This window comes from Kosakonia beeri, from assembly GCF_054165705.1.
On the sequence record NZ_CM135106.1, the window covers coordinates 974814 to 1090156 of the forward strand.

Below are 115343 nucleotides of genomic sequence, written 5' to 3' on the forward strand. Positions count from 1 at the left end.
GGCTATGCAATCGCATCGCTACGATTTGCAGTATCAGCTTTATACCCTGGCGCTGCATCGCTATCTGCGCCATCGCATTCGTGATTATGACTATGAAAAACACTTCGGCGGCGTGATTTATCTGTTCTTACGAGGTGTAGACGCGCAAAACCCACAGCAGGGGATATTTGCCACCCGGCCAGATGCTGCGTTGATTGAACAGATGGATGCGCTCTTTGCCGGGCAAACACAGGAGGTGACGCCATGAGTATGGTGAAATTACTGCGTGAGGCCGCGGAGCAAAAACTGCTGCGTCCGCTGGATGTGCAGTTTGCGCTCACCGTTGCCACAGAAGAGGAACCGGCGATGATGCTGGCTGCCGCACTGCTCAGTCGTGAAGCGGGCGAAGGGCATGTCTGCCTGCCGCTGTCTCGCCTGACGCCAGCTTTTTTGGGCAGCGCATCGCCACTGTTAAACCAGCTTTTTGATCGGGCAGGGCCGCCGGAAGACTGGCGACAGGCGCTGCTGGCGTCGCCTGCAGTCAGTGAAGGCGACGCCGCAACGCCGATGATCCTCGAAGAGGATCGCCTCTACCTTAATCGCATGTGGTGTAACGAACGTCAGGTGGCCGACTTTTTTACCGCCAGGAATGCGCAGCCGGAGGTTGACGAGGCCCGTTTGACGCAGGTTCTGGCCGGGTTGTTCCCTGCGACAGGCGAGGTGGACTGGCAAAAAGTGGCTGCTGCTGTCGCGCTCACCCGACGGGTTTCGGTGATTTCGGGCGGGCCGGGAACGGGCAAAACCACTACGGTAGCGAAACTGCTTGCAGCGCTGGTGAACATGGTCGGTGAAGAAAAATGCCGCATTCGCCTTGCGGCACCGACCGGCAAAGCGGCCGCGCGGTTAACGGAATCACTTGGCAATGCGCTGCGCCGGCTGACGCTGACGGAGCAGCAAAAAGCCCTGCTGCCGGATGAAGCCAGTACATTGCATCGCCTGCTTGGAGCACAGCCTGGCAGCCAGCGTCTGCGACATCACGCCGGTAACCCGCTGCATCTGGATGTGCTGGTGGTGGACGAAGCGTCCATGATCGACCTGCCGATGATGTCGCGACTGATTGATGCATTACCCCCGCATGCGAGAGTGATTTTTCTCGGCGATCGCGATCAGCTGGCCTCTGTGGAAGCGGGCGCGGTGCTGGGAGACATTTGTGCGTGGGTGACTGCCGGTTATAACCCGGAACGCGCAGCGCAGCTCACGCGACTGACGGGATCGCCAGTCCCAGCCGGGGAAGGCGATGCCGCAGGTGCCCTGCGCGACAGCCTGTGCTTACTGCAAAAAAGCTACCGTTTTGGTAGTGATTCCGGCATCGGGCAATTAGCGGCAGCCGTGAACCGGGGCGATAAAGCCGCCACCCGCGCGGTGTTCAACCAGGGATTCAGCGACATAGAGCGTAAGCCGCTGCACAGCACGGAAGAGTACCAACAGATGATTGACGATGCGCTCGCAGGTTACGGACGCTATCTTTCGCTGGTGCGCAGCCATGCTCAGCCGGATGCCATCATTGAGGCGTTTGGCGAATATCAGTTGCTTTGTGCGCTGCGTGAAGGGCCTTTTGGCGTTAGTGGCCTGAATGAACGCCTTGAGCAGACGCTGGTTCGCCAGCGGCAAATCAGCCGGTTGCCGCACTCTCGCTGGTATCATGGGCGCCCAGTGATGATTGCACGTAACGACGCCGCGTTAGGGTTGTTCAATGGCGATATCGGCATCGCTCTGGCGGATGGCGACGGTTTTCGTGTCTGGTTCCCGCTGCCGGATGGAACCATCAAATCGGTACAACCCAGCCGGTTGCCGGAACATGACACCGCCTGGGCGATGACCGTGCATAAATCGCAGGGATCGGAATTCGATCATGCTGCGTTGATCCTGCCGCAGCAGTTCGTTCCGGTGGTGACGCGCGAGCTGGTTTATACCGCCATTACCCGGGCGCGTAAGCGTTTGTCGCTGTATGCCGATGAGCAAGTGCTGGCTCAGGCCATCGTAACCCGCACCGAGCGGCGCAGCGGTCTGGAGGCATTATTCCGTCGGCTGGGGTAAAACAGCCCCCGCAGGGCGCGGGGGCATGGATTCAGGTGAGATCGGCCATCAGTACTTTGGAACGGCGCTGATAGTTGTACATCTGTTTTTTACTTTCCGGCAGGGAGTCGATATCTACCGGCGTAAAGCCGCGTTCCTGGAACCAGTGAATACTCCGCGTCGTCAACACGAACAGTTTCACCAGTCCCAACTGTTTTGCCTGCGCCGCTACGCGCTCCAGCAACATTTCGCCGCGTGAAGAGCTGCGATAGTCCGGATGAACGGCCACGCACGCCATTTCGCCAATCTTCTCTTCCGGGAAGGGGTAGAGTGCCGCACAGGCAATGGTCAAATTGTCGCGTTCGATGATAGTGAATTTATCAATCTCCATCTCCAGCTGTTCGCGGGAGCGACGCACCAGGATGCCCTGCTGCTCCAGGGGACGAATAAGTTCCAGAATGCCGCCAATGTCGTTAATGGTAGCGCGGCGGATCTGCTCGGCGCTCTCCATGACAATTTGCGTACCGATACCGTCACGGGAGAACAGCTCCTGCAACAGCGCGCCATCTTCCTGGTAACTGATCAGATGACTGCGGCGCACACCGCTACGGCAGGCCTTCACAGCTCCGCGCAGGAAACGCACCGTACCGGAATTGTAATCCCCACGCTCTTCCAGAACGTCGACGCGTTTCTGGGCTTCGTTGGGGAACAGTTCAGAGACAATCTCGCCTTCGTCGTTCATCACGCCCTGGGAGGAGCAGAAACCGATCATTTTTTCTGCTTTCAATTTGATGGCGAGCTGGGTGGCGATCTCTTCCGAGGTAAGGTTAAAGCTTTCGCCTGTAACGGATACGGCAACCGGTCCCATCAGCACAATCGCGCCACTGTCAAGCTGGCGATGGATGGCCTCTTCATCAATACGGCGAATACGCCCGCTATGGCAATAGTCCACGCCGTCATCAACGCCCAGCGGCTGCGCAATGAGAAAGTTACCGCTCACCACATTAATATGCGCGCCTTGCAAGGGCGTATTATTCAGGCTCATGGATAAACGCGCAGTGATATCCAGCTGCAACAGCCCGGCTGCCTGCTTCACCAGCTCAAGGGTTTTGGCATCGGTTACGCGGGTATTTTTGTGGTAAATCGGTTCATGATGATGTTCGGCAAGGTTCGCATCAATTTGCGGACGCGCGCCATAGACGACAACCAGCCGGATCCCCAGACTGTGCAGCAGGCCAATGTCATTGACGATGCTGGAAAAGTTTTCATGCTCAATGGCTTCGCCGCCGAGCATAATGACAAACGTTTTTCCCCGATGGGCATTTATATAGGGAACAGAATGGCGAAATCCCTGTACCAGTTCGGTTCTGCGTTCCTTTACCACGGCCTACCCTCACTGCATGATTATTCGTAAATTGTGTATTTTTATTCTTTTATGGCGCCGCGCGCAAGTGCAAATTTTGCTGATAAACAATAAACATGCGACGGTAAAGCGATTAACCAGACATATGTTTACCCTTTAATAGATGACAGTTTATGCGTCATTCGCTAAAGTTTTCGGTCAATTCTGACGTTTTAGTATTAATTCAGTGTAATTGCTCGGGAGAAGCATGTCGGGAAGTCAATCAGCGCTCAGCCGCCGCAGGTTATTAAAAGGGGCGGGGGCCATGTGGTTATTAAGCGTAAGCCAGGTCGGCTTTGCCGCTGTCAGTCAGGTGGTGGCGGTGCGTATCTGGCCCGCGTCGACCTATACGCGTGTGACGGTGGAATCTAACCGGGTCATTAAATATAAGCAGTTTGCGCTGAGCAACCCCGATCGGCTGGTGGTGGATCTCGAAGACGTGCATTTAAACTCCGTCCTGAAAGGCATGGGCGCGCAAATCCGTAGTGACGATCCTTACATTAAATCCGCCCGCGTCGGTCAATTCGATCCGCAAACGGTGCGCATGGTGTTCGAGCTGAAACAGAACATCACCCCTCAGCTGTTTGCGCTGGCCCCGGTTGCCGGGTTTAAAGAGCGACTGGTGATGGATCTCTACCCGGCAAACGCAAAAGATGTGCAGGATCCGCTGCTGGCATTGCTGGAAGAGTACAACAAAGGCGATCTGGATAATCAGGTGCCGCCAGCCGAAAGTGGGCCGAAGCCGGGTAAAGCCGGACGCGACCGTCCGATTGTGATCATGCTCGATCCGGGGCATGGTGGTGAAGATCCCGGCGCGACCGGGAAATATCACACCCGAGAAAAAGATGTGGTGCTGCAAATTGCCCGTCGGTTACATGCGCTCATTGAGAAAGAAGGCAATATGAAGGCCTACATGACGCGTAACGAGGATGTGTTCATCCCACTGAAAGTACGCGTCGCCAAAGCACAGAAACAACGTGCCGACCTGTTTGTATCGATTCACGCTGATGCATTTAGCAGTCGCCAGCCGAGCGGTTCGTCGGTGTTTGCGCTCTCAACCAAAGGGGCGACCAGTACCGCGGCGAAATATCTGGCGGAAACCCAGAACGCGGCCGACCTGATTGGTGGGGTGAGTAAGAGCGGTGACCGCTATCTGGATCACACGATGTTCGATATGGTGCAGTCGCTGACCATTAACGATAGCCTGAAGTTCGGCAAAGCGGTCCTTAACCGGCTGGGCACCGTCAACAACCTGCATAAGAATCAGGTAGAGCAGGCGGGCTTTGCGGTACTGAAAGCACCGGATATTCCGTCGATTCTGGTCGAAACCGCGTTTATCAGTAACGTGGAAGAAGAGCGTAAGCTGAAGACGGCTAAATTCCAGCAGGAAGTTGCCGAGTCGATTTTGGCGGGGATTAAAGCGTATTTTGCCGATGGCGCGACGCTGGCAAGAAGGGGTTAACAACATGGCGCTGCAAAGCGCCATTTTTCGTTTACCAGAACGCAGAAACAAAAAAACACCCGTTAAGGTGTTTATTGTGTTGGTTGCGGGGGCCGGATTTGAACCGACGACCTTCGGGTTATGAGCCCGACGAGCTACCAGGCTGCTCCACCCCGCGTCCGTCTGTTTACACTTCCATCATGTAAACACTTTTCTTCATCTTTTAATTGGTTGCGGGGGCCGGATTTGAACCGACGACCTTCGGGTTATGAGCCCGACGAGCTACCAGGCTGCTCCACCCCGCGTCCGTGGAAGCGCACTATACGCTGCAAACATTATGATGCAACCTTTTTTTTGCCCTGGTACGCAATTAACGGAGATTATGTGTAAAAACAGTACAATTAGTTCGTTTTTTGCACGGAATTTGTGTCAGGTTGCGCTGACGCATTTCATTAGCGAGTGGGGTTTGTTATCTTCACCCCGCTCCGGGTTAACCAGAAGATGAGAGAGAATGAAAGGACGTTGGGTTAAGTACGCACTCACGGGAGCGATGGTTGCTATCCTCGCAGCCTGTACTTCTAAACCGACCGATCGCGGTCAACAATATAAAGACGGGAAATTTTCCCAGCCATTTTCCCTGGTGAATCAGCCCGACGCCGTTGGTGCCCCAATTAATGCTGGCGATTTTTCTGAGCAAGTGAGCCAGATTCGCAGCGCCGCGCCACGCCTCTATACCAGTCAAAGTAATCTCTATAATGCCATCCAGGATTGGCTGCGCGCCGGTGGTGATACGCGCACTCTGCGTCAGTTCGGCCTTGACGCCTGGCAGATGGAAGGTACCGATAATTACGGCAACGTCCAGTTCACCGGCTATTACACCCCGGTTATTCAGGCGCGCCATACGCGTCAGGGCGAGTTCCAGTATCCTATTTACCGTATGCCGCCCAAACGCGGCCGTCTGCCCTCACGTGCGGAGATCTATGCAGGTGCGCTGAGCGAAAGCTACGTGCTGGCTTACAGCAATTCGCTGATGGATAACTTCATTATGGATGTGCAGGGCAGCGGTTATATCGACTTTGGCGACGGCAGCCCGCTTAACTTCTTTAGTTATGGTGGTAAAAATGGCCATGCCTACCGCAGTATCGGCAAAGTGCTGATCGATCGCGGAGAAGTAAAGAAAGAAGATATGTCGATGCAGGCTATCCGTGAATGGGGCGCAAAACACAGCGAAGCGGAAGTGCGCGCACTGCTGGAAGAGAATGCCTCGTTTGTGTTCTTTAAACCGCAGTCCTGGGCGCCGGTAAAAGGGGCCAGTGCGGTGCCGTTGATTGGCCGGGCTTCTGTTGCCTCCGATCGTAGCGTGATCCCGCCGGGAACGACGCTGCTGGCCGAAGTACCCCAGTTGGATAATAACGGTAAATTTAACGGCCAGTATGAGTTACGTTTGATGGTGGCGCTGGATGTCGGCGGCGCTATCAAAGGCCAGCACTTCGATATTTACCAGGGTATTGGCCCGGATGCCGGTCATCGCGCTGGCTGGTACAACCATTATGGCCGCGTCTGGGTGCTGAAAAACGCGCCAGGCACGGGCGGCGTCTTCAGCGGCTGAGTGTGGTAAACTTCTTCCCTTGCCCGAATCCGGGCGAGGGGAGTTTCCTTGTTTTCATGTCTGAGGTTTTATGTCTGTAGTCATCAGCGACGCCTGGCGCCAGCGCTTTGGCGGTACGGCGCGTTTATACGGTGAAAATGCCCTGCAATGGTTTGCCGAGGCGCATATTTGCGTGGTGGGCATTGGCGGCGTTGGTTCCTGGGCGGCGGAAGCGCTGGCAAGAACGGGTATCGGCGCCATCACGCTGATTGATATGGATGATGTCTGCGTGACCAATACCAACCGTCAGATCCATGCCCTGCGCGACAACGTCGGCCTGGCAAAAGCGGAGGTGATGGCAGACCGCATACGGCAGATCAATCCGGAATGTGTGGTCACGGTCATTGATGATTTCGTTACGGTCGACAACGTGGCCGAACTGATGAGCCGTGGTTACAGCTATGTGATCGATGCCATTGATAGCGTTCGCCCGAAAGCGGCGCTGATCGCCTGGTGTCGTCGCAACAAGATCCCGCTGGTCACCACCGGTGGCGCGGGCGGGCAGATTGATCCTACCCAGATCCAGGTGAGCGATCTGGCGAAGACGATTCAGGATCCGCTGGCGGCAAAATTGCGCGAGCGGCTGAAAAGTGATTTCGGTGTGGTGAAGAACAGCAAAGGTAAACTGGGCGTGGACTGCGTGTTTTCCAGCGAGGCGCTGGTTTATCCGCAGGCGGATGGTTCCGTCTGTGCGATGAAAAGCACGGCGGAAGGGCCAAAACGGATGGACTGCGCCTCGGGCTTTGGTGCGGCAACTATGGTCACCGCGACCTTTGGCTTTGTCGCGGTGTCCCATGCGTTAAAAAAATTGATGGCGAAAGCCTCGCGTCAGGCCAGCGCCTGACGGGCGGCATCCTGTACGGCGGCGGCCAGCGCCGCCAGCCCCTGACTACGCGACGCGCTAAGCTGCGCGCGCAGACCAAGCTCATCAAACAATGCCAGCGGATCGCCTTTCAGCAGATCGGCGGGCTGCTTCCCTTCTATTGAGGTTAATAACACCGCCATTAATCCGCGCACAATCCGGCCTTCACTGTCGCCAAAGAAATGCAGGCGGCCATCGGCCGCAGGCGTCGCGCCCAGCCAGACACGATTTTCACAACCGGGAATTTCCCGCGCCTGGGCTTTGAGTTCGTCACTGGCTGCAGGCAGCTGTTTGCCCAGCATGATCAGCTGGCGGTATTTATCTTCCCACTGGGTGAGCGCACCAAAGGTCTGGCGCAGTGTTTCTTCGGTGATCACGGAGCCGAACGGGTGTCCGGCAAAAGCTGGGTTTGTCATTCATCCACCAGTATTTCCAGCGCGCGGTCAACAGCGTTCACCAACGCATCTACATCATGTTGCGTATTATACGGGGCGAAAGAAGCCCGCAATGTGCCTTTTACGCCAAGGGCTGCCAACAGCGGTTGCGCGCAGTGCTGCCCGGCACGCAGAGCGATACCGTAGCCGGCCAGCAGTGTCACCATATCGCTGTGATGGACGCCGGCAAAATCAAACGCCAGCAGGCTGGAGTCCTGGCAGCGGAACGAGCGAAACCCCGGACGCTGCGCCAGTTTCTCTTCCGCAAGCGTTGCCAGGCCCCGGCTATAGCTTTCTGCCTGGGCGTTATCCTGGGTGTTCAGCCATTCAAGGGCGGCGCTCAGGCCAATCACACCAGCCACATTTGGTGTGCCCGCTTCCAGTTTGTAGGGCGCAGGTTGCGTAGTAAAACCGTCGAAAGAGACTTCGGTGATCATCTTGCCGCCGCCAAGCCACGGCGACATTGCCTCCAGCAGAGCGGTTTTTCCATACAGCACGCCGATCCCATTTGGGCCATACAACTTATGGCCCGAAAAAGCATAAAAATCGATATCCAGCCGCTGAACATCCGCCGGAAAATGCACCACGCCTTGTGCGCCATCCACCATCACGACCATACCCGCCGCATGCGCAAGGGTAATGGCACGCTGGAGATCCGGGCAGCCGCCAGTGACGTTCGACATTTGGCCCAGCGCCAGGATGCGGCTACGCGGGGTAATGAGCTGCGCAAGTTGCGCGATGTCTGGCAGGTGATCGGCGCCCAGCGGTAGTTTGACGACCCGTGCGCCAGTCTGCTGAGCCACCATCAGCCAGGGCACCAGGTTAGCGTGATGCTCGGCTTCGCTGACGATGATTTCATCGTTGGGTTGCAGCCGTGGCCGGCCATAACTCTGCGCCACCATATTGATGGATTCCGTGGTGCCGCGTGTCCAGACAATATTTTTACCGGAGGGGGCGTTAATCAGCGCTGCGACTTGATCCCGGGCGGCCTCATAGCGCGCAGTCAGTTGTTGTGCCTCGGCAAACTGGCTGCGGTGTACGTTTCCGGCACTCAGGCTGTAGAACTGTTGGGTGGCATCGATCACCGCCTGCGGTTTTAAGGCAGTGGCGGCGCTGTCGAGATAGACGCCAGCATCAGCAAGTGCCGGAAACTGGGCGCGAAAAAGCGATGGATTAAATGCGTTCATGGGATTCCTCATGCCAATGATGCGATCGTCGCGCAATTTTTCCCCCGGAGCAAGGATGTTGCGCACCATCAGAATTGTCTGTTTGTCCTGGCAGAGTCGGCGAAGCAGGTTATGCTGGATAATGTTAGTTAAATGTTTTGGCCTCTTCCCGGAAGAGGTTTTCACAGCATTAATTGCCAAAAGGAGAAGAAGATGAAAAAGGCTGCCGCAATTATATCTGCCTGTATGTTTACTTTTGCACTGAGCGCCTGTTCTGGTCCGAACTATGCCCTGCATACCAATGACGGGCGGACTATCGTCTCTGAGGGGAAACCGAAAACGGACGATCAAACAGGATTGATTTCTTATAAAGATGCCAATGGGAATGAGCAGCAGATTAACCGTACTGACGTGAAAGAGATGGTTGCGCTGGAGAAAAACTAAGCCAGTGCAGGGTAAAAAAAAGCACCGCAATTTTGCGGTGCTACATTAATCACTATGGACAGACAGGGTAAATGTACAGGAAGTGAAAAAGGGGTAGCGTTGCTACCGGGGTCTGAATAGCAGACCAATTGCAAACACAACAACACAACATCACAACCGTAAGCCAAAAGCCCTTCAGAACACGCATTCCAAAAAAAGCTTCTCGTTCCGGCTCAGGAAGTGCCGCCACTATAGGTATTTGCTGGTAGAAGCTCAACGGACAATTTATAATGGCTCAGATAAAAAAAACTAATAGGTTAACCATTGTTTCCTGTTTGTTAAATTGAGTTTACATCTAAGCCTGATAACCATGTCCAAGCGATTACCACCACTGAATGCATTACGTGTTTTTGATGCCGCTGCCCGCCATTTAAGTTTTACTCGCGCTGCTGATGAGCTTTTTGTGACGCAGGCCGCAGTAAGCCATCAAATCAAGTCTCTCGAGGATTTCCTCGGCCTGAAACTCTTCCGGCGGCGCAACCGATCGTTGCTGCTTACCGAAGAAGGTCAAAGCTATTTTCAGGATATCAAAGAGATTTTTTCTCAGCTGAATGAAGCGACCCGCAAGCTCCAGGCGCGTAGCGCGAAAGGGGCGTTGACGGTCAGTTTATTACCCAGTTTTGCCATTCAATGGCTGGTGCCCAGACTCTCAAGCTTTAACTCAGCTTATCCGGGAATCGATGTGCGTATCCAGGCGGTGGATCGTGAAGAGGATAAACTGGCGGATGATGTCGACGTGGCGATTTTTTATGGCCGTGGTAACTGGCCAGGCCTGCGCGTTGAAAAATTGTACGCAGAATATCTGCTTCCTGTCTGTTCGCCGTTGCTGCTTACGGGCGATAAGCCCTTGAAGAAACCCGAAGATCTGGCGCAGCACACATTATTACACGACGCATCCCGCCGGGACTGGCAAACTTATACGCGCCAGTTAGGTCTTAATCTCAACGTCCAGCAAGGGCCGATATTTAGCCATAGCTCAATGGTGCTGCAGGCGGCTATCCACGGGCAGGGCATTGCGCTGGCCAATAACGTGATGGCGCAATCCGAAATTGAGGCGGGTCGGCTGGTCTGTCCTTTTAATGATGTTTTGGTCAGTAAAAATGCGTTTTATCTGGTTTGTCATGACAGTCAGGCAGAACTGGGTAAAATAGCCGCCTTCCGTCAGTGGATACTGGCAAAAGCGGCAAACGAACAGGAAAAATTCCGTTTTCGCTACGAACAATAATTCGCACGCTGTTGCGTGTATGACTTTTAGGGTAACCACATGACCAGCCGTTTTATGCTGATTTTCGCCGCGGTAAGCGGTTTTGTGTTTGTCGCGCTGGGTGCGTTTGGCGCGCATGTTTTACAAAAATCATTGGGCGTGATCCAGATGAGCTGGATCCAGACCGGCCTCGAATACCAGGCATTCCATACGCTGGCTATTTTTGGGCTGGCAGTGGCGATGCAACGCCGCATCAGTATCTGGTTCTACTGGAGCAGTGTTTTTCTGGCGTTGGGTACGGTGCTGTTTAGCGGCAGTCTCTACTGTCTGGCGCTGTCGGGTTTACGCCTGTGGGCGTTTGTTACACCAGTCGGTGGTGTGTGTTTTTTAATCGGCTGGACATTAATGTTTATTGGCGCAATCCGTTTGAAACGTAAGGGCGTTGTTCATGAATAAAGTGGTGTTGCTGTGCCGCCCAGGTTTTGAGAAAGAGTGTGCCGCAGAGATTACCGATAAAGCCGGCCGCCGTGAGGTGTTTGGTTTTGCGCGTGTGAAAGAGAACGCGGGGTATGTGGTTTTCGAATGCTACCAGCCCGACGATGCCGACAAACTGGCGCGCGAGCTGCCGTTTAGCTCCCTGATCTTTGCCCGCCAGATGTTCGTGGTCGGCGAATTGCTAAAAGACCTGCCGCCGGAAGATCGCATTACGCCGATCGTCGGCATGCTGCAGGGCGTAGTGGATAAAGGCGGCGATCTGCGTGTTGAAGTCGCTGATACCAACGAAAGCAAAGAGCTGATGAAGTTCTGCCGTAAGTTCACCGTGCCGCTGCGTGCGGCGCTGCGTGAGGCTGGCGTGCTGGCGCGGAGCGATTCGCCGAAACGCCCGGTGGTGCATATCTTCTTCATTGCGCCTGGCTGTTGTTATACCGGCTACTCCTACTCCTTTAACAACTCACCGTTCTATATGGGCATTCCCCGGCTTAAATTTCCGTCCGATGCGCCGAGCCGCTCAACACTGAAGCTGGAAGAGGCTTTCCACGTCTTTATTCCGGCGGATGAGTGGGACGAACGCCTGGCTAACGGTATGTATGCGGTAGATTTGGGCGCGTGCCCCGGCGGCTGGACCTATCAGCTGGTGAAACGCAACATGTGGGTCTACTCGGTAGATAACGGCCCGATGGCGCAAAGTCTGATGGACACCGGGCAGGTGACGTGGCTGCGGGAAGATGGCTTCCGCTATCGCCCTAACCGCAACAACATCTCCTGGATGGTGTGCGATATGGTGGAAAAACCGGCGAAGGTTGCCGCGTTGATGGCGCAGTGGCTGACGCAGGGCTGGTGCCGTGAAACCATTTTCAACCTTAAATTGCCCATGAAAAAGCGCTACGAAGAGGTGTCTAACAATCTGGCGTATATCCAGGCGCAACTGGATGAGCACGGTATTGCAGCACAGATCCAGGCCCGCCAGTTGTACCACGATCGTGAAGAAGTCACGGTGCATGTGCGCCGGATGTGGGCTGCGGTGGGCGGTCGCCGGGACGAACGCTGATCACCGTGCGCGTTTATTGCGTGAGCCCTCTTAAAAAAAGCGCCTGCGAAAGCAGGCGTTTTTTTTCATGCTCATTTGCCCGCTTTTGCCAGCTCTTTAACTAACGGCAGCATAATGCGCATCACATCGCGGCTGCGGCGTTCAATGCGGCCTGGCAGGGCGTGGTCAATATATTGCTGGTTATCCAACCGGGCATTGTGGCGGCTGATACCGTCCGGGAAGGCTTTCGATTTTGCCCGTTGTTGCTCGCCATCTTTATTACCTAAAGACCAGTTTGCGGCTTCCACCGACAGCACAGGAATGCCTGCCTTATCAAAAATCTCGGCGTCGTTGCAGCAACTGGTGCCTTTGGGGTAACGGGCATTCAACCCTGGATTACTGGTGGCCGCAATGCCCAGCGAGCGGGCCAGGGCTAAAGCCCGATCCCGCGTCAGTTTGCGCACGGAAGCGGGCGTATTCTTACCGCTGTTGAAATAAAGCTTATCGCCGACGATTAAATTATTCAGGTTGATCACCAACAGGGTGTGTTTCTTCTCTACATCGCTCATGCGATCCAGCAAGTTTGTGGCACCGAGCCTGCCTTCCTCTTCGCCGCTGGTGGCGATAAAACGGATGCTGTATTGCGTCTGCACGGGTTTAAGCGCCTGCGCCAGTTCCAGCATCACCCCCAGACTGGCCGCATTATCGTCAATGCCCTGCAGCGTTAAACCGCCCAGGTTGTTGTCGACATCGGCATCGCTGCGCGGCGCATACGTATCGAGATGCGCCATAATGATGATTTGCAGCGGCGACTTGCCACTGTGCGCGGCGATGACGGTACTGCCGGTCACGTTTTGCCAGCTCTGCTGATTATCTTTTGCCGTGTAGCTGTAACGCGTTTTGAATTTACGAATATTACTCTCGTACCCCATTTGCGTGAACTGCTGCTGAAGATAGTCAGCCGAGAGCATTTCTGCGGGGGTTCCGGTCATGCGGCCAGGAAACAGAGTGGCAATATGACGCGCCTGTTGGTTGGCAAACTCACCGGGCTGGGAAGGGCGGGCATGCGCCGGGAGGATAAAGCATACGCCGAGCGCCAGAGCAGCGGTACGGTGGCGCAATGCGGAAAACATAGAGAATCCTTTATGCAGTATTATTTTTGACGCGCTTAGTATGAAACTGTGACCCGCTTTACACAATTTCATTTTTCTTAACCTTGCGAAAATGCTGGCGTTAAGCACTTTTTGGTATTTGCTTTGCCTGAGCGTTATTCCTTTGCGGAACTACTCATTCCAATTCGTAATTTCATTCGTTCTAAGCCGCCCCCTATAGTCCCTCTATTACTGGCTGTGAGTGAGTTGTCGCGTTGTGGATTACCTGCCGTTATTTGCTGCTGTAAAAGACCGCCCGGTTTTGGTGATTGGTGGCGGCGAGATCGCCGCGCGCAAAATCACTTTTTTGCGTCGTGCCGGGGCACGCGTCCTGATCGTGGCGCGGCATCTGGAGCCAGAGCTTTTGACGCTTGCCGAACAGCAGGCGGTTCAGTGGCTGGCGAGCGAGTTTGATGAATCCCAACTGGACAGTGTCTTTCTGGTGATAGCTGCGACCGACGACAGCGCGCTTAACCGCCGTGTTTTTGATGCCGCCAATGCGCGCCACCGTCTGGTGAACGTGGTGGATGACCAGCCGTTGTGTTCCTTTATTTTCCCGTCGATTGTTGATCGATCGCCCCTGTTGGTGGCCATTTCGTCCGGCGGCAACGCGCCGGTGCTGGCACGCCTGCTACGCGAAAAAATCGAGGCGTTACTGCCGGGCAATCTGGGGCGCATGGCTGAGGTGGCCGGGCGCTGGCGCACGCGCATTAAAGCTTTTCGTCGCTCGACAGATGAGCGTCGGCGTTTTTGGGAGAGCGCCTTTCGCGGGCGTTTTGCCAGTCTGATGGCTGCCGGAGATGAACCGGCGGCAGAAAAAGCGCTGGAAGCAGAACTGACGCAGCCTGGTTCTGCAGGCGGGGAGATTATCCTTGTCGGTGCCGGGCCTGGCGATGCCGGGCTGCTAACGCTTCGCGGTTTGCAAGTGATCCAGCAGGCGGATGTGGTTTTTTACGATCATCTGGTCAGCGCGCAAGTGCTGGAGCTTACCCGCCGTGACGCCGAAAAAATTTGCGTTGGCAAACGTGCCGGCGGGCATGCGGTAGCGCAACACGATACCAATCGAATGTTGGTAGACGCTGCCCGCGAAGGGAAAACGGTGGTGCGCCTCAAAGGTGGCGATCCGTTTATTTTCGGCCGTGGCGGTGAAGAGTTACAGGCCGCGGCGCAGGCTGGCATCCCTTTTCAGGTGGTGCCTGGCGTGACGGCGGCATCGGGCGCTACCGCGTATGCCGGTATTCCGCTGACGCACCGGGATTTTGCCCAAAGCGTGACTTTTGTCACCGGGCATTACAAGGCCGACAGCGCGCCATTCGACTGGTCACTGCTGGCGCAAAGCCGCCAGACGCTGGCTATTTATATGGGCACGATGAAAGCGGCGGAAATCAGCGCCCAACTGATCGCCCACGGGCGCGACAAAACAACCCCGGTCGCGGTGATCGCACGTGGTACGCGCACGGATCAACATGTGTCGACCGGCACACTGGAACAACTTGAGGAACTGGCGAAAGCGGCCCCCATGCCCGCTTTGTTAGTGATAGGCGAAGTGGTTCGGCTGCATCACGAACTCGCCTGGTTCCGGCATACGACAGGAACGGAAGCGTTCGACGCTTCTGTGATTAATCTGGCTTAAGGAATGGTTATGGACCAAAAACGACTCACTCATCTGCGACAACTGGAAGCGGAAAGCATCCATATCATCCGCGAAGTGGCCGCCGAATTTTCCAACCCGGTGATGATGTATTCCATCGGCAAAGATTCCAGCGTGATGCTGCACCTGGCGCGTAAAGCCTTTTACCCCGGCACGCTGCCGTTCCCGCTGCTGCACGTGGACACTGGCTGGAAATTCCGTGAGATGTATGAATTCCGTGACCGTACCGCGAAAGCCTACGGGTGTGAGCTACTGGTGCATAAAAACCCGGAAGGGGTGGCGATGGGGATCAACCCGTTCGTGCATGGCAGTGCAAAACATACCGACATCATGAAAACAGAAGGACTGAAGCAGGCGCTGAATAAGTACGGTTTTGATGCGGCTTTCGGCGGCGCGCGCCGGGACGAAGAGAAATCCCGTGCGAAAGAGCGTATTTACTCTTTCCGTGACCGTTTCCACCGCTGGGACCCGAAAAACCAGCGTCCGGAATTGTGGCATAACTACAACGGGCAAATTAATAAAGGCGAAAGCATTCGCGTGTTCCCGTTGTCGAACTGGACTGAACTGGATATCTGGCAGTATATCTACCTGGAAAATATCGAGATTGTTCCGCTGTATCTGGCGGCTGAGCGCCCGGTACTGGAGCGTGACGGTATGCTGATGATGATTGATGACGATCGAATCGATCTGCAGCCGGGTGAAGTGATCGCGCAGCGGATGGTGCGTTTCCGTACGCTCGGTTGCTGGCCGCTGACCGGGGCGGTGGAGTCGGAAGCGCAGACCCTACCGGAGATCATTGAAGAGATGCTGGTTTCCACCACCAGTGAACGTCAGGGCCGCGTGATTGATCGCGACCAGGCCGGCTCGATGGAGCTGAAAAAACGTCAGGGATATTTCTAAGGAGCCGCCATGAACACCACAATTGCACAACAAATTGCTAATGAAGGCGGCGTCGAAGCTTACCTGCATGCCCAGCAGCACAAAAGTCTGCTGCGCTTTCTGACCTGCGGCAGCGTCGATGACGGCAAAAGTACGTTAATCGGCCGTCTGTTGCATGACACTCGCCAGATCTACGAGGATCAACTCTCCACGCTGCATAACGACAGTAAGCGTCACGGCACCCAGGGCGAAAAACTGGACCTGGCGCTGCTGGTCGACGGGTTACAGGCGGAGCGCGAGCAGGGCATCACCATTGATGTCGCTTACCGTTACTTCTCCACGGAGAAGCGAAAATTTATCATTGCTGATACCCCAGGGCATGAGCAGTACACCCGCAATATGGCGACCGGTGCGTCGACGTGCGATCTGGCGATCCTGTTGATGGATGCGCGTAAAGGCGTGCTAGATCAGACCCGTCGCCACAGTTTTATCTCCACGCTGCTGGGGATTAAACATCTGGTCGTTGCGGTAAACAAAATGGATCTGGTGGCGTTTAGCGAAGAAACCTTCGAAAGCATCCGTCAGGACTATCTGACCTTTGCTGAACAACTGCCGGGTAATCTGGATATTCGCTTTGTGCCGCTGTCGGCGCTGGAAGGCGACAACGTGGCCAGCCAGAGCGCGCAAATGCCGTGGTACAGCGGCCCGACACTGCTTGAAGTGCTGGAAACCGTTGAGATTCAACGTGTTGTTGACACGCAGCCGATGCGCTTCCCGGTACAGTATGTGAACCGCCCGAACCTGGACTTTCGTGGCTTCTCCGGCACGCTGGCCTCCGGCGTGGTGAGGGTCGGCCAGCGCATCAAGGTGCTGCCGTCTGGCGTCGAGTCGGCCATTGCACGCATTGTCACCTTTGATGGCGATCTGCAAGAAGCCGGTGCAGGCGAGGCGATCACGTTGGTGCTGAAAGATGAAATTGATATCAGCCGTGGCGACCTGATCCTGGATGCGCAGGAGACGCTACCCGCGGTGCAGAGCGCAGCGCTCGACGTCGTCTGGATGGCGGAGCAACCGTTGCAAGCGGGGCAAAGCTACGACGTAAAAGTCGCGGGCAAGAAAACCCGTGCCCGCGTGGATAACATTCACTATCAGGTGGATATCAATAACCTGACTCAGCGCCAGGTGGAAAGCCTGCCGTTGAACGGCATTGGGCTGGTGGATTTGACCTTTGATGAACCGCTAACGCTGGATGCCTACCAGCAGAACCCGGTGACAGGCGGCATTATCTTTATTGATCGACTGAGTAATGTGACCGTGGGTGCAGGGATGGTACGTGAAGTGTACCAGCAGCAACAGGCCAGCGCCGGGGAGTTCAGCGCCTTCGAACTGGAGCTGAATCAGCTGATTCGTAAGCACTTCCCGCACTGGGGCGCGCGCGATCTGCTGGGAGGTAAGTAATGGCGCAGCATGACAAAAACGTCGTCTGGCATGCTCATCCGGTCACGGCTGAGCAGCGCGAGCAACTCCACGGTCATCGTGGGGTTGTGCTGTGGTTTACCGGGCTATCCGGCTCGGGCAAATCCACTGTCGCCGGGGCGTTGGAAGAGGCGCTGCATCGCGCAGGGGTCAGCACCTATTTGCTGGATGGCGATAATGTGCGCCACGGCTTATGCAGCGATCTGGGCTTTAGCGATGCCGATCGTAAGGAGAACATCCGCCGGGTGGGCGAAGTCGCCCGTCTGATGGTCGACTCGGGGCTGGTGGTGTTAACCGCTTTTATTTCTCCGCACCGGGCAGAGCGCCAGATGGTGCGCGAACGCCTGGGAGAAGGGCGTTTTATCGAAGTGTTTGTCGATACGCCGTTAGCGATTTGCGAAGCGCGCGATCCGAAGGGACTGTATAAGAAAGCGCGTGCGGGTGAACTGCGTAATTTCACCGGTATCGACTCGGTTTACGAAGCGCCGGATTCACCGGAAGTTCACCTCGACGGAGAACAATTGGTAACAAATTTGGTGAGCCAATTATTCGATCTCCTCCGACAGGGCGATATTATCAGATCCTGAGACGGTACTGGCGATACCCGCCATCTTCAGGTCACCCCGGCGTTTACTCACGCGCTTCCTGATGATTGCGCGTATCCCCTTTTGCCGGTCGTTCAGGTAACAGGATCAGATATGCGCAACAGTCAGAACATCACCCTCTCCCGGTCAGAGTCGCTAACGACTCCGACACACGACGAAACCACATGGTCGCTACCCGGCGCCGTAGTGGGATTCATCGCATGGCTGCTTGCGCTGGCGATCCCGTTCATGATCTATGGCCCCAATACCCTGTTCTTCTTTCTCTACACCTGGCCTTTCTTTCTGGCGTTGATGCCCGTTTCGGTGGTGGTCGGCATTGCGCTGCACTCGTTGCTGAGTGGTAAACTGCTGTTCAGTAGCGTGGCGACACTGCTCACCGTGATCGCGATGTTCGGCGTGCTGTTTATGTGGCTGCTTGGCTAAGCAGAGGCCTGCTTCAAACGGTAACGCAGGTTAAGGCAATGTGTCCGGTATGTAGACTACGGATCGGCGTACAAATATGCTAAAGTCGGCGCTTGCGCGGTATCACCCGGCCCCGGAGTGGAGCCTGACAAAAAGTTATGGGATGATGATGCCGTTTTTCAGGGGGCAGGATGGGTAAACTAACGCTGCTATTGCTGGCTTTGCTGGTCTGGCTACAGTACTCGCTGTGGTTTGGCAAGAATGGTCTGCACGATTACGGCCGCGTCAGCGAAGATGTGGCAGCACAGCAGGCGACGAACGCCAAATTAAAAGCGCGCAACGATCAGCTTTTCGCCGAAATTGACGACCTCAATGGCGGTCAGGAAGCTATCGAGGAACGTGCACGTAATGAATTAACCATGACGAAACCGGGCGAAACCTTTTATCGTCTGGTGCCGGATGCATCGAAACGCACGCCGGGGTCAGCGCAAAACACACAAAATACACAAAACAGACCTTAACCAGTCCCGGATTTACGACATGTCAGCAATGATTCCGGACGTCTGTGCTGTGGTGCCGGCCGCCGGATTCGGCCGCCGCATGCAAACGGAATGTCCTAAGCAGTATCTCTCCATCGGCGATAAAACGATCCTTGAGCACGCGGTTTCCGCGCTGCTCGCGCACCCGCGCGTTGGCCGGGTGATCATCGCTGTGAGTCCTGGCGACGAACGCTTCGCCAGTCTTTCCCTTGCTCAACATCCGCAGATCACGGTGGTGGATGGCGGTGCCGAGCGTGCCGATTCCGTGCTGGCGGGGCTGAAAGCCGCCGCGGGCGCAGAGTGGGTGCTGGTGCACGATGCTGCGCGCCCGTGCCTGCATCAGGATGATCTCGAACGTCTGCTGCAATTGAGCGCCACCAGCCGCATTGGCGGCATTCTTGCAGCCCCGGTACGCGATACCATGAAACGCGCTGAACCGGGGAAAACCGCGATTGCCCATACCGTTGAGCGCAATGATTTATGGCATGCGCTGACGCCGCAATTTTTCCCGCTGGCGCTGCTGCATGACTGCCTTGTTCGGGCGATGAACGACGGGGCGGTCATTACAGATGAAGCATCGGCGCTGGAACATTGCGGTTTCCATCCGGAGCTGGTCGCCGGGCGAGCAGACAATATCAAAGTGACACGACCTGAAGATTTACGACTCGCAGAATTCTATCTGACCCATTCAGACCTCCAGGAGAAAGCATAAATGCGCATAGGACACGGTTTTGACGTACACGCCTTTGGCGGAGAAGGCCCGATTATTATCGGTGGCGTACGCATTCCCTATGAAAAAGGGCTGCTGGCGCACTCCGATGGCGATGTGGCGCTGCACGCGCTGACCGATGCCCTGCTGGGTGCTGCGGCGCTGGGGGATATAGGAAAGCTCTTTCCGGATACTGACGCGTCCTACAAAGGCGCAGACAGCCGTGGGCTGCTGCGCGAAGCCTGGCGCCGTATTCAGGCCAAAGGTTATACCCTGGGTAACGTTGACGTCACCATCATTGCGCAGGCTCCCAAAATGTTGCCGCATATTCCGCAAATGCGAGTTTTTATTGCCGAAGATCTCGGCTGCCACATGGATGATGTCAACGTAAAAGCCACCACCACCGAGAAGCTTGGTTTTACCGGGCGTGGCGAAGGTATTGCCTGTGAAGCGGTCGCGCTGCTGGTAAAGGCGGCCAAATGATCGATTTTGATGATTTGACTTTTTTGCACGGGAAACCGGTTAGCAAGGGTGTATTGAAGGCCAGCCCGGAAGATTTTGTGGTGGTGGAAGATCTTGGCTTCAAACCGGATGGCGAGGGCGAGCACATTCTTGTCCGAATTCTGAAAAAAGGGTGTAACACGCGCTTCGTCGCTGACGCGCTGGCAAAATTCCTTAAAATTCATGCACGCGAAGTGAGTTTCGCCGGGCAGAAAGATAAGCATGCTGTCACGGAGCAGTGGCTGTGTGCGCGCGTGCCAGGTAATGCAATGCCGGATCTCAGCGCGTTTCAGCTTGAGGGTTGCACGGTGCTGGAGTATGCCCGTCATAAACGCAAACTGCGTCTGGGTGCCTTGCAGGGGAATGCTTTTACGCTGGTGTTACGTGAAATCAGCGATCGTGCAGATGTTGAAACGCGTTTGCAGACCATCATGGAGCAGGGCGTGCCTAACTATTTTGGCGCGCAGCGTTTTGGCATCGGTGGCAGTAACCTGCAGGGCGCGCTGCGTTGGGCGCAGAGCGATGCGCCTGTGCGCGATCGTAATAAGCGCAGTTTCTGGTTGTCGGCGGCACGCAGTGCATTGTTTAACCAGATCGTAAGCGAGCGACTGAAGAAAACGGACTTTAATCAAGTTGTTGATGGCGATGCGCTACAATTAGCGGGGCGCGGCAGTTGGTTCGTTGCCACCCCGGAAGAGCGGGTGGAACTGCAATCGCGCGTTGACGATAAAGCGTTGCTGGTGACCGCAGCGCTGCCGGGCAGCGGTGAATGGGGAACTCAGCGTGAAGCGCTGGCCTTTGAACAATCAGCCATTGCCGATGCGCCGGAATTACAGGCGCTGCTGCAGCGCGAGAAGGTCGAGGCCGCACGCCGTGCAATGCTGCTCTATCCGCAGTCGCTTTGCTGGGACTGGTGGGATGATGCCACTGTCGAATTACGTTTCTGGTTGCCGGCGGGAAGCTTTGCAACCAGTGTTATCAGGGAACTCATTAACACATCGGGTGATTATGCGAATATTGCTGAGTAACGATGACGGGGTCCATGCGCCGGGTATCCAGACGCTGGCTAAGGCTCTCAGGGAGTTTGCCGATGTTCAGGTCGTCGCTCCCGATCGTAACCGCAGCGGCGCATCGAATTCGTTGACGCTTGAATCCTCGCTCCGAACTTTTACGTTTGATAACGGCGACATTGCCGTACAGATGGGCACCCCGACGGACTGTGTCTATCTTGGCGTTAATGCGCTCATGCGTCCGCGACCAGACGTCGTTGTCTCGGGTATTAACGCCGGGCCAAATCTTGGCGATGATGTTATCTATTCCGGGACTGTCGCCGCCGCAATGGAAGGCCGCCATCTGGGCTTCCCCGCGCTAGCGGTGTCGCTCAACGGTCATACCCACTATCAAACCGCGGCAGCGGTCACCTGCTCAATCCTGCGGGCGCTGAGCCGCGAGCCGCTGCGTACCGGACGGATTCTCAATATCAATGTGCCGGATCTCCCGCTTGAGGAGATCAAAGGCATCCGTGTTACCCGCTGTGGCAGCCGCCATCCGGCCGATCAGGTGATCCCGCAGGAAGATCCCCGTGGCAATACGCTGTACTGGATTGGGCCGCCTGGTGAGAAATGCGATGCCGGGCCGGACACCGATTTTGCCGCCATTGATGAAGGTTACGTCTCCGTCACGCCGCTGCATGTGGATTTAACGGCTTACAGCGCGCATGATGTGGTGTCGGGTTGGTTGGAGCGTGCCGGGGTGAACAGGCAATGGTAAGCAAACGCGTACAGGATCTTCTCGCTCAATTACGCGCGCAAGGCATCAAAAATGAACAGGTGCTTGAGGCGCTGTCATTGGTGCCGCGCGAGAAATTTATCGATGAAGCGTTTGAACATAAAGCGTGGGAAAACGTCGCGCTGCCGATTGGCCAGGGGCAAACTATTTCCCAGCCTTATATGGTAGCGCGAATGACCGAGCTGCTGGAATTGACCCCAGCCTCCCGCGTGCTGGAGATCGGTACAGGCTCCGGGTATCAAACGGCCATCCTGGCGCAACTGGTGCACCATGTCTGCTCCGTTGAGCGAATTAAAGGATTGCAGTGGCAGGCGCGTCGACGGCTGAAACAGCTGGATTTGCACAATGTCTCTACGCGGCACGGTGATGGCTGGCAAGGCTGGCAGGCGCGCGCGCCGTTTGATGCGATTATCGTCACCGCCGCACCGCCGGAAATTCCAGCTGCGCTCATGGCGCAGTTGGATGAGGGCGGCATTCTCGTTTTGCCCGTGGGCGATGAACAACAGCAGTTGAAGCGTGTTCGTCGGCGTGGCAGCGAATTTATTATCGATACCGTTGAAGCCGTGCGCTTTGTTCCGCTGGTAAGAGGCGAACTGGCCTGAGAAACAGAGTTTTCCTGGGTTTTTCAGGCAATAACAGCGTATGGTGGGCAAATTTGCCGCCGACGTTAGCGGTTATTTTTTAAGTCATTGGTAACATACATATTGTTGGGGGAAAAATGAGCACGGGAAGCCCTAAATTCACCGTACGTCGTGTTGCGGCAGTGTCGCTGGTTTCAATTTGGCTGGCGGGGTGTTCAAATTCCACTAACGCGCCAGCGCCTGTGAGTTCCGTAGGCGGCACTAGCAGCGCAAGTTCCGGTTCCAGTTCCGGCGGGATGCTGATTACTCCGCCGCCAAAACTGGGCACTTCTGCACAGCAGCAACCACAAATTCAACCGGTGCAGCGTCCGACTGTACAGCCCACACAGATCCAGCCTGTGGCTCAGCAGCCTGTGCAGACCGTGAATGGTCGTATCGTCTATAACCGCCAGTATGGGAACATTCCGAAAGGTAGCTATACGGGCGGCAGCACTTATACCGTTAAACGCGGGGATACGCTGTTTTATATCGCCTGGATCACCGGGAACGATTTCCGCGATTTGGCGCAGCGAAACCACGTTGCAGCCCCGTATGGACTGGAAGTCGGGCAAACGCTGCAGGTTGGCAATGCATCTGGTACACCAATTACTGGCGGAAATGCAATAACTCAGGCTGATGCAACTGCGCAAGGAATCGTCTCAAAACCTGCACAAAATTCAACCGTAGTGGTTGCTTCAAAACCGACAATTACGTATTCTGAGGATTCAGGTGAACAAAGTGCTAATAAAATGTTGCCTAATAACAAGCCTGCAACAGTAGTTACAGCGCCTGTTACTGCACCCTCTGTTAGCACAACCGAACCGACTGCCAGCAGTACTTCCACCAGTTCGCCAATCTCTTCCTGGCGCTGGCCGACTGAGGGCAAAGTTATCGATAACTTCTCTGCTACCGAAGGTGGCAACAAGGGGGTCGATATCTCGGGTAGCAAAGGACAGGCTATCGTCGCGACCGCAGATGGGCGCGTTGTATATGCCGGTAATGCGCTACGCGGTTACGGGAACCTCATCATTATTAAACATAACGATGATTACCTGAGTGCCTACGCCCATAACGATACGATGCTGGTCCGGGAACAACAAGAAGTTAAGGCGGGGCAGAAAATAGCTACCATGGGTAGCACCGGAACCAGTTCTACACGCTTGCATTTTGAAATTCGTTACAAGGGGAAATCCGTTAACCCGCTGCGTTATTTGCCGCAGCGATAAATCGGTGCAAAGTGTTTGAAACACGCCTTTGTTGAGCCGTTGCAGCGCGCGCAGATGCCGCTGCAACGGGCGAAATAAAGTGTGGTTTGGCGCTTTGCCCAGGGATCACGGGTAGGAGCCACCTTATGAGTCAGAATACGCTGAAAGTTCATGATCTAAATGAAGATGCGGAATTTGATGAGAACGGAGCAGAGGTTTTTGACGAAAAAGCCTTAGTAGAAGAGGAACCCAGTGATATCGACCTGGCCGAAGAGGAGTTGTTATCGCAGGGTGCCACCCAGCGTGTTTTAGACGCGACTCAGCTGTATCTGGGCGAAATTGGATATTCCCCATTATTAACGGCCGAAGAAGAAGTCTATTTTGCACGCCGTGCATTACGTGGAGATGTTGCCTCCCGCCGTCGCATGATCGAAAGTAACCTGCGTCTGGTGGTTAAAATTGCCCGTCGTTACAGCAATCGTGGTCTGGCGCTGCTGGATCTGATTGAAGAGGGTAATCTGGGCTTGATCCGCGCTGTTGAAAAATTCGACCCTGAACGTGGGTTCCGTTTCTCAACATATGCAACCTGGTGGATCCGTCAGACCATTGAACGGGCGATTATGAATCAAACCCGTACCATTCGTCTGCCGATTCACATTGTTAAAGAGCTGAACGTCTATCTGCGTACAGCGCGCGAGTTGTCCCATAAGCTGGACCACGAGCCGAGTGCGGAAGAGATTGCCGAACAGCTGGATAAACCCGTTGATGATGTCAGCCGTATGCTGCGTCTCAATGAGCGCATTACCTCAGTTGACACCCCGCTGGGTGGTGATTCTGAAAAAGCGCTGCTGGATATCCTGGCCGATGAAAAAGACAACGGCCCGGAAGACACCACGCAGGACGATGATATGAAGCAAAGCATCGTCAAATGGCTGTTCGAACTGAACGCCAAACAGCGTGAAGTGCTGGCGCGTCGTTTCGGTCTGCTGGGTTATGAAGCTGCGACACTGGAAGATGTTGGCCGCGAAATTGGCCTGACGCGTGAACGTGTTCGCCAGATTCAGGTTGAAGGTCTGCGTCGTTTGCGTGAAATCCTGCAAACGCAAGGGCTCAATATCGAAGCGCTGTTCCGCGAATAAGCACCTATTCAAGCCAAAAAGGCCGGTCGCATACGCTCCGGCCTTTTTCTTTGCCTGTTTTCCGGCTACTGCGCTTGTGCCGTTTCCTGCAAGTGACGCCAGACCCGCCGATCGCCTTCCTGTCTGAATACTACCGTTGACCAGCGTACATTTCCCCCGGACGGCAGACTGTGCGTTTCCTGGTAGCGCAGCACGGCGCCATCCTGCCACTCCGCCAGCACTTCAATGCAGTCCACCTGGATACGCAGCCCCGGTCGGACACCGCATTGCGCACGGAAAAAATCCGCCAGCGTGGCGTTATCAAGGCATGCGCCGCTGAGCGTTACCATCGTGAAATCCGGAGCAAACCGCGCCAGCAATGGTTCAAGGGGGCCTTCCCCCCGGCTAAGCCAGTTCTCAATGGCGATATGGGCATTAATCACTTCTGTGATGTTCGGGTTCATAACTTCTCCTGACGAAGGTGGTGAAGGGTGTGCCGGTTATCCAGCCGGAATGCGGCAAACAGAGGCAAAAGTGAGATAAAGGCCGCCGCGCTGAAGGTCCAGCGCCAGGCCTGCACCTGCGGCAGAACCTGCTGAAGCAGCCCCAGCCAAAGCGTCAGTGCAGTAGCGCCTGACAAAAAACTCAACTGTCGGTTGATGTTCCACAGTGCTGTGGCATCGGGCATATCCTGATGTGAGACGGTCAAAAAGGCGCTGCTTTGCGCAGTACTACTACACAAACTGCCGCCTGCGCCCATTAACCCAAACGCGGCAATAAGCATGCTGTACGCGCTCCCCGGCGTGATGGCGGTCAGCATCAGAATGCCGACGGCCTGCAGCAGACAGCCGCTAATAATGAGCGGCCTGGGGCCGACGCGATTGAAAAATTTACCGCTAACCAGAATGGCGATAAACGATGCCAGCGACCATGGGATCATTAATGCGCCGCTGGCGGCGGGCGTCATTCTCAGCGTCTGTTGCAGGTAAAACATCCCGACGACACTAATGCCAATAAACATCCCTGGCACGCAGAGGTAAACCACCATGGCAAAGCGCAGCAACGAGTTTCTTAGCAGCTGCAAGTGCAGCAGTCGCTTACTCCCTGCCGTTATCGGTGTTTCGTTAAGCCAAAGGCAGGCCAGCAGCAACGCCATGAGGGCTACAGGCACAGTAGCGAAGAAGGTCCAGCGCCAGTTTAAGGTTTGTACCAACAGTCCGCCGACCGCAGGCGAGCATGCAGGAGCCAGCAGGGCAACCAGCATAACCACGGAGGAGATTTTTGCGCGCTGATGCGGCGGGAACTGTTGCCACGTCAGAGCCTGTCCCACCGGGATCAGCAGACCACCGCCGACCCCCTGTATTACGCGCCAGAAAATCAGGCTGGCGAGCGAACCCGCGAGCCCGGCAGCAAGAGCGGCGGCGCTGAACACTGCCAACGACAGTATAAACAGCCGCCGTGCGCCAACCCGGCGTGTGAGCCATGCACTCAATGGCATGACCAGTGTCAGCCCGGCGATATAGCCATTGCTGACCCAGGCCAGTGCGGAGACGGAAGCCTGCAGTGTGGCCGCCATCGCCGGAAAGGCGATACTGGCAATAAACATATTGATTAAGTCGAGAAAAAAGCCCAGCAGGTAAACCACCGCGACTTTATTGCGATAAGCCATTCTTCATCCTCCGGAGTGGGTGCGGTAATGTAGCGGCCGAAAGCAGCGGGATAAACGGCGACAGCGGCGATATACTGTCAAATTATTTTTGACAGTGACGGGGCGCGCATGCTCAATTTGCAACGGATGACCTTCTTTGTGGCGGTGGTGGACAGCGGCAGTTTTACCGCCGCCGCCGCTGCGCTGGGGCAGACCAAAGCCGTGGTGAGTTTTAATATTCGCCAGCTGGAAAATGAGCTGGGAGTAACCTTGCTTCTGCGATCTACCCGCCGTCTGACGCTGACCGATGCGGGCACGCTGTTTTATCAACGAGGGGTGGAGTTGTTAAATGCCGCGGTGAACTTGCAGGATGAGGTGAGGGCCAGTCACACCGGGCTGAGTGGTGAACTGCGCATTACCACCACGCCGGAATATGGCGCGCAGGTCGTGATCCCTGCACTTGCGGCGTTCAGCCAGCTTCATCCGGCGCTGCGTATCCGTCATGTGGCGTCCTCGCATCATGCGGATTTGATTTCAGAGCGTTTTGATGTGGCCATTCGTCTCGGCCAGCTTGCTGATTCTCGTTATCGCGCGGCTTTACTCTCGCACTTTGCGATTTTGCCCGTCGCCGCGCCGCAGTGGCTGGCGACACAGCCTGTCACCTCGCTGGAGATGCTCGCGCAGACGCAGTGGATCATCCACGAACGGCTCACTACACCGCTGCGCTGGCAGGTGTGCGATGCCAGTGGCAACAGTGAAACGCTGGAAATTAAAACCGCAATGCGTTTGTCGGCAGACAGTGCTCAGGCGTTGATGGCCTTTGCCCTTGCCGGGTGCGGAGTGGCTTTGCTGCCGGAGTGGCTGGTGAGACGTGCGCTGGCAGAAGGGCGGTTAGTCCACGTTTTGCCCGCATATACCTTTAGGCAGCAAGGAGTTTATGCTTTGTACGCAGATGCACAGCATGTTCCGGCTAAAGTGCGCGCTTTTGTCGACTTCCTGCGCGCACGGCTTGATTAGCGCGACATCATTATCCGGCCTGCAACGGAGACAGGCCGGATAAGCGGCCCGGTTTTACACCAGGCTTTTCAGTCGGTAAATCCACTCCAGCGCCTGACGGGGCGTTAAGGTATCCGGATCGAGACTTTCCAGCGCTTCCAGCGCCGGGCTGGTTTCTTCCGCAGTAGCCAGCAGGGACATTTGCGTACCATCAATCTGCGTGGCCGCCGCACCTGGTGACAGGCTCTCCAGCTCTCGCAGTTTGCCGCGCGCACGTTTGATCACCTCTTTTGGCACGCCGGCCAGGGCCGCCACCGCCAGACCATAACTTTTGCTGGCTGCGCCATCCTGCACGCTATGCATAAAGGCGATGGTGTCACCATGCTCGAGTGCGTCGAGATGCACATTGGCCACGCCTTCCATTTTTTCTGGCAGTTGCGTCAGTTCAAAATAATGGGTCGCGAACAGCGTCAACGCTTTGATTTTATTCGCCAGATTCTCCGCGCAGGCCCATGCCAGCGACAAGCCATCATAGGTAGAGGTGCCGCGTCCAATCTCATCCATTAACACCAGGCTATTTTCCGTGGCGTTATGCAGGATGTTGGCGGTTTCGGTCATCTCTACCATAAACGTGGAGCGCCCGCTGGCCAGGTCATCGGCAGCGCCGACGCGGGTAAAGATGCGATCGATTGGCCCGATCTCCACTTTCTGTGCCGGTACGTAACTGCCGATATAAGCCAGTAGGGCAATCAGGGCAGTCTGGCGCATATAGGTGCTTTTACCCCCCATATTCGGCCCGGTAATGATCAGCATCCGACGCTGGGGCGATAAATTCAGCGGGTTGGCAATAAACGGCTCTTTCAGCACCTGCTCCACCACCGGGTGACGCCCCTCGCTGATGCGAATGCCCGGTTTTTCGCTAAAAGTCGGGCAACAATAATTCAGCGTATCCGCGCGTTCCGCCAGGTTCACCAGCACATCCAGTTCTGCCAGCGCAGACGCGCTCTGTTGTAGCTCTGCCAGGTGCGGCATCAGCAGATCGAACAGTTCGTCGTAAAGCTGTTTCTCCAGCGCCAGCGCTTTGCCTTTCGATGTAAGGACTTTGTCTTCGTACTCTTTCAGCTCAGGAATAATGTAGCGTTCGGCGTTTTTCAGCGTCTGGCGACGCACATAATGGATCGGCGCAAGGTGGCTTTGCCCACGGCTGATTTGAATAAAATAGCCATGCACGGCGTTATAACCGACTTTGAGCGTATCCAGCCCGAGGCGTTCGCGTTCGCGGATCTCCAGCCTGTCCAGATAATCGGTGGCGCCGTCAGCCAGGCCGCGCCACTCGTCGAGCTCAGCGTTATAGCCTGGCGCGATCACGCCGCCATCCCGCACCAGCACCGGCGGCGCGTCGATAATCGCACGCTCAAGCAGCTCACGCAGTTCGCTGAATTCGCCCATTTTTTCACGCAACACCTGCACCGGCGCGCTGTCGACATCCGCCAGCAGGTTGCGCAGCTCCGGCAGTTGCTGAAAAGCGTAGCGCATCCGCGCGAGGTCACGCGGGCGGGCTGTACGCAGCGCCAGGCGCGCCAGAATACGTTCCAGATCCCCGACCTGGCGCAGAACCGGCTGCAATTCGGCGGTACGTTCCTGTAACGCGCCGATGGTTTGCTGACGTTCAGTTAACACGCGGGTGTCGCGTACCGGCATATGCAGCCAGCGTTTCAACATGCGGCTACCCATGGCGGTAACGGTGCAATCCAGCACCGAGGCCAGCGTGTTTTCAATGCCGCCGGCCAGGTTTTGGGTGATTTCCAGATTTCGCCGCGTGGCGGCATCCATAATGATGGTGTCCTGCTGGCGTTCCATCGTGATAGAGCGGATATGCGGCAGGGCGGTGCGCTGCGTGTCTTTCACATATTGCAACAGACACCCGGCGGCGCACAGACCGCGCGGTGCGTTTTCCACGCCAAACCCCACCAGATCACGGGTGCCAAATTGCAGGTTCAGTTGCTGGCGCGCGGTATCGATTTCAAATTCCCACAGCGGGCGGCGACGCAGGCCGCGACGGCCTTCAATCAGTGCCGTTTCGGCAAAGTCTTCTGCATACAGCAGCTCCGCCGGGTTGGTGCGCTGCAACTCAGCGGCCATGGTGTCGCGATCGGCCGGTTCGCTAACGCGAAAACGCCCGGAACTGATATCCAGCGTGGCGTAGCCAAAGCCTTTGTTGTCCTGCCAGATTGCCGCCAGCAGGTTATCCTGACGCTCTTGCAGCAGCGCTTCATCACTGATGGTGCCCGGCGTGACAATACGCACGACTTTACGTTCGACCGGCCCTTTGCTGGTAGCCGGATCGCCAATTTGTTCGCAAATAGCCACCGACTCGCCAAGGCTTACCAGCTTCGCCAGATAGTTCTCGACGGCATGGTGCGGAACGCCCGCCATCGGGATCGGTTCACCCGCCGAGGCACCACGTTTGGTCAGCGAGATATCCATCAACTGCGATGCGCGTTTGGCATCGTCATAAAACAGCTCGTAGAAGTCGCCCATACGGTAGAACAGCAGGATATCCGGATGCTGCGCTTTCAGCTTCAGGTACTGCTGCATCATTGGGGTGTGGGCGTCGAAATTCTCAGTCGTACTCATCAGCTTATGATGTCCATTTTCTTAAATTTTAATGAGTTAGTGATATTTATTGTTCTCATTGAGTTTCACATCATCTCATCAGATCTTCTGAAACACTGGATTTCAGTTTTCAAATGCGCAGAGTGCATGATAACGGAGTCTTGATAGCAGGAAAACAAGAGGAAACCACCGTCGTCGCAAACGGCAGAAATGCTGAGTGCGGGGGATAAAGATATCGGTGGGGTCAGCGAAAATCGTGATTTACGCGTTTCCTGCTAAACAACCGAGGCTGCACAGTGAAAGTACCTGAATTAACAGATCAGGGGCTAGGTGAACGCCACCTGCCTGAGCATTTTGGAGACTGCAAAACCAACGATGACAAAGTCGTTCCGGGGTAATTTATCTGAAGGTTCATATCAGGTTCGTGGGATGTTTTATGCTGGTAATGTAGGCGCGTTGAATAAACGTAATACCGCATTAAATTATTTGCAAACACGTTATAATCCTCATTAACGGCATTATTGCCAAACGGGGTAAAAGTGCAGGCTAGTAAAGTTCTATTGAAGCTATTATTGCCAGTGGGCTGAATAGGTAGGGCGGTTTGATACCATTTTTGTCACAACTTACTTGCATAATCCAAGCTATGGAAGGTTCGAAACAAGGCAGGTAAGAAATTATTGAGTTTTTATATGGATTTTTATGTTTTAATCAGGTGCCATTAATAGCCTTTTCTTACTTTTAAACTTATTTTAAAATTTATTCTTTGTGATGGTTATTAATGTCATCAATATGTTGGCTTTTATCAAAATAACTTATTTGTATTTTAAGTGGTTATTTTTTTAGAATGGTATGTTGGTTTTTATGTAAATTTTCAAGAAAATATTTAGTGATATTTATAGCGCACGGAATTTTTTTGGGATAATTCCTATCTTGTAATCGATTACTGACATATATGTGAGGTGTATGATAGAGCGATTATCCTGCGTGACGCCCAACAATGAATGTAAACAGTATGGATTTACAGACAAAGTTAAAAACTACGCTTACTAAAGCGGCCGTTATACTGCCATACGATTTTGGACAACAGTTATTAGCTCTGATTACTCCTCAGGCATTAGCGACAATGGCTGGGGTTATCGTTTTATGGGCAGGCTCACATTTCTTTGGTATCGGTGAGCTTGCTGATGTGATTTTGCTGATTGTGGGATGGGTCGCAGTAGGTGGTGTTGCAGTTGAAGCGGGCAAAAAACTGTATGATTTCGCAGTTAAAATAAAAAAAGCTCAAACAGAGTTCGATTTGGATGCCGCTGCACAAGACCTTGCTGATGTGGTTACTTTGCTTGGTATTAATACTGTTATGATTATTTTAATGCATAAGAAACCGGGGGATACCTTTCAAACGACCAAAGGTGGGGTCCGTGTTCCAAAATATAGCAGTGAAATTGCGGGAAAAATGAATCTCCCAAGGAACACTTCACCGGGCTGGAGATACCGACCAAAGATTATTTTTACCAGGAGATCTGAGGTTAGGCAGGGTAGTACAAATATTTCTGGTGATATCAGAATAGGGCGAAATTATTACCCTGATGTAATGTCTTCTTCTCAAGCTAAAGAAGAAATGTTAGTAACATTATATCATGAGCAGGTTCACCAGTTTATAGCGCCTAAGTTTTATCTTTTTCGTGAATTCAGGGCTTTTATGCGACAAAGTGGTTATTTGAGATCTTATTTACTGCGCTACCTTGAAGAAGCGTTGGCTGAAACCATTGGGCAGATGCGGGCCAGAGGAATGAGTATGGAGTATTCAATTCAGGGGCTTAAATTTCCGATAATCAATACCGAATATCAAATCACATACAATCTGCTTCGGGCTGAAGCTGCAGGCATATTTCTTGGCCCGGTAGTTGTGGGTGGGCTTGTATACAACGTCTCATATGGCTTAATGAAATGATTACAAAAGAGCAGGCAACTAAGATTGCCAAATCCTTTGCCAGATCCCGGAATGATACCTGGGATGATAATAATAATAGTGCTATTAAAGTAAACTTTGAGCATGAACCATGCTGGAAAATAAGTATCATAAATGGTAATGAAACAGATGCTCAATGGTTCGAGATAGTTTCCGGAACGCCGATAGATTATTATGTCAGCATGATTTCAGGGGTTCTTGTCGGGTACCGAATCGCAAGAGGAAATATTACGAAGTGTTCATATTCAATATAACCTCATAATATATTTATATTTTTTTATGGTTTATCAAACGGCAGAAATGCTGAGTGCGGGGGATAAAGATATCGGTGATGCCTGGCGCTCAGCATTTCTGCTGATTCTTAACCCTTGCAGCAGTTGAGCTGCGCCCGGTTACTATGAAGACAAAGCCGAATATGCCCCGCTCCCCCTCAGGTTTTTGATACGAGGCTCGGCACGTGGGGAATAAATTGCGTCAGGTAATTCAAATATAAACCCAGGACGTGGCCCTCTTGTTACAAATTAAATAGTGATAATTTTTTCAGTTCCGCTTCCGGGTTTGCTTTTTTTACGGCCAGTAAAAAGCCCGCAAAGTTATGGTTAAACAATGTTAAATTGCTATAGAAATGAACCTCTTTTTTCTGGTTATGGATTAGATAGGTCACGCACCAGTTTCGTCTGTTATTTATTTTTGTAAAACCTGGTTTAACACGGATTATTTGAGAAAGCTGAATTTTATGCGTGTTATTATTTTTAACTTCATAAAAATAGTGATCATCATAATAATAGTCTGCATCCGAGGATGAACCTCCAAAATAGGAGGGTGATGATGATATTTTCATCATTCCGTTAGGTTCTGGAATGATTTTTTGGGGATGGTGAAGCATTCTGGAAAACCACTTTATCAGGATGATAAACAGAATAAAGGGCAACACCATCAACAAAAAAGTCACTAATTCATGCATATTTCACCTCAACTATTTGCTGGCGTGAATCTTCAACGATGGCATCAACACTGTCAACTTTGCAGGATGAAAACGTTGCGGTTCTGTCGTCAGTAAATGTGAACTCATCACAGCTGTTCATGGGCTTAACAGCGAATTTCTGATACCGCTTCTGGCTGTCGGATATACGGTTCCGGTTAATCAGCATGCCTGGCTATCAGGGCAAGAACGAAAAAAGTCTGTGTTCAGATAAATCTAAAGCGTCAGGAGTCTGCCATTATTAAATGGATTTACCTGCCATCGCCGCTCTGGTGGATGGGGCCAACGACTGAGACAACGGAATTTGCGATGAAAGTGATCCTGGTACGGCACGCCGAAACGGAATGGAACCAGCGTGGAATAATACAAGGGCACCAGGATAGCCCCTTAACCGCACGGGGCGTACTGGAAACTTCCGCATTACTTGCCGCATTAACGGATGCCGGGTATGCCGTTGAGTATGTTTATGCTTCGCCTCTCGGCCGCGCCTGGCATATGGGCCTGGCGCTGGCGGAGCATTTCTGCTGCCCGCTGGTGGCGCAAGACGCCCTGAAAGAACAGGCGTTTGGTCTTTATGAAGGGATGACAACGCAGCAACTCCAGTGCGATCACCCGGGTCATGCCCGGGCGCTATTTGAACGAGACGCCGGGTTTTGCCCACCCGACGGCGAGTCGCTGGTGCAGGCTGCTTACCGGCTGATGGATTTTTTACGCCTTTTGATGGCGACGGCTTCTCATCAAACCCTCTGTGTCGTCACGCATGGACATGTGGTGCAAGGGGCGCTTGCGCTCCTCAAAGAGGGCAAGATTGACCCTTTCTCGCGTTATGCGCACCCAAATGCGAGTTATTCCGTATTAGAGGTGCAGGAGGGTAACGCGATGGCGATCCGCTGGGGAATAGCCACGCACTTACTGGGTCTGCCTGAAAGTTAGAAAGACATAGCAGGTCTGAGACTGATGCCAACCGAAGAGTCTGCTGCATCGGGAAAGCGACTCTTTTTTACCTGCACATATTTGTAACCTCAGGATTTTAACCCGGCGGATCATTCAGTATTCACAGACAACGCTGTCACAAGCCGGGAAATCCCGGGAATTTCCAGGAAAAACGCACAGGGAGCAATGGATGAACAAACAGTTAATGCCCTTACTGCTTTCAGGCGCAATGGCGATAATTTCTGCAGCGCAGGCTGCGGAACCACCGTTGCAGGTCACGCTCGCCGGCGGGGTAATTAGCGGGACGAAGCTCGATGGCACCCGAGCCTGGCTTGGTATTCCCTACGCTAAGCCGCCAACGGGCGATCGGCGCTGGCAGCCGCCGCAGGATGTCGAACCCTGGCACGGCGTTAAAGAGACACGCCACTACGGCGATGATTGCCTACAGAAGCCGTTTGAGGGGGATGCCGCGCCATCCGGTGTAGGATTCAGCGAGGATTGCCTGACGATCAATGTCTGGCGGCCCGATGAAGAAAGCGATCATTTACCGGTGATGGTGTGGATTTATGGCGGCGGATACGTCAACGGCGGATCGTCGCCAGCGGTTTACTCAGGTCAGGCTTTCGCCCGCCAGGGTATTGTCTTCGTCAGTTTTAATTATCGTGTTGGCCGTTTCGGGTTTTTTGCCCATCCTGCTCTTGCTGGCGAGAGCCTTCGCGGAAACTATGGGCTGATGGATCAATTAGCGGCGTTGCGCTGGGTGCAACAGAATATCCAGGCATTCGGCGGCGATAAAAACAATGTCACACTGTTCGGTGAATCGGCGGGGGGGATGTCGATTCATTCGCTACTGACCACACCGTTAAGCCGCGGCCTGTTCCAAAAAGCTATTATCGAATCGGGTTCCGGTCGCCACAATAAGACGGCAAATCAGAGCTGGCAGCAGGCAGAACACTATGGCGTGGCTTTTGCGGCGAAAAATGGCATTTCCGCAACGGATGCCAGTGCGCTGGCGAGCCTTCGGCAGTTGCCTGCGGCAAAACTGGTCGATGGCCTGAATATGGCGACAGTCCCCGATGGCACCTATTCCGGGCCGATGATTGACGGCAAGATCATCCAGGAAGAGCCGCAGCAACGCTACGACAGAGGCGATTTTATTCAGGTTCCTTTGCTGGTTGGTGTGAACAGTTGGGAGATTGGTTTCCCGCCCGCAGTGACCACCCTGGACGAGGCCTTAAAGCCGTTTCCGGAGGAGGCCGCCTCCCGCGCACAGCAGGCTTTTGCGGGCTTAACCCCGCAGGTCGCAGCCATGCGCATTGCGCAATATAAACTTATGACCGAACCGGCACGTTATGTCGCCAGAGTATGGGCAAAAAACAGTCTCCCGGTCTGGTCGTACCGTTTTGCTTATGTTGCCGATTCGATGAAAAACAGCTGGGGTGAAGCGCCGCATGCCAGCGAAATACCTTATGTGTTTGACACGATGGCGGCGCGGTTTGGCCAGGCGGTCACCCCGGAAGACCAACGTGTAGCGGATATTATGCATCGCTACTGGGTTAATTTTGCCAAAACGGGTAACCCGAACGCCGCTGACTTACCCAACTGGGAGCCTTACGACACGCAGAAAGACAACCTGCTTTCGATCCCGCCACAAGGTGCGGCAGCCATCACGATGATGCCGGACCCGCTGCGTGAGCGTCTCGATCTGATCGAGGCCATTAACCGCTAACACTAAGCCTGCATTCGGGAGTGGGGGACTCCCGGATGCGTCCCGTCTGGACGCAGTGAGCAGGTTGCCACCCAAGCGAACGGAACGCGCTTTGTGCGTTCGCTTTCATTTTGGCTACGCTTTAAAGAAACACGTGACGGAGGTGGCAAATGAGTAAAACAATCATGCAGGAGTACCTTGTGCTGGGCGGTAAACATCACGGTGAAGTGTGGCGCGGCGTTTATCCGGCCATGGGGTTGAACCTGTCAAAGAAAGATGAGCGCTACGGGCAATTTTTTGACCGGGAGGGGCAGCAAAAAATCGGGCTGTCGCGCAAAGAGAACTATTTCATCTCGGAGTGGCTCTCGCCGGAAGGGCATACTTTTTTGCTGGCGACGGCAGAAGATCTGACCGAATTTAATATCGAAGACGAAATCGAACGCATTACCCCTCCGCTCAGGCCGCTGGATAACCCGGTCGAAGATTGGATCTGAAGGCTGAATTGATATTACACACCCTCAGCGCTATCCCTGATTTCCCTCTTTTGGCATCACTCATCATGCCCGCCTGGCGGGCGGGAGAGCGGCGCGATGTATTCGCCTGGCCCCCTTTATCGTCTGTATTCTTTTACTGGCAATTTGGCGACCGCACGGACCGTTCCCGCATGCGTAATAGGTTTTCCTCTTCCAGAAATAAATAATTTAATAGATTAAATAACATGTTTAATTAACGGTGGCTTGCGCTAAATAATAAGTTTTGCCATTGAATTGCTGTGATGAATGTATTATTTGTCGCTGTATTTATTTGCTGGCTTTGATATAGAATAAAACCGCTCTTATTCAGGGGTTAATAAATAAAATTTTAATATATTGTTTATTCTTTCCAAATAATGGGCGCATTAACGGTTTATTCTAATTAATCACATGGATTGTCTGATATGAAAAAATCACTGCTCGTGCTGTTTATCTCTGCGGCCTGCGGTAACGCCTGGGCGCAGGCGCTGCCCGTTGAGGAGCGGCTTGCTCTTCTGGAACAAAAACTGCTGGAAAACTCCATTGAACTCAGCAAAACGCGTACGGAACTGGAACAGTATAAAAATGCTGCCAAACCAGTGGCCGGAATGATGAATTCACCAGCTAATAATCATCAAAACAATGCACTTAACACGCAGGTGGAAAATAAACCTGCCGACACAAAAAAAGTATTAACACTTAAAGAAATAAGCCAGTTTGTGAAAGAAGACATCGGTTTCTCATTCACGGGCTATTTACGTTCCGGTTGGGGTACCGCGGATCACGGTGCGCCAAAAGAGTATGCCATTGGTTCGCTGGGGCGTTTTGGCAATGAATACTCCTCCTGGTTTGATCTGAAATTCACACAGAAAGTGTACGAGCAGAATGGCAAATCTGCCCACGCGGTGGTGCAGCTTGATGGCAATGTTGGTGCGCAGTACGGCGATGCCTGGTTTGATAAAGGTTCCGAAAACATTCTCCAGTTCTCAGACATCTATCTCACCACCCATGGGTTTCTTGGCTTCGCGCCAGACGCAGATTTGTGGGTCGGTAAACACAATCTGCCGAAGTACGAAATTCAAATGCTGGACTGGAAAAGTCACCAGACCAGCAGCGGCGCCGGTATTGGCGTAGAAAACCTGCCCGTTGGCACAGGCAAGCTGAATGTGGCGCTGGTTCGCCAGGACCTGAACGCCCATCCGGTTAACGCGCCGGTAAACCAGGGGGCGATGCAGGTAAACGCCAATACGATTGATGTGCGCTATAAAGATCTGCCACTGTGGGATAACGCCACGTTGGAACTGCTTGGCCGCTACTCGCTGACTAATAAATCAGACGACTACAAATCCCATGAAAATAGCGGCAGCCATTACAGTATCAAAGATAGCTGGCTTGCTGGTGCGGTGCTACGCCACAACTTCCACAGCGGCGGTTTTGAAGAGGTCACATTGCAGGCGGCAGATAACTCCCTCGCCAGCGGTTTTGCCCTGATCTCCGGTGCCAGCCCTGGGTTGGGTAATGGCGATGATTACTATGGCGATCACAGCTACGGCAAAGCCTGGCGACTCATCTCTCAAGGGGAGTTTTACCCTGTTTCAAACGTGGTGCTGGCGCATGCGCTGGTCTGGTCGATGGGCCGCGATATCTACAGTTATGACACAGGCGCGCATACCGACTTTCAAAGCTACCGGGCCGTTGTACGTCCTGCGTATATCTGGTCGGATTATCATCAAAGTGGCGTAGAGCTGGCATGGTTTAAGCAAACCAACCAGCAGCAGGGCGTGGATTACCATGAAAAAGGCTATAAAGCGACGCTTTACCACGCCCTGAAAGTGGACACCAGCCTGTTGCAGTCCAGGCCGGAACTGCGTTTTTACGCCACCTGGATGCGCGCGCAGGACAATGCCATCAGTCAGTTTAAATTCGGCGATGGGCAGAAAGATCAGTTAACCATTGGAGCGCAGGCCGAAGTGTGGTGGTAAGCCACTTGCCTTGTGCAGTGTAATGATTGCGGCGCAAGGTGCGCCGCAATTTCACTTACACATCAAGAAAAGTCCCCAGACGATAGCCCCGCTCCGCAATTGCCTTCTTCAGGGCAGGAGAGGTCAATACCTCCAGCTCCGCCAGTCGGGGATAACAGTAGCTGCTCTGGCGAATCGCGTTATCGATAAATGCCGGGTGGCACATTATTTCCAGCGATGACTCTCCCCGCGTTGTTGAAGCGTCCAGCGTCTGTAAAAAGAGCGCCTCGCAGACATCTTCACCGTAGAACTCACTGCTGAAACCCTGTGAACGGCGTACTGTCAGCGGTTTTTTCGCTTCGTCAGGCACCGTTTGCTGATCGACACGCAATGCCACACCGCGCTGCGCGGCAAATTGCGCCACCAGGGGAAACAATTGCGGGATCATATGCACGTGATGATGACTGTCGATATGGGTCGGTGCCCGGCCAAACAGATCGATAAATCGCTGATACTGACTTGCCAGTTCAGCGGCGATCTCTTCCAGCGGCAGCGCCCCTTTTTCTGCCTGCTGCCAGATCCATTTACCCAGTCGCCCGTTTTGCGCCAGGCCGGGCATGGGGGTCAGCGGTGTACCGAGCGTCAGTACAAAGTGCAGACCCACCGCGAGCCTGGGGTGTTCGCGCGCGATGCGCACGGCATGTTCTACCGCCGGGCCATTCACCAGCGCCGTCGTGGAGGTCACTACGCCATGACGGAAGCTCTCCAGAATACCGTAGTTTTGCCCCTTGCTAAGACCAAAGTCATCCGCGTTGACGATCAGTAACTTTTCCATTGCTACTCCTGGGTCTGTTTCAGCGCCTTAATACAGTCAGCAAAATAAGGGAGCCACTTCTCATGCGCCAGCAGCATTTCACGCGCCAGTACCTGCGCATCACTGTCTGAATGGATCAACGGGCTAAGGCTCAGTGCCAGCAGCACATCGTTAAACTCACCGCTCAATGCGGCGCGGCTGGCGGCGATTTCAAAGCCTTTAATGGTGTAGATCAGTCCCTGCACTTTTTCATCAAAGTGGGTGAGACGGGGATGGGGTTTTGCACCATCGCGCCCAAGGATCGCGGTCATTTCAATAGCCCAGTCCGCCGGAATATTATCAATATGCCCCAGGTGGGGAATGTTGACGTAGTGCTCGGTTTTCTTATCGTTATAGATTGCGTTGATCACTTCACAAGCGGCATCGGAATAGTAAGCGCCGCCGCGTTGTTCCAGCTCTTTGGGTTTGATGTTCAGGTGCGGATCTTTATAGAGTTCAAACAGCTGTTTCTCAACTTTCTGCACAACTTGCGCCCGCGCACCGCCTTTGTAATATTCGCCCAGTTCAATGGCCAGCATCTCCTTTTGCTTCACGTAATAGAGCAAATAGGAGCACGGCAACAGATTCAGGGCACGGATCAGGCCTTCGCTGAAGGGCAGATCGAACACGTTTTTCACCGTCGAGGCTTTTAATTTGCCGGAGGCCACACCCTCCAGCAACTCCGCAAAGCGCGATGTGCCGTTCACCAGCACCTCTTTGATAAAGACCATGTGGTTGAGGCCAAAAAGATCTATCGACAGGTCATCGTCGTCGTTTAATTTCAGCACGTCGCGAATAAACATTTTCATGCCGATGGGGATGTTGCACACACCGAGGAACCGCTTAAAACCGGTGTGTCGATAGACCGCCTCCGTCACCATACCTGCCGGGTTGGTAAAGTTAATCACCCAGGCCTGCGGGCAAATCTCTTCGACGTCGCGGACGATGTCGAAAATAACAGGAATCGTGCGTAACCCCTTAAACAGGCCGCCTGCGCCGTTGGTCTCCTGCCCCAGATAACCATGACTGAGGGGAATGCGCTCGTCCAGTTCACGCGCTTTTAACTGACCTACACGCAACTGGGTGGTCACAAAATCAGCCCCCTGCAACGCTTCGCGGCGGTTCAGCGTTTTAACGAGTTTTAACGGTACGCCGGCTTTGTCTACCATGCGCTGGCAGAGGTCGAAAATGATATCCAGCTTCTCTTTGCCCTCTGCGACATCGACCAGCCACAGTTCGCTCACGGGCAATTCGTGATAGCGCTTGAGAAACCCTTCCAGCAGTTCCGGGGTGTAGCTGCTCCCGCCGCCAATGGTGACAATTTTTAATTTCTGGCTCATAACTCCTCCCTTCAGTGTGCTTCAGCCCGGTGCGGTAAAGAGCAGGTAAGCCGCAGGTACTTAGCGGACTGACGTAAATAGTGCGGTTACTGAACTAACTCGGTTAATCGCTTGCGGTAGCCATTGGGTGTAAAAGAGGTCATCTTTTTAAACGTCTTAATAAACAGGCTGGGGCTGCTATAACCCGATTCCCAGGCAATATCCGTTACCGAATAGTTGGTCATTTCCAGCTGTTTTTTCGCAAAATCGATGCGGATTTCATTAATGATCTGCATGGGCGTTTTGCTGTAATAACGTCGCACTGCCCGCGTCAAATACTCTTGCGATTTGCCCGATAACCGCACCATATTCTCGAGCGCACGCTCGCCAAACTGGGCCTTATCGTGCATGGCTTCGATGGTGGCTTTCAGCCATTGCGGCGTGTCGTCAATCACCTGTTCTTCACGGTAATGACGTAAGCGGTTGATAATGTGAAAAGTCACCGCTTCGACAAATTCATCCAGCCCGCTTTCCCGAAAATTGAGCGAAGCGATTACTGTTTCAACGTAAGTGAGAAAGGCGCTGGTAGTGCGATAGGCTTGCGAGGCGACAAAGCAGAAGGGCAGCAGGCCAAGATAATGTTGTTCAAAAAACGCCTTACTGATGCCGACATTAAGAATACGCGTCGCGCCGAATTCATAAAAACTCTGGTGGTGCGAACCCAGTGGGATAAAGACAAAATCCCCCCTTTCCAGCAATACCCGTTTACCGTTGATCGCCTGGTAATAGCGCCCGGTTAATACCAGCGTAAATTCGTAATAGTCATGCTGGTGCAACCCACTGGCGCTCTCTGTTTTGTTATAGATAAACACATGGAAATTTTTGCCGTTAAAAAGCTGCTGCTCACGGACGGTGGCGATCTCCTGTGGGATTGTCTGTGGTTGCATAATCGACTCCTTCTCGGCTCAGCATTGTGGCGCACGCGCCGTTCCGGTGTAGCCGGCATGCATTTCTGCATGCCGTTTACCTCAAAACTTCAGTGCGTTAGCGATGTCTTCTTCGCTCTCTTCCTCTTCAACAGCGTTTTGCGCTTTGTTCGCGACAACCACAAAGGGAAGATAAATCAGCGTGGCAATGGCCAGGTTGAATAAGGCCAGCAACAGCGCAGCCACACTGCCGTTGGTGTTAAAGAAAGCGCCCAACCCGGTTGGCATGGTCCATGGCGCAATATTTGTGATAGGCGGAATAAAGCCCGCATACCAGGCCAGCAGGGTGATCGCCGCCAGTACCGGCTGCACAAGAATAAACGGGATAAACATCACCGGGTTCATGATAATTGGCAGGCCAAACAGGATAGGTTCGTTGATCTGGAAGATACCGGAAGGCAGCGCCAGTTTCGCCACCTGGCGATAATCCGCACGCCGTGAGGCCAAAAAGATAGCGATGATAAGTCCCAGCGTTGCGCCACTGCCGCCGAGAAAGATATAGGAGTCCAGCATCGGTTTTGCCCACACGTGGAAGGTTTTACCGGCGTCCAGTGCCGCGGCAACCGATCCGTATTGCTGATAAGTGGCAATGTTTTCCAGAGCCCACGGCGTCATGATGCCGCTATCCAGAGCGGTCAGCGCCAGTGAACCATGGATGCCGAAGAACCACAGCAGCGGAACAAAAATCACATACACCCAACCCACCACGCTACCGAGCGATGCCAGCGGCGTCGAAATCGTATCCATAATGATTTGATGGAAGTTAGTGCCCGCATCCGCCAGCGCCCAGGCCACCACGCCCATCAGCGACAGGATAATAAAACCTGGGATTAGCGCTGAAAAGGAGCGTGAAACCGAGGCCGGCACGCTATCCGGTAAGCGAATAACCCAGTTGCGGCGCACAATAAAGGTAAACATTTCCGCCACCACCAGGCCAATAATGATCCCGGAAATAATGTTCGCCCCACCCAGCCAGTTGGCTCCTACCGCATAGGCTTCGCCCACGCTGTAGGGCGTGACCGTCATAAAGGCCGCGATCGACAGCAGCCCGGCGGCCAGCGCATCCACTTTGCGCTCTTCCGCCAGCGACATGCCGATAAAGAACGGAGCCATCAGCGACATGATCCCCAGCGTGCCGTTGTAAACATTGCCGCCGATGCCTTTCAGACCATTAAGCGTCTCTATCGTTCCGGCATCGAGCCGGACGCCTAACGAGTAAAAAAACGACCCTTCGCCAAAACTCAAAAACACGTTATTGATTAAGACAAACATCGCCCCGGCGAGCGTTAGCGGCATTAAGCGGATAAACCCGTTTTTAATGGCATTCACGTGAGGTTGTTTGCTGATTTTTACCGCGAAAGGAAGCAGGATTTTTTCAAGCGAAGCAATGGCATTACTCATAGGAAAATACCTTTCGTTACCGCGCTAAGGCAGCGCGGTGAAACAGAGAGATGAGGCGTTGCTGGCAGGAATTAATGCGCCGCCGCTTTTTTTATGGTCGCAACTGCCGCTTTCAGTACGCCCAGACCATCGACTTTGCCGTACAGCAGCGGGTCGATCACTTCGACGGGTTTATCCGGTAACAGGCGCTGGATTTCCGGCAGCAGGTACGCAATTTGCGGGCCAAGCAGGATCACATCGGCATGCGGCCCTTTCTCGGCGGCGAGGGTTTCAGAAAATGCTTCGATAATGACCGGGACTTCATATTTCTCTGCCTGGGCGCGCATCTTTGAAACCAGTAAGGATGTCGACATGCCGGCAGAACAGAACAGATAAATATGTTTCTTTTCCATAAAAATGCCCCTTTTTGTCTGCGAAACTCCCTGCCGGGGCTTGCGTGGCGCGACACTGTTGTTGCGGTCTGGCAATCCGGCGGGCGCTGGAATACTTTTTTCTTGTGCTGAAAGAAGTATACGGCAGCAGCAAGGGGAGGGGTATTTTCTCACGTAACCTAATTGTCTGTGGTTGACCTAGTGCCATGCACCGCTTCACAGTTTGGTGAAATAAAGAGGGGAAGTTTTTGCGATACAGCCCACGGAGGACAGGCTTCCTCCGTGAGCTGCGGAGGATCAGAACGAGGAACGTTTATAAGTGCTGTAGTCAGCATTCCACCAGGTTTTCTCCAGGCTCTGCCGCAATGCGTCGTCGCTCATTGCCGGCGCTACCCCTTCTTGCTGAGCAACACGGGCCACTTCAAGCGCAATTGCTCGCGAGACGGTTTCGATCATTTCGACTGGCGGCAGTAAACCGCCGCGTTCGGTGGTGGCCAGTGGGGAATGCGCCGCCAGCGTTTTGCTTGCTGCAACCAGCATACCTTCCGTCACGCGGCTGGCTTTGCCGGCCAGGACGCCTAACCCCAGCCCCGGGAAAATGTAGGCGTTATTGCACTGGGCGATTTCAAAATGTTCGTCCTGCCAGAATACCGGTGCGAACGGGCTGCCTGTGGCAATCAGTGCAGCCCCCTGCGTCCACTCGATCAAATCTTTTGGCTGGGCTTCGGCACGCGAGGTCGGGTTAGAAAGCGGCATAATGATCGGCCGCGGGCAGTGGCGGTGCATCTCCTTCACCACTTCTTCGCTGAAGAGGCCCGGCTGCCCGGAGACGCCAATCAGCACGGTAGGGTGCGCGTTGCGGACGACTTCCAGCAGCGAGATATTGCTCGACTCGACCTGCCAGTGCGCAATGCTTTCGCGCGAGGTCACGAGGTTTTGCTGGAAATCCAGCAAATTAGGCATGTCATCGGTCAGCAAACCGAAGCGATCGATCATGAAGATATTGTCGCGGGCCTGCTGTGGGGTCAGCCCGTCGGCGACCATCAGAGCCATAATTTTGTCGGCAATTCCGCAACCGGCGGAGCCGCTGCCGAGGAACACGACGCGCTGGTCCCGTAAGCGTGTCCCCGCAGCCTGAGACGCGGCCATCAAGGTACCGGAGGTCACTGCAGCCGTGCCCTGAATATCATCATTAAAGCAGCACAGCTGATCGCGATAGCGGTTCAGCAGTCGGGTGGCATTCTTCTGCGCGAAGTCTTCAAATTGCAGCAGGACGTTCGGCCAGCGCGTTTTCACCGCCTCAACAAACATGTCCATAAACTCCAGATACTCATCATCGCTGATGCGTGGATGACGCCAGCCCATATACAGTGGATCTTCCAGATGCTGTGTATTGTTGGTACCAACATCCAGCATAATGGGCAGCGTCGACGCGGGGTGAATGCCGCCGCAGGCGGTGTACAGCGAGAGTTTACCGATAGGAATGCCCATCCCGCCGACGCCCTGATCGCCGAGGCCGAGTATCCGTTCGCCATCGGTAACGACAATCACGCGGATATCGTTGCGTGAGAAGCTTTGCAGCATCTCATCAATATGGTGACGATTCGGCCATGAAATAAATAACCCACGCGCGCGGCGGTAAATTTCCGAGAAGTGTTCGCAGGCTTCGCCAACGGTCGGTGTATAAATAATAGGGAGCGTCTCCTGCATATGCTTGCGCAGCAGGTTATAAAACAAGGTTTCGTTGGTATCCTGAATATTGCGCAGATACACATGACGGGAAATATCTTTTTTGAAATGACAGAATTGCTTCCATGCCCGGTCAGTTTGTTCTTCAATGCTCTCAACATTATGCGGCAATAAACCGTGCAGGTTGAAAGACAGGCGTTCTTCTTCGCTAAAGGCCAGCCCTTTATTCAGTAACGGGTTTTCCAGTAATACCGCGCCGGTATAGGGCGTGTACAGAGTCTCTTTGCGTAACATTATTGCTGCTCCTGACTAAATAATAACGACACCACTGCCGTTGCATTGGCGAAAATTTTTCGCCCGTTAGGAAATCAGATAAATCATAATTCCCTCGGTTAAGACGCCGATCGCGGTGCCAATAAGAATGGAAGAGGATGCGGATTCAATATACGTATCGCTGCGCAGGGCAAACATGCCCGCAGCGATGGCAGAAGGGGTCGCGCCAATAATCACCACCTGCTGCATTAAGGTATGGCTCAGGCCAAAAGCCAGCCCGGCCGCAGCCATCATTGCTGGCTGTACCAGGTTTTTAATACTGATATTGGTGAACGTATGAATATTCAGTGATGGACGTTCGCCATAAAACAGCAGGCCGAGCGCGAACAGTGACAAACCGCCGGCAATTTTACCCACCATTTCGATGGGCGCGCTTAACAGATGCGGAATTTGCACACCAGCCAGGCTCAGCAACACCCCGGTAATGGGGATCCAAACAATAGGATTACGCACGGCACGCAACAGGTTTTGCAGGATCAGTTTGCCAGGATGTAGCGCTTCGCTGTCGGCGTCTTTATCGCCCATACGAATAAGGATAATGGTCAGTGGGATCATGAACACGCTGGTAATTAAGTTGCCAATCAGCACGCCCAGGAACCCTTCCGGTCCGATCAACACCGCCAGTACCGGTGCGCCAAAATAGGCCATATCAGGGAAAGCGCACACCAGAGATTGTATTGCACTGGTCTTAATATCGTGGCGGAAGACATAACGCGACAACACCAGTGTCAGCAAATACGAGCCCATCAGGCCGATAATCAGCACCGCCATAAATGAGAAGTTTTTGATTTTGTCTGGATTGGTGTTCAACGCGCCAATAAAAAGGTGGAAAGGCAGAGCAAAACGGATCACCACCGTGGCTAATACGGTGGCATCTTCGCGCCGCGTATAACCTAATTTCCCGCTTAACCAGCCTAAAAGCATAATAAAAACCAACGGGAATAAAGATTGTAAGAGTAGTGAAGGCATAAAAGTTTCCTGGGATTTGTTTTACATTGTTTTCAGGCGGCACTCTAACCAGCGCCTTTATCCCCGGAGGTGATTGCAATCACACTTCTTCTGTTTTAATTAGTTTCAAAAAGGCTACTTTAATTAATTGGAGGATGTCGGAGGGCTAACTTTCTATTTTTGTTGGGATTGTCTGAAACAGAGGGTTTACTGGTTACTTTATTTACAAATGACTGAGTTAAGTTATTTAAACGTAAATCACCACGACATTCACAATTTTAACATCGCTAATTCTCTATGCTATTTACAGATTGTCACAGTTAGTATTTATTCATAACCTTCTGGTGGCAATATTTATTACGTTGGTTTTATTTTTTCAAGCAGTTTATCGATTACGAATAACCCTGAGGTTATTCCTGGCCCACTGTTATTTATTAATAGCGAATCAGGTGAAAATAATGAAAGATAATCCTCTTACCCCCTCTGTCGAAACATCTCCTGCCGGAGGGCAATTCGCCCGCCTGCAAGGGCTTGAAGTTGGCGCGGTACCGCTGCTGTTGTTTATGGGTATCGCCTCGATTGTCGCCGTATCGGCGGCCGCCGGATTGTTGCCAAAAAATATGATTGGTGGCCTGGCAGTGATCATGACGCTGGGGTTTGCCTTTGCCAAAATTGGCCGCATGCTGCCAGTGCTGAAAGACATTGGCGGCCCCGCCATCCTTTGCCTGATGGTGCCTTCGGTGCTGGTCTATTTTGGTCTGTTCGAACCGCATACCCTGGCCACTGTTCATCTGCTGATGAAGGAAGCCAATCTCCTCTACTTTGTCATTGCCTGCCTGGTGGTCGGTAGCATTTTGGGGATGAACCGGGTGATCCTGATCCAGGGGATGATCCGCATGTTCGTTCCGCTGGTTGCCGGCACCGTGATGGCGGTGGCGTCTGGCTTGCTGGTGGGTATGCTGTTTGGCTATACGCCTTATCACACCTTCTTTTTTATCATCGTGCCGATTATTGGTGGTGGCATTGGCGAAGGTATATTACCGCTGTCGCTGGCCTATTCTGCCATTCTTGGGCAAACACCGGATGTCTATGTCGCGCAACTCGCACCTGCGGCCGTGGTGGGCAATATTTTTGCCATCATATGCGCTGGCATATTGTCGCGTATCGGAATGCGCCGCCCGTCGCTGACAGGCAACGGGATGCTGATTCGCAGCGATGCCGACAACCGTATCTTTGCGCAGGCGCAAGGCGCGCAAAATACCGATTTCCAGTTAATGGGCGGCGGATTGCTGATGATTTGCGCCTTCTTTATTGTCGGTGGCTTATTCGAAAAACTGGTGCATATTCCTGGCCCGGTGCTGATGATACTCATCGCGGTATTGTGTAAATACGCTCAGGTGATCCCGGCCTCGATGGAGCAGGGGGCGCACAGCTGCTATAAATTTGTCTCGGCCGCGCTGGTCTGGCCGCTGATGATTGGCCTGGGCATGCTGTATGTGCCGCTGGAGAGCGTGGTCGCCGTGTTTTCAGTGGGGTATGTGGTGGTGTGCGGATCCGTGGTGATCGCCATGGCGCTGAGCGGCTACTTTATTGCCTCGTGGCTGAATATGTACCCGGTGGAAGCGGCGATCGTCACCAGTTGCCACAGTGGGCTGGGCGGTACCGGCGACGTAGCGATCCTCTCGGCGTCGAACCGCATGTCGCTGATGCCCTTTGCACAAATCGCCACACGTATTGGCGGGGCGTCGACGGTGATTGCGGCAACCCTGCTGATGAGCTGGGTGGTGTAACGCAACAAAAGGCCAGATCGTCGCCGATCTGGCCTGGTTATTGAGTTACTGGCACCTGGCTGGCAACAATCAAACAAGTTGACCGTGGTTAAGCTGGGTTAAGGGTTCGTTGATATCGAACAGTTTCCAGTTTACGTCATCCACGCCCAGGTCTTTCAGGCGCGCAACATGTTTATGTAAATAGGCCAGTGCGCTCCCTTCATCGGCAAAGAGATAAATACCGCCCGCTTCCTGGCTGCTTTCATTTTCCGTCCAGACTTTCCAGAGAAACCCCGGCTCCTGGTTAATAGATTCGGCAAGCGTTTGCAACTGGTGCGACATTGCCTCGCCAAAAGGCCCGTTAAAACTGAAATGAAGCTGTAACAGTTTTTTCGACATACATCCTCCTTGATAAAGATTGCGCTTAGCGCACTAACAGCAGTAGCCAGACCGAGCTGGTGGCAAAACAGAGTAACGTCAGCAAAACCCAGCCTGCCAGAAAAAAGCGCCCGATGCTGTTGCGGGCTTTCAGGGCGCGGTAGTAGGTAAGGCTATATTCGACATACCAGATGAACATCGCCACGGCGATAAGCATACTCATCACCAGGTTTTCGCCGAATAATGCGCTGGAAAAGGCGTTAAAGACGGTTTGCGCCAGCATATTGAAAATATTTGCCAGCAGCCACCAGCCAAAGGTGGTCGGGTAGAATAATCGGTGTCGCCCCGGCGCAGCGTTATTCTGCATCGTCATTCTGCTTAGGTGATTGTTGTGCTTTAAGCAGTTCCAGTTTGACTTTCGCGGTGGCGATCAGTTTCTGGATCTCATCATGAGAATGGCTGCCAAAGCGTTCGATAAAAGCGGTATAACTTTGTAGCGCTGCTGAGTGCTGGTTTTGCTTTTCATGGGTCATGCTCAGGTAGAACATGGCCTTAGCAACGGTATCCTGAATTTCATCTGCGTCATTATATTTAAAGGTTTCAATCACTTGCCCGTAAGATTCGGCTGCCGGTTCCCATCTTTCGGTTCTGAAGTACACGCTGGCCCGGTTAAAGATGGCTTTTGCTAATGCCTCCTGCAGGGCGGGTTCCGTGGTGCCATCGAAACGGGCAATCAGTTGGTTGTAGAGCTGGACTTGCTCTTCCGTCGCGCCCTGCCGGCCCAGAGAGTTGGCTTTATTATACAGGGCCTTGGCAACCTGCTCCTGCAGTGTCGGCGCGGTTGCGGTCTGGTAGCGGGCAATCAGTTGTGAGTACGCTTCCTGTTCTGCCGTTGTTTCACCGATTTTCCCCAGCAGGATGGCTTTATTTAACATTGCTCTGGCCACGCGTTCTTGCAGGAAGAGTTCCTCATTATCCTGGAGGCGGGCAATCAGTTGATCATTTGCGGCAATGCTTTCTCGTAGCAGCCCTTGTTTGCTCAGGAGCGAGGCCTTGTTGGTGAGGGCTCGTGCAAGGCGCTTAACCTGCTCCACCTCGTCACGGTTATTCACTTTCGCAATCAATTGATCATAAATTTTGAGGGCTTCCGATCCGTTACCTTGCTTATCTAAACAAAGCGCCAGACTCATCATCGCCTTATTTACACGATCCTGGATCTCTTCGTCTTCGCAGGTTTGGTAGGTGGTGATTAACAATCGATAAGTGGCAATGGCTTCATCAACCTTATCCTGCCGGAAGAGAATGACCGCTTTATTGAGCATGGCCTTCGACACCTGCTCCTGAACGCCGGGTTCGCTGCATTCAGCCAGGGTTGTGATCACTTGCTCATACGCCTGCAGTTCTTCCTGCTCTTTTCCTTGTCGGCCGAGCGTAATGCCCTTATTCACCAGCGCCATGGCGACAGTTTCCTGAACATCGCTGTCGGAAGCATCCTTATATTTCTCGATAATCTGGTCGTAAATATGCAGCTCTTCTTCCGGTTTACCTAACTGGCCGAGGGTAATGGCTTTATTCAGCATGGCGGCAGCGACTTTCTTGATATGCTCTATTTCACCACTGTCCTGGTAGTTATCAATAATTTGATTGTACACCGCCAGCGCGTCTTCTTTTTTACCCAGAGCGTTAAGGGTGATGGCTTTGTTATATAAGCTTTTCGCCACCAGAATTTGGATTTCGCGGGCAGGATGATGCTGATAATCAGCAACTAAGCGATCGTAAAGGTCTATCTCTTCACTGGCTTCATCCATTTCACCGAAGGTAATGGCTTTAAAAAACAATGCCTTCACAGCCAGAACCTGTACTGCCAGTGTCGGATGATTGATAAACTGCTCAATGAGGTCGTCATAAATCTCAATTTCACCGGTCGGATCGCCTGTTAAACCACGAGTAACAGCCTGATTCAGCAAATCTCTGGCGATGGCTTCCGCATCATCCTGTTCTGCGTCATTACTTCCAGATTCTTCCCAGGTGAAAGTCGAGGTTTTAGGGGGCGTTTTATCGACGCGGTTGGTAATCTCATTTTTCTCCAGCGACTCTTTTATCCACTCGGTCGTTTTAAGGTTTTCCATAATGGTGCTGGTATATTTGTCGGCATTGTCGGCTTTTTCCTGCAATAGTTTCAGCACATCGCTGGCCGCTGCAATCAGCGATGCCATTTGCCCGTTAATCTCACTTTGTCGTTTATCAAACCATTCGTCGACTTTCTTTTTGGCGGCGATTTCCGATTCTCTTTTGGCAATCTCTTCCGACTCTTTTTTCGTTTGTCGGTAACTCATAAAGCCCAGCCCGACAATGAAAAAGGTAACGAGTATTCCGGCAATGGCATAAAAGATGGCGTAGTAGAGCGACCACTGTTCGATATTCGTCACGCGAACCTCGACCAGCTTATCGGTGGCGCTGATTTTATCGTTAATAATGGCGATTTGCTTTGCCAGGTCGCTGTCGCTTTTGGCGGCATTACTCTTTATTTCGTCTGCGTTGGCGCGGACTTGCTCCTCCAGCTTCGCCTGCTCGCGGTTCAGTTGAATCAGTTGATCAACAGAGGGCGTGGTGTTTTGCTCAGCCGCCAGCGTTGGGCATGCCAGCAGGATCACGCTCAGAAATAAAGGAAGAAAACGCATGGTTTCTTTTGCTCGTCAATGAGAAAGCGAAAGAATAAGGTTCGCTAAGTCCGTAAGTCAATATGTGCAGATGGCAACTATTGGGCTGCGGATTATAGGTATGCCAACGTTTATATTACGCACACGTTAATGAGGGTGAAGAGGACGCTGAAATCCGCTGATTCCAGCGTCTGGCAATAGATAACGCATGACACAGGCTACGAAAATATATTCTCGCCTATTTCTGTTGCCCGCTGTAAACACATTTCGGGGCTACCCATATCTGGCAGCATTAATGTGGTATTGGTGGCAACTGGCGCGCCGCAATAATCAAAAATACCGTGAGCGATTTGCGTCTTCCACGATTGTGCATAGCCATGCTTTTCAAAAGTCTTCTGATCGGCACCGCCAAGCGCCACCAGGTGCACCGGCAAATGCCCGAGTTTTTTGGCGACCTTGCCATCAGGGCCTTCTTCATAGGCCCAGCCGTTCGCAAACACACGATCGATCCAGCCTTTTAATAAACCTGGCATTGTCCACCAGTAAATGGGGAAAACCAGCACCAGCGCATCGGCGCTTGCAATACGGGCCTGTTCCGCAAGTACATCGGCAGGGAGCGGGGCAGACAAGGTAAAAGCTGCCATATCTGCAGCAGAAAACACCGGGTTAAAACCTTCACGTGTCAGGTCGGCTACTTCAACACTGTGTTGCCCCTTTGCCTGAATGCCGTGCGCCACGGCCTGCGCAACGCTGTGAGTCAGTGAGTGCGTTAAGGGATGAGAAACCACGATTAATGCATGCATGTACAACCTCCTCAGTTGCTATCGGGCTTTAACGAACGTAATCTAATATACCAATGGTAACCTACTCATAGTAAGTTACTGTTGGTATATAAGACTGTCAAGGGGGAGAGATGACGGAGATCCGCGTGCGTCAGCGGCTGACGCGTGAAGAACGCTATACACAACTGGTGGATGTGGCCTGGCAGATCATCCGCAGCGAGGGGACAGAGGCATTGACCCTGGGGCATCTGGCCGAGCTGGCGGGGGTGACAAAGCCGGTGGTGTACGATCATTTCACCAGCCGTTCTGGTCTTCTGGCGGCGCTGTACCGTGAATATGATCAGCGGCAGAACCAGAAAATGGACGAGATCATCAGCCGAACCGAGCCGGAACTGGAGAAGCTGGCCGGGGTGATCGCCACGGCGTATATCGAATGTGTTCTGCTACAGGGCCGCGAGATGCCCAGTGTGCTGGCCGCGCTGGCCGGAACGCCGGAGCTGGAGAAAATCCGCCGTGATTACGCGGTCGATTTCACTGCCAAATGTGGCGCGCTGTTTGCGCCTTTTTGCGCCCAGCCGCTGGGTGATGCCGCGCTGTGGGGGATTTTAGGCGCGGCGGAAGGGCTATCCTGGGCTGCTGTGCAGGGCGCGATCAGCGAAACACAGGCCAAAGAGGAATTGCGCACCGCGATTGTTATCCGGGTGCGTGGAGGTTAAAAAACTGCGCAGGGGCGCCATATTTCGCCTCTGCGACTCATATAGTCAGCAACAAATATACTTAGTGGCAGCATGGCTTCGCACAAAAAGATATTTCCCCGCATTTTTGGGGTTCTCTAACCTTAACGAAGGGCTGAACTTTTTCTTATTTCATCCACCTCGCCAAGAAGAGTGATCATTCTTGGTGTGAGCGCGTAAAACGCTGCACCTTTCTCCGAGAGTATAATTTTCCGGACGTCTTTTCCTCGTTTGACTAAATCAAATCCAATACTATTCTCCAGTTGTTGTAGGTTTTTGATAATAAGTAATTCATCTTCTCCAGTTATCACGGCTGTTTCTTTAATGCTCTTTGTTCGTACCAGCGTGATGAAGATCTTTAATTGCTCAATATTCATTCGGCCGCCTTGTCATGAGGCACGATTAATGTGCTGCTGCGATGTCATCTATAACATTATTTTTTTATTCTTAAAAGATTCGGCGAATGGAAAGGGGCGTGATTATTATGTGATTTTCTTTGGGTTTTCTATTTCATAATGAAATTCAGTCATTTCATTATGGTATTTTTCTGTAATTTCAAAAGCCAGAATTGTGAAATGTATCACTAATTAAAAAATATTCCTTAAAGTTAATTTCTTTTAATTTCAATGGGTTGCTTAATTTTTCTTAATGTTTTTTTATTTTGGCACATGAAGTGCAATTAAAAGGGGGTAATCAACACTGGAGAAATTTTAATGACGTACAAAATTTTACTTCCTCAGGAAATTATGCGTGAAGGAAGAGAGTATCTTGAAAGCCGCGGCTATCAACTCATTGATGGCTCAGGAATGGAAGAAGAGGATATTATTCGTGATATCCCTGACTGTGATGGCATTATCGTTCGTCTTTCCAAAATGTCTGATCGCGTATTTGAGGCAGCGAAAAAACTGAAAGTTGTGGTTCGCCATGGCGCTGGTTACGATACGGTAGATCTGGAGTCTGCAAAGCGCCACGGTGTTATTGTTCTCAATGCCCCTCTTGCCAATAGTATGTCTGTTGCTGAACTGGCAATTTTTTATATGTTGCACTGTTCGCGTAATTTTAAACTGGTAGAAGAAAAGATGCTCGAAGACTATTACTGGGCAAAATTACGCACACCAAAAGTAGAATTAGACGGTAAAGTTTTGGGTTTAATTGGCGTAGGTAATATTGGTTCACGTGTTGCGATTAAAGCACTGCATGGATTCAATATGAAGGTTATTGCCTATGATCCCTATAAAACAGCGGAACAAGTTCCCGAAGGCGTTGAGCTTACGAATGATTTTGACCGTATCTTCAAAGAGAGCGACTTCGTCTCATTACACTGCCCGACCACAGCGGAAACAATTGATTTTATCGGTGAGAAACAATTCTCATTGATGAAGTCGGATGCTTTTTTAATCAATACTGCCCGTGGCAAGCTTGTTGACGAAAAGGCGCTTTATCACGCCCTTGCAAATAATCTTATTGCCGGTGCAGGTGTCGATGTATTGAAGAAAGAGCCTTTCGATGCTGCCGACCCTATATTCAAACTGAACAATATCGTTATTGGTCCACATATTGGTGCGGCAACACAAGAAGCGACCGATCGGGCGTCTTTACATTCTGCAATTGGTATTGATGAAGTTTTATCTGGCAAAAAACCATCCTGGCCGGTCCCGGGGTTTTAAGGAGAATATATGTCTATTGGTAATCGTGTATTTACTCAACGCCCGGCATTTGATGTGGAATTATTAAAGCATTATGAGCAACTGCCTGCCGCCAATATCGCGGATACGATGAATCGTATTGCTGTACTGGGAAATGGTATTAAACGAATCTCTTCGCCCAAAAAGCCGATTATGGCCGGTTATGCTATTACCGTGAAAGCCCGGGCTGGCGACAATTTAATGCTGCATGCCGCGCTTGATATGGCAACGGAAAATGATGTGATCGTTGTATCCAACGAAGGCGATCGTTCCAGGGCGCTGATGGGCGAAATTATGGTAGCGTATGCGCAATGCACCAAAAAGGTTGCCGGTATTGTGCTGGACGGCCCGATCCGCGATATTGATGCGCTTTCTGTACTGGATTTTCATCTCTACGCCACCGGTTCGAACCCTGCAGGCCCGTTCAAAGAAGGTCCGGGAGAGGTTAATACCCCCATCGCTGTAGGAGGCGTCGCAGTTTGTCCAGGAGATCTGATTGTTGGCGATGCTGACGGGGTGATTGTTATCCCTCTCAATGATGCTGCGGCCTTGCTAGATAAAGCAAAAGAATATTCCAAATTCGATGCGGGTAAAGTCGAGGCCGCAAAAAATGGCACCGCAAACCGCGCGTGGGTAAGAAAGTCATTGGATGAAAAAGGCGTTGAGTTTATTGACAGCCTGTATCGTTAAAAATGATTAGATAATTAAAAGCCACACCGCCGCATGCGGCGTGTGGCTGATAAATAAAGGTAATCGAATATGCTTTATCTGAAACTCCTGCCCATTATCTTTTTTCCAATCTTATTCTGGATCACCCCCCATCCTGAAGGTGTATCAGCACAAACATGGGAAATGGTAGGTATTTATTTAGCCATGTTGTGCGGCCTGGTCTTAAGACCATTTACTGATTCAGTAATTATGCTGATCATTTTGGGTTTTGCTTCACTGGTTATTGAACCCGGCCCACTTTTTGCCGGTTTCGGTAGTCCAATGGTCTGGTTTATTATTAGTGCATTTATTATCTGTAAAGCCTTTGTCATTACCGGCCTCGGTAAACGTATCGCCTATATGTTATTGAAGCGCTACGGCAAAAATACCCTGACGCTGGGCTATCTGATGATGGTTACCGATACCGTGCTCGCTCCTGCTACGGGATCGAACATGTCGCGTTCAGGTGGTATCACTTTCCCTATCTTCAGGAACATAGCCGAAGCGTTAGGTTCAACGCCGGAAGAGGGAAGCCGGAAGATAGGCGCTTATTTAACCATACTGATGTATGTGGTATCGATGGGTACCTCCAGCCTGTTTATGACCGGCATGGCCACCAACTCCATTACCGTTTCGCTGGCGAATGAGATCATGAAAGTCCACCTTGAGTGGATGGTATGGTTCAAGGCCGCGATCGTTCCTGCCGGGTTAGTGTTACTGCTTGCGCCATGGCTACTGTATAAGCTGTATGCGCCGGAACTTAAAACCATCACTAATGTAAATGAAATCGCGGAGCAGGGGCTGCGTGAACTGGGACCGGTGAAACGCGAAGAGAAACTGCTCATCGTTTTCTTTGTTCTGGGGATCATCGGCTGGATGACCGGATCGGTAACAGGCATTGATTTTATTCCCGTAGGACTGGCTTTCCTCGCCTGCCTGCTGCTGTTTGGTGTGTTGAGCTGGAACGATGTGGTCAGTGAAAAAACCGCCTGGCAGACTTTCGTCTGGTATGGCGCATTCTATGGCTGTGCCGTTGCGCTCTCGAAGGGCGGGTTTTATGTCTACCTGGTTGATGTGATCAAAGGCTATCTCGATTTGTCACAGCTGAGCGAACTCAGTGCAATTGGCGTGCTGGTCTTTATTAGTCTTGCCGTCCGGTACTTCTTCGTTTCGAATAGTGCGTTTGTTGTTTCGTTCTATCCAGTGCTGTTCACGCTTGGCATGACAACACAGGCCAACCCCATGTATATCGCGCTCTCGCTGGCATTTTCGGCAGGGTACGGCGCACTGCTCACCCATTATGGCAACGGCGCAGGTGTATTCACCTTTTCGAGTGGTTACGTGCCGCAAAAAACCTTCTGGTTACTTGGCTCGATCATGGTGCTGGTTAACGTGCTGGTCTTTTTCCTGATCGGCATTCCTTACTGGAAGTTTATCGGTATCTGACAGGAGTAATACGATGAAACTGGATATCCTGATCAAAAATGGCCTGGTGCCGGATATTGATAATGACAATTATGTTAACCGCAATATTGGCATAATAGGCAACCGCATTGTCGATCTGAATCAGGTAGATGCCTCGTCGGCAGAAACGATCATTGATGCGGCTGGCTGTATTGTGCTTCCTGGATTAATCGATTTTCACGCCCATGTATTTCATGGCGGTACAGCTATTAGCGTTAATCCCGACGTCACCTGTTTGCCTAACGGCGTTACCAGTGTGGTGGACGCAGGAAGTAGTGGTTGGGTGAACTATGCGCTTTTTCGCAATACTGTTATTAACACTGCAATGGTAAAAATAAAAAGTTACCTGAATGTGGTTAATATTGGGTTATCCACGTTAGGCGGTGGTGTGACGGGCTATCTTGAAAACACCAATCCAGCAAACTATAACGTCGAGCGCATTGCCCGCACACTGGCAGAAAACAGCGATAATATCCTCGGCCTTAAGCTGCGTTACAGCCAGGATATTGCAAAGGACAAAAATTATTCCAGCGATCCTTTTTTCGCTTCGGTGGCGCTGGCACGGGAGCTGGGAACCAGCCTCTGTGTGCATGTCACAGATTCATTGCTTGCGGCGAATGAGCTTATAGGGCATTTCGCAGCTAATGATATTTACGCGCACTGTTTTCACGGCACTGGGAACGCATTGCTCGACGCTCAGGGAGAAGTGTTCCCCGAAATTTTTGCGGCGAAACAGCGTGGTGTAGTATTTGACTGCTCAAATGGCGTAGCCCATTTTGATTTCAATATTGCCCATAGTGCCATGGAACAGGGATTTTACCCGGATATCATCAGTACGGATTTAACCCAGAGAAACTGTTTACGCACAGATAAGGTGTATAGCCTGTTGTTTGTTATGTCGAAGTACCTGAATATGGGCATGTCCTTTTTTGATATCATCCGTGCGGTTACCGCAACACCGGCCAGGTTGATGAAAATGCAGGGGCAAATCGGTGTCCTGCAACCGGGAGCCAGCGCAGACATCTCTATCGTCAAACTTCGCCAACACAAAATTGTCTTTGAGGATACGAGAGGCTCGCGCGTCACAGGTGATCGTTATATCGACAACTGTGCCACGCTGGTTAACGGCGCGATCGCGTACCGGCGCTTACATTTCTAATGCTTTGCTGCGATACGTTTTCTGTTATGCCCTGCTTTGGCAGGGCTTTTTGCTTTGGGTTAAGGATAACCTGAAGCTCAGTGTATTAATGAGAACACCCTGTTAGTATGACGTGATGTACATCATATAAATATGAGAAATATATGCAGAACCATGATATTGCAATTTTTTCAGTTTCCAGGACAATTACACAACGCATCTCCAATGTCCTAATTGAACGAAAGCTGGATATCCCGGTTTACGAAATTTATTATTTTGATGTCATCGAAAAAGCGCATGAACTAATCCAGCGCGGGACTAAAATAATCATTAGTCGCGGAGGTACTGCGGCACTGCTGAGAAGCCATATCACTATTCCCGTGATAGAAATTGCGCATGATTTGCATGGTATTTACCGAATCGTACAAGAAGCGAAAAGCAAATCTCAAAAGATTGCAGCCGTCGGCTTTCCTCAATTTTGCAATGTGCTGCGCCATTATCAAAATATGACCGGTGATGAATTCAAAATATGCCAGGTTTATAACCATAACGATATAGAATATGTTGTTAAGAATCTGGCTGACAACGACTATCAGCTGGTTATTGGTGGTTTAACGGTAGCTGAGATGGCGAGGAAATATTCACTTAATGTCGTTATGGGTGATACAGATATTATTTCCATTGAGCAGGCACTAAATGAAGCATTCAGTTTGTTAAAATACATTGAAGCAGAAAGTAGCAAGCTTGCAATTAGTTATGCCGCGCTGAACCAGTCTCGCGAAGCGATTATGTCTATCGATCAGACAGGGGAGGTGATAGGTGTTAATACAGCCGCGCAGACGCTGTTTCGCTGTCAGCGCGGTGACAAAATATTCAAAAAAGACCTCTTCAAAAATAGTTACGAAAGCATAATTAACGAAATTGATGTAAAAGACCAGCCTATTGAAGTCGATGGTGAAATCATCCTCTTGACCATCAAGCATAGCGCTCATAGGCATAACATTTATAGTGTGATTACCGGTGTCAGGCAGGGTGGAACCACAAATTCTGGCTTACACAACCATAAAAAAAATACTGCCAAAGGGTTCGTTGCTACCTATTCTTTTGCTGATATAGTGGGCGAGTCTTCTTCGATTTTATCCGCTATCGAACGGGCGAAAATTTATGCCCGGCATGATTTACCCGTCAGTATTTTGGGGGCGACGGGGACTGGCAAAGAGTTATTTGCTCAGAGTATTCATAATGCCAGCGCCCGAAGCTCGGAGCCTTTTATCGCCATTAACTGTGCGGCCATCCCGGAAAGCATGCTTGAAAGCGAGTTGTTCGGTTATTCTGAGGGGGCATTTACAAATGCACGGAAAGGCGGTAAGCCCGGTATTTTTGAAATGGCGATGAACGGCACTGTCTTTATTGATGAAATCAGCGAGGCACCTTTATCTGTTCAGGTTAAATTACTGCGCGTCTTACAGGAAAAACAGTTTAGCCGTATTGGCGGAGATGCGCTGATAACGGCCGATTTTCGCTTAATTACAGCCAGTAATAAAGATATACAGCAGCAAATTATCAACGGAGAATTTAGAGAAGATCTTTACTACCGTATTAATATTCTTGAGCTCAGGTTACCTGCCTTATGTGAACGGCCTGGCGATGTGCCATTAATTGTTGCATCCCTGTTATCCCGACATGGCAGAAAACTCAATTTTACTGACGATGCCATCGCCTATCTTAATCAATACCCCTGGCCTGGCAATGTTCGCGAGTTACAGGCAGTCATCTACCGTCTTATGGTTCTGCTTAATGGTGAGCAGGTCGATAAAACGCTGTTGCAGACTATCAGTAAAATTTTGCCTTCTGTGGAAAGTGAGAGCGCAACCGAAGAGGGAAGCGATCTATTGAAAAAGCAGGAGCGAAAATTGATTGCCCGTGTTGTGAAAGAATGTGAAGGCGATCGTAACAAAGCGTCGGCAATCCTCGGTATTAGCCCGACGACCTTATGGCGAAAAATAAAAGAGTATAGCCTTTAAAAACGAGCTTTTTCAGCAGGCCTGGCGCGCCGCTTGCATCGGTAAAGTGAAGACTTTCCGGGAGCCCGTGCATGATAGCCAATTCATCGACGACCATTCGTTTCCTGCTCGCCTCGCGCCAGTGCGAGCTGAATAACCTGCGCTACCTGCTGCAAAGCGGCGAACTGGTGGGCAACATCAGCCAGTTGGTTCATATGCTGCAACGTGAGCGGGGCACATCGAACATGTTTCTGTGCGCCAAAGATGGCCAGTTTACAGATGAACTGCTGCTGCGTGAGAACGAGGTGGCGCAAGCGCAGGCACCCTTAATGGAACATCTGGACAGGCTGGAAAGCCAGATAACGCTGCTGCCGCAGGCGAGCCGCCTGTTCAGCCATGTCGCCAGCGTGGTGTATGCGCTCAGCCTGCTGCCCACCCTGCGCCAGCAGATCCGCCAGCGCGCGCTGCGTATACCGCAGGCGATGACCTTTTTTAATGACATTATTCGCCACTTACTGTCACTGGTGTTCGAGCTTTCCGACACCGCCGCCGAGCCGGCCATTTCACGTGCGCTGATTGCTATGTTCAGCTTTATGCAGGGCAAAGAGTACGCCGGGCAGGAACGGGCCATTGGCGCGGCGGCCTTTGCCGTGGGCACATTCAGCGATGAGACGCAGCAAAAGCTACAGGATCTGATTGAGCGCCAGGAGCGCTATTTCGCCACCTTCGCCGATTTTGCCGACGAAACGCACCGATTACGCTGGCAGCAATTAGCCACCGACAGCCAGTTTGAACGCTTACGACGTATTGCCTGCACCGGGCGTGAGGTGATGGAGGCAGACAGTTGCCTGCGCTGGTTCGCGCTGGCCACGCAGCGTATCGATCAGATGAAAGCGCTGGAGGATACGCTGGCGGAGTCGCTGATGGCGCATTGTCAGGCCCGGATCGCGCAAACGGAGCAGGCCAATAGTGAACAGCGGGCCGATCTGGAAAGCCTGACTCTCCCGCAGGAGAGTGAAGAGAGCCGCTACTCGGTGTTTATTGATTCTCACGGCTGGCTGGAAAGCGGTGGTGTTCGCCCGCAACTTGGGCGATCGCTATTAACGCTGGTGCAGCAACAATCCCGGCGCTTACAGGCGCTGGACAGCGAACTGGCGACGCTGCGCGAAACGCTGAATGAACGTAAAACCATTGAGCGGGCCAAAAGCATGCTGATGCAACACCAACAGATCAGTGAAGAAGAGGCCTATAAAACCCTGCGCCGGATGGCAATGAACCAGAATAAAAAGCTGGTTGAGATTGCCAGCGCGATGGTGGCGGTAGCCGATGTTTTTCACTCTACTCCCTAGGGAGTATTTGCACGTGAAGTGTGCGAAATCTGCCCTTTGATAGTGCGTTAACGCGAGCGGCATCGGTCTGTTTTTGCGTTGCAGGCCAGAAAAAACGCCCGTCTGCCATCCTGGCATAGCCCTTGCTTTACTCAACAGGTACATCAGACATAACGCAGTCACGGCCAACGGCGGTCGGAACAGCGTAAACCGGACAACGGCGTCCATAAGCGTGCAACTGAGCACGGGCTTATGGGCGTCGTTTTTTTTTGCGTTCCCGCAAGGGTGAGCAGCGCGAGGGTGGCAATGAGTAACAACAACAGCAAAGGTATGGCGGTTTCCCGTCGTCAGTTTTTACTGGGCAGCGCAGCGCTCGGCGGCACGCTGTTGCTGCCTTCGGTCATGAACCGTGCATGGGCTGCCGGTTCCGACGCGCCGGAGTTGAATGAGATCCGTGTCGGGTTTATTCCGCTGACGGATTGCGCATCAGTGGTGATGGCCGCAGTAAAAGGGTTCGACAAGAAATACGGCATTACCCTTGTGCCCAGCAAAGAGGCCAACTGGGCGGCGGTACGTGACAAGGTGGTATCCGGTGAACTGAGCGCCTCGCATATGCTGTACGGCCAGCTTTATGGCCTGCAAATGGGCTTGTCCGGTGCGCAAACGGCGATGGCAGTGCTGATGACACTCAACCAGAACGGGCAGGGGATCACACTGGCAAATCAGCTACATGACGCAGGCGTTAGTGATTTGCCGACGCTGCAAAAGCACATCGCCGCCAGCCCGGCAGGCACCTTTACGTTTGCGCAAACCTTCCCGACGGGCACCCATGCCATGTGGCTCAACTACTGGCTTGCCAGCGCGGGCATTCATCCGCTCAACGATATCCGCAGTGTAGTGGTGCCGCCACCGCAAATGGTCATGAACATGAAGATTGGCAACATGGTGGGTTACTGCGTGGGTGAACCGTGGAACCAGCGCGCCATCAGCGACAATCTGGGGTTTACCGCTGCCACCAGTCAGCAGATCTGGCCGGATCATCCGGAGAAAGTGCTCGGTACCCGTGCCGACTGGGTAGAGAAACACCCGAACAGCGCCCGTGCGCTGACTGCCGCTATTCTCGACGCCTCCCGCTGGATCGATGCCTCAGAGGATAACCGCCGCGAAACGGCACGTGTCATCGCCGGGCGCGCTTACCTTAATACCAAAGAGGAAACCATCCTCGGTCGTATGCTCGGCCAGTACGACAACGGCATCGGCAAAAGCTGGAAAGATGATCATGCCATGCGTTTCTTCCACGACGGTTCCGTCAACTTCCCCTGGCTCTCAGATGGTATGTGGTTCCTCACCCAGCATAAACGCTGGGGCATGCTGACAACCGACCCGGACTATCTTGCTGTCGCCCGCCAGGTTAACCGCATTGATATCTACAAACAGGCCGCCGCCGCTGTTGGCGGTGTGTCACTGCCGGACAGCGACATGCGCAGCAGCGTGTTGATGGACGGCATTCGCTGGGACGGTAGCAACCCCGCTGCCTATGCCAACAGTTTTAGCGTGAAGAAGTGAGAGGTTGCATATGAAAAGTCAGGCGAAAATTATTCCTATCCCACAGGACCTTACCCCCACCGCAGCGCCGCAGGCGGAAGTGGTTGCGCTGCCCGCCAGAGTGCGGGTGCGCCGCCGCCCGTCATTGCTGCGCCCGTTGATGCAGCGCGTGGTACCGGCGCTGCTCGGCCTCGGCTTGCTGCTCTGTTTGTGGCAAGTGGCGGCGCTGAACAGTAAAAACTTCCCTACGCCGTGGCAGACCTGGCAGGCGGCTCTGGTGATTTTTGCCGATCCGTTTTATGTCGCCGGGCCTAACGATCAGGGTATTGGCTGGAACGTGCTTGCCTCGCTGCAACGTGTGGCGACAGGGTTTGGTCTTGCTGCGCTGGTGGGCATCCCTGCCGGGTTTCTGATCGGGCGCTTTCGTTTTGTTGCCAACATGCTCAACCCGCTGATCTCGTTGTTACGCCCGGTCAGTCCGTTGGCCTGGTTGCCGATTGGTTTACTGCTGTTTCAGCGCGCTGAACCGGCGTCCAGTTGGACCATCTTTATCTGCTCCATCTGGCCGATGATCCTCAATACGTCAGAAGGCGTGCGGCAGATCCCGCAGGACTACCTGAACGTGGCGCGGGTCCTCAAGCTTTCGGAGTTCGCCATTATGCGCAAAATCCTGCTGCCCGCCGCGCTGCCTGGCATTCTCACCGGCATGCGCTTATCCATTGGCATTGCCTGGCTGGTGATTGTCGCCGCCGAAATGCTCACCGGCGGCATCGGCATCGGTTTTTGGATCTGGAACGAGTGGAACAACCTGAACGTGGAAAACATCATCATCGCCATTGTGGTGATTGGGGTTGTCGGCCTGCTGCTGGAGCAGGGGCTGATGTGGATAGCCAGCCGTTTTAACTACAGCAGCCGCTAAGGGGGCCATGATGCGTACAAATCCCATTATTCAGGTACAGCAGGTCAGCCAGCGTTTTCACACCCGCAGCGGTGAGTTTCTTGCGCTGGATAACGTCAGTTTTGATATTCACAGCGGCGAAACCCTCAGCCTGATTGGCCATTCCGGCTGCGGTAAATCGACCCTGCTGAATTTGATCGCCGGGCTCACCCTGCCGACCAGCGGCGGTTTGCTGTGCAATAACCGCGAAATCGACGGGCCAGGGCCGGAGCGCGGCGTGGTGTTTCAGAACCATTCATTGCTGCCGTGGCTGACCGCTTACGACAATGTGGCACTGGCGGTGCGCCAGGTATTTCGCGGTGAAATGGGCAAAGTGGAGATGCATGAATGGATCATGCACAACCTCGATCTGGTGCATATGTCTCATGCATGGAATAAACGCCCGCACGAAATTTCCGGCGGTATGAAGCAGCGGGTTGGCATTGCCCGCGCGCTGGCGATGAAACCCAACGTGTTGTTAATGGACGAGCCTTTCGGTGCGCTGGACGCCTTAACTCGCGCGCATCTGCAGGATGCAGTGATGGAAATTCAGCAACGCCTGCGCACCACCATTGTGCTGATCACTCACGACGTTGACGAAGCCGTGCTGCTCTCAGACCGGGTGCTAATGATGACCAACGGCCCGGCAGCAACGGTTGGTGAAATCATGACCGTCGAGCTTGAACGCCCGCGCTCGCGCGTGGCGCTGGCGGAGGATGTGCACTACCAGCGTTATCGCCAGCAGGTACTGCATTTCCTGTATGAAAAGCAGCCAAAAGCGGCCTGACCTCTCTTCACTTCTGTCGATGTAAGGATCGGATGATGAAAAAGCCTGTATTAGTGGTGGTAGGGCACGGCATGGTCGGCCACTACTTCCTTGAACAACTGGTGGAACGTGAGCTGCACCAGCATTATGACATCGTGGTCTTTGGTGAAGAGAGATTACCCGCCTACGACCGCGTACACCTGTCGGAATACTTCGCCGGGCGCAGTGCCGGGTCGTTGTCGCTGGTCAGCGAAGGCTTCTTTGAGCAACACGGCATCGCCCTGCGCAGCAGCCACAAAATTGTCGCCATTGACAGTCAGCGCAGGTGCGTGCGCGACGAGCAGGGGGAAGAAACCCATTATGACAAACTGGTGCTCGCCACCGGCTCATACGCTTTTGTGCCGCCTATTCGCGGTAACACCCGCCCCGGCTGCCTGGTCTATCGCACGCTGGACGATCTGGATGCCATCGCCGCGCAGGCAAAAAACGCCACCACCGGCGTGGTGATTGGCGGCGGGTTGCTGGGGCTGGAAGCGGCCAATGCGCTGCGTCAGCTAGGGCTTGAAACCCATGTTGTGGAGTTCGCACCGCGCCTGATGGCAGTGCAACTGGATGAGTGCGGCGCCGCGATGCTGCAACGCAAAATCGAAGCATTGGGCGTGAAAGTGCACACCCGCAAAGAGACACGCGAGATTGTTGACGGCGAGCAGGCGCGGCACCGTCTGTGTTTTGCCGATGGCAGCTGGCTGGAAACCGATCTGTTGCTGTTCTCGGCGGGTATTCGCCCGCGGGATGAACTGGCGCAGAGCGCGCCGCTGGAAAAAGGGACGCGCGGCGGCATTGCCATTAACGACCATTGTCAGACTTCAGATGCGTCGATTTACGCCATTGGTGAATGCGCCGCGTGGAACGGGCAGATCTTTGGCCTTGTGGCGCCGGGTTACCAGATGGCGCGCAGCGTTGCGGATACGCTGGCTGCCCGCGACACGCCTTTTACCGGCGCAGACATGAGCACCAAACTGAAATTGCTCGGCGTGGAAGTGGCGTCCCTCGGTGACGCGCACGCCAAAACCGAAGGCTGCCAGAGCTACCAGTGGACCGATGGCCCGAACGAAATCTACAAGAAAATTGTGGTGTCGGGGGACGGGAAACGGTTGCTGGGCGCGGTGCTGATTGGCGACAGCGGCGACTACAGCATGCTGCTGCAAATGATGCTCAACGCCATGCCGCTACCTGCGCAGCCGGAAGGGTTGATCCTGCCAGCCCGCGCGGGCGATGCGCCAAAAGGGCTGGGAGTGGCAGCGCTCGCCGCCAGTGCGCAGATCTGCTCCTGCCATAACGTTAGCAAAGGCGATATCGCCGCTGCGGTGGCGGGCGGTTGCAGCGAGTTGGGCGCGCTAAAAACCTGCACCAAAGCCGGAACGGGCTGCGGCGGCTGTGTGCCATTGCTGAAGCAGGTGATGGAGCATGAGTTGCAGCAACGGGGCGTGGAGGTGAAAAAAGATGTCTGCGAGCACTTTGCCTGGTCACGGCAGGAGCTGTACCACCTGATTCGCCTGCATGAGATCCGCAGTTTCCACGCGTTGCTCGAACGTTTCGGGCGCGGTCATGGCTGCGAAGTGTGTAAACCGCTGGTGGGATCCATGCTCGCCTCCTGCTGGAATGAGTACCTGTTAAAGCCGCAGCACCTGCCGTTGCAGGACACCAATGACCGCTTCTTTGCCAACATTCAGAAAGATGGCACGTACTCGGTAGTGCCGCGTATTCCGGCCGGAGAGATCACGCCGCAAGGTTTGATAGCCATTGGGCAGGTCGCGCAGCGTTACAACCTCTACACCAAAATTACCGGCGGCCAGCGCGTAGATCTGTTTGGCGCGCACCTCGAACAGTTGCCTGCTATCTGGGAGGAACTCATCGCTGCCGGGTTTGAAACCGGGCATGCGTATGGCAAGTCGCTGCGTACGGTAAAATCCTGCGTCGGCTCCACCTGGTGTCGCTACGGGGTGCAGGACTCAACCGGCATGGCGATCGCCCTTGAGAATCGTTACAAGGGGCTGCGTGCACCGCACAAAATTAAGATGGCCGTTTCCGGTTGCACCCGTGAATGCGCCGAAGCGCAGGGTAAAGACATTGGGGTGATCGCCACCGATAAAGGCTGGAACCTTTATGTATGCGGTAACGGCGGCATGAAGCCGCGCCACGCCGATCTGTTTGCCAGCGATCTCGACAGTGAGACATTGATCCGCACGATTGATCGCGTACTGATGTTCTATATCCGTACCGCCGACCGGCTTCAACGCACCAGCACCTGGCTGGACAATATGGAAGGCGGGCTGGACTACCTCAAACAGGTGATCCTGCAAGACAGCCTCGGGCTGGGTGCTGCGCTGGAAAGCGAGATGCAACAGGTGGTGGCAAGCTACCAGTGCGAATGGAAAACCACGCTGGACGATCCGCAAAACCGGCTGCTGTTCCGTGGGTTCCTCAACAGCAGCCGCCCGGATGAAGCGGTGGTGATGGTTGAAGAGCGTGGGCAAATTCGCCCGGCGACGGCAGAGGAAAAACCCCGCCAGCCGCAAGAGAGCGATCTGCCCGGCAACGAATGGGTGCATATGGGCGCACTGGCCGACATTCCGGCCAATGCCGGCATGGCCGCACGCCTCGGTCAGCAACAAATTGCGCTGTTTCATTTGCCGGGAGCGGAACCGCAGGTCTTCGCTCTGGAGAACCACGAACCGGGCAGCAACGCGAACGTGCTGTCGCGCGGGCTGGTGGGCGACATCGCCGGCGAGCCCATCGTTATCTCTCCCTTGTACAAAAAACGTTTTCGCCTGAGCGATGGCATCAGCCCGGATGACGCGGCGCTGCGGTTGCGCTGCTGGCCGGTGAGAGTGGATCAGGGGCAAATCTGGGTGAAGCGCACGCCGCAAAGCCAGGCCACTTTCCCGGCAATTGCCGAGGCATCTTAAGTCATTACCGGGGGCGAAAATGGAGCAGATAAAAAGTGTATGCCCCTATTGTGGGGTAGGCTGTGGTCTGGTCTTACAGGTTGAAAACCAGCGCATTATCGACGTAACAGGAGATAAGTCACACCCCGCGAATGCTGGCCGCCTTTGTACTAAAGGCAAAAGCAGCGCGCAGGCCATTACCGCACCGGGCAGGCTGGCCCATGCTTATGTGCGGGCGCAGCGTCAGCAGGAACCCACGCAGGTGGCGCTGACGGACGCAATTGGCGAAACGGCGCGGCGGCTACGCGCCATCCTTGATACGCATGGCCCGGATGCGCTGGCGCTGTATGTTTCCGGGCAGATGTCGCTGGAGGCGCAATACCTGGCGAACAAGCTGGCGAAAGGGTTTATCGGCACTAACAATATTGAGTCCAACTCCCGGCTTTGTATGGCCAGCGCCGCCAGCGGGTACAAGCTGTCGCTGGGATCGGACGGCCCCCCCGGCTCTTATGATGACTTCGATCGCGCCGATCTGTTTTTGGTGATAGGTGCCAATATGGCTGACTGCCACCCGATCCTCTTTTTACGCATGATGGAGCGGGTCAACGCCGGGGCTAAATTGATCGTTGTCGATCCACGGCGTACCGCAACGGCAGAGAAAGCCTCGCTGTTTTTACAGATCAATGCCGGGACCGATCTGGCGTTATTGAATGGTCTGCTCGGGCTGCTGGTGCAAAACGGCCATCTTGATAACCCTTTTATTGAGACGTTTACCGAAGGCTGGCAGGGCATGCCGGACTTTTTACAGGACTACCTGCCGCAGCAGGTGGCGGAACGCACCGGGCTGGCAGAAGCCGACATTCGGCAGGCCGCAGAGTGGATTGGTCGCGCAGGCGAGTGGATGAGCTGCTGGACCATGGGGCTGAACCAGAGCACGCACGGCACCTGGAGCACCAATGCCATTTGCAACCTGCACCTCGCCACGGGCGCGATCTGCCGTCCTGGCAGCGGGCCGTTTTCGCTTACCGGCCAGCCGAATGCAATGGGGGGCCGTGAAGTGGGTTACATGGGCGGCGGCTTGCCGGGCCAGCGTTCGGTATTGGTCGAAAAAGATCGCGCCTTTGTTGAACAGCTCTGGCAGCGGCCGCCGGGGACATTACGCCGTGAGACTGGCGGCGGCACGATCGCGTTGTTCGACGAGATGCGCGCGGGGCGCATTAAAGCCTGCTGGATAATCTGCACCAATCCGGTCGCGACCGTGCCGAACCGGCAAAACGTGATTGCCGGGTTGCAACAGGCGGAACTGGTTATCGCCCAGGATACTTTCCTCAATACCGAAACCAACCGCTACGCCGATATTCTGCTGCCGGGCGCGCTGTGGGCAGAAGCCGAAGGGGTGATGATCAACTCTGAACGCAACATGACGTTGATGCAGCAGGCGGTGACGCCGCCGGGCGAAGCGCTGGCGGACTGGCAAATTATCGCCAGGGTGGCTTGCGCAATGGGGTACGCCGACGGTTTTACTTATGCCAGCGCGCAGGAGGTATTCGACGAAATCCGCCAGACCTGGAACCCCGATACGGGCTATGACATTCGCGGTGCCAGTTATGCACGCCTGCGTGATGCGCCGTTGCAGTGGCCGTGCCCGCCGGGTGACGACCAGCCGCGCCACCCGATCCGCTACCGTCAGTCGACGCTGCGTTTTGCCACGCCCAGCGGCAAGGCACAATTCTTTGCCCGCCCGGATTTGCCGCCTGCCGATATGCCGGACGATAGCTTTCCCCTGGTGCTGAATACCGGGCGCCTCCAGCACCAGTGGCACACTCTGACCAAAACCGGCAAAATCCCGATGCTCAATAAACTCAATCCAGGGCCGTTTATTGAAATCCACCCCCAGGATGCCGCGCGACGGGGGATTAGCGAGGGCGACAGGGTGGATATTTCCTCACGACGCGGGCAGGCGACCTTGCCTGCGGTCATCACCGATCGGGTTCTTGCCGGGCACTGTTTTGCCCCGTTTCACTGGAACGATCTGTTTGGCGACAAACTGGCGATCAATGCGGTCACCAGCGATGCCGTCGATCCCCTGTCGTTGCAACCGGAGCTGAAACATTGTGCCGTTGCCCTGACGCGCAGCGCGTTGCAGCCGGTGGAGAAACTGGCAAGCAGCGGGCAAAACAACGCAGAGGAGCAAGCCGGAACCCTGGTGCTGTGGGCCTCGACCACCGGTAATGCCGAAACCTTTGCCCGCGCCTGTGGCGAACGTTTACGCCTGGCCATGCCTGCGGTAAAAGTCTGTGGCATGGAGAGCATCACGTTGCAGGACATCGCCGCTACCCCTCGTGTGCTGTGGATTGCCAGTACCTTTGGCGATGGCGACCCACCCGACAATGCCACGGCGTTATGGGCTGAATTACAGACAGATCGCGCGCCACGGCTTGCCGCCACCGAATTCGCAGTGCTGGCCTTTGGCGATGCCAGTTACGACCGTTTTTGCGGCTTTGGTCGCCAGCTTGATGCCCGGCTGGCGGCGCTCGGCGGGAAACGGCTTATCCCGCGTGTAGATTGTGAAGCCGACAGTGCCGACGCCCGGCGCTGGCTCCACGATATTCTGCGGGCATTGCCCTGTTCTGTCGACGTATTACCCGATGATATGCCGCAGCAATCACCGCCCGGCTTCAGTCGCCATGCGCCTCTGACTGCTCCGCTGGTGGGTAACCGGCTGCTGAATGGGCCGGGCGCGGAGCGGGAAATCCGCCAGTTTGTGTTTGATTTACAGGGCAGCGGGATGCACTACCAGGCCGGGGATGCGTTGGGTGTCTGGCCCCAGAATTGCCCGCAGCAGGTTGACGCATTTATTGCTGCGCTTGGCATTGCCCCCCACACGCCGGTGCAGGTGGCTGAGCGGGGCGAGATGTCGCTCGCCGACGCGCTGAGCCGCCATATCGACATTAGTCGAATTACGCCGGAGATCCTGCGTTTTGTGGCCGAACACTCCGCCAGCCCGCAGTTGCATCGCTGGCTTGCGAGCGAAAACAGCGAGGCATTACAACAGTGGTTGTGGGGGCGGCAGATTATCGATCTGTTGCATTTGTTCCCACTGCGGGCGACGGCAGAAGCCTGGGTCTCGGTGCTCCGGCCATTGCAGCCCCGTTTGTACTCCATCTCCTCCAGCCCGACAGTGTCGCCGCAGCAGGTCGCGTTGACGGTGTCTACGGTTCGTTATGGTGATAAACCCCTGCGCGGTGGTGTCTGTTCCACTTTTCTGGCCGATCGCGCCGACAGCGCCGCCATTTTTATTCACGCATCGCCCCATTTTCGCCTGCCAGCTGATCCGCATACGGCGGTGATTATGGTCGGTGCGGGAACCGGTATTGCGCCGTTTCGCGGCTTTTTACAGGAGCGCCAGGCCACAGCTGCCAGCGGGAAAAACTGGCTCTTCTTTGGCGAACAGCGTGCCGCGACCGATTTTTACTACCGTGACGAACTGGAAGCCTGGCAGCGCGAAGGGGTTCTGCACCGTTTGAGCACGGCCTTTTCCCGCGATCAGCCGGAAAAAGTCTATGTGCAACACCGTATGCTGGAAGAGGGCGAAACCTTATGGCGCTGGCTGCGCGACGGCGCCCATTTTTACCTGTGCGGCGATGCCAGACGAATGGCAAAAGATGTGGACAGCGCGCTCAAACAGGTAGTGCAGCGCTGGGGCGCAATGAGTGCCGACGAGGCCAGCACGTGGGTGGCAAGACGGATACAGGAGAAGCGCTACCTTCGGGATGTCTATTAACCTTTGTCCGCTGTGATACAAAGCGGCGACCCCGCGACGGCGCATTCAGCCGGGGTTGCGGTGTGAAAAAGGGGGCACAATTGCCCCCTGAGTCTTTTACTGCTGCTCTGTATTTTACGGTATCAATCGCCAACGTCTGGCGTGTCGGTATCACGCGGGGGTTCCGGCTTCAGACGTGCAGGGTCAATCAGGCAGACGGCCGCAGCGACAATCCCCATTAACGACTCCTGCGGATAGGGCTGCCACTGGCCGATGCTGTGGCGTTTAAACACTTTGTCGCCTTCGGCCCAGCGCTGCGTAAAGTAGATGCGTTCGAACTGGGCGTATTCTTGCGTATCGCAGTTGAAAACATAAATGGCGCGTGAGCTGTAAACCGAGATGGGCGGGTTTTTCTGGTACAGGCCGCCTTGCTCATAATTATTAATCAGCCAGAGACGGCGCAGACGCGTGTTGCCCTTGTAAGTGGAGACGGTGCGCATATCTGCATAGGTGCCGCCAGTTTCATCTTCCAGCATTTTGATAAGACCATGCGGGCGCGCTTTCGCCGCCGGTACAGCAGGCTTATTCACGCTGGCACAGCCCGTCATCAGCAGCAGTGCGGCGCATAACCACAGCGGTTTCATCATTTGTGGTTGCCTTTCAGATCCGGGCGCAGCGGCAGTAAATCCTCGTCGGTGACGTTGCCCTGCAGCGTACATAACAGTTGCGATTTGTCGCCGCTGGTTTCCAGCATTGCCAGTTTCTCAACGCTGTTCTTGCCGGGCGCGATGCCGCTGGCCGCGCCGGTATTGTGTTGCCATGCTTTATCGCCGACGCGTTTGATCATTGGCTCCACGATGTAATTGTTGCCATCCTGCTGCCATTTCACATTCGGCAGGGCGCTGACGATAGCCTGCGGCGGCTGGTCAAAAACCAGTCCCCAGAAATAGAATTTCCCCAGTTCATCGCCGTCGCTGGTACGCATGAAGTAACCGGAAATGGTCAGTTGCTGCACCTTGAGTGGCTGTGTAAACCACACCACATCTTCCCCCTCTTTAGGCGCAACAAACCAGGCGTGGCCTTGTTTATCGGTTTTCAGCGGTGCGGTGTGAGCTAAGGCGGCGCGTTGCGCGTACAGTTCGCTAAAAAACTGACTGTCACAGCGCAGTAAACTTTCCGGGAGGGTTTGCGCAGTTGCTGTGGCGGTTGTCGCCAGGGCCAACAGCGCCAGAGAGATCAAACGGACGTGCATAAAGCATCCTTACCTATAAATTTGAGTGATTAATTTATCGTTAATCAGACGGAATTCTTTAGAAGTTTTGGCAAGGGAGAGGCAATCCGGCGCGCTGCGTTGACCGCAGCGGCAGAGAGGGGCTATAGCAGCAGGGAGCGGGCGAAATGGATATCCGTGCAGTGATCCAGCCGGGTGAGTTGGTCGTACAGTGACGGTGCATCTTGCAGCCGGGCGCAGCAGTCGAAAAACTTGCGGGCGCGTTCTTGCGCGCTGAATGGCTCTTCCCGTGAACCGGCGGCGTGCAGGCGCGAATGGCGCAGGGTGCGGCCATTTTTTAGCGTCAGCGTTAACACATGGGGCAACGCCGGATCTTCCGCTTCTTGCTCCGCCGTCCAGGCGCTCATGGTAATGCGCGCCAGCTTCTGTGCATCGGCCTGTAACGCCACCGCCTGTGGGGTAAAATCGGCGACGCTGAGCATGCCTTTTTCCAGCATCAGCGCCACGCAGTAAGGCATGGAAAACCGCGCCTGCATTTCATCCGCCGGCTGCGGATAAGCGAGGTTCCGCCAGTTGGCAATCCCCACCAGACAGTGCACCTGTTCGACCTCGTCAGCGCGGAAAGAGTGCTGTGCCTGTAAATCGCCCAGCGCGTCAAGAATGCGGTGTGTCGAGCCGCAGCAGGGGTGTTTTTTCGGCATTACACCAATGCGCTCAATCACATGCTGGGGGTGGTAAAGCCACGTTGGTAGGCTCAGATGACCCGCATAGAGTTCGGCGAACCCTTGCGGGCACTCCAGAATATCCAGCCGCCCGTGCATCCGGCTGCGGGCGAGCAGGGCGGCTTCGACGGCATTGCGTGCCGCCATTCCAGCGTGAAAAGGTTTCAGCGGCGTACCAAACTGGCCTTTAACGCCGCTGGCCATGCTGACTGCGATGCTCAGCGTGCGGGCAATGGCCTGTGCATCGCCGCCCATTAGCGCCGCGACGCCCGCCGCCGTGCCAATACAGCCAAGGGTCGAGGTGCCGTGCCAGCCAGCGGTGTAGTGACCGTATCCGATGGCGTCGCCAATAAACGCCTGAGCTTGTAAACCTATCAGGTAAGCATCAATCAGCGCGCAACCCGGGCTGTTCTGCGCCAGCGCCACCGGGAGCAATGCCGGTACCAGTACCGCTGAAGCGTGGCTCATGCCGGGGGTAAAGTTATCGTCATAGTCGATGGCATGCGCCGCCGTGGCATTGAGCAGTGCGCTCTGCGCCATGCTGAGCGGCGTGCCGCCCAGCGTCTCGGCCACGGCGCGGGTGGCAAAATCATCCTGCCCGGCCACCAGGCAGGCGAGGGTGTCGATAATCGCCTCGCAGGCCAGTTGCCTGGCCTGCGGGCTGAAGCTACCGGGTGCGGCGCACCACTGCGCCAGCGTCTCGATTAACGTCATGGTGCTTACTCCTTGTCATAGCAGCGGTGTGTGCCCGCCGTCATCGCGCTGTAAACCGGGTTATGCCTCGCTGGCGGCCAAAAATTCCCGTGTGTAGTGTTCGTGTGCCTCGCCACGCCGCAGGCGATCGGCGCTCAGTTCTTCCAGCAGTCTGCCCTGGTGCATAATGCCAACCCGCCCGCACAGATGGGTGACTACCGCCAGATCATGCGTCACCAGCAAGTAGGTGAGGTGGCGTTGCTGGCGCATACGACTGAGTAAGTTAAGGATCTCCGCCTGGACCGAGACATCCAGTGCTGAGGTGGGTTCATCCAGCAGCAGTACAGAGGGTTCAAGGATCAACGCCCGGGCAATCGCCACGCGCTGGCGCTGGCCGCCAGAGAGCTGGTGCGGGTAGCGGTAACGGAAGGTATCCGACAGGCCGACAGCGTGTAATACATCGCTAATACGCGCCTCATGGCGATCCATGCCGTGCAGTTGCAGGGGTTCCCGCAGGCTAGCCCACACCATTTTTCGTGGGTGCAGCGAAGCATAAGGATCCTGAAAAACCATCTGAACCTGGCGGTAAAAAGGCTTGTCGCGCTGCGGTTGCTGCTCACGGTTGTTAAACAGAATATGGCCGCGATAGTCCGTGTTCAGCCCCGCCAGCGCTCGCAGTATGGTGGACTTTCCGCAGCCTGACTCGCCAATAAGGCCGTAACTCTCGCCGCGAGCCAGCATCAGACTCACATCGTTCACCACCTGGCGGCGCTGGCTGTCCTGACCAAAAGCGATGCCGAGTGATACCATTTCGAGTGCGCGATCTGCGCTGGGGATTGGGTTCATAGGGCAACTCCGTGACGGTAGCAGGGGCCATTCAACCAGGCCGGATCGCGTATTGGCACACTGAGTGTTTCCACCGGATCACGCAGCCTTGGCTGGCTGGCGAGTAGCGCCTGGGTATAAGGATGGCTGGCTTTGTCGAGTTGGTCGGCGCGTATCTCTTCAACAATGCGCCCGGCGTACATCACCAGCACGCGATCGCAAAAGCGTGACACCAGGTTGAGATCGTGAGTGATAAACAGCAGTCCGGTCTGGCGGCGTTGCAGCTGCTCATCCAGAATGCTCAGCACCTGACGGCGTACCGTGACATCCAGTGCGGAGGTGGGTTCGTCGGCAATGATCAGATCCGGCTCCGGGATCAGCATCATGGCAATCATGACGCGCTGCCCCATACCGCCAGAAATTTCGTGCGGGTAGAGACGGGCCACTTTCTCCACCTCGCGAATATGCACTGATTCGAGCATCTCCAGTGCTCTGTTGTGGGCTTCGTTTTTACTCACCTGGCGGTGAAGCCGCCAGGCTTCAGCAACCTGCTCGCCAATGCGCATTAACGGGTTGAGTGAAAAACGCGGATCTTGCAGGATCATCGATATACGGTCACCGCGAATGGCGCGCATCTGCCGCTCACTGGCCTGCAGAAGGTCAATGTCGCCAAAGCGCATCTTCGTGGCGTGCACGTGGCCTGCTTTGGGGGTTAGTTTAAGCAGGGCGCGGCAGGTCTGGGATTTGCCCGAACCGGACTCGCCGACAATGGCCACTTTTTCCCGGCCGACCTGAAAACTCACGTCGCGCACCGCGGCGTGATCTTCATGGGGACCTTTAAACAGAATGCTCAGGTTTTCAATGTCTAACAGCGGATTATTCATGGCGGAGATCCATTACGTCGCGCAGGCCATCGCCCAGCAAGTTAAAGGCCAGACTGGTGAACAGAATCGCTAAACCGGGAATGGCGGCAATCCAGCCATTGTTCAGCATAAATTCGCGTCCGGAGGCCAGCATTGCCCCCCATTCCGGGCTGGGTGCCTGCGCACCCAGGCCAAGAAAACCCAGCCCGGCGGCGGTGAGGATAATCGCCGCCATATTGAGCGTGACGCGCACCACCACCGACGGCAGGCACATCGGCATGATATGGCGCAAAATAATGTGCCAGGCGGATGCCCCCTGTAAGCGCACGGCGGCAATGTAGTCCATGTTGCGGATCGCCAGCGTTTCGGCGCGCGCCAGTCGGGCTATCGGCGGCCAGGCGGAGAGGGAAATCGCGATAATGGCATTCTCAATGCCGGGCCCCAGCGCGGCGACAAACGCCAGCGCGAGGATCAGACTGGGGAAAGCCAGAAAAATATCCACCAGCCGCATCAACACCGTATCTACCCAACCGCCGAGAAATCCGGCCGTTGCGCCAACCAGCAGCCCTAACGGCGTGATAATTAGCGCTGTTAACCCGGCGATATACAACGTAATGCGCGCGCCATATAACAACCGGCTGAAGATATCCCGCCCCAGTTCGTCGGTGCCAAGCCAGTGCCCTGCGCCCGGTGGTTGCAGGCGTAGCGCCAGATTTTGTGCATAGATATCGTGCGTGGCCAGCCACGGCGCAAACAGCGCAGCGGCGAGGATGGTCAGTAACACCAACAGACCAAACAGCGCGGAATGGTTAGCGCAAAAGCGCCGCCACTGGATCCAGCCCAGTTGCACTCTGGCTTGCAGGGGTGTTTGCGGGGCGGGGTCGCTAAGCCAGGCGCGCAGGCCCTGACGCGGGCGAACACGCAGCGATTTAATCGAATCGGTCATTGCTCCTCCTGTCGCGTGCGGGGATCGAAGAGGCGATACAGCAGATCGCACAGCAGATTGAGGGCGACAAAAATCGCGCCGGTCAGCAACGTGCAACCAACGACGGCATTCATATCGCCCGCCAGCAACGCATTAGTCAGGTAGCGGCCAAATCCCGGCCAGGCGAACACCGTCTCTGTCAGTACCGCGCCTTCCAGCAGCCACGCCCAGGAGAGTGCGACCACGGTCACTACCGGCACCGCGATATTGCGAAAGGCATGAACCCAGACACAACGTGACCAGGACAGTCCTTTCACCCTGGCGGTGATGATGTACTCCTGCGAGAGCTGTTCAAGCATAAAACTGCGGGTCATACGGCTGATATAAGCCAGCGCGCTAAGGCCGAGGATGGAGGCGGGCAAGATGATATGGCCAAAGACATTTTTAAAGACTGCCCAGTTGCCGCTGAGCAGGCTGTCCAGCAGCCAGAACCCGGTCACCGGATGAAGCTCAAACTCGTAGATAAAATCGATGCGCCCCGGCCCGCCAATCCAGCCAAGGGTGGCGTAAAACAGCAGCAGCCCCATCAGGCCGAGCCAGAAGTGCGGTGTAGAGTAGCTGAGCAGGCCGACAAAGCGGATCAGATGATCGAACCACGAGTTGCGGTACATTGCGGCGTAAACCCCGGCGGGAATGCCGAGGCCGACGCCGATGATGGCTGCAACGGTCGCCAGTTCCAGCGTGGCCGGAAAGACGCGAGCAATATCCTGCGCCACCGGCTGACTGGTGGTCAGCGCGGTGCCAAAATCCAGGTGCAGCAACTGCCAGACGTAATCGACAAACTGTTTCCACAATGGCTGGTTCAGCCCGAGCTGTTGGTACATTTTCTCGTAAGCTTCATGACTGGCGTTATCGCCAATCACCGCCACCACCGGATCGATAGGCAGCAACCGACCTATAAAGAAGGTCAGCGCTGCCAGTCCGAGCAGCGTGCAGCAGATGGAGAGTATTCCCCGACTCACGCGCCGCAGCTGTCGCCACCGCGGTGAGGGGAGCGTTTCGGTCGTGGTGGGTGCAATCACCTGAGACATCAGCAACCTCCGTTACTTCGTTGCGTCGCCATACCAGACGCGGAAGCCATTCCAGGTCCAGTTTTTCACGCCCGGGCTGATACCCGCGCTGTTATACATCTGGAACATAATGGCCATTGGCCCTTTCTCCATGACCTCACGTTGTAACGCGGCATACTTCTCGCTGCGTTTGCTCTCGTCCGGCTCAAGCAGCGCCGTGTCGACTTTCTGGTTCATTTGCGCGTCGTAATAGGCCGCACGCCAACTGGGATACTGCGTGGCGCGCGCCTCTTTACGGTTGTCAGGGTTATACACCAGCCGCGAGGCATTGCCGTGGGCATCTGGCACCGAGGTCTGCCAGGCCATCATTGCGCTCTGGAATTCGCGTCCGCGTGCCCGGCTAAATAACTGGGCATTTGCCATGCGTTCGAGCGTCAGTTTGACGCCAACTTTCGCCGCATTCTGTTGAATGCTCTGGGCAATCGGCGCGGAGTGCGGCAGGGTGCCGAAGATCACCGAGGCGCTGAAACCTTCCGGGTAACCGGCTTCGCTCAGTAGTTGTTTGGCTTTCGCCAGGTCGAGTTTGAACGGCTGGCCCGCTTTCTCATCCAGCGCGCCGAAGGCGCCAATCTGTACGAAGCTTGCGCGCGGCACGCCGAGATACGGCATGACACTGTTGGCTAAGCCGTCGTAATCGATCAGGTAGCGCATGGCGAGGCGTACCTTTTCATTTTTAAAAATCGGATCTTCATTATTAAAGGTCCAGAAAAAAAGCTGGGGCTTCAGGACCTTGCTGACTTTAACCTGGCCGCCCTGGTCGAGGGTTTTCAGATCGTCTGCCGACAGATCGCGGGCAACGTCAACATCGCCCTGCGTCAGTAACAGGCGTTGTGTCCCGGTTTCTGCGACATGACGAATCAGCACGCGCTTCAGCACCGGGGGTTTGCCCCAGTAGTGATCGTTAGCCTGTAACATCACACCTTCACCGGCATTCCAGCGAACCAGTTGATAGGGGCCGACGCAGGCAGTGTGGGAGGTGAGGTATTTATGGCCGAAATCGCCATCGACTGCGGCTTTCTCCACGACTTTACGGTTCAGGAGTGACGAGACTTTATCAGCGGCAATGGCCTGTAATATCAGGCTGGTTGGGTAGGGTTTGTCCAGTTTGATGACCAGGGTTTTGTCGTCCGGCGCGGTGATACGGCTGTCCACATTCTCTTTGTTAAAGCCATACTCTGTGATCTGTGCGGCATTGCCATAGCCCAGTTTGACGACACGCTGCATTGACCACGCGAGATCGCCCGCGCTGGCAGGTGTGCCATCCGGGAATTTCAGGTTATCTTGCAGGTGGAACGTGAGGGTTTGCCGATCGTCCGACACGTCCCAGCTTTTCGCCATCAATGGTCTGAGTTTCTTCTCATCTTTCGCCTCAAAATCCACCAGCGAGTCACAGGTATTGGCGTAAATTTCGCTGGTGACCACTTCACCTATTTGCGCCGGATCCCAGGTGCTGATGGCGTCAATGTTCCAGGCCATAACTAGCGAATCCGGCGGTGTGGCGGCCTGCGAAGCAGAACTCAATGCGCAACTCAACCCCAGCGCAAGGGCAATCGGTGTGTATTTCATCTCGTGGTTCCTTATACGATGTCCGGGCGTGGCTGGATGGGGGGCGTCACTTCTGCCGGGATAGGGCAGTGGTACGGTTTTTCGCTGATCTGTTCAAAGTGGGCTTTTTTCACCTGTGCCAGTAAAACCTTATCGGTGAGTACATCGACCGCCGTTGCTGCCATCACTTTCGCCACATGAGCGAGGCCTTTATGGGCGGCGGGCATTTTCCCTTGTGCAGTCAGCTGCCAGGAGTGCCCTGGCGTACCAATCGCCATAGTCGGAATATGCGCCTGCACGGTGGGCAACACCCAACTGACGTCGCCGACATCGGTGGAGCCAATCATCACCTCGCCATGCGTATCGAGCGGGATGATGTAGTCGCTTAGCGGTTTGGGGTGCGCGGGTTTGATTCCAGTTTTGCGGTAGCAGCTGGCGATCTCTTCCTCTGAAAGTGTGCCCTGGATCTCAGCGGCAAAAGCCTGGTCAGCGGCATCGAATGGCACCGGGCCGAGGCTTTCGAGATTGCGCTGCATGGCCTCTTCCAGCGGTCGGTTGCCAAGCAGGTTGGAGACGGCACTCATGATGCTGATCTCCACGCGAGTGTCGGTCATCATTGCTGCCCCCTGAGCAACGCGTTTTACGCGTTCGTTCAGTTCAAACATGGCGTGAACATCGCGGGCACGAATGGCGTAACGTACAGCCGCTTTGGCCTGCACCACATTCGGCGCAATGCCGCCTGCGTCGAGCATGGCGTAGTGAATGCGCGAATCCTGGGGGACATGTTCACGTAAAAACTGGACGCCGACACTCATCAGCTCTGCGGCATCGAGCGCGCTACGGCCCAGGTGCGGCGATGCCGCCGCATGTGAGGAGCGGCCGGTAAAGAAAAAGTCCATGCGGGTATTGGCGAGTGAGCGCGGTTTCGCCACTTCATGGTGTGCGCTGGGGTGCCAGGTGATCGCCACATCGACGCCATCAAATGCCCCGGCGCGCGCCATAAACGATTTGGCCGCGCCGCCTTCTTCCGCCGGGCAGCCGTAGTAGCGCACTCGTCCCGGTGTGCCGGTCTCTTCCAGCCAGGCTTTTAACGCGGTGGCGGCCAACAGCGCGCCGGAGCCGAGGAGATTGTGCCCGCAACCGTGGCCATGACCGTTACCGGGGAGGGGGGAATATTGTGCGACGCCAGCAGCCTGGCTCAGGCCGGGTAGGGCGTCATATTCCCCAAGAAACGCAATAATTGGCCCGCCCTGGCCGGCTTCGCCCATGACAGCCGTAGGAATGTCTGCCACGTTCTCCGTCACGCGGAAGCCTTGCGTTTTCAACATGGCGGTATGTTCGGCTACCGAACGGTATTCGGTGTAACAGATCTCGGGCATGCCCCATACACGGTCGCTGAGATCGCAGAAATCCTGCTGGTACTCTTCCACCCACTTCCAGACTAACGCTTTGTTTTCCATGGTGCTCCCCTGTTGGTTGCTCGCAATAGTTCCAACGCCTTGCGCGTTGCTGTACCACCAGCATGAGGGAAAATGTTTTGGCAGCGCCAATGAGCAATTCACACCGGCTATTCCGTTTTTGCATAGTCTGGCGCTATCACGCGGCATGCGCGGTTTCACTGAGTTGGATCAACTGCCAAAGTTGTTCCGCCTCCGGGTTGCGCAGTACTGGCTGGCGATAGAGGCGGATCGCCAGTGTGATCTCCCAATCGCTGCTACCCGCACGCACCAGCGCACCGTTCGACAGCTCCTCGTGTACCAGGCTTAACGGCAGCCATGCCACGCCGCCGCCTGCCAGCGTCATGGCTTTCAGGTTGGCGGACATGCCATTTTCATAGACCGCCTCCAGCGGCAGCGGGCGCTCACTGAGTAGCTGCGTCAGCGCATGCGCAAAAAATGAGTGGCTGCCGTAGCTCAGCCAGGGGATCGGTTGCCCACCAGGCCTGATGGGATAAAGCGGCTGGCCGTCGCTGTCTGGCCGACAGACCGGAATAGCCCACTCGCGCCCAAGGGGGATCATCGGGTAAGGGGTAAGCTGGTGGATCAGCGACACCGCGTCATGGGCGTAAGTCAGCAGAAAATCGGTTTCACCGCTGTGCAGGGTTGCAATATGCTCCACAAAACTGGGTTTCGAGTTACACATGCGGATATAGCCCAACTGCTGTTGCAGATTCAGGCGCTGGATCCAGTCAGGGAAAAAGGTCAGAGACAGCGTATTCAACATGGCAAACCGCAGCACCGCCGTGCGTGAGCGAAAGCGCTGGTTCAGATCGTTACGCAGGTGGGTCATTGCAAACACGGTTTCGGTGGCGGTCGCCAGAAATGTCTCCCCCTCTGGCGTGAGGGTCACCGGGTAAGTTTTGCGATCGAACAGCGGAACGCCCAGCCACTCCTCCAACTGGCGAATACGGCGACTGAGTGCAGACTGGGTGATATACCGTTCATCGGCCGCGCGGGTGAAGCTGACATTGCGGGCGACACTGAGAAAATCTTCGAACCATTTCAATTCCATAGCGGCACCTTGTGAAATGAATGGGAAAACGTCTTCAGGTGAAACAGAAAGAGAGTTACGCAAGAAACGCGCCAGTGTTGCAGGCGGGGAATGACGCTGGCTGTGGCGACGGCGGGTTGTCATTGCCCCCATCATTGCGCAGAAAATGCACTCATGGGGTGCAACCCGGCCTCGTTAAGTTGTATTATTCATGCATCTTATTGAGGAGGTGCTCGTAATGTCTGGCCCACGTATCCTGCGGGAAAAACTGACCATCCAAAAGATGATTGCGCTGTATCATCGCGCCTGCCCGGATGCGGTCAGCAGTGCGACGCACTATGCGGACCTGTATGCCTATGCACAAAAACGGTTAGATAAATGTGTGTTTGGCGAAGAGAAGCCGGCCTGTAAACAGTGCCCGGTGCACTGCTACCAGCCGGCAAAACGTGAAGAGATGAAACAGATTATGCGCTGGGCCGGGCCGCGTATGCTCTGGCGGCACCCTCTGCTCACTGTGCGCCATTTGATTGACGACAGGCGCCCGGTCCCCGAGCTCCCCGAGAAATATCGCCGCAAAGGCTAGCGGAGCAGCCGCAGCTCCGGCCCGCATAACTACGCACAGGCCCGATTGCCCCTGTGACACAGGGGCTGTCGTTACAATGTCTCTTTATCAATGCCCAGCCGTTTCATGCGCGACAGCAGCGTCGTGCGTTTCAGCCCCAGACGCTGTGCAGCGCCTTTTGGCCCGGCCACCACGCCGTTTGTTTCGCGCAGCACCCGCACAATTAACTGATATTCATCTTCACCCTCGCGCGCCACTTCTGCAGGCTCTGGCGACGGCGTCTGCGGTACGCTGATTTCCGGCAGCGACAGTTGCAGGACGTTGCCGCGCGTCAGCAGGACGGCGCGCTCAATGACGTTTTCCAGTTCGCGCACGTTGCCTGGCCACTCCATGGCGCTCAGTACGCGCAATGTTTCTGCCGGAATGCTGTCGATACTGCGCCCCATTTTGCGGGCAATCTTAAAGGTGAAGGCTTTCACCAGCAGCGGAATATCTTCCGGTCGCTCGCGCAGCGGCGGCAGATGGATCGGGAAGACATTCAGGCGATAGTAGAGATCGCTGCGGAACTCACGATCGGCAACCATCTTTTTCAGATCGCGGTTAGTGGCGGCGATAAGCCGGACATCCGTGCGGATCAGTTTATTGCTGCCGAGCCGCTCAAACTCTTGTTCCTGCAATACACGTAGCAGTTTGGGCTGTAACTCCAGCGGCATATCGCCGACCTCATCCAGGAACAATGAGCTTTTATCCGCCAGTTCAAAGCGGCCAATACGCTGGGCGCTGGCACCGGTAAATGCCCCGCGTTCATGACCGAACAGGTCGCTTTCCAGCAGACCGGCGGGCATTGCCGCACAGTTCATTTTCACCATCCGGCGGCTGTTGCGATTGCTCAGATTGTGGATGGCGCGGGCAATTAACTCCTTGCCGGTGCCGGTTTCGCCGAGGATCAGCACTGTGCTGTTGCTCTGTGCGACCATCTCCACTTGTTTAAGCACGCTGAACATCGCTTCGCTGCGCCCGATGATCTCGCCAAATTCGCTGTCGACATTGTTAAGTTGTTCGGTCAGGGCAAGGTTCTCATCCACCAGCCGCTCTTTCAGGCGGTGGATCTCCTGGTAGGCCAGCGCGTTATCAACCGCAATAGCAATACGCTCGGCAATCTGGCGCAGCAGTTTCAGGTTTGCCTGAGTGAATACTTCTTTCTGGCACTGCGCCAGCTTGAGAACCCCCAGCAGATTCTGGCCCGACATCAGCGGCAACAGGCACAGGGTCTGGATTTTATTGCCCCAGGTTTCAAACAGCATCCGTTCGTAGGGCGCGAGTTTGTCGCGCTCATGCAGGTTCAGCAATAACATCTCTTTGCTGTGGAACACCCGCTCGGTCAGCGTTCCTTCTTCATCGGCTTCCTGGGTGTCGTGGGTGGGATCGGCTTCGTCCAGATAATGGGTTGAGTAGATAGTCAGTTTGCCTTTGCGGCTCCCGCGCAGGACCAGACTGATGGCATCGATGCCGAAGTAGTAATGGATCTCTTTGGCGACTTCGCTGACCAGTTCGTCCATATGCAGCCGTGAGAGCACCGCATTCGTAATGGCGACCAGAATACGAAAATCGTTCCGCTCCTGACACAGCAGTTCGTAATCCGGCGTCGGGTGGTCGCGGCTCTGTAACTGCTCAACGACCACGGCCACGATTTGCGTCAGCGTATGCAGGCGATCGGCTTCTTTGGCGGTCCAGGGGCGATCGTCGCGGCGAAAAAATTCACAGCCGCCAAAAATCTGCCCTTCCGACGCCAGCGGCAGCAGGCCATAGTGCGCGAAGGGGGGATTAATCCCGCTTTGCGCCAGTTGCGGCCAGCTTTCCGCGTATGCCTGCGCGGTACAATGCAGCGCCTGAGGATGAGAGAGAATATGCCGTATCGGGCCGCTTGCCAGCAGCGCCCGGTCGTCGTAGGCGGCGCTGTCATCTTCCGTCTGCACGACGTAGCGGCTGGCGCGGTGGCTGTCTGCATGCCACAACACAATGGCGGTGCTGTCTGCCAGCGCCGCCTGCCGCGTCAGGCGGGTCAGCGCTTCGCTAAGCGCAGCCAGGTCCGGCTGCTGGAGTAAAATACGCGTGATATCGAACAACCCTTGTTGCCCGAGATCGCTCATCGGTGTATACGACATTTTGCTAATCCAGGAACACACCCGCAGGTGTAAAAAAATAAAAAATCAGCAGATCCGCGGAAGCGGCTCGGCATGAGGCAAATCTAACAGGCGTTTCACGCCGTAAAGTCCCGTCAGTCGTACACCTTTGCGTTCGACCACTTCACCCACGATTGCTGCGTCGCGCCCTAAAGGGTGAGCGCGTAATTGTGCCAGCGCCTGCTCTGCGGCCTCGCGCTGGACGGCAATCACCAGTTTGCCTTCATTAGCAAAGTTTAGCGCGTCCAGTCCCAGCAGTTCGCATACGCCGCGCACCGCCGGTTTCACCGGAAGATCCCGTTCGTTCAGTTCAATGCCATACCCACAGGCGGCGGCGAACTCATGCACCACCGCATTGACGCCGCCGCGTGTGGCATCACGCAGGGCTTTGACGCCTGGGATGTCGCGCAGAGTGGCGATCAAGGGCGTCAGCACCGCGCAGTCGCTGATTAATTCCCCATCCAGCCCCAATCCTTCGCGCAGGTTAAGGATCGTCGCGCCGTGATCGCCAAGCGTGCCGCTCACCAGCAGGACATCGCCTGGCGTCAGCGACTGTGCTGCCCAGCGGATCGTTGTGGGGATTGCGCCGATTCCCGCGGTGTTGATAAAGACTTTGTCTGCTGCGCCGCGCTGCACCACTTTGGTATCGCCGGTGACAATAGCGATATCGGCGCTGCGGGCCGTCGCCGCCATGCTGTCGACCAGGCTTTTCAGGGTGGCCATCGGCAACCCTTCTTCGAGGATAAACCCGCACGAGAGATAACGCGGCGTTGCGCCGCTGACGGCAATATCATTCGCCGTTCCGCACACCGCCAGTTTGCCGATATCGCCGCCGGGGAAAAACAGCGGATCGATAACGTAACTGTCGGTTGAAAACGCCAGCCTGTCGCCGCCTGCGGCGAGCGCAGAGAGATCAATACGCGCCTGATCTTCCTGCTCCGCCAGCCACGGGTTGGCGAAAGCCTCCAGAAACAACTGACTGATAAGCTGCTGCATCGCCTGGCCGCCGCTGCCATGAGCGAGTTGAACGTCATTCATGCTTCACACTCCTGAGCACGATATTGATACCACGCGGCGCATGCGCCCTCCGAGGAGACCATCAGCGCGCCAAAGGCGCTTTGTGGATTACAGGTGTTACCAAACAACGGGCACTGGTGCGGTTTGCACCGACCGGTCAGCACATCGCCGCAGCGCGCGCGCGGATCGTCATATACCTGCTGCACCGCCGGGCGAAAATGGCGTTCGGCATCGAAACGTTGGTACTCTGCCGTCAGGTGTACACCCGACTCGCCAATGATCCCCAGTCCGCGCCATTCACTGTCGCCATCGACGGCAAACACATCGGCAATGGCGGCCTGCGCCAGGCGATTGCCTTCATCCGGCACTACCCGGCGGTACTGGTTTTCTACCCGGCTGGCGGCGGCAATTTTCTGCCCAACCAGCATGACCACGCCTTGCAACAGATCCAGCGGTTCGAAACCGGCTACCACTAACGGGCGCTGGAACTCATCGGCAATGAAAGTATAGGCCCCGGTGCCGATCACCATGCTGACATGACCGGGGGCAAGGAAGGCGTCGATGCCATTATCCGGTTGCTCCAGCAGGCTACGCAGGGTGGGGATCAGGGTGATGTGCTGACAGAAGAAATAAAAATTGCTCACGTTGCGGGCTTTCGCCTGTTGGAGCGTAATGGCAGTGGCGGGCATAGTCGTTTCAAACCCAAGGCCAAAAAACACCACTTTGCGTTGTGGATTGTTCTGCGCCAGCGCCAGCGCGTCCATTGGCGAATAAACGATACGGACATCTGCGCCGCGCGCTTTCGCCTGCAACAGCGAGCCATTTTTTCCTGGCACGCGAATGGCGTCGCCAAAGGTACAAAAGATGACTTCCGGGTGGCTGGCGATCTCTACGCAGGTATCAATGCGCCCCATCGGCAATACGCAGACCGGGCAGCCGGGGCCGTGGATAAATTCAATATTTTCCGGCAGCAGTTGATCAAGCCCGAATTTGAAAATCGCATGGGTATGACCACCGCACACTTCCATAATGCGCAGTGGGCGCGCTGGGGTATAGGCGAGATGCGCCGCCTGTTCACGCAGGTGGGCGATAAGCTGCATCACGTGTTCCGGGGCGCGGTATTCATCGACAAATCGCATTATTTCGCCTCCCCGAACAGCAGCGCGCCGACGTCCGGCTCGACATCGAACATGTTCTCCAGCGCGGCCAGCGTGTCCCGGGCTTCTTCTTCATTAATAACGCTCATGGCGAAGCCCACATGTACCAGCACCCACTGCCCAAGGCGCGGCTGACCGTGGTCGTCGTGACTGCCCACCAGTGTTAAGTCGACATCGCGTTGAATGCCGCAAACATCGACTTTGGCCTGTAAACCGTCAATGGCGCTGATTTGCCCCGGAACGCCTATGCACATCGCTGCGTCTCCAGCCAGTCAATCCAGTTCGCCATGCCTTCGCCGTGCGTTGCCGAGATAAGGATGATCTCTATGTTCGGGTTGACCTCTCTGGCGTACGCAATGCACTTGTCGACATCAAAGTTGAGGTACGGCAGCAGGTCCACTTTATTCAGCAACATTAGCGAGGCAGCGGCAAACATATGCGGATATTTCAGCGGTTTGTCTTCACCTTCGGTGACCGACAGCACCGCCACTTTATGGCGTTCGCCCAGATCGAAACTGGCCGGACACACCAGGTTGCCCACGTTTTCAATAAACAGAATGCCGTTATTCGCCAGCGGCAGACGCGGCGCGGCATCGGCAATCATTTGCGCATCGAGATGGCAGCCTTTACCGGTATTGACCTGGATTGCGGGCGTGCCGGTGGCGCGAATACGCGCGGCGTCGTTGACGGTTTGTTGATCCCCTTCGATCACCGCGCAGGAGACACGTGATTTCAGGCGTTGCAGCGTTTCGGTGAGCAGGGTGGTTTTACCGGAGCCGGGGCTGGAAACCAGGTTCAGCACCAGTTGTTGTTGCGCGGCGAAACGGGCGCGGTTGCGGGCGGCGATACGGTTATTTTTATCCAGTACGTCGATTTCCACTTCCAGCATGCGCTTCTGGCTCATGCCCGGCGCATGGGTACCGGCTTCGCCATGGCCATAGTGCAGGTCGCCGTTATCGAGCTGGGTCGGGTTAAACTCACGCGTTTTTACGCCAGTGATTTTCAGCGCCGGGCGATCCGCCGGAGCAAAGGGGGCACCGCGAAAAGCGGAATGAGGGTTATGCTCATCGCCCTCAATATAAAGGTTACCGTCCTGACAACCACATGTTGTACACATTCTTTACTCCTCAATTTCCAGTCGCTGAATTTGCATTCCATCGTCGGCGACGATGTGCAGTTGGTCGCTGTGGCATTGTGGACAGCGGCGAACGCGCTGGGATAGCAACGTCACATAGCGCTGGCAGGACTCGCACCAGCACTCCGCCTGTTGTTCTTCGATGTGCAGTGTACAACCTTCCGCCAGGGTGCCACGGCACACCAGATCAAAACAAAACGTTAAAGCCTCGGTTTCGACGCAGGAAAATGCGCCGACTTTTAACCACACGCCGGTAACCCGATGCGCGCCGTTTGCCCTGGCCTGCTGTTCAATGATTTCCAGCGCTCGCTGACACAGTGTGATTTCGTGCATAACGCCTCCTTAGGAACTTTGCCGCGTTAATGCAATAAGAGTGCCAGCGTGGGAAAAGACACGGTGTCGATGTCGAACATGACGAAATGACACGTCGAAATGGCGAGGGTTTGTGATTTTAAGTTATAAAAATCAATAGTTTAAAATTTGGCATGGATGATGCTTTACCGCCGTTGTTTCAATTAACCGGGTAAGCAGATATGACGATTTGGGAAATGAGTGAAAAGGCGGACTATATCGCCGGGCGGCATCATCGACTACAGGAAGCGTGGCGCGATTACTGCAATACGCTGGTTCAGGGCATTACGCTGTCGAAGGCGCGTTTGCACCATACCATTGGCAGTGCGCCGGAACATCAACTGTGCTTTGCCTTATTCGAACACTTCACTGTCTCCATCACCCTCACCGGGGGCTTTAACGGTCACACCATTGAATACGCGCTGGCCAGCAAAGACGGTAGCGCCCCGCGCCTGATTGGCGAAGCGAAGATCACCTGTGAGGGCCTGATTGACGGCGTGATTAACAATCGCGATCGCGAAAAAGTGCTGGAGCACTATCTTGGCAAGATCGCCGATGTTTACAACAACCTCTATACCGCCATGGAAACGGACTCGCCGGTCACGCTCACGTCGCTTGCCAGCCATGGTCAGCAACCTGTGCTGGCCTGAGTCCGGGTGTCGACACGTGTCGAAGTGACACGTTGGGTGACACGTTTCGTCATAAATGACCGCCCGAAAGCCGGGTGAATCAGTTGAGGATTTGCTGGTGAACCGTTTTGTAATTGCCGACGCTTCGCTCTGTATTGGTTGCCATACCTGCGAAGCTGCCTGCGCCGAAACGCACCGCGCGCAAGGGTTGCAGGCAATGCCGCGACTGCGTGTAATGCGTAGCGAACATGAGTCTGCGCCGCAGCAGTGCCACCACTGCGAAGATGCGCCCTGCGCGGGCGTCTGCCCGGTGAACGCGATTAACCGCGTTGACGGCGCGGTGCAGTTAAATGAAAGTCTGTGTGTCAGTTGTAAACTGTGCGCGATTGCCTGCCCGTTTGGCGCGATTGAATTTTCTGGTAGTCGCCCGCTGGACATTCCCGCCAACGTCAACTCACCGAAAGCACCCGCTGCTCCCCCTGCGCCTGCGCGTGTCAGTTCCCTGCTCGACTGGGTTCCCGGGGTGCGTGCTATCGCCGTGAAGTGCGATCTCTGCCATTTCGATGATCAGGGCCCCGCCTGTGTGCGCATGTGCCCGACCAAGGCGCTGCATCTGGTCAATAACCGCGACATGGCCCGCGCCAGCCGTCGGAAGCGCGAACTGACTCTCAATACTGGATATGGCGATCTCTCGCTGTTTCAGGCGCAAAACCGGAGTGCGAAATGATGACCCTCTCTTTGTTAAGCAGTGCGGTTGCTGTCTGGTGTTGTGCGGCGGCGCTGGCCTATTTATTTAGCCCTGCCAAAGCGCTCAGCGGTGTGCTGGCTGGCCTTGGCGGCGCGGCGGGCGGTGTAATGACCACCGCGGCGGGTGTGATGACACTGTTAAGTGCGCAGCCCGTGAGCGGCGCGATGCAGATCATTCACTATCACCTGTTGGTCACGCCGTTAAATGCGGTCTGGCTGATAACGCTGGGGGTGTGCAGCACGTTTACCAGCCTCTATAACATTGCCTGGCATCGCCATGAGGCAGTAAAGAGCAACGGCTTGCTGATCAATTTACTGATGGCTGCTGCCGTTTGTGCTGTCTGCGCAGCGAACTTTGGCGCGCTGGTGGTGATGGCAGAGATCATGGCGTTGAGCGCGGTGTTTCTCACCGGGAGTAGCGAGTCCGGCAAATTGTGGTTTGTGATGGGGCGTTTCGGCACGATCCTGCTGGCGATAGCTTGCTGGCTGCTGTGGCAGCGATATCACACGCTTGACCTGCTGTTGTTGAGCGGGCAAACGCCGGGCAGCGATGTCTGGTTACTGGGCGTGGTGGGGTTTGGTCTGCTGGCAGGGATCATTCCGCTGCACGCCTGGGCGCCGCAAGCGCATGCGAACGCCGCCGCGCCTGCGGCTGCGCTCTTTTCTACCGTGGTGATGAAAGTGGGGGTGTTCGGCATTCTTAGTCTGTCCCTGCTCGGCGGTCAGCCACCGCTGTGGTGGGGTGGGGTGTTGCTGGTGCTGGGCATGCTGACGGCTTTTGTCGGCGGCTTGTATGCGCTCATGGAACACAACATTCAGCGCCTGCTGGCATACCACACGCTGGAGAATATCGGCATTATCCTGCTCGGCCTGGGTGCGGGTGTTACGGGGCTCGCGCTACAACAGCCCGCGCTCATCGCGCTGGGTCTGACGGGCGGCTTGTACCATTTGTTCAATCACAGCCTGTTTAAAAGCACGCTGTTCCTTGGGGCCGGTGCGTTGTGGTTTGGCACGGGCTATCGCGATATCGAAAAACTGGGCGGTATCGGCAAACGGATGCCGGTGATTTCGCTGGCGATGCTGGTCGGTCTGATGGCAATGGCCGCGCTGCCGCCGCTCAATGGTTTTGCCGGCGAATGGGTGATTTATCAGTCTTTCTTCCGGTTAAGCACCAGTGGTGCGTTCTCACTGCAACTTATCGGGCCGCTGCTGGCGGTTGGCCTGGCCGTCACTGGCGCGCTGGCCGTGATGTGTATGGCCAAAGTGTATGGCGTCACGTTTCTTGGCGCGCCGCGTACCCCGCAGGCGGAAACCCCGCGTTCTGTTCCCTGGCTGATGACCGCCTGCGTTGCCGCACTGGCGCTGTGCTGCGTAGCGGGCGGGGTGGCAGCCCCCTGGCTGCTGCCGCGGCTGTTTGCCGCGGTACCGTTGCCGCTGGAAACCGCCAATACGCTGGTATCGCCGCCGATGATTGCCCTGCTGCTCATCGCCACGCCGCTGTTGCCACTGCTGCTGATGCTGCTGTGCAAGGGCGATCGTTTGCCAGCCCGCCGCCGCGGAAGCGCGTGGGTGTGTGGTTATGACCATGAAGGATCAATGGTCATTACGGCGCACGGTTTCGCCATGCCCGTGAAAGCGGCCTTTGCACCCGTGCTGAAACTACGGAAATGGCTGGAGCCAACGCTGCCGCTTCCTGGCTGGCGGGCCGAGGCGGCACCGGTGCTGTTCCGTCGGCTGGCGCTGATCGAACTGGCAGTACTGGTGGTGGTCGTGATTTCGCGAGGAGCCTGATGATGAGTTTTCTGTTTGCTGTCTTACAGGCGCTGGTGCTGTTTGCGTTTGCGCCGCTACTTTCTGGGATCAGCCGCGTGGCGCGGGCACGTTTGCATAACCGCCGTGGGCCAGGCGTGCTGCAGGAGTACCGCGATCTGTTCAAATTGCTGGGTCGGCAGAGTATAGCGCCCGCAGCGTCCGGGTGGGTATTCCGCCTGACGCCGTTTGTCATGACCGGTGTGATGCTCACCGTGGCGACCGCGCTGCCTGTGGTGAGCCTGGCATCGCCGCTGCCCGAACTGGGCGATTTAATTACCCTGATTTATCTGTTTGCCGTTGCCCGCTTTTTCTTTGCCATTTCGGGGCTGGATACCGGTAGCCCGTTTACCGGGCTGGGGGCCAGCCGTGAAGCGATGCTCGGTGTACTGGTGGAGCCCATTCTGTTGTTGGGGCTGTGGGTCGCAGCGCTGGTGGCGGGTTCTACCCATATCAGCGCCATCACCGATACCGTTTACCACTGGCCGCTGCATCGCTCCATTCCTCTGTTGCTGGCCTTGTGCGCCTGCGCCTTCGCCACGTTTATCGAAATGGGCAAACTGCCGTTTGACCTTGCTGAAGCGGAGCAGGAGTTACAGGAAGGCCCGCTTTCGGAGTACAGCGGCAGCGGTTTTGCGGTAATGAAGTGGGGCATCAGCCTGAAGCAACTGGTGGTGCTGCAAATGTTTGTCGGCGTCTTTCTGCCCTGGGGGCAGATGCGTGATTTCAGTATCGCAGCGTTAGGGCTGGCGGTAGTGGTGGCGCTGGCAAAATTGATTCTGGGCGTGCTGGTGATTGCGCTGTTTGAAAATAGCATGGCGCGTCTGCGCTTTCTCGCCACGTCACGCGTGACCTGGGCCGGGTTTGGCGTCGCCTTTTTAGCGTTCGTCTCCTTACTGGCGACGTATTAAGAGAGTTTATGCATGTCTGAAGAAAAAATCGGTCGACACTATCTCGCTGCGCTGCACGAGAAATTTCCTGGCGTTGTGCTGGATGAAGCGTGGCAGACCAAAGATCAACTGACCATTACCATTAAAATCAACTCCCTTCCAGAAGTGGTGGAGTATCTCTACTACCAGCAGGGCGGCTGGCTGTCGGTGCTGTTTGGTAACGATGAGCGCAAACTGAACGGCCACTTCGCGGTGTATTACGTGCTGTCGATGGAGCAGGGCGTTAAATGTTGGATCACCGTGCGTATTGAGGTCGATGCGCTGAAACCGGAATATCCGTCGGTGACACCGCGTGTACCTGCTGCGGTGTGGGGCGAGCGTGAAGTGCGCGATATGTACGGCCTGATCCCGGTCGGCCTGCCGGATGAGCGCCGCCTGGTGCTGCCGGATGACTGGCCGGATGAACTTTATCCGCTCCGTAAAGACAGTATGGATTACCGCCAGCGTCCGGCACCAACCACCGATGCGGAAACTTACTCGTTTATTAATGAACTGGGCGATAAGAAAAATAACGTGGTGCCGATTGGCCCGTTACATGTCACCTCTGATGAACCGGGCCACTTCCGCCTGTTTGTCGACGGAGAGAACATTGTCGATGCCGATTACCGTATGTTTTATGTCCATCGCGGGATGGAGAAGCTGGCTGAAACCCGTATGGGTTACAACGAAGTCACTTTCCTCTCTGATCGGGTATGCGGCATTTGTGGCTTTGCCCACAGCACCGCGTATACCACCTCGGTAGAGAATGCGATGGGCATTGTAGTGCCTGAGCGTGCCCAGATGATCCGCGCTATTTTGCTGGAAGTGGAACGCCTGCACTCTAACCTGCTGAACCTCGGTCTGGCCTGCCACTTTGTCGGGTTTGATTCCGGATTTATGCAGTTCTTCCGCGTGCGCGAAGCCTCCATGAAAATGGCAGAAATCCTGACCGGGGCGCGTAAAACGTACGGCCTGAATCTGATTGGCGGCATTCGTCGCGACATGCTGAAAGAAGACATGATCCAGACTCGCCAGCTGGCGCAGCAGATGCGCCGCGACGTGACCGAGCTGGTGGAGATGTTGATGAGCACGCCGAATATCGAACAGCGTACCGTCGGCATTGGTCGTCTCGATCCACAAATCGCCCGTGATTTCAGTAACGTTGGCCCGATGGTGCGCGCCAGCGGCCACGCGCGCGACACCCGCGCCGATCATCCGTTTGTCGGCTACGGGCTGCTGCCGGTTGCGGTCCACACTGAGCAGGGCTGCGATGTGATTTCGCGCCTGAAAGTGCGTATCAATGAAGTGCTGACGGCACTCAATATGATTGATTACGGGCTGGATAACCTGCCAGGCGGGCCGCTGATGGTTGAGGGCTTTACCTATATTCCACACCGTTTTGCGTTGGGCTTTGCCGAAGCGCCGCGTGGTGATGACATTCACTGGAGCATGACGGGCGATAACCAGAAGTTGTACCGCTGGCGTTGCCGCGCGGCAACGTACGCTAACTGGCCAACGCTGCGTTATATGCTGCGTGGCAATACCGTCTCCGATGCGCCGCTCATTATTGGCAGTCTCGATCCCTGCTACTCCTGCACCGACCGTATGACAGTGGTCGATGTGCGCAAGAAGAAAAGCAAAGTGGTGGCTTACAAAGAACTTGAGCGTTACGGGGTCGAGCGTAAGAACTCGCCATTGAAAGGGTAGGGGAGAGCTGTAGCCATGTTTACCTTTATCAAAAAAGTGATCAAAACCGGTACCGCGACCACGTCGTACCCCTTGTCGCCGATGCCGGTAGATAAAAACTTCCGTGGCAAGCCTCAGCACACGCCGCAGCAGTGCATTGGCTGTGCCGCTTGTGTCAACGCCTGCCCGTCGAATGCGCTCACGGTGGAGACGGATCTCGCCACGGGCGAGCTGGCCTGGCAATTCAATCTCGGGCGTTGCATATTTTGCGCCCGTTGCGAGGAGGTATGCCCGACGGCGGCCATTACCCTGTCGCAGGAGTATGAACTGGCAGTCTGGAGCAAGGCTGACTTTTTGCAGCAATCGCGCTTCGAGCTGTGCCAGTGCCGCGAATGTGCCCGGCCGTTTGCGGTGCAAAAAGAGATCGACTACGCCATTGCGCTGCTTGCGCACAACGGTGATAGCCGTGCAGAACAGCACCGCGCCAGCTTTGAAACCTGCCCGGAGTGCAAACGGCAGAAGTGCCTGGTGCCCTCTGACCGTATTGATTTGACCCGCCATATGAGAGAGGCCAGCTAATGAGCCAGCTGATAGGTCCGCGCGATGCGGACGGGATCCCGGTACCGATGACGGTGGATGAGTCTATCGCCAGTATGAAAGCCTCGCTGCTGACGAAAATCAAACGCTCGGCTTACGTCTACCGTGTTGACTGCGGTGGCTGTAATGGCTGCGAAATCGAGATTTTCGCCACGCTTTCGCCGCTGTTCGACGCAGAGCGGTTTGGCATTAAAGTGGTGCCCTCGCCGCGTCACGCCGATATCTTGCTGTTTACCGGGGCAGTGACCCGTGCCATGCGCTCCCCGGCGCTGCGTGCCTGGCAATCTGCGCCGGATCCCAAAATCTGTATCTCCTACGGCGCGTGCGGCAATAGCGGTGGTATCTTCCACGACCTGTACTGCGTATGGGGTGGCACTGACAAAATCGTTCCGGTAGATGTGTATATTCCCGGTTGCCCGCCCACACCGGCCGCCACACTGTATGGCTTTGCTATGGCGTTGGGGTTACTTGAGCAAAAAATTCATGCCCGTACGCCCGGCGAGCAGGATGATCAACCGGCGGAGATCCTGCACCCCTCTATGGTGCAGCCGTTGCGCGTGAAAGTGGATCGCACTGCGCGCCGTCTGGCCGGTTATCGTTACGGTCGGCAAATTGCGGATGATTTCTTGCGTTTGCGCAGTGTTGGCGAGCATGAAGTGGTGCGCTGGCTGGCGCAGGAGAACGACCCGCGTCTCACGGAAATTGTCAGCCACCTGAATCAGGTGGTGCAGGAGGCGAAAATCTGATGGGCGAATCGGTGGTCTTTAGCCAGCTGCGGCGTAAGTTTGTCGACGAAAATGACAACGCGCCGCAACAGGCGCAGCAGGTGGTCTATTACAGTCTGGCGATTGGCCACCATTTGGGCGTGATCGACTGCCTGGAAACCGCACTCACCTGCCCGTGGGAGGCCTATCTGGCGTGGATAGCGACCCTGGAAGCGGGTAGTGAGGCGCGCCGCAAGATGGAAGGCGTACCGCGTTACGGCGAAATCGTGATTGAGAGTAGCCACATCATGATGCTGGCCAACGCGTTTGATGCGGCGCAGGCGCGGCAGAATGCGCAGCAACGGGTCTGGACGCAGACACTGCTGTCGATGCTGCATGATATTTACCAGGAGAGCGCCATCTATCTGATGGTAAGGAGACTACGTGACTAACGTGTTGTTATGCGTGGGCAATAGCATGATGGGTGACGATGGCGCAGGCCCGCTGTTAGCCGACATGTGCGCAGCAAATCCGCCGGGAGACTGGCAGGTTATTGATGGCGGCAGCGCACCGGAGAACGACGTGGTGGCGATCCGCGAACTGCATCCAACGCGATTGTTGATTGTCGATGCCACCGATATGGGGCTGAATCCTGGTGAAATTCGGGTGGTCGATCCGGATGATATTGCCGAGATGTTCCTGATGACCACCCACAATATGCCGCTAAATTACCTGATTGATCAGTTGAAAGAGGATATCGGTGAGGTGATTTTTCTTGGCATTCAGCCGGATATTGTCGGTTTTTACTACCCGATGACGCCGCCCGTAAAAACCGCCGTGGAAGACATCTACCAGCGACTGGCAAGCTGGCAAGGCAACGGCGGTTTCGAGCTGCTGTGACAGGTGCGCCGGTTCCCCGGCGCAGCGTTAGCGGCGGCGTTTTTCCGCGTACATAACTTTATCGCTGTCTTCCAGCATGGCATGCAGCGTCGGGTATCGGTTGCCGCCGTTTTCAATAATGCCGTGCGAATAGTTGATGTGATAATTCTTGCCGGAAAGATGATCGATAGCATCCATGCGGGTTTGCAGATCAAACAAAAATGCATCGACGCCATTCACTGCGGTATTGCCCAGCAACACCGCAAACTCACCGCCACCAAGCCGTGCCGCGATATCCTGTTCTTTCAGGCACTTGGTCAGATTGGAGGCGAAGGTTTTTACCACATCATCGCCCTCTTTATTGCCCAGCAACTCATTAATCGATTTCAGGTTATCAATACTGAAATAGAGCAGGCTGAACTCTTTTTTGTGATCTTTTAACCAGGCGAAACGCTTTTCGCCGGTACGGTAAAAACCACGGCTGTTCGGCATGCCGGTGAGGGTATCGGTCATCGCCATGCTGAGGATCAAAAACTCATCTTCCACGATGGCGGCAAAGTCGAGCAGGGTATTAATTTCCGCACTGGAGAAGGGGCGCGGATAGGTATCGATAATACAAATGGTACCCGCGATGGCTCCGTCCGGCAGACGCACCGGGCACCCGGCGTAGAAGCGCACCCACGGCTCTCCTGTCACGAAGGGGTTTTCACAAAAACGCGGATCGGAGAGGGTGTCTTTCACAATAAACACGCCCTCTTCAAGGATGGCATGTGCGCAAAATGAGAGGTTGCGCGGTGTTTCATGAGTATCGACACCGCTACGCGACAGGAGCCACTGACGATCGCGATCGAGCAAACTGATAACCGCGATAGGCACGTCAAAAGTGGTCTTGGCCATTCTGGTCAACCGATCAAAGCGTTCATCATCCTTTTTGTCCAGTAAATCCATCATATACAACGACTTGAGTCGTTCATTTTCATTTACTGGCATCGCCGGGAATATCATAGGTCATCCTCGCAGAACGTTGTCTCTTCAAGTGTAGACATTTCTTCAAACGATTGCGTTATATATCCGCGGCTTGCTCTCCGGCACGGATAAAGTCGATAAATGCCTGCAATGGCGCGGGGATCAGCCGCCTGGAATTATAGTAAAGATAGGGGCCGTTAAACGACAACCACCAGGGTTGCAGAATAGGTTCCAGTTCCCCACTGGCAAGCGCAGGGTGCAGCCACTCCTCAAAAAGATAGATGATACCGCTGCCGGCAATCGCCACTTGTACCGCCAGGTCTACCGCGCTACCAACGCTAACGACCAGTGAACCATTCACCTGCACCCGTAACGTTTCGCCGTCACGCTCGAATTCCCATTCACCCATGACGCCGCTGGCATAGCGCCCGCGAATGCAGTTGTGTTCGATCAATGCCTTGGGGTGTTGCGGTCGGCCATAACGTTGCAGATAGCCCGGTGCAGCGGCGGCGGCAAAGCGCTGGCGGCGGGGTCCAATCGGTAGGGCCACCATATCCTGCTCCAGACATTCGTCGTAACGGATCCCGGCATCGCAGCTGTCGCGAAAGACATCCTGGACATTGCTTTCGGCGATGATCTCAAGGCGAATATCCGGGTAGCGGGCGAGAAAGGAGGGAACAATCGCGGGCAAGACCAGGCGTGCTGCGCTGACCGGTACATTCAGGCGCAGGGTGCCGCTGGGCGTAGTGCGAAAGCGGTTGATAGCATCCAGCGCGGCGTCGACTTCGCTCATGGCCGGTTGCAGGCGTTCCATCAGCGCCTGGCCGGCTTCCGTCAAGGCCACCGTGCGGGTGGTGCGATTAAACAGCCGCACGCCAAGTTGCTGTTCGGCGCGCCGCACCGCATCGCTCAGGCGGGAAGGGTTAGAGCCTGTGACGCGGGCCGCTTCACGGAAACCGCCCGCATTAGCGACGGCCACAATGGCGTTTAACAGGGCGAAATCCAGCTTCATTGTTCGGTAATCCGTACACTGTGTATGAATTTCGCTGGATTGTTGCACAGCGGCGATGCTCCTACAATCTGTTTACATCTCACACAGGAGGTTTGCCATGTCTCATTCCACACTTACTTATCGTCTTGGCGATCGTCAGGTTGGTCGCCTGGGTTACGGTGCCATGCAACTGGCGGGACCTGGCGTGTTTGGTCCGCCCGCCAATGAAGCCAACGCGTTGCAGGTGCTGCGGGATGTGATTGCCGCCGGGGTAAATCATATTGATACCAGCGATTTTTATGGCCCGCATGTGACCAATAAACTGATTAAACAGGCATTACATCCCTATCCGGACGCGTTATGTATTGTGACCAAAGTGGGCGCCAGACGCGATGATAAAGCCAACTGGCTTCCGGCATTCAGCGCAGAAGAGCTGACCCGTGCGGTCGAGGATAACCTGCGTCATCTTGGCCTTGATGTGATGGAGGTGGTGAACCTGCGGGCAATGTTTGGCGTTCATGGCCCGGCGGAGGGATCGCTGGAAGCGCCGTTAGAGGCGCTGATCACCTTGAAAGAGCGCGGTTTGATCCGCCATATTGGCCTGAGTAACGTCACGGCGAAGCAAGTGGCAGATGCGCAGAAAATGACACCTGTTGCCTGCGTGCAGAACCTGTATAACGTGGCGAACCGCGCGGATGATGCGCTGATTGATTCGCTGAATGCGCAGGGCATTGCCTATGTGCCGTTCTTCCCGCTGGGCGGTTTTACGCCGTTGCAGTCCGGCGAGCTGAACGAAGTGGCTCAAACTCTTGGCGCTACGCCAATGCAGGTCGCGCTGGCGTGGCTGTTGCAACGTTCTCCCAATATTCTGTTAATCCCGGGTACGTCGTCGCCACAGCATTTACAGGAAAACCTGGCGAGTGCGCAACTCACTCTGCCGCCAGAGGCGCTGGTGAAACTGAACGGGATTGGCGCGTAGCCGGGGAAGGGGGAAGGGGGGTGCCCTGAGACTTCTGTTGCGCTCAACGGTAAATCTTGAGTCAGGGCACGCCGGTTAACGCACTTTTTTATAGCTTGCCACCGACTCGCGGCAAACCAGTTCGCCCTGATGGGTGTAGTGCGTTTTCGCCTCCGGTTGCAATAAGATCGACACCGCGTTGCGGATCATCTCATCCATCGGGACATGAATCGTGGTTAACGCCGGGTTGTAGTATTTGCCGATCACCGAATCGTCAAAACCGGCAAGAGAAACATCCTGCGGTAGCCGTAAGCCCGCCTCCTGGCAGGCTTTCGCCACACCGATTGCCATATCATCATTTGCCGCCAGTATGCAGCTGAAGGGCACCTTCCGCGCCAACAGCTCGCGCGCGGCCTGGTAGCCACTATCTGTGCTCCAGGTGCCGCGTACCAGCAATTGCGGATCGGCATCAATACCGGCGTTGCGTAGTGCATGGCAATAGCCAGCGTAACGGCTATCCCCGGTGGGCGAACCTTCAGTACCGCCTACAAAAGCAATGCGCGTATGCCCCTGTGCCAGCAAGTGTGCCATCATCATTTCACTGTTTTGCTGGTTATCGACAAATACACACTGGCTGCGGTGGCGCGGGAGTTCGCGGTTGATCACCACGATTGGCGTCTGGCTGGCGGCGATGATCTCATCAAGTTCCGCCACGGTTAGGTACTTCGGGTAGATCATAATGCCTTCGCAGCGCAGCGACAGTAGCAGGTTGATGGCGTCGCGCTCTTCTTGCGCGCTGTGTTTGCCATCGGCCAGCACCAGCTGGCGGCCATGGCTTTCACTGAGGGTGGCGGCATGGTAAGTCATGCTGGCGAAGAACGGGCCGTTATACAGCCCGTTAGTGATCACCAACCCTATCGAGTTGGTTTTATTGTTGGCAAGATTGCGCGCCAGCTGGTTTGGCCGGTAGCCCGTTTCAGCAATCGCCTGAAAAATGCGGGCTTTAACTTCCTCACGAACAAAAACCTTACCATTTAGCGCGCGCGATACTGTCGCTTTTGAGACGCCAGCCAGTCTGGCGACATCCAGTATCGTTACCATAATCAACCTCACTGTTGTTATCAGGCCAGCGACATGAGCGGTTCCCCCACCGTGACGGCCCCTGCGGATTGATGGCGGGTCAGCGTGAATGCGTCGCTGTTCACCACCAGCACCGGCGTGGTCAAATCGTAACCTGCCTGTTCAATACGCTCTTTATCAAATGCCAGCAGCGGTGTACCCGCAGCCACTCTGTCACCCTCTTTGACCAGCGGCGTAAAATACTGCCCCTGAAGATTGACGGTGTTAAGTCCGACATGAATCAGTAATTCTGCGCCATTATCACATATCAAACCGATGGCGTGATGAGAGTCGATCAATGTTGCGACCTGTGCATCACATGGCGCAACCACATTCCCTTCATGCGGGATGATGGCGATACCGTCGCCCAACATTTTACCGGCAAAGGCTTCGTCTGCCACGCTGTCCAGCGCGATCACTTCGCCTTTAATCGGGCTGAGCATTTGCAATGCGCCGACCTTAACTACGGGGGCGCTTTCGTCCGGGGTTGCCTCTTCTGCCGGGTCGTCAAAGCCCACAAATTGTACCATCACCACGGTCAGGACAATCGCCGTTCCGGCACCTGCCAGCTCACCGATAAATGACATTGGGGCATCCGGGCTGATGGCGTTCACCAGCGTAAACAGCCCTGGCAATGCAGCGTAGGCGTAATAGAGACTGCCAAACAGGCTGGCAACCACTGCACCAATCGCACCGCCGATACAGCCACAGATAAAGGGCTTTTTAAAGCGCAAGGTCACGCCGTAAATCGCCGGTTCGGTAATACCGAAAATGGCCGTGACGCCCGCAGACAGTGAAGTCGCTTTCAGTTGCTTATTACGGCTCTTAATAAACACGCCAAATACAGCGGCCATCTGGCCGATCACCGCAATGGTCTGGTAAGCCTGGAAAGAGTCATACCCCTGGGTGTCGAAGTTCGCCATGATCACCGGGGTTATCCCCCAGTGCACACCAAAAATAACGATGACCTGCCATACGCCGCCGATAATTGCCGCAGCCAGTGCCGGAGCCGCCTGGAATAATGTGTTATAGCCGTGCGCCACGCCCATCGCCGCCCAACTGGTGATCGGCCCGATCACAATCAGCGTCAGCGGCACAATCACCACAAAACAGATCAAAGGGGTGAACAGGGGACTGATGACCTCCGGTAACCACTTTTCCACACGACGCTCAAACCATGACAACGCCCACACGAGGAACAAAGGCGGCAACACCGATGAGGTATAGACCGTTTCTGCCAGCGGGAAGAAGAGGAATTTAACTTCACTGCCGGTGGCGATTTTCCCGGCCAGGGCCGTCCACTCCGGGTTGATCAACGCGCAGCAGCAGAGTACGGCAATAAAAGGGTTACATTTAAAATGGCGCGCGGCGGTCATGGCGATGAACACGGGCAGGAAGGCAAACGGTGTCCATGACATAAAGTTAAGGATCGCAAAAGTGCCGGACTGTTTGATCTCCGCGTCGGCCATGCCCAGCAAAATCAGCAAACCTTGCAAAATCCCCGCAGCGGCAAGGATGTAGACGATAGGCGCGAACACTGCCGACATGGTAGCGATCACCGCATCCAGCCAACGGGTTTTGGGTTGCTGGTCGCGATTGTCCTTCTCTTTCACCATACCGCTCAGGGCGTTAAAGACGTCGGCAACGTGGGTGCCAATCACCACCTGAAACTGACCGCCGCTTTCGACGACGGCGATGACGCCGGGCAAGCTTTGTATACGGGCTTTCGCGGTCGCGGGGGTGTTGTTCAGTACCAGACGCAGACGGGTGGCGCAGCGGGAGAAGTTGCTGATGTTCTCTTCTCCACCCACTTCCCGCAATATGTCGCTGGCTAACTTATTGTAATCTCTGATTATCGTCATGTTTGCTGACCTTTTATTATCGGCAACTGAGTAGGTGTAACTGGGCGAAACCGGTTTCATGCTAACCTGGTCGCTCTTCCATGCAACCGGTTTCATGGAATTCTGAGAGCCAAATCACTCCCCGGAATGTCAGCCATATTTCGTTGCATAACGAAGCATGCCGATGCGAACTGCATAAACTGGCGGCACTGACCCAGAGGGAGTAACGCTATGATCGCAGTACTGTTTGAAGCGGATATCGCCGCCGGGGCGCAGGAACGTTATCTGCACCTGGCTGCTGAACTCAAACCACACTTGACGCAACTCGACGGTTTTATCGCCATTGAGCGTTTTCAAAGCCTGGCCCATGACGGCAAAATTTTGTCGCTGTCGTGGTGGCGTGATGAAGCGGCGGTGCAGGCCTGGCAGAAGGACGCCCGGCACCAGGCGGCACAGGTGGAAGGGCAACACGCAATCTTTTCCTTTTACCGTATCCGCGTGGCGCAGGTGTTGCGCGATTATTCATCGGAAAGCAGGAAAGCAAGCCATGTATGATATTCACGTTATGCTTAACACCACGCCCGGCGGGCTGGCGGCGCTCGGTTCGACACTGGGCAGCCATGGTATCGGGCTGGAAGGGGGCGGCGTCTTCACGGTCGGCAGTGAAAGCCATGCTCATTTTCTGGTGGTGGAAGGAGAGCGCGCCAGGCAGGTGCTACAAGCGGCTGGCTTTACCGTGCTGGCCATCACGCAGCCCATCATTCGCAAGCTCCGTCAGGAAAAACCCGGCGAGTTAGGCGAGATTGCCCGCACGATAGCGCAACACGGCATTAATATTGTTGTGCAATACAGCGATCACGATAATCGACTGATCTTGCTGACGGATAATGACACCCTGACCCGCGAGGTCACCCAACGTTGGGATATACCGCCACAATGAGCTTACCCGGTTTGCACCGTCCGCCAGAGAGCGGACCTGAATTGGAAGAGGCGCTGGCTGGCATTGCCAGCGCGATGTCTGACCCTTCACGGGCGCGAATGCTCTGCGCGCTGATGGACGGACGGGCGTGGACCGCAACGGAGTTGAGTGCGGTAGCCGAGATTGCTGCCTCAACCGCAAGCGCGCATCTCAACCGGTTGCTGAATCATGGTCTGCTGGTCTGCGTATCGCAAGGACGGCACCGTTACTACCGCCTGGCGGGAAGCGATGTCGCCGGGCTACTGGAAAATATGATGGGCGTGTCGATGCGCCAGGCGCGCGCGCTGGTCACCCGTACCCCGGTTGAGCTGCGCCGGGCCCGCACTTGCTACGATCACCTTGCGGGGGAAATTGCCGTGAGGATTTTCGAATTTATGCAGGCAGAAGGCTGGATAACGCAGGACGGCAGCGCCGTAACAGAACGGGGTAAGAGTAAGCTGGCTGCGCTGGGCGTGACGCTGGATCCGCGTACCCGGCGTAAAGCCTGCTGTGCGTGCCTGGACTGGAGCGAGCGCCGTTTTCATCTTGGCGGCGATGCCGGTGCATCGTTGCTGGTTGCGTTTGAACAGAAAGGCTGGTTACGCAGAGTGCCGGGTTACCGTGAAGTCACCGTCACCGGAGAGGGCAAAAGCGCGCTTTTTCGCGTGTTTGGCGTGGAGGCGTAAGCGGGTTTCAATAAAACATCTATCCGTGATGCCAGAGCCTTCAGGCTTTGAGGAAACGATAATGTCGGACATTATAACGACGTAACGGTTGCAAATGGCTATGTTGATAACCTGAAAGAGAGAGTTAACGCTGCCGATGCGGGGTGCTATCAGCGCGTCATTCGCTTGTCTGAACGCGTAGCGCGAAAACGGGGATTATTTTACGGCGCTCTTTTTTGGTCATGACCCGCGGTTTGAGGCAGATAAGCAAAAGTTCATCGCCAACGATCCCTCATCAGGTCATGAGGTGGCGAGTTTGCCCAGGCCAGGCGCAGCGTACTGCTGTCTTTCTGTCCCTGATGTTTGCCTGGTCTGAGAAAGGGCAGACCAGGCAAAATGACCACTTAATCCAGATCTGCGCCGTTGCTGGCAATCACTTTTTTATACCACCAGAACGATTTCTTGCGGCTGCGCGCCAGCGTACCGTGACCGGTATCGTCGCGATCGACATACACAAAGCCATAGCGTTTGCTCATCTCGCCAGTTGAGGCCGCCACCAGATCGATGCATCCCCAGGTGGTGTAGCCTATCACCGGGATCCCGTCTTCAATGGCATCGCCCATGGCGCGGATGTGCTCGCGCAAATAGCTGATGCGGTAATCATCCTCAATCTCGCCGTTGTCAGTGATCTCATCTTTGGCACCGAGGCCGTTTTCCACCAGGAACAGCGGTTTCTGATAGCGGTCGTACATCATATTCATGGTGATACGCAGCCCCAGAGGATCGATCCCCCAGCCCCATTCGCTGACTTCAATATGCGGATTACGCAATGATTTTACGATGTTCGCCGCACTGGTGTTATTGGCGTTCATCTCTGCCGATGCGCAGCGGGAGGCGTAGTAGCTGAAGGAGACGAAATCGACGGTATGTTTCAGGATCTCGTCGTCGCCATCCTCTTTGATAATGCTCACCCCTTTTTCACGGAATACGCGGGCGGAATAGGCCGGGTAGGCGCCGCGCGCCTGAACATCGATAAAGAACAAGTTTTCACGATCTTTTTCCAGCGCGGTCCATACATCGGCCGGTTTACAGGAGTACGGATAAAAGTTACCGCCTGCCAGCATACAGCCCACCTGGCTTTGCGGATTCACTTCGTGGGCGATTTTGGTCGCCAACGCGCTGGCAATCAGCTCATGGTGCGCCGCCTGGTATTTCACCTGATCCTGATTTTCTCCCTCTTCAAACACCAGCCCGGCACCCGAAAAGGGGCTATGCAGCATGATGTTGATTTCATTGAAGGTCAGCCAGTACTTCACCAGCCCGTCGAATGCCTCAAAACAGGTCCGCGCATAGCGGGTAAAAAACTCCACCATTTTGCGGTTGCGCCAGGAGCCATACTCAATGACCAGATGCATCGGCACATCGAAATGGCACAGCGTCACCAGCGGTTCAATATTGTATTTTTTGCACTCTTCGAACACCGCGCGATAGAAGGCAATGCCTTCCGGGTTCGGCGTTAACTCGTCGCCTTTCGGGTAGAGACGGCTCCAGGCAATGGACGTGCGAAACACGGTAAAGCCCATTTCCGCCATCAGCGCGATATCTTCTTTATAACGGTGATAAAAATCGATCGCCTGGTGGCTCGGGTAATATTCGTCATCACGCAATGCGAAGCGTTTTTCCTGCCCCAATTTGACCGGCAAACGGTTCACGCCGTGTGGGATCATATCGACGGTGGTCAGCCCCTTACCGCCCTCCAGATATCCCCCTTCCGACTGGTTGGCGGCAAGTGCGCCGCCCCATAAAAATCCTTGCGGAAATACTGACATGCGTTACCTCGTTGTGTTAATCAGGCTCGTGCTTCTTTCACATTAACCGGCGTTGCAGGCTGCGGTTTGCTCTCGGTTTCGACCGGAATATCTTCAAACCCGAGCAGCAGCGTCAGCACAAAAGATAGCACCACTGCCAGCGCCATCACGCCAAACACCCAGACAATGGTCATTGGGTTCGCCGGGTCAAAAAACTGCACGCTGGTAAACAGGCCCGGAGCGGCCATTGAGTGGCTGGCCAGACCGGCAATACCGGCGACTGCGCCGCAAATAAAACCGCTGATCAGGCTGGCGATCAATGGGCGTTTCAGACGCACCGCGACCCCGTAGAGCGCGGGTTCAGAGATCCCGGCCAGAATAGCGGAAGCGGCTGCCGCCATCGCCGTCTGGCGCAGTTCCGGGTTTTTCGTTTTCCATGCCACCGCCAGCGACGAGCCGCCCAGTGACAGGTTGGCACCAATTTCAGACGGCATCACCATGCCTTCTTTACCGGTTTCGGCAATGGTCTGAATAATGGTCGGGGTAAAGACGCGGTGCATACCGGTCATGACCAGCAGCGGCCAGAGCGCGCCCATAATGGCGACCGACAACCAGCCAAGATAACCGTGAATGGTATAAACCAGCGCAGAGATGGCGCTACCGATCCAAATGCCGAGCGGCCCAATGAGCACAATCGCCAGCGGTGCGGCAATCAGCACAATCAGCATCGGTTTCAGGAAGTTTTTTGTCACCGCAGGCGTAATACGATCCACCCAGCGTTCGATATACGACAGGCACCAGGTCATTACCAGCGCCGGGATCACCGTATAGGTGTATTTCACCGCCGTGACGGGAATGAGCGCGAACTCGACATGCTCGCCCTGGGCGGCTTTCGCCATCAGGTCAATAAAGCTCGGGTGCACCAGCACGCCGGCAATGGCGATTGCCAGCGACATATTGGTTTTAAATTTAACCGCCGCAGAAGCAGCGACCATCAGCGGCAGGAAGAAGAACGCACCGTCGCCGATCACCGTCAGAATGGTCAGCGTTGAGGAGCCTTTTGGCAGCACACCGGACATCTCCAGTACCATTGCCAGCAGTTTCACCATTGAGCCGCCGATAATCGCCGGGATCAGTGGTGACATGGTGCCGATCAGCGCATCCAGGATCCCCGCACCGATACGTCTGAGCGTCAGTTTCTGCGTGGTCTGCACGTCTACCGGCTGCATATCCTGTGGCAACAGGCTGACCACTTCGCGGAACGCCTGCGAAACGGTATTGCCAATGATCACCTGGCACTGATTGTCGTTACGCACCACGCCCATCACGCCGCTAATACTTTTCAGCGTTGGACTGTCGACGCGGGTTGCATCCTTCACCACAAAGCGCAGGCGCGTCATGCAGTGCGTTACGGCGGCGATGTTATCCGCCCCGCCAAGCGCGTCCACGACAGAGTGGGCCAGCGCCGCATAATTTTTTGCCATTGGATTATTATCCTGTTTTATCAATGAGGTACATTTTCACGGCCAGATCATTCAGCCATGAAACAGAAATAGGTAACCGGTTCCACAAAATCATGATGAGTTTATTTGAGTCTAACAAGATCTAAATTTGACCAATTTTTAAAATCGTGATGCTTGTCACTCTGTTGCGTTAAGCAGCGCGGCACAGTGGCGGCTGTTAACTGTTCCAATAATCCCGGAGGCTGCAGTACACTGCGGCTCAGGATATTGGCGAGGGGAAAAGATGGCGACAATGCAGGAAGTGGCAAAGCGGGCAGGGGTGTCGAAGGCGACGGTGTCCCGCGTGCTCACAGGCAAAGGCTATGTCGGCGAGGAGACAAAAGCGCGCGTGTTTCAGGCCATTGCCGAAAGTGGCTACCGCCCGAATTTGCTGGCCCGCAGCCTGGCGACCAACAAAACCCAAACGCTGGGGCTGGTGGTCACTAACACCCTTTACCACGGCGTTTACTTTAGTGAACTGCTTTCCCACGCCGCGCGGATGACCGAAGACAAAGGACGCCAGTTATTGTTGGCAGACGGTAAGCACAGCGCCGATGAAGAGCGTCAGGCCATTCAATATTTGCTCGATTTACGTTGTGACGCGATCATTATTTATCCGCGTTTTCTGAGTGTCGACGAGCTGGATGAGATAATTCAAAACCATTCGCAGCCAATTATGGTGCTTAATCGTCGTTTACGTAAAAACAGTAGTCACTGTGTTTATTCAGATCAAAAAGCGTCAAGCCAGAATGCTGTCGCGAAAATTATTACTCAAGGGCACCGGGATATTGCTTTTATTACCGGCTCGCTGGATTCCCCAACCGGGATTGAGCGTTTATCCGGTTATAAAGATGCGCTAACGCAGCACGGTATTACCCTTCGTAATGAGTTGATCGTTCAAGGGAAGTGGACGCCGGCCAGCGGCGCGTCTGCCGTGGCGGAATTATTGTCGCGCAACGTCACGTTTAGCGCACTGGTAGCCAGTAACGATGATATGGCGATCGGGGCAATTAAACAGTTACATGATAATAAAATAGCCGTGCCGCAGCAGGTTTCGGTAATTGGTTTTGATGATATTGCAATTGCACCTTTTACGGTTCCGGCTTTATCGAGTGTCAAAATTCCGGTCACGGAAATGATCAAAGAAACCATTAACCGCTTAATCTTTATGCTCGACGGCGGAGACTTTAAATACCAGCAAAGCTTTCCTGGCGAATTAATGTTACGCGACTCACTAATGGCCGGCCCCCACGCCTGATCTCGTCATCTGTCATCGACACTTCTGTCGATGACAGTTTTTTACTGTCTCCTTTTTGCAAAAATAGCTTTAAATTTCAATGTATTAATATTTGGCACGTTTTATGAATACTCCGGCGGGTTAAGGCATATTGCTGGAGGAATGATGAACCGATTTATGATGGCAGACGCTGCGAAGTGCATTGGCTGCCGAACCTGCGAGGTCGCCTGTGTGGTGTCTCACCAGGAAAACCAGGACTGCGCGGCGCTCACCCCCGAGACGTTTCTACCGCGTATTCATGTCATTAAAGGCGTAAACGTGTCGACGGCGACCATTTGCCGTCAATGTGAAGATGCCCCCTGTGCCAACGTCTGCCCGAATAACGCCATTCGCCGCGATGAAGGTTTTGTGCATGTCATGCAGGAGCGCTGCATTGGCTGCAAAACCTGCGTGGTGGCATGCCCCTACGGTGCGATGGAGGTGGTTGTCCGCCCGGTTATTCGCCAGAGCGGCGTGGGACTGACCGTACGTGCGGAAAAAGCCGAAGCCAATAAATGCGATTTATGCAGCGACCGGGCTGAAGGTCCCGCCTGTATGCAGGCGTGCCCGACCAAGGCGCTGGTGTGTGTCGATCGCAACTTACTGGAGCAGATGAGCGCAGAGAAACGCCGTCGTGCGGCGCTGGATAGCGCCATTTCACTGGTGTTTTAAACACCCATCTTTCACTTTTAACAGGTCTGTTACTGATGAAAAAAATTACGAGCGTTTGCCCTTATTGCGGCGCGGGCTGCAAACTTAAACTGGTGGTGGATGAGGGGAAAATCATTCGTGCGGAAGCAGCGAATGGCCACACCAACCAGAACGAACTCTGCCTGAAAGGCTATTACGGCTGGGATTTCCTTAACGATACCAAATTGCTGACGCCACGCCTGACGCAGCCGATGATCCGCTACGAAAAAGGCGGCAAACTTACTCCGGTGACCTGGGATGAAGCCATCCGTTATACCGCGAAGCGCCTGAGCGAAATTAAAGCGAAATATGGCCCGCGTTCGATTATGACTACCGGGTCGTCACGCGGCACGGGGAATGAAACCAACTATGTGATGCAGAAATTCGCCCGCGGCGTACTTCACACGAACAATGTCGACTGCTGCGCGCGGGTGTGCCACGGGCCTTCCGTCGCCGGGTTGCAAGAAACACTCGGCAATGGCGCAATGAGCAACTCCATTGAAGACATTGAAAACTCCAGTTGCCTGCTGGTGTTCGGGTATAACTGCGCCGATTCACACCCTATCGTGGCGCGCCGGGTGATTAAAGCGCGGCAGAAAGGCGCGAAAATCATCGTCTGCGATCCGCGTCGCATTGAAACTGCGCGCATTGCCGACCAACATTTGCAACTGAATAACGGCTGCAATATGGCGATGGTCAATGCGTTTGGCTATGTGCTGCTGGAAGAAGAACTCTACGACAAAGATTATGTCGCCAACTTCACTACCGGGCTGGAAGCCTACCGGGAAACGGTAAAAGATTATGCCCCGGAAGCGATCGAGCATCTGACCGGTGTTCCGGCAAAACAGATCCGCCAGGCAATGCGCACCTACGCAGCGGCACCCTCTGCCACCATTATGTGGGGCATGGGCGTGACCCAGTTTGGTCAGGCCGTTGATGTGGTAAAAGGGCTTTCCAGCCTGGCCTTGCTCACCGGTAACCTGGGGCGCGAGCATGTGGGCGTGGGACCTGTGCGCGGGCAGAACAATGTGCAGGGCGCATGCGACATGGGGGTGATCCCAAATCAATTCCCTGGCTATCAGGATGTGGTGAATGCCGAAGTGCGGGCGAAATTCGCCAAAGCCTGGGGCATTGATCCTTCCGTGATGGACGATAAAGTCGGCGTGCGTATTACTGAAGTGCCGCATCTGGCGCTGGAAGGCAAGGTCAAAGCCTATTACATCATGGGTGAAGATCCGTTGCAGACCGAAGCAGACCTGGGGCTGGTGCGTAAAGGTTTTGAAGCGCTGGAACTGGTGGTGGTGCAGGACATCTTTATGACCAAAACCGCGGAACAGGCCGATGTGCTGCTGCCCGCCACCTCATGGGGCGAACATGGCGGCGTCTTTACCTGTGCCGACCGGGGATTCCAGCGTTTTGAAAAAGCCATTGAGCCGAAATACAACGTCAAACGCGACTGGGAAATCATCAGCCTGATTGCCACCGAAATGGGCTACCCCATGCACTACGACAACAACCAGCAGATTTGGGATGAGCTGCGTGAGTTGTGCCCGCTTTTCTACGGAGTCACCTATGAAAAAATGGGCGACATGGGACATGTGCAATGGCCTTGCCCAACGCTGGACCATCCGGGTACGCCGTATCTGTATCAGAACAATAAGTTTGATACGCCCGACGGCAAAGGCCACTTGTTCGCCGCGCAATGGCGTGCACCGGCGGAACGCCCGGATGCTGATTTCCCGCTGGTGTTGTGTACCGTACGCGAAGTCGGTCATTACTCCTGCCGTTCCATGACTGGCAACTGCGCGGCGCTGCAAACCCTGGCCGATGAACCGGGCTTTGTGCAGATGAGCCCGGCAGACGCCGAAGCATTAGGCGTGAAAGACAGGCAACTGGTGTGGGTAGAGTCGCGTCGTGGTAAAGTGATTTCCCGCGCTGATGTGAGCGAGCGTATCAATCACGGCACGGTATATATGACGTACCAATGGTGGATTGGCGCTTGCAACGAACTGACGCAGGATAATCTGGATCCGATTTCGAAAACGCCGGAAACCAAATATTGCGCAGTGCGGGTGAGTGCGATCAACGATCAGCGCTGGGCGGAAGAGTACACTCAGACCACTTACCAACAGATGAAGACTCGCCTGCTGACGGCGGCGACGCAATGACAATATGACCAACAGCCACGGTGTCTGCTTACGCGTTTATGGAAAGGTTCAGGGGGTTGGTTTCCGCCCCTTTGTCTGGCAACTGGCGCAGCAGCTCGGGCTGAAGGGCGATGTCTGTAACGATGCGCAGGGTGTGGAGGTTCGTTTGCTCGGCGACGCGCGCGAATTCCTCACCCTGTTGCAGCAACAATGCCCGCCGCTGGCGCGTATTGACCGTGTGATAAGCACTCCGTTTCGCTGGCCATCCCAGCCGCATGATTTCGCCATCCGCCACAGCGCGGGCGGCGCAATGAATACCCAAATCGTCCCCGACGCGGCAACCTGTCCCGCCTGCCTGGCGGAGATGAACAATCCTGATGAGCGGCGCTACCGCTACCCGTTTATTAACTGCACCCATTGCGGGCCGCGCTTTACCATCATTCACGCTATGCCCTATGACCGCCCGTATACCGTGATGGCGGCCTTCCCGCTCTGCGCGGCCTGTGACGCCGAGTACCGCAACCCGCTTGACAGGCGTTTTCACGCACAGCCGGTTGCCTGCCCTGAATGTGGCCCAACGCTGGAGTGGCGCAGCCCGGCACAGCATTCCGCCGGAGAAGAGGCGTTGCAGGCGGCTATTCAGTTGCTGAAAAATGGCGGTATTGTGGCGGTCAAAGGCGTGGGCGGTTTTCATCTCGCTTGTGATGCCACCCAACAGAATGCGGTGCACCGGTTGCGTGAGCGTAAACGTCGCCCGGCAAAACCCCTGGCGGTAATGGTCAGCGGAACTGATGGTTTTACAGCGGATACCCGGCGGTTACTGGCTACGCCTGCGGCACCTATTGTGCTGGTGGATAAATCCTATGTCAGCGGATTATGTGCTGCCATTGCGCCAGGTCTCGATGAGGTGGGCGTTATGGTGCCGGCGAACCCGCTGCAGCATTTGCTGGCGCAGGCGTTGCAACGCCCGCTGGTGATGACCTCCGGCAACCTGAGCGGGAAACCGCCCGCGCTCACCAATGCACAGGCACTGGCCGATCTGGCGGACATTGCCGACGGTTTTCTGCTGCATAATCGCGATATCGTTCAGCGCATGGATGATTCGGTGCTGCGGGCGAATGGCGAAATGCTGCGGCGTTCCCGTGGCTATGTGCCCGACGCTATTCCCCTGCCGGAGGGGTTTCACGATATTCCGCCGATGCTGTGCCTCGGCGCCGATATGAAAAATACTTTTTGCCTGCTGCGCGGCAACAGCGCTGTTCCGGGGCCGCACTTTGGCGATCTGACGGATGATGGTGTAGAAGCACAGTGGCGCAACGCGCTGCATCTGATGCAGGCCATTTATGATTTTACGCCGCAACACTGTGTGGCGGACGCGCATCCCGCTTACCGTAGCCGTCAGTGGGCAGAAGGGGCCGTTTTACGCGTGCAGGACGTTTTGCATCACCATGCCCATGCCGCGGCGTGTCTTGGGGAGCATGGCTGGCCGCTGGAGGGGGGCGATGTGATTGCCATGACCTTCGACGGGATTGGCATGGGGGAGGGCGGTGCGCTGTGGGGCGGTGAATGTTTACGGGTAAATTACCGCGAATGCGAACATTTAGGGGGGTTACCCGCTGTGGCGCTGCCGGGGGGCGATCTGGCGGCGCAGCAGCCGTGGCGCAATTTGCTGGCGCATATGCTGGCCTTTGTTCCTGACTGGCAGCATTACCCGGAGTGTGCAGTGCTTGAGCGGCAGAACTGGCCATTACTGGCGCGGGCTGTCGAGCGGGGCATCAATGCGCCGCTGGCTTCCTCATGTGGTCGGCTGTTCGATGCCGTGGCCTGTGCGCTGGAGTGCGCGCCGCTGCAGTTGAGCTACGAAGGTGAGGCGGCCTGTCAGTTAGAAGCGCTGGCGGCGGGGTGCAGCGGGGTAAACCATCCGGTGACGCTGCCGGTGCGCGGCAACCGTCTCGATCTGACTGTGTTCTGGCGGCAGTGGCTGAACTGGAAAGCCAGCCCGGCGGAACGGGCATGGGCGTTTCATGATGCGCTGGCGCAAGGAATGGCAACGCTGGCGCGCCAGCAGGCAACGTCGCGCGCGATTTCGACGCTGGTGTTCAGCGGCGGAGTCATGCATAACCGCCTGCTGAAAGCCCGCCTGCGGGCGTATCTGTCGGAATTCCGGTTGTTATTCCCGCATCGTTTACCCGCCGGCGACGGCGGAATTGCCTTTGGTCAGGGGTTGGTGGCGGCAGCTCGCCTTAAGCAGACAGCGTCTTCAGAAGCGCAAAAGCGTCTTTCATCCGATCTTCGCTGACGACAAACGCGCGCAGTGTATCCTCTGCATCCATTCCTTTGGCCACCATGCCATCGGCGTCGGTGGCGATGTGCCAGCGCAGATCGTTGCGCGCCGTCTCACCGGCCAGATGCAGCGGCATCAACGGCGTTTTCACTTTCACCAGCATGGCAGGGAGCGTGAGTGGCCTGCTGTTGCCGGTCAGATTCTTCGCCAGCGTCATGGCGCTTAACTGGATAGGTTGCAGGTAGGGCAGTACGCGGCCATTGATCTCTGCACAGTCGCCAAGCGCAAAGATCTGCGGCTGGCTGGTTTGCAGCGTGCTATCGACCACAATGCCGCGCCCGACGTTAATACCAGCAGACTGCGCCAGACCAACCTGCGGCGTCAGACCGGTTGCGGCAACCACCACATCCACTTCGGTTTCACGATCATCATCCAGCGCGGCACGGATGCCGTTGTCGGTTTGTTCGAGCGACAGCAGGCGGGATTTCAGCAGCAGTCGCACACCCATCGCCGTCAGGCAGTGCTGTAAACGGCCGCTCACTTCAGGCGGCATCAGTGAGGGCAGAATGCTGGCGGCGTTATCCAGTACGGTGACGGTTTTGCCCGCGCGGCAAAAATCCATCGCCAGTTCGCAGCCAATCAGTCCTGCGCCGACAATCAGTACCCGGCGGGCATCGCGCAGCTGCGCTTCGCATTGGCGGTACTCTTGCTGGCTGTTGAGCGTCAGCATGAGCTCACTGCCTGGTAGCGGCGGAATAAATGCCGCTGCTCCGGTTGCCAGCACCAGTTTGTCGTACGGCCAGTGCTGGTCGGCACTTTTCACGATCTGGTTCTCTGTATCAATGGCGGTAACGCGGGTATGCGGAAACAGTTGCACAGCATATTGCTCGGCAAACTCACCCGCCGACTGGCGGGTGAGGTCGTCTGCTCGCTGTGCAAGACTGATGACATGGCTGAGATCCGGTTTGTTGTACTCGTCCATGCTGTCGGCGGCGATAAGCGTCAGCGGCAGGGTGACATCCAGTTTGCGGATGTTTTTAACCAGCGTGCGGGCGGCAAAGCCGGAGCCAATAATCACAATGCCTGCGTTCATTTTGCCTCCGTCGCCAGTTCGTCGAACACCTCTTTACCTAATGAGCATTCCGGGCACAGGAAGTTATCCGGCACATCGCTCCACGGCGTGCCTGGGGCGACGTCCTGCATCGGCTCGCCTTTGGCGGGATCGTAGATCCACTGGCAGACGCTGCACTGCATTTGCGGGCCGAGAGAGGCTGCAGCGGCAGCTGCACACGCGCAGGCTTGTTGCGCTGGCGTACTGACGGGAGTCGCCGGTTCTGGCAGTGGTGACAGCGCCCACTGGCGGGCAATCTCGCGACCGTGCTGGCGGCACACTTCCAGTGCATCAATATCGGGCCGCCATTTGGCTTTCAGACTGACAGACATCTCAAAGCCTGCATCCTGTAAGCGGGTTGAGAGTCTGTCTACGGCACCGCCGCTCCAGCCATGCGAGCCGAAAGCACTGGCGCGTTTGTTGCGAAAACGCAGGCCGGTTATCTCTTCGACCAGGCCGGCGATTTTCGGCATCATCACATTATTCATTGTCGAGGTGCCGACCAGGACACCTTTAGAACGGAACACATTGGTCAGAATGTCGTTTTTGTCGCTGCGGGCAACGTTGAAAATTTTCACCGCCACTCGCGGGTCTACTTCGTTGATCCCCTGGGCAATGGCATCTGCCATCATGCGGGTATTATTGGACATGGTGTCGTAGAAAATCGTGATGCGATCTTCCTGATAATCCGCCGCCCATTTCAAATACAACTCAATAATTTGCGTGGGGTTGTCGCGCCATACCACGCCGTGTGAGGTCGCAATCATATCAACCGGCAGGTTAAAACCGAGGATTTCAGTAATTTTTGGCGTTACCAGGCGGCTGAACGGCGTCAGAATATTGGCATAGTAGCGCTGGCACTGTTCAAACAGTTCAGCCTGATCCACTTCATCATTAAATAGCCGTTCATCGCAGTAGTGCTGGCCAAAAGCATCGTTACTGAACAGCACAGCGTCACCAGTCAGGTAGGTCATCATGCTGTCTGGCCAGTGCAGCATCGGGGTTTCAACGAAAATCAGCTGTTTGCCGTTGCCAATATCCAGCGTGTCGCCGGTTTTGACGACGTGAAAATTCCACTCCGGATGGTGATGGTGGCCATTAATGGAGTCGATGGCATTGTTGGTACAGTAAATGGGCGTGTCAGGGATATGCGACATCAGTTCGGTGAGCGCGCCTGCATGATCTTCTTCAGCGTGGTTAATCACGATGTAATCGATCATCTCCAGGTCGATTTCACTCCGCAGGTTCTGCACAAACTCGCGGCTGAATTTATGATCAACAGTATCGATCAGGACGGTTTTGCCTTCGCGAATTAAATAACTGTTATAGCTGCTCCCTTTCAGGGTCTTATATTCGGTACCGTGGAAGTCACGCACTTCCCAGTCGCGTTGCCCAACCCAGTGAATGTTATTTTTTACATGAATGGTCATTTCAGTTGTCCTGTGTCGTTTTCTTAAATTCGATGCAGGACATATATCAAGTAACGTGCCAACTTTTATTTGTATGATTTTAAATGGT

General features: G+C 55.0%; 103 protein-coding genes and 2 tRNA genes (1 of these 105 only partly in view). 59 read left to right on the top strand and 46 right to left on the bottom strand.

All coding sequences use genetic code 11. From position 1 onward, the window contains the following. Both recB and recD read left to right on the top strand, forming a co-directional pair. On the top strand, positions 1 to 247 hold the end of the coding sequence (gene recB / locus ACUY4S_RS04800) for an exodeoxyribonuclease V subunit beta (protein WP_458022145.1). The gene continues 3302 nt to the left of window position 1, outside the view; only the last 247 of its 3549 coding nucleotides appear in the window; the start codon falls outside the window, past its left edge; it ends in the stop codon at positions 245 to 247. After that, a complete protein-coding gene (gene recD, locus ACUY4S_RS04805; protein WP_458022144.1) occupies positions 244 to 2076 on the top strand; it encodes an exodeoxyribonuclease V subunit alpha in 1833 nt (610 codons plus the stop codon). The genes recB and recD overlap by 4 nt, the downstream gene beginning before the upstream one ends. 31 nt (positions 2077 to 2107) lie before the next feature. On the opposite strand, the gene argA is transcribed toward recD, so the two are convergent. After that, positions 2108 to 3439, bottom strand: a complete 1332-nt coding sequence (gene argA, locus ACUY4S_RS04810; protein WP_312691728.1) for an amino-acid N-acetyltransferase — start codon at positions 3437 to 3439, stop codon at positions 2108 to 2110. Positions 3440 to 3665: 226 nt separating this feature from the next. On the opposite strand from argA, the gene amiC reads away from it, so the two are divergent. Further along, positions 3666 to 4919, top strand: a complete 1254-nt coding sequence (gene amiC / locus ACUY4S_RS04815) for an N-acetylmuramoyl-L-alanine amidase AmiC (RefSeq protein WP_312691729.1) — start codon at positions 3666 to 3668, stop codon at positions 4917 to 4919. An 80-nt stretch (positions 4920 to 4999) separates the two neighbouring features. Here the strand turns inward: amiC and ACUY4S_RS04820 are convergent. Together ACUY4S_RS04820 and ACUY4S_RS04825 are read right to left on the bottom strand one after the other, a co-directional pair. Then, positions 5000 to 5076: transfer RNA gene (locus ACUY4S_RS04820), tRNA-Met, on the bottom strand. A 50-nt stretch (positions 5077 to 5126) separates the two neighbouring features. Continuing rightward, positions 5127 to 5203 (bottom strand) — tRNA-Met (locus ACUY4S_RS04825). Between the two features lie 206 nt (positions 5204 to 5409). Between ACUY4S_RS04825 and mltA the strand changes: the two genes are divergently transcribed. Together mltA and tcdA are read left to right on the top strand one after the other, a co-directional pair. Beyond that, complete coding sequence (mltA, locus tag ACUY4S_RS04830) at positions 5410 to 6507, top strand: murein transglycosylase A (RefSeq protein ID WP_312691268.1); 1098 nt, start codon at positions 5410 to 5412, stop codon at positions 6505 to 6507. 70 nt (positions 6508 to 6577) lie between these two features. Continuing rightward, positions 6578 to 7390, top strand: coding sequence for a tRNA cyclic N6-threonylcarbamoyladenosine(37) synthase TcdA (tcdA, locus tag ACUY4S_RS04835; protein ID WP_312691269.1), 813 nt, complete (start codon positions 6578 to 6580; stop codon positions 7388 to 7390). On the opposite strand, the gene csdE is transcribed toward tcdA, so the two are convergent. Next, positions 7375 to 7824 carry a cysteine desulfurase sulfur acceptor subunit CsdE gene (csdE, locus tag ACUY4S_RS04840; protein ID WP_458022143.1) on the bottom strand — a complete coding sequence of 150 codons (450 nt, stop codon included), beginning with the start codon at positions 7822 to 7824 and terminating at the stop codon, positions 7375 to 7377. The genes tcdA and csdE overlap by 16 nt on opposite strands. Beyond that, positions 7821 to 9029, bottom strand: coding sequence for a cysteine desulfurase CsdA (csdA, locus tag ACUY4S_RS04845; RefSeq protein WP_458022142.1), 1209 nt, complete (start codon positions 9027 to 9029; stop codon positions 7821 to 7823). The genes csdE and csdA overlap by 4 nt, the downstream gene beginning before the upstream one ends. A gap of 192 nt (positions 9030 to 9221) precedes the next feature. Between csdA and ACUY4S_RS04850 the strand changes: the two genes are divergently transcribed. The 4 genes from ACUY4S_RS04850 to rlmM all read left to right on the top strand — a co-directional run bounded on the left by ACUY4S_RS04850 (position 9222) and on the right by rlmM (position 12244). Beyond that, positions 9222 to 9452: a YgdI/YgdR family lipoprotein gene (locus ACUY4S_RS04850; protein WP_312691272.1), complete on the top strand. Its 231-nt coding sequence runs from the start codon at positions 9222 to 9224 to the stop codon at positions 9450 to 9452. A 349-nt stretch (positions 9453 to 9801) separates the two neighbouring features. Further along, positions 9802 to 10716 carry a glycine cleavage system transcriptional regulator GcvA gene (gene gcvA / locus ACUY4S_RS04855; RefSeq protein ID WP_312691273.1) on the top strand — a complete coding sequence of 305 codons (915 nt, stop codon included), beginning with the start codon at positions 9802 to 9804 and terminating at the stop codon, positions 10714 to 10716. Positions 10717 to 10755: 39 nt separating this feature from the next. After that, a complete protein-coding gene (locus ACUY4S_RS04860) occupies positions 10756 to 11151 on the top strand; it encodes a DUF423 domain-containing protein (protein WP_312691274.1) in 396 nt (131 codons plus the stop codon). Continuing rightward, complete coding sequence (gene rlmM, locus ACUY4S_RS04865; RefSeq protein WP_312691275.1) at positions 11144 to 12244, top strand: 23S rRNA (cytidine(2498)-2'-O)-methyltransferase RlmM; 1101 nt, start codon at positions 11144 to 11146, stop codon at positions 12242 to 12244. Before ACUY4S_RS04860 ends, rlmM begins: the two co-directional genes overlap by 8 nt. Before the next feature lie 71 nt (positions 12245 to 12315). On the opposite strand, the gene ACUY4S_RS04870 is transcribed toward rlmM, so the two are convergent. Beyond that, entirely contained in the window at positions 12316 to 13356 is a 1041-nt protein-coding gene (locus ACUY4S_RS04870; protein WP_458022141.1) for an aminopeptidase, read from the bottom strand. 235 nt (positions 13357 to 13591) lie between these two features. Between ACUY4S_RS04870 and cysG the strand changes: the two genes are divergently transcribed. The 13 genes from cysG (at position 13592) to rpoS (ending at position 24888) form a co-directional block, all read left to right on the top strand. Beyond that, complete coding sequence (gene cysG / locus ACUY4S_RS04875; RefSeq protein ID WP_458022174.1) at positions 13592 to 15007, top strand: siroheme synthase CysG; 1416 nt, start codon at positions 13592 to 13594, stop codon at positions 15005 to 15007. Between the two features lie 9 nt (positions 15008 to 15016). Further along, on the top strand, positions 15017 to 15925 hold the full coding sequence (gene cysD, locus ACUY4S_RS04880) for a sulfate adenylyltransferase subunit CysD (RefSeq protein ID WP_312691277.1): 909 nt from the start codon (positions 15017 to 15019) through the stop codon (positions 15923 to 15925). Positions 15926 to 15934: 9 nt separating this feature from the next. Further along, a complete protein-coding gene (gene cysN / locus ACUY4S_RS04885; protein WP_312691278.1) occupies positions 15935 to 17362 on the top strand; it encodes a sulfate adenylyltransferase subunit CysN in 1428 nt (475 codons plus the stop codon). After that, entirely contained in the window at positions 17362 to 17967 is a 606-nt protein-coding gene (cysC, locus tag ACUY4S_RS04890; RefSeq protein WP_458022140.1) for an adenylyl-sulfate kinase, read from the top strand. The genes cysN and cysC overlap by 1 nt, the downstream gene beginning before the upstream one ends. A gap of 111 nt (positions 17968 to 18078) precedes the next feature. Further along, positions 18079 to 18408, top strand: a complete 330-nt coding sequence (locus ACUY4S_RS04895) for a DUF3561 family protein (protein ID WP_312691280.1) — start codon at positions 18079 to 18081, stop codon at positions 18406 to 18408. Between the two features lie 170 nt (positions 18409 to 18578). Further along, positions 18579 to 18908: a cell division protein FtsB gene (gene ftsB, locus ACUY4S_RS04900; RefSeq protein ID WP_312691281.1), complete on the top strand. Its 330-nt coding sequence runs from the start codon at positions 18579 to 18581 to the stop codon at positions 18906 to 18908. A 19-nt stretch (positions 18909 to 18927) separates the two neighbouring features. Next, the gene (gene ispD, locus ACUY4S_RS04905; protein WP_458022139.1) at positions 18928 to 19638 is read left to right on the top strand and encodes a 2-C-methyl-D-erythritol 4-phosphate cytidylyltransferase; all 711 of its coding nucleotides are present in this window, start codon (positions 18928 to 18930) and stop codon (positions 19636 to 19638) included. After that, positions 19639 to 20118 (top strand): 2-C-methyl-D-erythritol 2,4-cyclodiphosphate synthase, encoded by a 480-nt coding sequence (gene ispF / locus ACUY4S_RS04910; RefSeq protein WP_458022138.1) that lies wholly within the window; start codon positions 19639 to 19641, stop codon positions 20116 to 20118. Further along, positions 20115 to 21164, top strand: a complete 1050-nt coding sequence (truD, locus tag ACUY4S_RS04915; protein WP_458022137.1) for a tRNA pseudouridine(13) synthase TruD — start codon at positions 20115 to 20117, stop codon at positions 21162 to 21164. The genes ispF and truD overlap by 4 nt, the downstream gene beginning before the upstream one ends. Further along, the gene (surE, locus tag ACUY4S_RS04920) at positions 21145 to 21906 is read left to right on the top strand and encodes a 5'/3'-nucleotidase SurE (RefSeq protein ID WP_312691285.1); all 762 of its coding nucleotides are present in this window, start codon (positions 21145 to 21147) and stop codon (positions 21904 to 21906) included. The genes truD and surE overlap by 20 nt, the downstream gene beginning before the upstream one ends. Further along, a complete protein-coding gene (locus tag ACUY4S_RS04925; protein ID WP_312691286.1) occupies positions 21900 to 22526 on the top strand; it encodes a protein-L-isoaspartate(D-aspartate) O-methyltransferase in 627 nt (208 codons plus the stop codon). Before surE ends, ACUY4S_RS04925 begins: the two co-directional genes overlap by 7 nt. Before the next feature lie 116 nt (positions 22527 to 22642). Further along, positions 22643 to 23770: a murein hydrolase activator NlpD gene (gene nlpD, locus ACUY4S_RS04930; RefSeq protein WP_409429826.1), complete on the top strand. Its 1128-nt coding sequence runs from the start codon at positions 22643 to 22645 to the stop codon at positions 23768 to 23770. A 125-nt stretch (positions 23771 to 23895) separates the two neighbouring features. Continuing rightward, complete coding sequence (rpoS, locus tag ACUY4S_RS04935; protein ID WP_312691287.1) at positions 23896 to 24888, top strand: RNA polymerase sigma factor RpoS; 993 nt, start codon at positions 23896 to 23898, stop codon at positions 24886 to 24888. 65 nt (positions 24889 to 24953) lie between these two features. Here the strand turns inward: rpoS and ACUY4S_RS04940 are convergent, their stop codons facing one another. Together ACUY4S_RS04940 and ACUY4S_RS04945 are read right to left on the bottom strand one after the other, a co-directional pair. Continuing rightward, complete coding sequence (locus ACUY4S_RS04940; RefSeq protein ID WP_312691288.1) at positions 24954 to 25331, bottom strand: DUF4440 domain-containing protein; 378 nt, start codon at positions 25329 to 25331, stop codon at positions 24954 to 24956. Then, the gene (locus tag ACUY4S_RS04945; protein WP_458022136.1) at positions 25328 to 26536 is read right to left on the bottom strand and encodes an MFS transporter; all 1209 of its coding nucleotides are present in this window, start codon (positions 26534 to 26536) and stop codon (positions 25328 to 25330) included. Before ACUY4S_RS04945 ends, ACUY4S_RS04940 begins: the two co-directional genes overlap by 4 nt. Positions 26537 to 26644: 108 nt before the next feature. On the opposite strand from ACUY4S_RS04945, the gene ACUY4S_RS04950 reads away from it, so the two are divergent. Then, a complete protein-coding gene (locus ACUY4S_RS04950; RefSeq protein WP_458022135.1) occupies positions 26645 to 27532 on the top strand; it encodes a LysR family transcriptional regulator in 888 nt (295 codons plus the stop codon). 54 nt (positions 27533 to 27586) lie between these two features. Here ACUY4S_RS04950 and mutS read toward each other — a convergent pair whose 3' ends face one another. Beyond that, positions 27587 to 30148: a DNA mismatch repair protein MutS gene (gene mutS / locus ACUY4S_RS04955; RefSeq protein ID WP_312691291.1), complete on the bottom strand. Its 2562-nt coding sequence runs from the start codon at positions 30146 to 30148 to the stop codon at positions 27587 to 27589. Between the two features lie 991 nt (positions 30149 to 31139). On the opposite strand from mutS, the gene ACUY4S_RS04960 reads away from it, so the two are divergent. Further along, entirely contained in the window at positions 31140 to 32078 is a 939-nt protein-coding gene (locus tag ACUY4S_RS04960; protein WP_458022134.1) for a hypothetical protein, read from the top strand. A 532-nt stretch (positions 32079 to 32610) separates the two neighbouring features. Here the strand turns inward: ACUY4S_RS04960 and ACUY4S_RS04965 are convergent. Further along, positions 32611 to 33060: a hypothetical protein gene (locus ACUY4S_RS04965; RefSeq protein WP_458022133.1), complete on the bottom strand. Its 450-nt coding sequence runs from the start codon at positions 33058 to 33060 to the stop codon at positions 32611 to 32613. A 327-nt stretch (positions 33061 to 33387) separates the two neighbouring features. Here ACUY4S_RS04965 and ACUY4S_RS04970 point away from each other — a divergent pair, with 327 nt between their 5' ends. The 4 genes from ACUY4S_RS04970 (at position 33388) to ACUY4S_RS04985 (ending at position 38213) form a co-directional block, all read left to right on the top strand. Further along, complete coding sequence (locus ACUY4S_RS04970) at positions 33388 to 34011, top strand: histidine phosphatase family protein (RefSeq protein WP_458022132.1); 624 nt, start codon at positions 33388 to 33390, stop codon at positions 34009 to 34011. A gap of 190 nt (positions 34012 to 34201) precedes the next feature. Beyond that, positions 34202 to 35740: a carboxylesterase/lipase family protein gene (locus tag ACUY4S_RS04975; RefSeq protein WP_458022131.1), complete on the top strand. Its 1539-nt coding sequence runs from the start codon at positions 34202 to 34204 to the stop codon at positions 35738 to 35740. Positions 35741 to 35889: 149 nt separating this feature from the next. Then, positions 35890 to 36213, top strand: a complete 324-nt coding sequence (locus ACUY4S_RS04980; RefSeq protein WP_312691295.1) for a hypothetical protein — start codon at positions 35890 to 35892, stop codon at positions 36211 to 36213. A 443-nt stretch (positions 36214 to 36656) separates the two neighbouring features. Beyond that, the gene (locus ACUY4S_RS04985) at positions 36657 to 38213 is read left to right on the top strand and encodes a carbohydrate porin (RefSeq protein WP_458022130.1); all 1557 of its coding nucleotides are present in this window, start codon (positions 36657 to 36659) and stop codon (positions 38211 to 38213) included. A gap of 55 nt (positions 38214 to 38268) precedes the next feature. Here the strand turns inward: ACUY4S_RS04985 and chbG are convergent, their stop codons facing one another. The 7 genes from chbG to ACUY4S_RS05020 all read right to left on the bottom strand — a co-directional run bounded on the left by chbG (position 38269) and on the right by ACUY4S_RS05020 (position 46113). Next, entirely contained in the window at positions 38269 to 39027 is a 759-nt protein-coding gene (chbG, locus tag ACUY4S_RS04990; RefSeq protein WP_458022129.1) for a chitin disaccharide deacetylase, read from the bottom strand. A 2-nt stretch (positions 39028 to 39029) separates the two neighbouring features. Then, the gene (locus ACUY4S_RS04995; protein ID WP_458022128.1) at positions 39030 to 40385 is read right to left on the bottom strand and encodes a 6-phospho-beta-glucosidase; all 1356 of its coding nucleotides are present in this window, start codon (positions 40383 to 40385) and stop codon (positions 39030 to 39032) included. Positions 40386 to 40471: 86 nt separating this feature from the next. Continuing rightward, positions 40472 to 41311 carry a transcriptional regulator ChbR gene (gene chbR / locus ACUY4S_RS05000; protein ID WP_312691299.1) on the bottom strand — a complete coding sequence of 280 codons (840 nt, stop codon included), beginning with the start codon at positions 41309 to 41311 and terminating at the stop codon, positions 40472 to 40474. Positions 41312 to 41392: 81 nt separating this feature from the next. Further along, positions 41393 to 42751, bottom strand: coding sequence for a PTS N,N'-diacetylchitobiose transporter subunit IIC (gene chbC, locus ACUY4S_RS05005; RefSeq protein WP_312691300.1), 1359 nt, complete (start codon positions 42749 to 42751; stop codon positions 41393 to 41395). Positions 42752 to 42822: 71 nt separating this feature from the next. Continuing rightward, positions 42823 to 43143: a PTS sugar transporter subunit IIB gene (locus tag ACUY4S_RS05010; RefSeq protein WP_458024252.1), complete on the bottom strand. Its 321-nt coding sequence runs from the start codon at positions 43141 to 43143 to the stop codon at positions 42823 to 42825. Positions 43144 to 43419: 276 nt separating this feature from the next. Then, positions 43420 to 45105 carry an NAD-dependent malic enzyme gene (locus tag ACUY4S_RS05015; RefSeq protein WP_312691301.1) on the bottom strand — a complete coding sequence of 562 codons (1686 nt, stop codon included), beginning with the start codon at positions 45103 to 45105 and terminating at the stop codon, positions 43420 to 43422. 66 nt (positions 45106 to 45171) lie between these two features. Beyond that, positions 45172 to 46113, bottom strand: a complete 942-nt coding sequence (locus ACUY4S_RS05020) for an AEC family transporter (protein ID WP_312691302.1) — start codon at positions 46111 to 46113, stop codon at positions 45172 to 45174. 437 nt (positions 46114 to 46550) lie between these two features. Here ACUY4S_RS05020 and ACUY4S_RS05025 point away from each other — a divergent pair, with 437 nt between their 5' ends. Beyond that, complete coding sequence (locus tag ACUY4S_RS05025) at positions 46551 to 47882, top strand: 2-hydroxycarboxylate transporter family protein (protein ID WP_312691303.1); 1332 nt, start codon at positions 46551 to 46553, stop codon at positions 47880 to 47882. A gap of 69 nt (positions 47883 to 47951) precedes the next feature. Here the strand turns inward: ACUY4S_RS05025 and ACUY4S_RS05030 are convergent, their stop codons facing one another. From ACUY4S_RS05030 to ACUY4S_RS05045, 4 genes are all read right to left on the bottom strand, one after another. Next, on the bottom strand, positions 47952 to 48260 hold the full coding sequence (locus tag ACUY4S_RS05030; RefSeq protein WP_458022127.1) for a monooxygenase: 309 nt from the start codon (positions 48258 to 48260) through the stop codon (positions 47952 to 47954). Between the two features lie 25 nt (positions 48261 to 48285). Beyond that, positions 48286 to 48606: a hypothetical protein gene (locus ACUY4S_RS05035; protein ID WP_312691305.1), complete on the bottom strand. Its 321-nt coding sequence runs from the start codon at positions 48604 to 48606 to the stop codon at positions 48286 to 48288. Next, positions 48596 to 50920, bottom strand: coding sequence for a tetratricopeptide repeat protein (locus tag ACUY4S_RS05040; RefSeq protein ID WP_458022126.1), 2325 nt, complete (start codon positions 50918 to 50920; stop codon positions 48596 to 48598). Before ACUY4S_RS05040 ends, ACUY4S_RS05035 begins: the two co-directional genes overlap by 11 nt. Positions 50921 to 51117: 197 nt before the next feature. Further along, on the bottom strand, positions 51118 to 51702 hold the full coding sequence (locus ACUY4S_RS05045; RefSeq protein WP_458022125.1) for an NAD(P)H-dependent oxidoreductase: 585 nt from the start codon (positions 51700 to 51702) through the stop codon (positions 51118 to 51120). Positions 51703 to 51812: 110 nt separating this feature from the next. Between ACUY4S_RS05045 and ACUY4S_RS05050 the strand changes: the two genes are divergently transcribed. Further along, on the top strand, positions 51813 to 52397 hold the full coding sequence (locus tag ACUY4S_RS05050) for a TetR/AcrR family transcriptional regulator (protein ID WP_458022124.1): 585 nt from the start codon (positions 51813 to 51815) through the stop codon (positions 52395 to 52397). Positions 52398 to 52519: 122 nt separating this feature from the next. On the opposite strand, the gene ACUY4S_RS05055 is transcribed toward ACUY4S_RS05050, so the two are convergent. Then, on the bottom strand, positions 52520 to 52792 hold the full coding sequence (locus ACUY4S_RS05055) for a LysR family transcriptional regulator (RefSeq protein WP_458022123.1): 273 nt from the start codon (positions 52790 to 52792) through the stop codon (positions 52520 to 52522). Positions 52793 to 53128: 336 nt separating this feature from the next. On the opposite strand from ACUY4S_RS05055, the gene ACUY4S_RS05060 reads away from it, so the two are divergent. From ACUY4S_RS05060 to ACUY4S_RS05110, 11 genes are all read left to right on the top strand, one after another. Further along, positions 53129 to 54082 (top strand): hydroxyacid dehydrogenase, encoded by a 954-nt coding sequence (locus tag ACUY4S_RS05060; RefSeq protein WP_312691310.1) that lies wholly within the window; start codon positions 53129 to 53131, stop codon positions 54080 to 54082. Positions 54083 to 54091: 9 nt separating this feature from the next. Next, positions 54092 to 54790: an RraA family protein gene (locus ACUY4S_RS05065; protein WP_312691311.1), complete on the top strand. Its 699-nt coding sequence runs from the start codon at positions 54092 to 54094 to the stop codon at positions 54788 to 54790. Positions 54791 to 54859: 69 nt separating this feature from the next. Continuing rightward, positions 54860 to 56254 carry a DASS family sodium-coupled anion symporter gene (locus ACUY4S_RS05070; RefSeq protein ID WP_312691312.1) on the top strand — a complete coding sequence of 465 codons (1395 nt, stop codon included), beginning with the start codon at positions 54860 to 54862 and terminating at the stop codon, positions 56252 to 56254. Positions 56255 to 56267: 13 nt separating this feature from the next. Further along, complete coding sequence (locus ACUY4S_RS05075; RefSeq protein WP_312691313.1) at positions 56268 to 57431, top strand: metallo-dependent hydrolase; 1164 nt, start codon at positions 56268 to 56270, stop codon at positions 57429 to 57431. A gap of 143 nt (positions 57432 to 57574) precedes the next feature. Continuing rightward, positions 57575 to 59434 carry a sigma 54-interacting transcriptional regulator gene (locus ACUY4S_RS05080; RefSeq protein WP_312691314.1) on the top strand — a complete coding sequence of 620 codons (1860 nt, stop codon included), beginning with the start codon at positions 57575 to 57577 and terminating at the stop codon, positions 59432 to 59434. A 71-nt stretch (positions 59435 to 59505) separates the two neighbouring features. Continuing rightward, on the top strand, positions 59506 to 60762 hold the full coding sequence (locus tag ACUY4S_RS05085) for a nitrate- and nitrite sensing domain-containing protein (RefSeq protein ID WP_312691315.1): 1257 nt from the start codon (positions 59506 to 59508) through the stop codon (positions 60760 to 60762). Positions 60763 to 61047: 285 nt separating this feature from the next. Further along, positions 61048 to 62307, top strand: a complete 1260-nt coding sequence (locus tag ACUY4S_RS05090) for a CmpA/NrtA family ABC transporter substrate-binding protein (RefSeq protein WP_458022122.1) — start codon at positions 61048 to 61050, stop codon at positions 62305 to 62307. 10 nt (positions 62308 to 62317) lie between these two features. After that, positions 62318 to 63205: a nitrate ABC transporter permease gene (gene ntrB, locus ACUY4S_RS05095; protein WP_458022121.1), complete on the top strand. Its 888-nt coding sequence runs from the start codon at positions 62318 to 62320 to the stop codon at positions 63203 to 63205. A gap of 10 nt (positions 63206 to 63215) precedes the next feature. Beyond that, positions 63216 to 64010, top strand: coding sequence for an ABC transporter ATP-binding protein (locus tag ACUY4S_RS05100; RefSeq protein ID WP_312691370.1), 795 nt, complete (start codon positions 63216 to 63218; stop codon positions 64008 to 64010). Between the two features lie 35 nt (positions 64011 to 64045). After that, the gene (nirB, locus tag ACUY4S_RS05105; protein WP_458022173.1) at positions 64046 to 66958 is read left to right on the top strand and encodes a nitrite reductase large subunit NirB; all 2913 of its coding nucleotides are present in this window, start codon (positions 64046 to 64048) and stop codon (positions 66956 to 66958) included. Between the two features lie 19 nt (positions 66959 to 66977). Further along, on the top strand, positions 66978 to 70721 hold the full coding sequence (locus tag ACUY4S_RS05110) for a bifunctional nitrate reductase/sulfite reductase flavoprotein subunit alpha (RefSeq protein WP_458022120.1): 3744 nt from the start codon (positions 66978 to 66980) through the stop codon (positions 70719 to 70721). A gap of 122 nt (positions 70722 to 70843) precedes the next feature. Here the strand turns inward: ACUY4S_RS05110 and ACUY4S_RS05115 are convergent, their stop codons facing one another. The 10 genes from ACUY4S_RS05115 to ACUY4S_RS05160 form a co-directional block, all read right to left on the bottom strand. Further along, a complete protein-coding gene (locus ACUY4S_RS05115) occupies positions 70844 to 71347 on the bottom strand; it encodes a surface-adhesin E family protein (RefSeq protein WP_312691319.1) in 504 nt (167 codons plus the stop codon). Continuing rightward, positions 71344 to 71952: a hypothetical protein gene (locus tag ACUY4S_RS05120; protein WP_312691320.1), complete on the bottom strand. Its 609-nt coding sequence runs from the start codon at positions 71950 to 71952 to the stop codon at positions 71344 to 71346. Before ACUY4S_RS05120 ends, ACUY4S_RS05115 begins: the two co-directional genes overlap by 4 nt. A 122-nt stretch (positions 71953 to 72074) precedes the next feature. Continuing rightward, positions 72075 to 73367 (bottom strand): MmgE/PrpD family protein, encoded by a 1293-nt coding sequence (locus tag ACUY4S_RS05125; RefSeq protein ID WP_458022119.1) that lies wholly within the window; start codon positions 73365 to 73367, stop codon positions 72075 to 72077. A gap of 60 nt (positions 73368 to 73427) precedes the next feature. Continuing rightward, positions 73428 to 74192, bottom strand: a complete 765-nt coding sequence (locus tag ACUY4S_RS05130; RefSeq protein WP_458022118.1) for an ABC transporter ATP-binding protein — start codon at positions 74190 to 74192, stop codon at positions 73428 to 73430. After that, on the bottom strand, positions 74189 to 75055 hold the full coding sequence (locus ACUY4S_RS05135) for an ABC transporter ATP-binding protein (RefSeq protein WP_458022117.1): 867 nt from the start codon (positions 75053 to 75055) through the stop codon (positions 74189 to 74191). The genes ACUY4S_RS05130 and ACUY4S_RS05135 overlap by 4 nt, the downstream gene beginning before the upstream one ends. Beyond that, positions 75048 to 75980 (bottom strand): ABC transporter permease, encoded by a 933-nt coding sequence (locus ACUY4S_RS05140; protein ID WP_458022116.1) that lies wholly within the window; start codon positions 75978 to 75980, stop codon positions 75048 to 75050. Before ACUY4S_RS05140 ends, ACUY4S_RS05135 begins: the two co-directional genes overlap by 8 nt. Further along, positions 75977 to 77050, bottom strand: coding sequence for an ABC transporter permease (locus ACUY4S_RS05145; RefSeq protein ID WP_458022115.1), 1074 nt, complete (start codon positions 77048 to 77050; stop codon positions 75977 to 75979). The genes ACUY4S_RS05140 and ACUY4S_RS05145 overlap by 4 nt, the downstream gene beginning before the upstream one ends. Before the next feature lie 12 nt (positions 77051 to 77062). Next, positions 77063 to 78655 (bottom strand): ABC transporter substrate-binding protein, encoded by a 1593-nt coding sequence (locus ACUY4S_RS05150; RefSeq protein ID WP_458022114.1) that lies wholly within the window; start codon positions 78653 to 78655, stop codon positions 77063 to 77065. An 11-nt stretch (positions 78656 to 78666) separates the two neighbouring features. Beyond that, on the bottom strand, positions 78667 to 80094 hold the full coding sequence (locus ACUY4S_RS05155; RefSeq protein ID WP_458022113.1) for an amidohydrolase: 1428 nt from the start codon (positions 80092 to 80094) through the stop codon (positions 78667 to 78669). A 136-nt stretch (positions 80095 to 80230) separates the two neighbouring features. Continuing rightward, on the bottom strand, positions 80231 to 81145 hold the full coding sequence (locus ACUY4S_RS05160; RefSeq protein ID WP_458022172.1) for a LysR family transcriptional regulator: 915 nt from the start codon (positions 81143 to 81145) through the stop codon (positions 80231 to 80233). 217 nt (positions 81146 to 81362) lie between these two features. On the opposite strand from ACUY4S_RS05160, the gene ACUY4S_RS05165 reads away from it, so the two are divergent. After that, positions 81363 to 81707, top strand: a complete 345-nt coding sequence (locus tag ACUY4S_RS05165) for a nitrous oxide-stimulated promoter family protein (RefSeq protein ID WP_458022112.1) — start codon at positions 81363 to 81365, stop codon at positions 81705 to 81707. Between the two features lie 71 nt (positions 81708 to 81778). Here ACUY4S_RS05165 and flhA read toward each other — a convergent pair whose 3' ends face one another. From flhA to hypA, 6 genes are read right to left on the bottom strand one after another with little or no spacing between them, the layout of a single operon-like run. Continuing rightward, complete coding sequence (gene flhA, locus ACUY4S_RS05170) at positions 81779 to 83851, bottom strand: formate hydrogenlyase transcriptional activator FlhA (RefSeq protein ID WP_458022111.1); 2073 nt, start codon at positions 83849 to 83851, stop codon at positions 81779 to 81781. 45 nt (positions 83852 to 83896) lie between these two features. Next, positions 83897 to 84907: a hydrogenase expression/formation protein HypE gene (gene hypE / locus ACUY4S_RS05175; RefSeq protein ID WP_458022110.1), complete on the bottom strand. Its 1011-nt coding sequence runs from the start codon at positions 84905 to 84907 to the stop codon at positions 83897 to 83899. Beyond that, the gene (gene hypD, locus ACUY4S_RS05180) at positions 84904 to 86025 is read right to left on the bottom strand and encodes a hydrogenase formation protein HypD (protein ID WP_312691325.1); all 1122 of its coding nucleotides are present in this window, start codon (positions 86023 to 86025) and stop codon (positions 84904 to 84906) included. The genes hypE and hypD overlap by 4 nt, the downstream gene beginning before the upstream one ends. Then, on the bottom strand, positions 86025 to 86297 hold the full coding sequence (locus ACUY4S_RS05185) for a HypC/HybG/HupF family hydrogenase formation chaperone (RefSeq protein WP_312691326.1): 273 nt from the start codon (positions 86295 to 86297) through the stop codon (positions 86025 to 86027). The genes hypD and ACUY4S_RS05185 overlap by 1 nt, the downstream gene beginning before the upstream one ends. Beyond that, positions 86288 to 87160 carry a hydrogenase nickel incorporation protein HypB gene (hypB, locus tag ACUY4S_RS05190; protein ID WP_458022109.1) on the bottom strand — a complete coding sequence of 291 codons (873 nt, stop codon included), beginning with the start codon at positions 87158 to 87160 and terminating at the stop codon, positions 86288 to 86290. Before hypB ends, ACUY4S_RS05185 begins: the two co-directional genes overlap by 10 nt. Positions 87161 to 87163: 3 nt before the next feature. Further along, entirely contained in the window at positions 87164 to 87511 is a 348-nt protein-coding gene (hypA, locus tag ACUY4S_RS05195) for a hydrogenase maturation nickel metallochaperone HypA (RefSeq protein WP_312691328.1), read from the bottom strand. A gap of 200 nt (positions 87512 to 87711) precedes the next feature. Here hypA and hycA point away from each other — a divergent pair, with 200 nt between their 5' ends. From hycA to hycI, 9 genes are all read left to right on the top strand, one after another. Continuing rightward, entirely contained in the window at positions 87712 to 88179 is a 468-nt protein-coding gene (gene hycA, locus ACUY4S_RS05200) for a formate hydrogenlyase regulator HycA (RefSeq protein WP_312691329.1), read from the top strand. A gap of 97 nt (positions 88180 to 88276) precedes the next feature. After that, positions 88277 to 88885 (top strand): 4Fe-4S dicluster domain-containing protein, encoded by a 609-nt coding sequence (locus ACUY4S_RS05205; RefSeq protein WP_312691330.1) that lies wholly within the window; start codon positions 88277 to 88279, stop codon positions 88883 to 88885. After that, positions 88882 to 90696 (top strand): formate hydrogenlyase subunit 3, encoded by a 1815-nt coding sequence (hycC, locus tag ACUY4S_RS05210; RefSeq protein WP_458022108.1) that lies wholly within the window; start codon positions 88882 to 88884, stop codon positions 90694 to 90696. The genes ACUY4S_RS05205 and hycC overlap by 4 nt, the downstream gene beginning before the upstream one ends. Positions 90697 to 90698: 2 nt before the next feature. Beyond that, positions 90699 to 91625 (top strand): respiratory chain complex I subunit 1 family protein, encoded by a 927-nt coding sequence (locus ACUY4S_RS05215; RefSeq protein WP_312691372.1) that lies wholly within the window; start codon positions 90699 to 90701, stop codon positions 91623 to 91625. A gap of 12 nt (positions 91626 to 91637) precedes the next feature. Continuing rightward, complete coding sequence (locus ACUY4S_RS05220) at positions 91638 to 93350, top strand: hydrogenase large subunit (protein WP_458022107.1); 1713 nt, start codon at positions 91638 to 91640, stop codon at positions 93348 to 93350. Between the two features lie 15 nt (positions 93351 to 93365). After that, a complete protein-coding gene (locus ACUY4S_RS05225) occupies positions 93366 to 93908 on the top strand; it encodes a formate hydrogenlyase complex iron-sulfur subunit (RefSeq protein WP_312691333.1) in 543 nt (180 codons plus the stop codon). Next, entirely contained in the window at positions 93908 to 94672 is a 765-nt protein-coding gene (locus tag ACUY4S_RS05230; protein WP_312691334.1) for an NADH-quinone oxidoreductase subunit B family protein, read from the top strand. Before ACUY4S_RS05225 ends, ACUY4S_RS05230 begins: the two co-directional genes overlap by 1 nt. Next, entirely contained in the window at positions 94672 to 95082 is a 411-nt protein-coding gene (locus tag ACUY4S_RS05235; protein WP_458022106.1) for a formate hydrogenlyase maturation HycH family protein, read from the top strand. Before ACUY4S_RS05230 ends, ACUY4S_RS05235 begins: the two co-directional genes overlap by 1 nt. Further along, entirely contained in the window at positions 95075 to 95530 is a 456-nt protein-coding gene (hycI, locus tag ACUY4S_RS05240; RefSeq protein ID WP_458022105.1) for a hydrogenase maturation peptidase HycI, read from the top strand. Before ACUY4S_RS05235 ends, hycI begins: the two co-directional genes overlap by 8 nt. Before the next feature lie 27 nt (positions 95531 to 95557). Here the strand turns inward: hycI and ACUY4S_RS05245 are convergent, their stop codons facing one another. Together ACUY4S_RS05245 and ACUY4S_RS05250 are read right to left on the bottom strand one after the other, a co-directional pair. Continuing rightward, entirely contained in the window at positions 95558 to 96514 is a 957-nt protein-coding gene (locus ACUY4S_RS05245; protein WP_312691337.1) for a sensor domain-containing diguanylate cyclase, read from the bottom strand. A gap of 58 nt (positions 96515 to 96572) precedes the next feature. Continuing rightward, positions 96573 to 97487, bottom strand: coding sequence for a LysR substrate-binding domain-containing protein (locus tag ACUY4S_RS05250; RefSeq protein ID WP_458022104.1), 915 nt, complete (start codon positions 97485 to 97487; stop codon positions 96573 to 96575). Between the two features lie 97 nt (positions 97488 to 97584). On the opposite strand from ACUY4S_RS05250, the gene ACUY4S_RS05255 reads away from it, so the two are divergent. Then, entirely contained in the window at positions 97585 to 98445 is an 861-nt protein-coding gene (locus tag ACUY4S_RS05255; protein ID WP_458022103.1) for an aldo/keto reductase family oxidoreductase, read from the top strand. 75 nt (positions 98446 to 98520) lie between these two features. Here ACUY4S_RS05255 and ACUY4S_RS05260 read toward each other — a convergent pair whose 3' ends face one another. Beyond that, on the bottom strand, positions 98521 to 99525 hold the full coding sequence (locus tag ACUY4S_RS05260; protein ID WP_458022102.1) for a LacI family DNA-binding transcriptional regulator: 1005 nt from the start codon (positions 99523 to 99525) through the stop codon (positions 98521 to 98523). Positions 99526 to 99545: 20 nt separating this feature from the next. Next, positions 99546 to 101405 (bottom strand): beta-glucoside-specific PTS transporter subunit IIABC, encoded by a 1860-nt coding sequence (locus tag ACUY4S_RS05265; RefSeq protein WP_458022101.1) that lies wholly within the window; start codon positions 101403 to 101405, stop codon positions 99546 to 99548. A gap of 210 nt (positions 101406 to 101615) precedes the next feature. On the opposite strand from ACUY4S_RS05265, the gene ACUY4S_RS05270 reads away from it, so the two are divergent. The 3 genes from ACUY4S_RS05270 to ACUY4S_RS05280 are packed head-to-tail and all read left to right on the top strand — an operon-like array spanning position 101616 to position 103028. After that, complete coding sequence (locus tag ACUY4S_RS05270) at positions 101616 to 101939, top strand: antibiotic biosynthesis monooxygenase family protein (RefSeq protein ID WP_458022100.1); 324 nt, start codon at positions 101616 to 101618, stop codon at positions 101937 to 101939. Next, positions 101932 to 102324 (top strand): amino acid-binding protein, encoded by a 393-nt coding sequence (locus ACUY4S_RS05275; protein ID WP_458022099.1) that lies wholly within the window; start codon positions 101932 to 101934, stop codon positions 102322 to 102324. The genes ACUY4S_RS05270 and ACUY4S_RS05275 overlap by 8 nt, the downstream gene beginning before the upstream one ends. Further along, the gene (locus ACUY4S_RS05280) at positions 102321 to 103028 is read left to right on the top strand and encodes an ArsR/SmtB family transcription factor (RefSeq protein ID WP_458022098.1); all 708 of its coding nucleotides are present in this window, start codon (positions 102321 to 102323) and stop codon (positions 103026 to 103028) included. Before ACUY4S_RS05275 ends, ACUY4S_RS05280 begins: the two co-directional genes overlap by 4 nt. 383 nt (positions 103029 to 103411) lie before the next feature. Here ACUY4S_RS05280 and ACUY4S_RS05285 read toward each other — a convergent pair whose 3' ends face one another. After that, on the bottom strand, positions 103412 to 104836 hold the full coding sequence (locus tag ACUY4S_RS05285) for a 6-phospho-beta-glucosidase (protein WP_458022097.1): 1425 nt from the start codon (positions 104834 to 104836) through the stop codon (positions 103412 to 103414). Between the two features lie 20 nt (positions 104837 to 104856). Beyond that, positions 104857 to 106299 carry a PTS cellobiose/arbutin/salicin transporter subunit IIBC gene (ascF, locus tag ACUY4S_RS05290; protein ID WP_458022096.1) on the bottom strand — a complete coding sequence of 481 codons (1443 nt, stop codon included), beginning with the start codon at positions 106297 to 106299 and terminating at the stop codon, positions 104857 to 104859. 262 nt (positions 106300 to 106561) lie between these two features. On the opposite strand from ascF, the gene ACUY4S_RS05295 reads away from it, so the two are divergent. The 4 genes from ACUY4S_RS05295 (at position 106562) to hypF (ending at position 112729) form a co-directional block, all read left to right on the top strand. Continuing rightward, positions 106562 to 107575: a LacI family DNA-binding transcriptional regulator gene (locus ACUY4S_RS05295; protein WP_458022095.1), complete on the top strand. Its 1014-nt coding sequence runs from the start codon at positions 106562 to 106564 to the stop codon at positions 107573 to 107575. Between the two features lie 144 nt (positions 107576 to 107719). After that, positions 107720 to 108265: an electron transport protein HydN gene (hydN, locus tag ACUY4S_RS05300; RefSeq protein ID WP_312691373.1), complete on the top strand. Its 546-nt coding sequence runs from the start codon at positions 107720 to 107722 to the stop codon at positions 108263 to 108265. Positions 108266 to 108300: 35 nt separating this feature from the next. Next, positions 108301 to 110451: a formate dehydrogenase subunit alpha gene (fdhF, locus tag ACUY4S_RS05305; RefSeq protein ID WP_312691348.1), complete on the top strand. Its 2151-nt coding sequence runs from the start codon at positions 108301 to 108303 to the stop codon at positions 110449 to 110451. A gap of 4 nt (positions 110452 to 110455) precedes the next feature. Further along, positions 110456 to 112729 carry a carbamoyltransferase HypF gene (gene hypF, locus ACUY4S_RS05310; protein ID WP_458022094.1) on the top strand — a complete coding sequence of 758 codons (2274 nt, stop codon included), beginning with the start codon at positions 110456 to 110458 and terminating at the stop codon, positions 112727 to 112729. On the opposite strand, the gene norW is transcribed toward hypF, so the two are convergent. Continuing rightward, on the bottom strand, positions 112674 to 113807 hold the full coding sequence (gene norW, locus ACUY4S_RS05315; RefSeq protein ID WP_458022093.1) for an NADH:flavorubredoxin reductase NorW: 1134 nt from the start codon (positions 113805 to 113807) through the stop codon (positions 112674 to 112676). The two genes, hypF and norW, sit on opposite strands and share 56 nt — an antisense overlap. Continuing rightward, positions 113804 to 115255, bottom strand: coding sequence for an anaerobic nitric oxide reductase flavorubredoxin (norV, locus tag ACUY4S_RS05320; protein ID WP_458022092.1), 1452 nt, complete (start codon positions 115253 to 115255; stop codon positions 113804 to 113806). The genes norW and norV overlap by 4 nt, the downstream gene beginning before the upstream one ends. Positions 115256 to 115343: the final 88 nt, after the last annotated feature.

Coding starts and splice junctions, on each gene's coding strand:
- recD (WP_458022144.1), top strand. CDS start 244: ATGAGTATGGTGAAATTACTGCGTGAGGCCGCGGAGCAAAAACTGCTG.
- amiC (WP_312691729.1), top strand. CDS start 3,666: ATGTCGGGAAGTCAATCAGCGCTCAGCCGCCGCAGGTTATTAAAAGGG.
- mltA (WP_312691268.1), top strand. CDS start 5,410: ATGAAAGGACGTTGGGTTAAGTACGCACTCACGGGAGCGATGGTTGCT.
- tcdA (WP_312691269.1), top strand. CDS start 6,578: ATGTCTGTAGTCATCAGCGACGCCTGGCGCCAGCGCTTTGGCGGTACG.
- csdE (WP_458022143.1), bottom strand. CDS start 7,824: ATGACAAACCCAGCTTTTGCCGGACACCCGTTCGGCTCCGTGATCACC.
- csdA (WP_458022142.1), bottom strand. CDS start 9,029: ATGAACGCATTTAATCCATCGCTTTTTCGCGCCCAGTTTCCGGCACTT.
- ACUY4S_RS04850 (WP_312691272.1), top strand. CDS start 9,222: ATGAAAAAGGCTGCCGCAATTATATCTGCCTGTATGTTTACTTTTGCA.
- gcvA (WP_312691273.1), top strand. CDS start 9,802: ATGTCCAAGCGATTACCACCACTGAATGCATTACGTGTTTTTGATGCC.
- ACUY4S_RS04860 (WP_312691274.1), top strand. CDS start 10,756: ATGACCAGCCGTTTTATGCTGATTTTCGCCGCGGTAAGCGGTTTTGTG.
- rlmM (WP_312691275.1), top strand. CDS start 11,144: ATGAATAAAGTGGTGTTGCTGTGCCGCCCAGGTTTTGAGAAAGAGTGT.
- ACUY4S_RS04870 (WP_458022141.1), bottom strand. CDS start 13,356: ATGTTTTCCGCATTGCGCCACCGTACCGCTGCTCTGGCGCTCGGCGTA.
- cysD (WP_312691277.1), top strand. CDS start 15,017: ATGGACCAAAAACGACTCACTCATCTGCGACAACTGGAAGCGGAAAGC.
- cysN (WP_312691278.1), top strand. CDS start 15,935: ATGAACACCACAATTGCACAACAAATTGCTAATGAAGGCGGCGTCGAA.
- cysC (WP_458022140.1), top strand. CDS start 17,362: ATGGCGCAGCATGACAAAAACGTCGTCTGGCATGCTCATCCGGTCACG.
- ACUY4S_RS04895 (WP_312691280.1), top strand. CDS start 18,079: ATGCGCAACAGTCAGAACATCACCCTCTCCCGGTCAGAGTCGCTAACG.
- ftsB (WP_312691281.1), top strand. CDS start 18,579: ATGGGTAAACTAACGCTGCTATTGCTGGCTTTGCTGGTCTGGCTACAG.
- ispD (WP_458022139.1), top strand. CDS start 18,928: ATGTCAGCAATGATTCCGGACGTCTGTGCTGTGGTGCCGGCCGCCGGA.
- ispF (WP_458022138.1), top strand. CDS start 19,639: ATGCGCATAGGACACGGTTTTGACGTACACGCCTTTGGCGGAGAAGGC.
- truD (WP_458022137.1), top strand. CDS start 20,115: ATGATCGATTTTGATGATTTGACTTTTTTGCACGGGAAACCGGTTAGC.
- surE (WP_312691285.1), top strand. CDS start 21,145: ATGCGAATATTGCTGAGTAACGATGACGGGGTCCATGCGCCGGGTATC.
- ACUY4S_RS04925 (WP_312691286.1), top strand. CDS start 21,900: ATGGTAAGCAAACGCGTACAGGATCTTCTCGCTCAATTACGCGCGCAA.
- nlpD (WP_409429826.1), top strand. CDS start 22,643: ATGAGCACGGGAAGCCCTAAATTCACCGTACGTCGTGTTGCGGCAGTG.
- rpoS (WP_312691287.1), top strand. CDS start 23,896: ATGAGTCAGAATACGCTGAAAGTTCATGATCTAAATGAAGATGCGGAA.
- ACUY4S_RS04940 (WP_312691288.1), bottom strand. CDS start 25,331: ATGAACCCGAACATCACAGAAGTGATTAATGCCCATATCGCCATTGAG.
- ACUY4S_RS04945 (WP_458022136.1), bottom strand. CDS start 26,536: ATGGCTTATCGCAATAAAGTCGCGGTGGTTTACCTGCTGGGCTTTTTT.
- ACUY4S_RS04950 (WP_458022135.1), top strand. CDS start 26,645: ATGCTCAATTTGCAACGGATGACCTTCTTTGTGGCGGTGGTGGACAGC.
- mutS (WP_312691291.1), bottom strand. CDS start 30,148: ATGAGTACGACTGAGAATTTCGACGCCCACACCCCAATGATGCAGCAG.
- ACUY4S_RS04960 (WP_458022134.1), top strand. CDS start 31,140: ATGGATTTACAGACAAAGTTAAAAACTACGCTTACTAAAGCGGCCGTT.
- ACUY4S_RS04965 (WP_458022133.1), bottom strand. CDS start 33,060: ATGCATGAATTAGTGACTTTTTTGTTGATGGTGTTGCCCTTTATTCTG.
- ACUY4S_RS04970 (WP_458022132.1), top strand. CDS start 33,388: ATGAAAGTGATCCTGGTACGGCACGCCGAAACGGAATGGAACCAGCGT.
- ACUY4S_RS04975 (WP_458022131.1), top strand. CDS start 34,202: ATGAACAAACAGTTAATGCCCTTACTGCTTTCAGGCGCAATGGCGATA.
- ACUY4S_RS04980 (WP_312691295.1), top strand. CDS start 35,890: ATGAGTAAAACAATCATGCAGGAGTACCTTGTGCTGGGCGGTAAACAT.
- ACUY4S_RS04985 (WP_458022130.1), top strand. CDS start 36,657: ATGAAAAAATCACTGCTCGTGCTGTTTATCTCTGCGGCCTGCGGTAAC.
- chbG (WP_458022129.1), bottom strand. CDS start 39,027: ATGGAAAAGTTACTGATCGTCAACGCGGATGACTTTGGTCTTAGCAAG.
- ACUY4S_RS04995 (WP_458022128.1), bottom strand. CDS start 40,385: ATGAGCCAGAAATTAAAAATTGTCACCATTGGCGGCGGGAGCAGCTAC.
- chbR (WP_312691299.1), bottom strand. CDS start 41,311: ATGCAACCACAGACAATCCCACAGGAGATCGCCACCGTCCGTGAGCAG.
- chbC (WP_312691300.1), bottom strand. CDS start 42,751: ATGAGTAATGCCATTGCTTCGCTTGAAAAAATCCTGCTTCCTTTCGCG.
- ACUY4S_RS05010 (WP_458024252.1), bottom strand. CDS start 43,143: ATGGAAAAGAAACATATTTATCTGTTCTGTTCTGCCGGCATGTCGACA.
- ACUY4S_RS05015 (WP_312691301.1), bottom strand. CDS start 45,105: ATGTTACGCAAAGAGACTCTGTACACGCCCTATACCGGCGCGGTATTA.
- ACUY4S_RS05020 (WP_312691302.1), bottom strand. CDS start 46,113: ATGCCTTCACTACTCTTACAATCTTTATTCCCGTTGGTTTTTATTATG.
- ACUY4S_RS05025 (WP_312691303.1), top strand. CDS start 46,551: ATGAAAGATAATCCTCTTACCCCCTCTGTCGAAACATCTCCTGCCGGA.
- ACUY4S_RS05030 (WP_458022127.1), bottom strand. CDS start 48,260: ATGTCGAAAAAACTGTTACAGCTTCATTTCAGTTTTAACGGGCCTTTT.
- ACUY4S_RS05035 (WP_312691305.1), bottom strand. CDS start 48,606: ATGCAGAATAACGCTGCGCCGGGGCGACACCGATTATTCTACCCGACC.
- ACUY4S_RS05040 (WP_458022126.1), bottom strand. CDS start 50,920: ATGCGTTTTCTTCCTTTATTTCTGAGCGTGATCCTGCTGGCATGCCCA.
- ACUY4S_RS05045 (WP_458022125.1), bottom strand. CDS start 51,702: ATGCATGCATTAATCGTGGTTTCTCATCCCTTAACGCACTCACTGACT.
- ACUY4S_RS05050 (WP_458022124.1), top strand. CDS start 51,813: ATGACGGAGATCCGCGTGCGTCAGCGGCTGACGCGTGAAGAACGCTAT.
- ACUY4S_RS05055 (WP_458022123.1), bottom strand. CDS start 52,792: ATGAATATTGAGCAATTAAAGATCTTCATCACGCTGGTACGAACAAAG.
- ACUY4S_RS05060 (WP_312691310.1), top strand. CDS start 53,129: ATGACGTACAAAATTTTACTTCCTCAGGAAATTATGCGTGAAGGAAGA.
- ACUY4S_RS05065 (WP_312691311.1), top strand. CDS start 54,092: ATGTCTATTGGTAATCGTGTATTTACTCAACGCCCGGCATTTGATGTG.
- ACUY4S_RS05070 (WP_312691312.1), top strand. CDS start 54,860: ATGCTTTATCTGAAACTCCTGCCCATTATCTTTTTTCCAATCTTATTC.
- ACUY4S_RS05075 (WP_312691313.1), top strand. CDS start 56,268: ATGAAACTGGATATCCTGATCAAAAATGGCCTGGTGCCGGATATTGAT.
- ACUY4S_RS05080 (WP_312691314.1), top strand. CDS start 57,575: ATGCAGAACCATGATATTGCAATTTTTTCAGTTTCCAGGACAATTACA.
- ACUY4S_RS05085 (WP_312691315.1), top strand. CDS start 59,506: ATGATAGCCAATTCATCGACGACCATTCGTTTCCTGCTCGCCTCGCGC.
- ACUY4S_RS05090 (WP_458022122.1), top strand. CDS start 61,048: ATGAGTAACAACAACAGCAAAGGTATGGCGGTTTCCCGTCGTCAGTTT.
- ntrB (WP_458022121.1), top strand. CDS start 62,318: ATGAAAAGTCAGGCGAAAATTATTCCTATCCCACAGGACCTTACCCCC.
- ACUY4S_RS05100 (WP_312691370.1), top strand. CDS start 63,216: ATGCGTACAAATCCCATTATTCAGGTACAGCAGGTCAGCCAGCGTTTT.
- nirB (WP_458022173.1), top strand. CDS start 64,046: ATGAAAAAGCCTGTATTAGTGGTGGTAGGGCACGGCATGGTCGGCCAC.
- ACUY4S_RS05110 (WP_458022120.1), top strand. CDS start 66,978: ATGGAGCAGATAAAAAGTGTATGCCCCTATTGTGGGGTAGGCTGTGGT.
- ACUY4S_RS05115 (WP_312691319.1), bottom strand. CDS start 71,347: ATGATGAAACCGCTGTGGTTATGCGCCGCACTGCTGCTGATGACGGGC.
- ACUY4S_RS05120 (WP_312691320.1), bottom strand. CDS start 71,952: ATGCACGTCCGTTTGATCTCTCTGGCGCTGTTGGCCCTGGCGACAACC.
- ACUY4S_RS05125 (WP_458022119.1), bottom strand. CDS start 73,367: ATGACGTTAATCGAGACGCTGGCGCAGTGGTGCGCCGCACCCGGTAGC.
- ACUY4S_RS05130 (WP_458022118.1), bottom strand. CDS start 74,192: ATGAACCCAATCCCCAGCGCAGATCGCGCACTCGAAATGGTATCACTC.
- ACUY4S_RS05135 (WP_458022117.1), bottom strand. CDS start 75,055: ATGAATAATCCGCTGTTAGACATTGAAAACCTGAGCATTCTGTTTAAA.
- ACUY4S_RS05140 (WP_458022116.1), bottom strand. CDS start 75,980: ATGACCGATTCGATTAAATCGCTGCGTGTTCGCCCGCGTCAGGGCCTG.
- ACUY4S_RS05145 (WP_458022115.1), bottom strand. CDS start 77,050: ATGTCTCAGGTGATTGCACCCACCACGACCGAAACGCTCCCCTCACCG.
- ACUY4S_RS05150 (WP_458022114.1), bottom strand. CDS start 78,655: ATGAAATACACACCGATTGCCCTTGCGCTGGGGTTGAGTTGCGCATTG.
- ACUY4S_RS05155 (WP_458022113.1), bottom strand. CDS start 80,094: ATGGAAAACAAAGCGTTAGTCTGGAAGTGGGTGGAAGAGTACCAGCAG.
- ACUY4S_RS05160 (WP_458022172.1), bottom strand. CDS start 81,145: ATGGAATTGAAATGGTTCGAAGATTTTCTCAGTGTCGCCCGCAATGTC.
- ACUY4S_RS05165 (WP_458022112.1), top strand. CDS start 81,363: ATGTCTGGCCCACGTATCCTGCGGGAAAAACTGACCATCCAAAAGATG.
- flhA (WP_458022111.1), bottom strand. CDS start 83,851: ATGTCGTATACACCGATGAGCGATCTCGGGCAACAAGGGTTGTTCGAT.
- hypE (WP_458022110.1), bottom strand. CDS start 84,907: ATGAATGACGTTCAACTCGCTCATGGCAGCGGCGGCCAGGCGATGCAG.
- hypD (WP_312691325.1), bottom strand. CDS start 86,025: ATGCGATTTGTCGATGAATACCGCGCCCCGGAACACGTGATGCAGCTT.
- ACUY4S_RS05185 (WP_312691326.1), bottom strand. CDS start 86,297: ATGTGCATAGGCGTTCCGGGGCAAATCAGCGCCATTGACGGTTTACAG.
- hypB (WP_458022109.1), bottom strand. CDS start 87,160: ATGTGTACAACATGTGGTTGTCAGGACGGTAACCTTTATATTGAGGGC.
- hypA (WP_312691328.1), bottom strand. CDS start 87,511: ATGCACGAAATCACACTGTGTCAGCGAGCGCTGGAAATCATTGAACAG.
- hycA (WP_312691329.1), top strand. CDS start 87,712: ATGACGATTTGGGAAATGAGTGAAAAGGCGGACTATATCGCCGGGCGG.
- hycC (WP_458022108.1), top strand. CDS start 88,882: ATGATGACCCTCTCTTTGTTAAGCAGTGCGGTTGCTGTCTGGTGTTGT.
- ACUY4S_RS05215 (WP_312691372.1), top strand. CDS start 90,699: ATGAGTTTTCTGTTTGCTGTCTTACAGGCGCTGGTGCTGTTTGCGTTT.
- ACUY4S_RS05220 (WP_458022107.1), top strand. CDS start 91,638: ATGTCTGAAGAAAAAATCGGTCGACACTATCTCGCTGCGCTGCACGAG.
- ACUY4S_RS05225 (WP_312691333.1), top strand. CDS start 93,366: ATGTTTACCTTTATCAAAAAAGTGATCAAAACCGGTACCGCGACCACG.
- ACUY4S_RS05230 (WP_312691334.1), top strand. CDS start 93,908: ATGAGCCAGCTGATAGGTCCGCGCGATGCGGACGGGATCCCGGTACCG.
- ACUY4S_RS05235 (WP_458022106.1), top strand. CDS start 94,672: ATGGGCGAATCGGTGGTCTTTAGCCAGCTGCGGCGTAAGTTTGTCGAC.
- ACUY4S_RS05245 (WP_312691337.1), bottom strand. CDS start 96,514: ATGATATTCCCGGCGATGCCAGTAAATGAAAATGAACGACTCAAGTCG.
- ACUY4S_RS05250 (WP_458022104.1), bottom strand. CDS start 97,487: ATGAAGCTGGATTTCGCCCTGTTAAACGCCATTGTGGCCGTCGCTAAT.
- ACUY4S_RS05255 (WP_458022103.1), top strand. CDS start 97,585: ATGTCTCATTCCACACTTACTTATCGTCTTGGCGATCGTCAGGTTGGT.
- ACUY4S_RS05260 (WP_458022102.1), bottom strand. CDS start 99,525: ATGGTAACGATACTGGATGTCGCCAGACTGGCTGGCGTCTCAAAAGCG.
- ACUY4S_RS05265 (WP_458022101.1), bottom strand. CDS start 101,405: ATGACGATAATCAGAGATTACAATAAGTTAGCCAGCGACATATTGCGG.
- ACUY4S_RS05270 (WP_458022100.1), top strand. CDS start 101,616: ATGATCGCAGTACTGTTTGAAGCGGATATCGCCGCCGGGGCGCAGGAA.
- ACUY4S_RS05275 (WP_458022099.1), top strand. CDS start 101,932: ATGTATGATATTCACGTTATGCTTAACACCACGCCCGGCGGGCTGGCG.
- ACUY4S_RS05280 (WP_458022098.1), top strand. CDS start 102,321: ATGAGCTTACCCGGTTTGCACCGTCCGCCAGAGAGCGGACCTGAATTG.
- ACUY4S_RS05285 (WP_458022097.1), bottom strand. CDS start 104,836: ATGTCAGTATTTCCGCAAGGATTTTTATGGGGCGGCGCACTTGCCGCC.
- ascF (WP_458022096.1), bottom strand. CDS start 106,299: ATGGCAAAAAATTATGCGGCGCTGGCCCACTCTGTCGTGGACGCGCTT.
- ACUY4S_RS05295 (WP_458022095.1), top strand. CDS start 106,562: ATGGCGACAATGCAGGAAGTGGCAAAGCGGGCAGGGGTGTCGAAGGCG.
- hydN (WP_312691373.1), top strand. CDS start 107,720: ATGAACCGATTTATGATGGCAGACGCTGCGAAGTGCATTGGCTGCCGA.
- fdhF (WP_312691348.1), top strand. CDS start 108,301: ATGAAAAAAATTACGAGCGTTTGCCCTTATTGCGGCGCGGGCTGCAAA.
- hypF (WP_458022094.1), top strand. CDS start 110,456: ATGACCAACAGCCACGGTGTCTGCTTACGCGTTTATGGAAAGGTTCAG.
- norW (WP_458022093.1), bottom strand. CDS start 113,807: ATGAACGCAGGCATTGTGATTATTGGCTCCGGCTTTGCCGCCCGCACG.
- norV (WP_458022092.1), bottom strand. CDS start 115,255: ATGACCATTCATGTAAAAAATAACATTCACTGGGTTGGGCAACGCGAC.